A 113849-nucleotide genomic window follows, 5' to 3' on the forward strand; every position below is an offset into this window, starting at 1 on the left:
GTGGCCGAGCCGCTGCTGCGCCCCTCGCTTGACGCGACAGCGGCCGCTGTTCTCCCTGAGCCGCGCGTCGAGATGCGGCCGGCGGCGCCGGTGGCTGCCGCCCGGCCCGCGCCCGCCCCCGTTGCCGCCCCTGCTCCGGCCCCGGTTCAGGAGGTCGCGCGCCGCCAGCCCGCACCGGATCTCCAGCCGGTCGCGAAGACCGGCTGGCTCTCGGACCTGCTCAACCGCGCCTCGCGCGAGGAAAAGGCGCCCGAAGCTCCTCGGCCGACGGCGCATTCGATCGAGCGGCTCGATTCGCTCTCGGTCGATATCGCCCGGATGATCGACCATGACGCCGCGGTCGAGCTGTGGGACCGCTACAAGCGCGGCGAGCGCAACGTCTTCACGCGCCGCCTCTATACGCTGCAGGGCCAGCAGACCTTCGACGAGATCCGCCGCAAATACCGCCGCGACGTCGAGTTTAAGGAGACGGTCGATCGCTATATCGACGAATTCGAGCGCCTGCTGGCCGAAGCCGCCAAGGACGACAGGGATTCGATGGTCGCCAAGACCTACCTGACGTCCGAGACCGGCAAGGTCTACACGATGCTCGCCCATGCGAGCGGGCGCTTCGAATAGCGCCTGCCGGCTCAAGGGCCAGACATAAAGAAGACCGCCCTTCGGGGCGGTCTTCTTGTTTCAAAGATCGCTTGGGAACTGGCCTGACTCGGCGGGCGAGCTCGTCCTTACCGCTGTGTTGGAGCCGCCACCTCAGCGCGCCCAGCGCACGATGTCGACCAGCACCTGCGACAGCGCCCGGTCGAGGGCCTGGGCGGCGCCCGCGCCATCCACGGCGCCAGCCGGGACGCGGGCCGAGAACAGCCGCGCGCGGCGGATGTCGCCGGTGCGGTCCCCGACGAGCTTGGCCGTGATCTCCACCACAGCCGCGCCGCTGGCGGCATCAATGTTGAAGCTGCGGATATCGGTGAGCAGCTGAACCTCAGGCGTGATGCGGTCGCCGGGACGAGCGACCGAGCCGAGCCGGCTGCCATTCTCGAAGGTCTGGATCAGGCGCACCTGGACGAGCTTGGGCACGCGGTCGGCCCATTGCGCGCCACCCAGGAAGGAGAGCGCGCCGCTGGAGTCGCGGATGATGACGCGGTCGGAATCGAGCGCCTGTACCGTCGTCGGCTCCTGCACCATCAAGGTCGCGCGCGAGCCGCCGAGACGGCCGAAATCGCGCGGCGCCGACAGGTCGAAGGTGGTCGGTGCGCTGCTTCCGCTGCATCCGGCCAGAAAAACGCCTGCCGCCAGCAGCAGCACAGGAACGGTCGGTTTGCGGAATCGGGAGCGCGGCGAGGGCTGGGCCTGGGTCGTCATGACTTAGCGGGATCCACCATATTGAGGGAGCGGGGGCTTGCCGCCGAAGATGAACTGCTGCGGGTTACGTTCCAAACTCCGCAAGGTGCGGTTTAGGTCCGTCAGCGTGCGGCGTCCGTCGCTTGCCAGCGCCTCGATGTCGCGCAGGCCCGGCCCTGTGAAGCGGCTGATGCCGGAGGTGATCTCTGCGGTGCGCCTGTCGAGATTGTCGGCGAGAACACGGATCGACTTGGCGGCGTCGCTGACCTCGGTGAAGGCGCTGCGGCCGTCCTTGCCGGCGGCCGTGTTCAGGAAGGCCTGCGCGCTCTTCATCACACCCTCGACCTGGTCGGCTGCCGTGTTGAGCTTGCCGGTGATCGCGGCCACGTCCTTGACCGCCTTGCCGACATCGTCGCTCGAACCGCCAAGTGCAGCGGTGAAGCGATCGACATTGCCGATGATCTCGGTGACCTTCTTCTGATCGACCGAGCGGACGATCTGCGTCAGCTCCTCGCTCAGGACACCGAGCTTCTGCGAGAGCGGCGCAATGGTGTCGGCGATCGTGCCGAAGCTCTGCATCAGCTTGTCGATGCCCTCTGAATTGTTGCCGAGCGCCGCCGAGAACCGCTCGACGTTCTTGACGGTGTTGCTGATCGAGCCGGCATTGTCCTTGACCAGTCCCTCGACGCTGCCGAGCACCTCGTCGGCCCGCCTGGCGATGGTGCGGACGGTTTCGAGGATGTCCTGGAATTCCGAGCGCTCCGCGACGATCGTCGGCATCGACTGGCCGGCATCGGCGACGAGGATGGCCGCATCGGGATCGCCACCGAGCAGCTGCACGGCGACCACGCCAGCAAGGCCCTGGGATTCGATGCGGGCCCGGGTATCGACCCGCAGAGGAGTCGTGGCGTCGATCTGGATAACTGCGTAGATGCGGCGGGGATCGTCGGGCTGCAGCTCGATTTGCGTCACCTCGCCGACGCGCAGGCCGTTGAAGAGCACGCTGGAGCCGCGGCCGAGACCCGTCACCGTTCCACTGAAGATGACCCGCACCTGTGTCTGCTTGCCGGCGCCGCCACTGTTGAACCAGAAGACGAAACCGAACAGCGCCGCCAGGATCGCCAGGGTGAACAGTCCGACCAGCGCATAATTTGCCCGCGATTCCATGGTCTAGACTGCTTCTTTTCTGTGATCGGCAGGCATGCGGGCCATTGCCCGCTCGCCGCCGAAATAGGCCTTGAGCCATGGATGATCGGATGCCAGCATCGTCGCCAGCGGGCCGACGGCGATGACACGCTTATCGGCCAGCGCGCCGATGCGATCGCAGGCGGAATAAAGGCTGTCGAGATCGTGGGTTACCATGAACACGGTGAGGCCCAAAGTCTCCTTCAGGGTCACGATGAGCTGATCGAACTCGGCGGCGCCGATGGGGTCCAGCCCCGATGTCGGCTCGTCGAGGAAGACGATATCGGGGTCGAGCGCCAGGGCGCGCGCGAGAGCGGCGCGCTTGATCATGCCGCCCGAGAGTTCCGACGGGGATTTCTCGGCGGCGTCGGCTGGCAGGCCGACAAGATCGAGCTTCACCATCGCCATCTCGTCGAGAAGGCCCGGCGACATGTCGAGATATTCCCGCATCGGCAGCTGGATGTTCTGCTTGACGGTCAGTGCCGAGAACAGGGCGCCCTGCTGGAACATCACGCCGAAGCGGCGCTCCAGGGCGCGGCGCTGCACCAGATTCAGTGTATCGACATCCTCGCCAAGGACCTCGATCGTGCCATGGGCCTTCTGCACCAGCCCGAGGATCGTGCGGGTCAGCACCGATTTGCCCTGCCCCGAACCGCCGACGAAGCCCAGGATCTCGCCGCGCATCACATCGAGATCCAGGCCATCCATGATGACCTTCTCGCCGAACGCCACTTTCAGGTCGCGCACGCGGATGACGACCTCGCGCTCGGCTTCGCGCGGCACTTCATCCTGCTGGGTGGCCGGATCGGCTTCCTGAATCCCCTGTTCGCTCATGTGCGGGGCATGGTCCTCAAAACGCGATCGACGAAAAGAACATGGCAAAAAGCGCGTCGACGACGATGACCATGAAGATCGCCTTCACCACGGAGGCCGTGACCTGGCGGCCGAGCGACTCCGACGAGCCCTTCACGGCCAGACCTTCCAGCGAGGCGATCAGCCCGATCACGAAGGCCATGAATGGCGCTTTTATGAGGCCGACGGCGAAATGCTTCCAGGTGATGACCGATTGCAGCCGCGCCAGGAAGGTGTCCATGCCGATCCCACCATAGAGCCAGGAGACCAGTGCCGCCCCCGTCAGGCCCGACATCGACGAGATGAAGGTCAGGATCGGCAGCGAGATCACCAGCGCCAGAATGCGCGGGACGATCAAAACCTCGATCGGGTCCAGACCCATCACGCGCAGGGCGTCGATCTCCTCGCGCATCTTCATCGAGCCGATTTCGGCGGTGATGGCAGAGCCCGAGCGTCCGGCGATCATGATCGAGGTCAAAAGCACCGCGAGTTCGCGCAGGATCAGGATGCCGGTCAGGTTCACCACGAAGACGGTCGCGCCGAACTGCTGCAGCTGGAAGATGCCCTGCTGGGCGACGATGCAGCCGACCAGGAACGAGATCAGCATGATGATCGGCGCGCCGTTGAAGGCGATGAGCTCGATCTGATTGACCAGGGATGGACCGCGAAACTTGCGCGGACCGACGACGACGGCGGCCGAGCCGACGACGATTTCGCCCAGGAACGTCGCGCCGCCCGCCATGTCGCGGCCGAAACGCACGATCGCGGCCCCGATCCTGACCAGCACCTCGACCAGACGGAACGGAGTCTCGGGCGCGGGCTGGTGATGGTCGTGCACCCCGACCTCGTCCATGAGGACGCGGTGCTCGGGCCGCTTGCTGGCGACCTCGATCGTGCCACCGCCGGTCTCGCGCTGGTGTCTCACGCGGTTCAAAACATAGGCGCCAAGCGTGTCGAGCCGATCTACGGCCGACAGATCGAGCCTGGCACGCGGAGCCTTGGCGAGCCGGTCGGTGATCTCCGCAGCCAGAGCCTCGATTCGCCGGGCGCGATCGGCGCTCCAGGATCCGGCGAGAACAACGGCCAGTGTGCCGGCGTCGTCTCGGAATACGGCTTGAGGTTCGGCGGTGTCAGGGGTCGCCATGGTCTGCGTGATGTCCTTCGTCCGCAACGCGACGGCCTTGAATCGCTCCGCGACGCCTGTTGAGGCGCCTGCCTACCCCTTTTGCCTGTATCGCCGGGCCCATGCAGCTTGGCAAGGGTAGGTAAGCCACACTTTGCATCGCGATGCGGCCCGGTGGCCTGAGCGCAGCACAGGCTGCTTTTTCCGAAAGCGCCGCCGCCCGCCACCCCGCGCAAATACATTGTTAAGCATTATGGCAGCATGGTCCGCCATGGCGCATCGCGCCCGGTGTTTCGTGGCATCGGTCCTCGAAGAACAGGTCAGTCATGAGCGAAGCGCGTTCAGTGACCCCGCTGAGCGAAACCGACTATGAGGCGATCGAGTCCGCCGTCATGGAGACGGCGCGCGGGCGCTGGTTCATGGCCGAGTTCGCCAAGCGCAACCGCCAGGCCGACACGCTGCAGCTTCTGGGCGCCATCGGGCGGATCGAGCGCGTGGTCGGTCAGGGCCTGTTGCCCCCTGTGGCAGAGCCGGATTTCGGCGAAGCGGCGGCTTTGATCGCGGATTTGCGGATCGATCTCGAGCGGATCAGCGGCAAGGGCGAAGAGCGCGCATCCGGGCTGGCCGCACGCATCGAGCGTGCCGCCGGGACCATCGTTCAGGCAACGGAGTCTGTGCAGGAAGCCGCGTGGGGTCTGCGGGAAGCCGGGGCCAACGAAGGATTGTGCGATCTGCTGGACCAGCGCGCGGCCGAAATCTCGACTGCCGCGGCGCTGATCGACGGCACGGTGCAGCAGATCGACAAGATCGCCGACACGATCGCCATGCTGGACAGCAGTCTGCGCGCCGTCATTGGCCTGAAGCCGGTTGCGCCGGAGATCGATCCCTTCAGCGCGCCGACGCAGCCGGGCCACGGAGCAGGCCTGCGCGACCTCGCTGCCGCCGCCGGCTTCGACGATCTCGAGATGGTGGACGTTGAAGACGGCGCTCTGACTCGTCCCGCCGCCAGCTTCGCGGCAGCGGGGCTGCTCGGGGGCGAGCCACAGATCGGCTCGATGCTGCAACGCGACACCGATATCGTTTTCAGCGAACCGATCGATGGCATGATGACGGGCCCGGTCGACACGCCCTTGCCGCTGGCGGCGGCCGAGACGCGTCCTGTCGGGCCGCCCAGCTCGGCAACGCGTGCAGTCGGTGGCTTTTCCGAGGCAGGCCTTCGCGACATCGATGCGCTGCCGGTTGACCGCAAGCTTGCCTATTTCGCCTGATCGCCGGGCACGAAGCTTGCCATCTTGCCCGGATTGAGCAGCCCGCGCGGATCGACCTCGCGCTTGAAGCCGAGTTGGTCGGCATCCGCGCGCTTGTGACGGCTGCCCTCCTCCAGCGAGACGACATGGGGATTGGCGATGAAGACGCCCGCCGCCTCGTGCTGAGCGATCACCGCGTTGAGGCGCTCCGGCGTCGAATAGCGCAGGATCGGCAGGGCGCTCGCCGTCACCTTCCCGCCGAAGCGGATGAACTCGTGATGCGGCAACAATTCGTCGCCGAAGGCTTCGATCGTCTCGCGGGCGCTTTCGACCAGTCGGTCATGCGGGAACAGGCATTGCAGATAGGTGATCGACCGGTCGCTCTTGAGCCATTGCAGCGTGGTGTGGTTCCAGGTGTACTCGTAAAGCGGCACCGTGCCCGGCCCCTCCTCCGAAGGCGCCTCGTAGGTCACCGCGCCGCGCTTGCCGACGATCGCCTTGAACGGGCCGAGCGAGCCCTCCGCGATCATGCAGATCAGGATGCTCTTGCCCTCCGGGCAATGAGATTTGAGCGCGCCGAAATAGGGCGTGATCTGCGATGAGATCGGCGTGACGAGCTTCTTGACGATGCCGTCTGCAAGCGCGACCTCATAGCCCGTCTCGAAGGCGTCCATGTAGCTGTCGAAGGCGACGATGACGTCGATCCATGGCCAGGCCGGCGCCAGCGGCATTTCGAGCGCCGTGATGATGCCGGTCGTGCCATAGGCGCGGTTGACCTTCTGGGCGGCGTCGTCGCGCAACTCGATGATGCGCGGTTCCTCCTCCACCGTGACGATGCGTGCGGCCAGGATGTTGCCGGGCTCGCGCAGCCCACCATAGGTGACCGAGCCGACACCGCCCGACCCGCCTGCGACGAAGCCGCCAACGGTGGCGCTGCGCTTGGTCGAGGGATGCATGCGCTGCTCATGGCCGGTCACACGCAAGGCGAGATCGACATCGAGCATCCGCGAGCCGGCGGCGGTGCGCACGATACCGGGCTTTTGCCATTCGATGCCGGTCAAGCCGGTGATGTCGAGCAGCACGCCGCCCTCGAGCGGGACGGCTTGGCCGTAGTTGCCGGTTCCCGCCGCCCGCACCGTCAGCGGGATGCGGCGCTTCGCGCAGGCGGCCGCGATGCGGACCACCTCCGCCTCGTCGCGAGGCATGGCGATGATGTCGGCGGATTTGTCGGCCAGTTGCTGATTCAGGATCGGGGAGTACCAGAAGAAATCTCGCGACCGCTTGCGGACGACCTGCGTCTCGTCGATCAGCGGGATGCCATCGAGATCGCCCTTCAGCGCGGCGATATCGTAGCGCGAGTTCCGCTCTGGCTTCTGCTGGCGTTCGGGCAAGGCGCTCATCTCAGTTCTCCCGCTTCAGGGCGCTCTCGTGCCAGCGTCTCAGCAGCATATGCGAGATCCAGCTCGTCGCGAGGAAGATCGCGATGCCCGATAGCGAGATCATCAGCAAGGCGGCAAAGACGCGCGGGATCTTGAGCTGATAGCCGGCCTCGAGGATGCGGTAGGCGAGGCCAGAGGCGCTGCCGCCGGTGCCGGCGACGAATTCCGCGACGACCGCGCCGATCAGCGCCAGCCCGCCCGAGATCTTCAGCCCGGCCAGGAAGTAAGGCAGCGCCGCCGGCAGCTTGAGATGGCGCATCGTCTGCCAGCGCGTCGCGCCATAAAGCTGGAACAGGTTGACGAGGTTATGGTCGGCGGAGTTCAGTCCGAGGATGGTGTTCGACAGGATTGGAAAAAAGGCGACGATCCAGGCGCAGATCAGCAAAGCGAGATTGACGTCGCCGGCCCAGATGATGATCAGCGGCGCGATCGCCACGATCGGCGTCACCTGCAGGATCACGGCATAGGGCAGGAGCGACATCTCCAGCCATTTCGACTGGGTGAAGAGCACAGCAAGCGTGACGCCGACGATGACCGCCGCAGCCAGCGCCATGAAGGTGATGCGCAGCGTGATCCAGAGCGAACCTGACAGCGTGCCCCAGTCGGACACCAGGGTCTGGCCGATCAGCAGGGGCCCGGGCAGGATGTAGGCCGGGATGGCGTTCCAGCGGACGGCGAACTCCCAAGCCGCGAGCGTGACAACGCCGATCACGATCGGCGCGAGGATGCGCGGCCAGGCGCTGGCTGGCAGGCCAAGCAGGCGCGGCTCCGTGACGAAGACCGGGCGGGCCTCGGCGTCTGTGCCGTCATGGGCGGCGACAGAGGCCTCGATCGATGGCATGCTCATGAGCCGATCGCCTCCTTGAGCTTGCCCGAGACCACCCGGCAGAGATGGGCGTATTCCGGCGAGGTGCGGAAGAGGTCGTCGCGCGGATAGGGCGCGTCCACGTCGAGATCGGCCATGACGCGGCCGGGCCGCGCCGCCATGACCACGATCCGCTTCGAGAGATAGACGGATTCGAACACCGAATGGGTGACGAAGACCGCGGTGAACCTCTCCTTCCACCAGAGTTCCAGCAGATCGTCGTTGAGACGGTGGCGGGTGATCTCGTCGAGCGCGGCGAAGGGTTCGTCCATCAGCAGGATCTTGGGCCGCAGCACCAGCCCGCGCGCGATCGAGACGCGCATCTTCATGCCGCCGGACAACTCGCGCGGGTAGGATCTTTCGAAACCGGCCAGCCCGACTAGGGCCAGCATCGCGGCGGCCCGTTCGCGGGCCTCGGCCTTGCGCACCCCCTTCAGGGTCAATGGCAGCATGACGTTGTCCAGCGCGCTGGCCCAGGGCATCAGCGTCGGGTCCTGAAAGACGAAGCCGAGATCTCGCTGCGGCTCGCCCGACGCGTCATGGCTCGTGGTCGGCCACTCGATCGTCCCGCTGGAGGGCGCGCCGAGGCCCGCGATCATCCGTAGCAGCGTCGATTTTCCGCAGCCGGACGGCCCAAGCAGGCTGACGAACTCGCCCTCCCCCAGGTTCAGATCGACATCGCGAACGGCCAGCGTGCCGTTGGCGAACTGCTTGGAGACATGCCGCACGCTGACCAAGGGCTTGCGACCCTCGGGGCGGGAGGCGGCAGGGCTGCTCAGAAAGGCTGTGTCCAATGCCTGATGATCCGTTGTCTGTGACAGCCAAAAACACCTGTGCCGTCATCCCGGGCTTGCCCCGGGATCCATCATAGGGCGCCGACTGCACGCTATGATGGATCCCGGATCTGCGCCGCTTCGCGGCTTGTCCGGGATGACGGTGTGGTTCCTTGCGGACCTGAAAGGCTGTTTTATGCCTTGCCGACACCCTTGTTGATGAACTCCAGGCTATAGGCCTTCTTCAAATCGATGCCGGCGGGGAAGACGCCGGCTTCCGTCATCGTCTTGTAGAACGACCCCCAGCGCGCGTCCGTCATGGCGCCGATGCCGAGCGTCAGCGCGTCGCCCGAGAGCACGATGCCCTTCTCGTTCATCACCTTGACCGCGTAGTCGATCTTCTCCTGATCCATGTCGGGGTTGTCCTTCAGGATCTGGGCATTGGCGGCGGCCACAGCCGGGCCGCCCTTCATGTATTCGGCCCAGCCTTCCAGCGAGGCGGTGACGAAGCGCTGCACGAGGTCCTTCTTCTCGGCGACCATCTTCTGCGAGATGTTGATCGTGGTGTTATAGTTCTCGAAGCCGGCATCGGCGATCAGGTGAACCACCGGAGTCACGCCTCCCTGCTTCTGGATGGCGAAGGGCTCCGACGACAGGAAGCCCTGCTGCGAGATCGTCTTGTCGGCCAGGAACGGCGCCATGTTGAAGGTATAGGGCCGGATCTGCTCGTCGGTGTAGCCGAACTTCGCCTTCAGGAAGGGCCAGTAGCTGTTGCGCCCGGCAGCGCCGACCAGGATCGGCTTGCCCTTCAGCGCGGCCAGCGAATCATGCCCGACGCCCGGATGCGAGATGATGACCTGCGGGTCCTTCTGGAAGATCGAGCCGATGCAGAGGAAGGGGATGTTCTCCTGCGCATAGCGGATCGCCTCGAAGGAGTTCGACATGATCATGTCGACGCGGCCGCCGAGCAGAAGCTGCGAAGGGTTCTGCTGCGGGCCGCCGGGTCGGATTTCGGCGTCGATGCCGTATTTCTTGTAGATGCCGTTGGCGGCGGCAAGATAGAAGCCGCCATGCTCGGCCTGGGCGCGCCAATTCGTCTGGTAGGACACCTTGTCGAGCGTCTGGGCGCTGACTCGGGCGCCGGGCACCGCCACCAGCGCCGAGCCGCCGAGCAGGCCAAGCGCACCACGGCGCGTCAGGCGATATTTCGTCATCGTCATGGTTTCGACCTCCCCTGATAACCCTCGGCAAATGCCTTTGCTGCGCGCGAGCAACTTATATGCCATGGGCGGTGGTAACGCGGAACCGCCTCCGCTTGCCATCGCGCGGCGGAACGGTCTTGCCCACCGGTGGGGCCATCATCCACTTTACCAGCCGATGATCCAGGCTGGCGATTTTCACGATCCGGGGACCAATTGACGATGAGCGCGCGCTTCTGGGGCGATCTGAAGACCACCGATTTTGTCGGCCTGTCTGCGGAGCACACGGTGGCCGTGCTGCCGCTCGCGGCGATCGAGCAGCACGGGCCGCATCTGCCGGTCTCCGTCGATACCACCATCATGAACGCCATGCTGGCGGAGGCCATGCCGCTGGTGCCGGAAGATCTCGACGTGCTGGTTCTGCCGACACAGGCGGTTTGCAAATCGAACGAGCACCTCCATTCACCCGGAACCCTGACGCTCTCCTGGAAAAGCGCGACACAGAGCTGGATCGAGATCGGCGAGAGCGTCCGGCGCGCGGGCATTCAAAAGCTGGTGATCCTGACCTCGCATGGCGGCAATATCGACCCGATGAAGGTCGTGGCGCGGGAGCTGCGCGTGCGCCACGGCATGCTGGCGGTGACGACGGCCTGGCGCGCCTTCGGCCTGCCGCCCGGTCTCTTCGCCGATCTTGACGCCAACCACGGCATCCATGCCGGCGACATCGAAACCTCGTTGATGCTGCATTTCCGGCCCGACCTCGTCGATATGAGACAGGCTGCAGCGTTTAACCCGCTGACGGTCGAGATGGCGGCGGAGGACTACACCTGGCTGCGGCCTACGGGGCTGCATGCGATGGCCTGGATGGCGCAGGACGTGCACCCCTCGGGCGCGGCGGGCGATGCTTCGCTTGCCAGCGCCGAGAAGGGCAAGGCGACCGCAGCCCTGCAAGCGAAGGGGTTCGTCGAGTTGCTGGCCGACGTGGCGCGGTTCCCCCTGGAACGGCTGCGCGGGGCGGCCGACTGAAATCGACCTGATTTCGTCTGAGGCTCGCAAGCGGCGACGGGCTTAAGCCAGCTTCAATGCCCTTTCGACGGCATCAGGGGCGTGATCGATGACCTTGAGCAAAGCCTGCGCAGTGCGATCCATGCTGCGGCGGCCCTGCTCCCAATCACGCAAGGTCGCTGTGCTCAATCCGAATTTGCGCGCAAATGCCTGCTGCGACAGCCCCAGCCTTTTGCGAATGGCCACGACATCAACAGCCTCAACCGCGATGGACTTGGCGGGCACCTTCTCGCCACGAGCAATCGCCAGCGCTTCATTGGCGCTTTCGATCAGGTCCTGTCCGAGCGTCGCCATCTCATCGCTCTCCTGTCTTCGTCGTCCGTCTGTAGGCTTCGGCAATCTTCGGAAGGATCCTGGCCAGGTCGTTGCGCTCGGCCTTGGTCAGATTGGCTCTCTTGTCCTTGTCGATCAGAGCGAGGAGAAACACGGGAACGTCGTTCCCGCCGAAGTAGTGGATCGTGCGATAGCCGCCGCTCTTGCCTTCGCCGCGGCCGGCATGTCGCATCTTGCGCGCGCCGCCGGTCCCGACCATTACGGCGCCGCCGAGCGGGTCGCTCTCGATCGCCACTGCGATGTCTTGAATCTCTTCGTCACCAAGCCCCGCCGCTTTCGCCTGCCGTTCGAAAACCGAGGTCAACAGAACGGTCTGCATGAGAAGAATCATACGGCATTGCCGTATGTCTTCAAGCGAAAATGATACGACGAGGGCACTCTCTGGAGCCCTTACTCCCCCGCCTTCATCTGCCGCGCATAGATGTCCTTGTACTGATCGCGCAGCAGGTTCTTCTGGACCTTGCCCATCGTGTTGCGCGGCAGGTCATCGACAATGAAGACCTGCTTGGGAAGCTTGAACTTGGCGAGGCGCTGCTCCAGTGTCGCCGCGATCGAAGCCGCTGTGATCGTCGCGCCGGGCTTGACCACCACGACCGCCGTGACCCCTTCGCCGAAATCCGGATGCGGGCAGCCGATCACGGCGCTCTCGATCACGCCTTGCATCTCGTCGATCTCAGTCTCGACCTCCTTGGGATAGACGTTGTAGCCGCCCGTGATGATCAGGTCCTTGCCGCGTCCGACGATGTGGACATAACCGGCGGCGTCGATCTTGCCGAGATCGCCGGTGATGAAGAAGCCGTCCGGCTTGAACTCGGCGGCGGTCTTCTCGGGGTTGCGCCAATAGCCCTTGAAGACGTTGGGTCCCTTCACCTCGATCATGCCGATCTCGTCGGGGCTGAGCAGCTTTCCCGTTTCCGGATCGGCCACGCGCGCCTCGACACCCGGCAGCGGGAAGCCGACCGTGCCGGCCACGCGCTCGCCCTCATAGGGGTTGGAGGTGTTCATGTTGGTCTCGGTCATGCCGTAGCGCTCGAGGATGGCGTGGCCTGTCCGCTGCCGCCATTCGCGATGCGTCTCGGCCAGCAGCGGCGCAGATCCGGAGACGAAGAGGCGCATGTGCTTCGTCGCGTCCTTCGTCAGGCGGGTATCCTGCAGCAGCCGGACATAGAAGGTCGGCACGCCCATCATGCAGGTCGCCTGCGGTAGGTACTTGAACACCTGATCGGGATCGAATTTCGGCAGCAGGATCATCGAGGCGCCGGAAAACAGCACGCAGTTGGTCGCGACGAAAAGGCCATGGGTGTGGAAGATCGGCAGCGCGTGGAGCAGCACGTCGTCCTTTATGAAACGCCAGTAATCGACCAGCGCCAGCGCGTTCGAGGCGAGGTTGTCGTGGGACAGCATCGCGCCCTTGGAGCGGCCCGTCGTGCCGGAGGTGTAGAGGATGGCGGCCAGGTCGTCGGGCCCGCGCGCGACGTCGGCGAAGGCGGTCTCAGCCGCGAGGGCCTTGTCGGAGAGCGTGCCGGCCGAGACGTCCGGCGAGCGCCAGACGCCCAGCGTCTCGAGCTTGGCGCCGACCTTGTCGGCATAGGGCCTCAAAGCTTCGGCCTTTGCGGGATCGCAGACGAAGACGGAGGGTTCGGCATCGCCGAGGAAATATTCGATCTCGGCGGGGGTATAGGCCGTGTTCAGCGGCAGGAAGATCGCGCCCGCGCGCACCGCTGCGAGATAGAGCATCAGCGCCTCGATCGACTTCTCGACCTGTACCGCGACGCGGTCGCCCGGCTTCACGCCGAGCGACACCAGTGCGTTGGCGAAGCGGCCGGAGACATCGACCATGTCGACATAGGCGTAGCGCCGGCCGTCATCGAGCAGCGCGAAGGGGGCGTCGGGCGCGGGAATGCGCGCACGGACGAGGTCGAAGAGGTGGTTGCCCATGATTTCGGGTCCTTCTGGGGAGGCGATTGGCAGGTGGCGAATGGCGGGTGGCGGCATGTCTGGTGAATGGGCGATGGCACATCCTGATGCCACTCGCCATTCGCCATTCGCCCTTCTCAGACGGCCGCCGGCCGCAGCAGCTTTTTGACACCCGACGAAGCGACCACCGTGTTGCGCGTGGCAAAGGCCTCGTGGTTGGTCTCGATGTCGTCGAGGTCGTAACGGTAATTGACCATCACGCCATGGGACTCGCGCAGGCCCCGCGCCGAAAGGTTGCCGCCGACATTGATGCGCTCCAGCCGCGCACCATTGCCGAGATGGAAGCGGGCCACGGGGTCGATGACGCGGCCGGAGTTGGTGCGGGCGCGCAGCAGATACTGCGCCGCCATCTGGCCGAGCAGCTTGTCGCGACGCGCTCTGGCCGCCTCGTCGAGCGAGATCGCCTCGACCGCCGGGCGGGCGATTTCAGACCGCTCCTCATTCGTCAGCGCAAACTCGCCGGGGTCGGAGACGATGCCATCGAGCCATCGCGCAAAGCCCGGCACCGGCGAGAGCGTGACGAAAGTGTCGAGCCCCGGCAGTTCGCGCTTCAGGTCCTCGGCGACCTGCTTGATCAGGAAGTTGCCGAAGGAGATACCGCGCAGGCCCTCCTGGCAGTTCGAGATCGAATAGAACACCGCCGTCGTCGCGGACTGGGCCGGGAGCACCTGCCGCTCGCCGCTGAGAACCTCGCCGATGCTGCGGGGAATCGCACCGGTCAGCGCGACCTCGACGAAGATCAGCGGCTCGTCGATGAGTTGCGGGTGGAAGAAGGCGAAGCAGCGCCTGTCGGCCGGTTCCAGCCGCCGACGCAGATCGTCCCAGCCCTGGATTTCGTGAACCGCCTCGTAGCGGATGATCTTTTCCAGCACATTGGCCGGACTGCGCCAGTCGATGCGGCGCAGCACGAGGAAGCCGCGGTTGAACCAGGAGCCGAAGAGGTGACGGAAATCGGAATCGACCGCGACCAGGTCGCGATCGCTCTCCATCGCCTCGAACAGCGCCTCGCGCATCCGAACCAGCACATGCGTCCCTCCGGGTGCGAGATTGAGGCGGCGCAGCAACTCCTGCCGGCGCGGCTCGGAGGCAAGATGCAGGGCTGCGATGGCAGCGGCGCTCGGCTCCTCGCGATAGGCGTCGATCGCCTTGGCGAGCCGATCGTGATCGGGCCCGAAACGCTCCTGGAGCATTGTGAAGAAGGCCTGGCGGCCGGGCCGGTCAAGCCGTTCCCACGCATCGAGAACACCCTGCGCCAGAGCCATGCCCGACGCCTCGCCCCGCCCCGTGAGCAGGTCTTCGCAGAGGCGGTCGATCGGTCGGTTACGCTGACCGGCGAAGCGCTCGAACCCGATCAGGGCCCGGCCCCGACCGGCCACGTTGGTCAACAGATCGCCGAGAAACGCCATATCCATCCGGCCCTCCTGAAATCGCATCATGCCCTGCGCGTCGTCCTGCGCAAGCCCGGCCTTGGTTGCAATTGGCCTCAGCGCAACAGGCTCCAGGCCTTCAGGAAGAAATCGGGCGCGCCGAAATTGCCCGATTTGAGCGCGATGACCATGTCTTGGCCGTCCGCCGCCCGTGTCCAGGGCACGCCCGGGTCAATCTCCGGCCCAATCTCCAGCATGCCGATGCCGAGCCCCTGAACCACCGCGCCCGAGGTCTCGCCGCCCGCGACAAGCATCCGCGAGACGCCGCCTTTCGCCAGCAAAGCCGCCGTCTGCGCGAAGGCATGTTCTACCGTCTCGCCCGCGTTCTCGCGGCCAAGCTTGTCCTGAATGGCGGCGACCTCCCTGGGATCGTCGCTGGAATAGAGCAGGAAGGGCTTGTCAGGCGATTGCGCCAGCGCCCAGTCGGCGAGCTTTTGGGCATCCTGCTGGCCTGAGACCAGTTCCATCGGATCGACCTTGAGCGCGGGATAGCCCGCCTCGATCGCGGCCTCGATCTGGCCGCGCGTCGCCGTCGAACAACTGCCGGAGATGATGCCGGCGCGGCCTTCAGGCGCACTGAGGCTGGCAGCAATTTCGCGCTGCGGCAGGAGCCCCGCCTTGCGGAAATTCTGGGCCAGGCCCATCGCGATGCCCGAGCCGCCCGTCAAAAGCACATGGCCGGAGACCGCCTCGCCCAGCACCATCAGATCGGCATTGGTCAGTGCGTCGGTGACGACGTAGCGAACGCCCTCCCCGGTCAGGCTGGCGAAGCGGGCCTTGACCGCCTCGGTGCCGGCCAGGACCGTCTGGTAATCGACAAGCCCAACGGGCGCCTTCGTCTGCGCGCCCATCAGCCGCATCAGATTGGAATCCAGCATCGGGGTGAGCGGGTGGTCCTTCATCGAGCTTTCATGCAGCGGCACCGCGCCGACGAAGAGATAGCCCTGATAGATCGAGCGGCCATTGGCCGGAAAGGCCGGGCAGACGATGGCGATCTCCGCGCCCAGCCGCCGTGCCAGAGCATCCGCGACCGGGCCGATATTGCCCTCGGCCGTCGAATCGAAGGTCGAGCAGTATTTGAACAGGATCTGCCTTGCACCAGCCGCCAGCAGCGCCGCGCAGGCGGAGAGCGAATCGGCCACCGCTTCGGCAACCGGATTGGTGCGCGATTTCAGCGCGACCACGATGGCGTCGGCTTCCGGCAGCATCTGGCCCGGGCGTGGCGCGCCAATCACCTGCACCGTGCGCATCCCGCTGCGGTTCAGCATCAGGGCGACATCGGTCGCGCCCGTCATGTCGTCGGCGATCACACCCAGCAGCATCTGCGCTCTCCCATCCTGCGCCTCATGCGGGCGCTTGGCAGCGTCGTCTCGTAGAGAACCGGTGTCGTCAAGGCGAGCGGGGCCGGCGCATCTGCATACGCCTCGTGTGCCGGTGCGGCTGGCCGTCAACTTGCATGCAGTGGCGCTCTGCAAAAGCATGCAGCGGCGAGCCTTGCGCGACATGATCGCCATCGACGCCGCCGCGATTTTGCATCAGGCTGGTACCAACCGGGACGATCTCGCGCGATCATGACCGCAATCACAAAAGGGGACATTCGATGAAGCTGCTCACCGTCCTGGCCTGCGCCACCGCTCTGACGCTGGGCACCCTGCCCGCGCTGGCGCAGGCGCCCTCCACCTTGCGCATCGGCCTGCAGGAAGACCCCGACGTCCTCGATCCGCACAAGGCCCGCACCTTCGTCGGCCGCATCGTCTTCAAGGGGCTCTGCGACAAGCTGCTCGACATCACGCCCGATCTCAAGATCGTGCCGCGCCTGGCGACCGAATGGTCGTTTTCGGCCGACGGGCTGACGCTGACGATGAAGCTGCGCAGCGATGCCAAGTTCCATGATGGCGAGGCCTTCAATGCCGAGGCCGCAAAGGCCAATCTCGAGCGTGCCCGCACCCTGCCCGACTCGCTGCGCAAATCCGAGCTCGCCTCGGTCGACAGCATCACGGTCGTCGATCCGACCACGATCTCGCTCAAGCTCAAGCGCCCCGATGCGACGCTGCTGGCGCAACTCACCGACCGGGCCGGCATGATGCTGGCGCCCAAGAGCCTGACGGGCGATGTCGGCGCCAAGCCGGTCTGCTCGGGCCCTTACAAGTTCGTGGAGCGCGTTCAGAACGACCGCATCGTGCTGGAGCGCTTCAAGGAGCACTGGGAGGCGCAGAACTACCATTTCGACCGCGTCCTCTACCGCGCGATCCCCGACACCACGGTCCGCCTCGCCAATCTGCGCTCGGGCGAACTCGACATGCTGGAGCGGCTGGCTCCGACCGATGTGAAGTCGGCGCAATCCGACAAGGGCCTGACGGTCGCGAGCGTCGCCAATCTCGGCTACCAGGGCATCACCATCAACACCGCCCATGGCGACGCCGCCAAGCAGCCGATGGGCCAGGACAAGCGCGTGCGGCAGGCGCTTTCACTGTCTATCGACCGGAAGGTCCTGAGCCAGGTCGTGTTCGAGGGCCTCTACGCGCCGATCATCCAGCCCTTCAACCCCGGCAATCCTTATGTCAGCGCCCAGTTCCCGGTGCCGGCGCGCGATGTCGCCAAGGCCAAGGCGCTGCTCAAGGAGGCCGGGCTGACCAAGGTCTCGGTCGAGCTGTTCGTCACCAACAACCCGGTCGACGCCCAGCTCGGCCAGGTCATCCAGGCGATGGCGGCGGAAGCCGGCATCGACATCCAGATCCGCTCGACCGAGTTCGCCAGCCAGCTGCGCGACCAGCAGCAGGGCAAGTTCCAGATGAGCCGCATCGGCTGGTCGGGCCGCATCGACCCGGACGGCAACCTGCACCAGTTCGTGACGTCGAAGGGCAACCAGAACGACGGTCGCTACTCGAATGCCGAGGTCGACAAGCTGCTCGACGAAGCGCGTACGATCTACGACGTCGCCGAGCGCAAGAAGCGCTACGACGCCGCTCAGAAATTCCTGCAGGACGAGCTGCCGATCGTCTACCTCTACAACCAGACGGTGTTCTTCGCGATGCGCTCCAACATCAGCGGCTTCGTCATCAGCCCCGATGGCATGATCCGGCTGGCGGGGATGAAGCGGTCTTGAGGCTCTGGTCTTTCGGGAACGCAGACCTGTTCCCTTCCCCCCGCTTGCGGTGGGGAAGGGTTAGGGATGGGGGGGCGCAAAGCCTGAGCGCTGTCCTTCATGGTCTCGCCGAGCGGCACTGCCCCCCACCCCAGCCCTCCCCACCGCAAGCGGGGGGAGGGAGAAGTCCATGCTCGCGCTAATCGGCCGCCGCATCCTCATCGCGCTGCCGACGCTGTTCCTGGTGTCGCTGTTCGTGTTCGCCCTGCAGCGCGCGCTGCCGGGCGATCCATTCCTCGTCATCGCCGGTGAAGAGCGTGACCCGGAGGTGATCGCCCGGCTGCGCGCGCTCTACCGCCTAGACGACCCCATCGTCGTCCAGTTCTTCGCTTGGCTGGGCCAGGTGGTGCAGGGCGATTTCGGCCGCTCGCTGCGCACTGGAGAGCCGGTTCTCGGGCTGATCCTGCAGAAGCTGCCGGTCACGCTGCAGCTCGCCATCGCCTCGATCATCGTCGCCATCGGCATCGGCATTCCCGCCGGTATCATCGCGGCACGGCGCAAGAATACGGTCGTCGACTATTCGACCAGCGCACTCGCATTGGGCGGCCTGTCGATTCCGAATTTCTGGCTCGGGATCATGCTGATCCTCGTCGTCTCGGTCGAACTGAAATGGCTGCCCGCTTCGGGCTACGAGCCGTTCTTCAGCGATCCGATCGGCGCGATCGAGCGGCTGATCATGCCGGCTTTCGTGCTCGGCTCGGGGCTTGCCGCTTTCCTGATGCGCCACACCCGCTCCGCCATGCTCGAAGTGCTGCGCTCGGACTATGTCCGGACTGCACGCGCCAAGGGGCTGGACGAGGATGCGGTGGTGAACCGTCATGCGCTGCGCAACGCGCTGGTGCCGATCATCACGCTGACGACGATCCTGTTCGGCGAGTTGCTCGGCGGCGCCATCCTCACCGAGCAGGTCTTCACGATTCCGGGCTTCGGCAAGCTCATCGTCGATGCCGTTTTCAACCGCGACTACGGCGTCGTGCAGGGCGTGGTTTTGTGCACGGCGATCGGCTTCATCGTGATGAACCTGCTGGCCGACGTGCTCTACATCCTGGTCAATCCTCGGCTGAGGCAACAGTGATGGCGGTAACCGAAACAGCGGCCCTGACCGGACCGGCCGAACCCTCCTTCCGGCCGCGCCCCAGCGTGCTGGCGCGGCTGGCCCGCAACCGCTCGGCGCTGATCGGCGGCGCCGTCGTGCTCGCCTTCGTGCTGATGGCGGTGCTGGCACCGCTGTTGCCGCTGGCCGACCCGCTGAAGTCGAACTTCCTCGCGATCCGCAAGCCACCCTCCGAGCTGTATTGGTTCGGGACGGACGAACTCGGGCGCGACCTGGTCTCGCGGCTGTTCTTCGGCGCGCAGGCCTCGCTGCTGGCCGGCATCATCTCGGTGCTGATCGCGCTCGCCATCGGCGTACCCTTCGGGCTGCTCGCCGGCTGGTATGGCGGCTGGATCGACGCAGGCATTTCGCGCGTCACCGAGGCGATGCTGGCTTGCCCGTTCCTGATCCTGGCCATCGCATTCGCGGCCGTGCTCGGCCCGTCCCTGACCAATGCGATGATCGCGATCGGGCTTTCGGCGGTGCCGGTGTTCATCCGGCTGGTGCGCGCGCAGGTGATGAGCGTCAAGGCGGAGGATTTCGTCGAGGGCGCGCGGGCGGTGGGTGCTCGGGATCTGCGCATCGTGGTCCGCCACATCCTGCCCAACATCCTGTCGCCCATTGTCGTGCAATCGACGCTGTTCATGGCGCAGGCGATCATTCTGGAGGCGGCCCTGTCCTTCCTTGGGCTGGGCCAGCAGCCGCCCGCCCCGTCCTGGGGCCAGATGCTCAACGTCGCCAAGAATTTCATGGAGCAGGCCCCGTGGATGTCGATCGCGCCCGGCATCTGCATCTTCCTCGCCGTGCTGGGCTTCAACCTGCTCGGCGACGGCCTGCGCGATGTCCTCGATCCAAAAGAAAACTGAGCCTAAGGACCACCCATGTTCACCACCCGCCCGGAAATCCTCGGCACCTTCGGTGTCTGCACCTCGACGCATTGGCTCGCAACCGCGACGGGCATGGCCATGCTGGAGAAGGGCGGCAACGCCTTCGATGCCTGCGCCGCGGCAGCCTTCGTGCTGCAGGTCGTCGAGCCGCATCTGGTCGGGCCGGCGGGCGAAATGCCGGCCGTGTTCTATTCGGCGCAGTCGAAGAAGGTCGAGGTGATCTGCGGGCAGGGCAACGCGCCCCAGGCCGCGACCATCGAGGCTTTCAAGGAACTCGGCCTCGATCTCGTGCCGGGATCAGGGCTGCTCGCGGCCGTCGTGCCCGGGGCCTTCGGAGCCTGGATGACGCTGTTGCGTGACCATGGCCTGCTGCCGCTGCGCGAGGTTCTCGAGCCCGCCATCGGCTATTTCGAGAACGGCCACCCGATGCTGCCGCGCGTCAGCGACACCATCGCGGGCCTGACCGACCTCTTCACGAATGAATGGCCAACCTCGGGCGACGTTTACCTGCCGGGCGGGCAGGTGCCCAAGGCCAAGGTGCTGTTTCGGAACCAGGCGGCCGCCGACACCTACAAGCGCATTCTCAGCGAATCGGAGGCGGCCGGCGGCAGCCGCGAAAAGCAGATCCAGGCGGCTTACGACGCCTGGTACAAGGGCTTTGTCGCCGAGGCCATGGACGCCTTCTGCCGCACAACCGAGGCGATCGATTCGTCGGGCCGGCGCCACAAGGGCCTGCTGACCGCCGACGACATGGCACGCTGGCAGCCGACCTATGAGACGCCGGCGAGCGCGACCTATCATGGCTGGGAGGTGTTCAAGATCGGTCCCTGGGGCCAGGGGCCCGTCTTCCTGCAGACACTGAAGATCCTCGAAGGCATCGACATCGCCGGGATGGGGCCCGACAGCGCCGCCTTCATCCACCATGTCGCGGAGGCGATGAAGCTCGCCTTCGCCGATCGCGAGGCCTATTACGGCGACCCCGATTTCGTGAAGGTGCCGCTGGCGACGCTGCTGTCCGAGGACTATGCGCGCGGACGCCGCAACCTCATCACCGACACCGCCTCGCAGGAATTGCGCCCAGGCCTGATTCCCGGTTTTGAGGACCAGGTCGCGCGCGCGATGGCCAGCGTCCGCTATGTCGGCCAGGCCGGCAAGAGCGATGCGACGGTTGGCGAACCGACCACGGCCTCGATGGTCGCTGCCGGCCGGCGCGGCGACACCGTGCATATCGACGTCATCGACAAATGGGGCAACATGATCGCCGCAACCCCGTCGGGCGGCTGGTTCCAGTCCTCGCCGGTGATCCCGTCGCTCGGCTTCCCGCTCAACGCCCGCGCGCAGGCCTTCTTCCTCGAAGAGGGGTTGCCCTCCTCGCTTGCACCGTTCAAGCGCCCGCGCACGACGCTGACGCCCTCGCTCGCGTTCGAGAATGGCGAGCCGCGTCTGGTCTTCGGCACGCCGGGCGGAGACCAGCAGGAGCAGTGGCAGCTCGGCATGTTCCTGCGCCGGGTGCATCATGGCCTCAATCTGCAGGAGGCGATCGACCTGCCGCTGTTCCACACCCAGCACTTCCCCTCGACCTTCTATCCCCGCGAGGCGAATCCGGGGCATCTGGCAGTCGAGGAGAGCGTCGGCGAACGGGTGCTGGCCGATCTCGTCGCGCGCGGCCACAAACTGGAACGCGCCCCAGCCTGGACGATCGGGCGCCTGACGGCGGCCGAGAAGAGCCCCGACGGCCTCTTGCGCGCAGCCGCCACGCCGCGTCTGATGCAGGCCTACGCCGCCGGCCGCTGAGGAATCAACGCATGACCTGGTCCATCGTCGCCCGCGACGCCGCCACCGGCGCCTATGGCGTCGCCGTCTCGACCTGCGCTTTTGCCGTGGGCTCGCGCGTGCCCTATGGCGGCGGCCGCATCGGGGCGATCGCGACGCAGGCCTTCGTCAATCCGCTCTACGGCGTCGATGGTATGCGCCTGCTCCAGGAGGGCCGCTCGGCGGTGGAGATCATCGCGACGCTGACCGCTGCCGATGAAGGCCGGGCGCATCGCCAGCTTCATGTGATCGACCGCGAAGGCAAGATCGCCGCCTTCACGGGCGCCGCCTGCATCGACTGGTGCGGAGCGGTGGACGGACCGCAGGTGTCCGTCGCCGGCAACATGCTCAGCGGCCCGGAGGTGATCCAGCAAACGCTGAAGGCCTATATCGCGGCGTCGGCACTCGATTTCGACGAGCGGCTGCTGGTCGCGCTCGAAGCGGGCGAGAAGGCGGGCGGCGACAAGCGCGGCCGGCAATCCGCCGCGATCCGGATCTGGTCGGGCGAGCCCGTGCCGAGCTTCGACATTCGCGTCGACGACCATGCCGATCCGCTGGCCGAACTGCGCCGGCTCTGGCGCCTGGCCCATCAGCGCTATGTCCCGTTCCAGCAAGCCTCGCCATCGCGCGGCCGGCCGGCCGGCGTCACCGACCGCGACGAACTCGACCGGCTCTGCACCGCCTATGCGCAGGCGTGGAACACGCGCCACCCGGAATGAGCTTTTGCGCGGGGGACTCCTGATCTTTGCCGAACGGCGCTACACTTGCCGTTACGTTCGATGGTTCGGGCAGCAGGAGGTGGCACCATGGCAGCCGATAGCGACGCGCTCGAACGCCGTATCGCCAAGCTGGAGAGCCAGCTCGCCGCGCTGACGGCGCTGATCTCCGCCACGCCGTCCGGCATGCTTTCAATCGTCGCGCCGGGCGGTATCAACATAACCGCCGGAGGGACGCTGGCTCTGGTCGCAGGCAGCCAACTCAACGCCACCGCAGGCAGCAACGTCTCGGTCACGGCCGGGACGACGATCAAGCTGACAGGCGGGCAGGAGATCGCGCTCGACAGCCGCCGGTGCAACCTTTCAGCGACGGTCGCCCTCAGCCTCCACAGCCGACAGTCCTTCGCGCTCGAAGCCATGAAAGACATGGCGATCAAGACCGGGAAGACGCTGGTGATCGAGGCCGCCGACGCCGTTGCCATCAAGACGGGCGGCGCCTCGCTGGAGATGAAGAAGGATGGCACCGTCGATCTGGAAGGGCGCGACGTCAGCCTGAAGGCGAGCAGCAAGATCAACGTGAAGGCGTCCGCCGACGTGGTAATCAAAGGCTCGAAGATCAGGCAGAACTAGGGGCGAATTTGCTCCTGTGGCACGACGGCCCGGCCGGCGCTTCGCTCATTTGAGCGGCGTCAGCCTCGACCCCATTCCCGGCACTGACATCGGCGTCGCCTCATGACGGGTCTCCAAGGCTCCCGGCGCCGGCTTCCGGACCAGCCGGATCACGAGAAACACGCAAAGCCCGATCGACAGCGCTGCAAAATAGAGCGGCAGGCCCTGCGGCCCGATCATCTGCATCGTCGCGGAGGCGGCCAGCGGGCCGATCGTCGAGCCGATCCCCCACAAGAACAACAAGCTGGCGGACAGCCCCACCGGCTGTTCGTCCTTGAGGCGCGCGAAGGCGTGCGTCACTGCGACGGTATAAAGCGGAATGCTGCCGGCGCCGACGATCGCGAAAAGTCCGAGCAACCAGAGCGCAGGCATGGGCCCGGCTAGCAGACCGAAGCCGAGGCCGCCCAGAGCCGCGATCACAGTTGCGGCCGACACCAGCATGATGATGCGGCTGTCGTAACGGTCGGCCACATGGCCGATCGGCCATTGCAGCAGCAGGGCGCCGATCTGAACGGATGCTGTGAGCAGGATCGCAGCCCTCTGATCGAGCCCGATCAGGATGCCATAGGCCGGCGCGACATTGACCAGAGGGCCACCCATCAGGCCGACATAGAGGCAGCCGATCACCGCGGCCGGCGCCTGGGCCCAGAGCAGACCCAGCTTGAGCGTCCCCGTGTCGGAGGATTCCGGGCCACGCGCACGTGTCAGGCAGACGGGTATCAGGGCCGACGAGAACGCCATCGCCGCCAGCAGCAGCATGCTCTCCATCGCGATGGCGGCATAGCCAACGGCAAGCTGCGACGCGATCAGCGCGATGCGGTTGAGGATCTGGTAAAGGCCGAATATCCGGCCGCGCTGGCTTGGGTGAGCCTGCCCGCTGATCCAGCTTTCGATGCAGACGCCATGTCCCGCGGCGGCAAGGCCCATCACCAACTCGGCAGGACCCAGGTCTCGGCCGGCAGCAGCGCGACCGAGATCGTTGCCATGGTCTGCAGCGACGCGAAGACGGCGAAAGCGCGGATATGGCCGATCCGGCGGATCAGGGGCGGCAGCTTGAAGCAGCCCCAGAGAAAGCCGACCGAATAGGCGGACCCGACGACGCCGATCAGCAGCGGGCTTTGCTTTGCCAGCGCGAGGCTCAGCGGCACCAGCGTGTTGATGAGCGTGCCGGCAATCTGAAGCACCAAAGCGCCGGCGACGATGGCGCCCAGCGTCGCGATCGATCCGCCGGGCCTGGCAGCCTCGGGACCAACCGGTTCCTTGCCCTCGATGTCCTGGTCTGAGGCCACAGCCATTCCTTCGAATGCGCGTCGACCTTGCGCGGCGCGGAGGGTGGAACGGTCTCGGACCCGTCAGACGAGCTTGCCGCGCGCCGCCACCGGCAGTTCGCCCACCAGCCTGTCGCCGCGCACCGTCACCAGCCGATCGACCATGTTGACGACGACGCAGACATGGTTGGGAACCACGCGCACGACCTCGCCGACCTTCGGCCGGTCATTGCTGGCGGCGAGATCGAGGAAGCCGTGCTCCTCTGCGAATCGAGCAATCCTCGCCGCCGGATATTCGAGGATATGGCCGTGGCCGTCGAGGCCGCCGGAATCGCTCGTCAGCGTCTTCGAGCCGGAATCGAGGATGCCGCGCTCCGGCCCTGCCCGGCTGACGACTGTCGCGTAGACGGTGAGCGCACAGTCCTCCAGCGTCGCCACGCCGGCCGCGACCTGCATGCGATCGTTGAAGATCGAGGTTCCGGCACGGTGCTCGGTCGCGCCCTTGAGCTTGCCGATATTGGGGATGTTCGGCGAGCCGCCCGTCGAGATCATGCCGGCTTCGAGCCCGGCCTCACGCAAGCCGGCATTGGCCGTGTCGAGGAACGCTTGCGTGCGCTCCCAGCCATCTTCGGGTGGGTACATCAGGAAGCCAGCGAAGCGCAGGCCCTTCGAGCTTGCGATCAGCTTGGCCAGTTCGACCGCCTCGCCCGCCGTCTCGACGCCGGCGCGTTGCCGGCCGGTATCGCATTCGACGACGACCTCAAGGTCGCGCCCGGCGATCTCGGCCGCCTGGGGCAGGCCGGCAATCGTGACGGGGTTGTCGGCGGCGACGATCATGCGGACACGGCGCTGGAGATGGCCGAGCCGGCCGAGCTTCTGCTCGCCGAGGATGTTGTAGCTGATCAGGATATCGTCGATGCCGCCATCGGCCATCACCTCGGCCTCGCCGAGCTTCTGGCAGGTGATGCCGCGCGCGCCGGCCTCGATCTGAAGGCGGGCGAGTTCGGGCGATTTGTGAGTCTTGATATGCGGACGGTTGGCGACGCCGGCCGTATCGCAGACCGCCTGTAGGCGGGCGATGTTGGCCTCGACCTTGTCGAGATCGATGACGACGGCGGGCGTGCCGTGGACCCTCGCGATCTCGGCCTTCAAGGCTTCATGGTCGGGAGCCGTCACGGCAACACCTTGATGATGACTTCGATCTCGACCGGCATGTTGCCCGGCAGCGAGCCCATGCCGACGGCCGAGCGGGCATGGCGCCCGTTCTCGCCGAGCACCGCAACGAAGAGGTCCGAGCAGCCATTGATGACCTTGGGCTGGTCGCCGAACTCCGGCACGGCATTGACCATGCCGAGCAGCTTGATGATTTCGACCTTGTCGAGCGAGCCGGCCACTTCCTTCATCGCCGCGAGCAGGCCGAGCCCGGTGTTCTTGGCGAATTCATAGGCCTGCTCGGTGGTGAACTCCTTGCCGACCTTGCCGGCGGGAATCGAGCCATCGGGATTGCGCGGCCCTTGCCCCGACAGGAAGACGAGGTCTCCGGCCTTCTTGAAGCGGACATAGTTTGCCATGGGCGCGGCCACTTCCGGCAAGCTCAGCCCCAGATCCTTCAGCTTCTGTTCGGCGCTCATGGGTGGTCCTTTTCAGATCAGGTTTGGTGTCGATGGAGTGGGGTTCGCCGCCGGCCCTGCCGGCGCACCGGATGGGAGAGCGCGCTCCAGATAACAGGCGGCATCGTCGTAGCTGGCGAGCTTCTTCGCAAGGGCGGGGTCATGCACGGCGTGAAAGCCCTGGCGCCGCCAGAAGCCGAGCGAGCCGTCGATGGCAACGAGCGCGAGGCAGGACAGGCCGGCGTCGGTGGCGATCTCCGCCAGCCTCGCGACGACCATGCCCCCTGCCCCGCTGCCGCGCGCCGCTGGGAGCAGCGCGAGATCGTGGATGTAGAAGCAGCCGGCCTGCATCGGCAGCGCGCCCAGCAGGCTGTTCAGGGCCGGCGGCGCGGCGCAGTGCCAAGGGTGGGCGACGACATAGCCGATCGGGCCGCCTGCGCCTTCCAGCACGAGGCAACCTTGCGGACACAGGCGCAGCCGCTCGGCAAAGACCGCCTCGTCTTCCGGGTAGTCCGGATGCACCACGGCCGCGACCGCCATGACGGCCGGCAGGTCGGTTGCGGTCATGGGACGGCAAGTGGGTTGAGCAACTGGCATTTTGGGCCAATCCGTCATTGCGAGCGCAGCGAAGCAATCCAGGAAAGCGTCGAGCAAGCACTGGATTGCTTAGCTGCGCTCGCAATGACTCGTGGATGCGAGCCGCGCCTTCGCTCAGGCCGCGACCTTCTTGAACTTGTTCGTCCGCTTGGGATGCCACCAGGCGCCCTTGAGCACCACGCCCTCGGAGACGATCTTGCGGTCGCCGGTCATGTGCTCGCCGGTGACGTCGGCATAGTCGAACCTGCCTTCCTTCACCGTCAGGATTGTCGCGTCGCCGAGCGAACCGACCTTGAGCGAGCCGTATTCTGGGCGCTTCAACGCCATCGCCGCATTCACGGTCGAGGCCGCGACGACGTCGTTCAGGCTCATGCCCATCAGCAGGAACTTCGACATCGTGGTGACCTGGTCAAAGGCCGGCCCGTCGATGCAAAGCTTGTGCACGTCTGACGAGATCACATCCGGCTCGAAGCCGTTGGCGAGCATGGCCCGCGTCGTCTTGAAGGAGAACGAGCCCTTGCCATGGCCGATGTCGAAGATGACGCCCCGCTTCCGGGCGGCCAGCACCTCGGGCTTGACCGTGCCCTGCGCCGTGCAGGGCGCGTTCGGGAAGGGGCGGAAGGCGTGGGTGAGCACGTCGCCGGGGCGCAGCATGTTGACCACCTCCTCATAGGATGGCGGCGGATGGTCGATATGGCACATCAGCGGCATGCCGACCTCGTTGGCGACCTGCAGCGCGATGTTGAGCGGGGCCGTGCCCTGGTCGCCCGAGGCATGCAGGCCAACGCGGACCTTGATGCCGACGATCAGGTCGCGGTTCTTGTCGGCGACCTCGGCGCAGTCGATCGGATTCATCATCGCCATGTCGCGGCTCTCGCCGACCATGACGCGATGGTCGAAGCCGTAAATGCCGGCATGGCTGACATGGAGATAGGCGAGGATGCGCGCCTGGCTGCGCTCGATCACGTGCTTGCGGAAGCCCGGCCAGTTGCCGGGTCCGGCCGAGCCGGTATCGACCGAGGTCGTGACGCCGGACGCCCTGCAGAACTCGTCGGCATCGATGCCCAGCGAAGTGCCACCCCAATAGACATGGGTGTGCAGGTCGATCAGGCCCGGCGTGACGATGTAGCCGGAGACATCGCGGATTTCCTTGGCGCCCTTCAAATCCTTGCCGAAGCCCGAGACTTTTCCGTCGGTAAAGGCGACGTCGAGGACACCGTCATGCTTCTGCGAGGGGTCGATGACGCGCCCGCCCTTGAGGATGAGATCGTGGGTCATTTCGGCAGTTCCCCCTTGGCAGGCATGACAAAACAGATGTGGCCGAGAACGGGGCTCAAACCCAGTTCTCGACACGCAGACCGGGCATGCGGTCAAACTCGCGACGGTTGTTGGTTACGATGATCAGGCCCCGGCTGCGGGCATGGGCGCCGATCTGGGTGTCGAGGGGGCCACACGGCGTGCCGGCGCGCGCCAGAGCCGCTCGCAATTCTCCATAGTGAGCGGCGGCCTGCTCATCGAACGGCAGGACGGGCATCCTGTCGGCGAAGCGTTCCAGCGCTTCAAAATTCTGCGCTCGTCGATCGGACTTTTCGGCTCCGTATTTCAGCTCTCCGAGCGTGACGGTGGACATGCAGATCCGGCCGTTTGCGTCTTTGAAATGCTGTCGCAGAGCGGGCAGCTTGTCCTTGATCAGGTAGATGCAGATATCCGTGTCTAGCATGTAAGCCAGCATCAGAATTCTTCGCGTTCCTCGGCCGCCAAAGGCTGGTCCCGTGTCACCATAAAATCTTCACTCGCAAAGGGGCCGTTGTCGAAGAAGTCATCCCAACTCTTGCCTTTGGGCACGACCAATACCCCTGAACCCTGCTTGATGATCTCGACCTCCGTCACCTCCGGCGGGAAGGCGAGTTCCTTCGGCAGGCGCACCGCCTGAGTCCGGTTCGTCACGAAGAGTTTGGTGGTTGCTCGGGTTTTCGCCAGCATCGTCACCTCCGTATATCCAAGGCGGATATACTACACTTCCACCCAAGAACCGGCAAGCCTGATGCCCTCATGCCGGCCCCACCGCGCCCTTGCGCTCGACGATGAGCCCATAAGCCTGCGGCTCGCGGTGCTTGGCGAAGTTGAAGGTCGAAGCCTTGGAGCTTTTGCCCAGATCCATGTCGCATCGCGCGATCACCAGTTCGTCGCCCTCCGTTACCGCCTGCGCGACGACCTCGCCGGTCGGGGCGATGATGCAGGTGCCGCCAATCTGATCGACACCGGCCTCCAGACCTGCCTTGGCGACGCCGACGACCCAGGTCGCGTTCTGGTAGGCACCGGCCTGCATCACGAGCTGGTTGTGGAAATTGCCGAGCCGGTCATGGTCAGGCGCGGGCGGGTTGTGCTTGGGCGTGTTGTAGCCGAGCACGATCAGCTCGACGTCCTGCAGACCCATCGCACGGTAGCTTTCCGGCCAGCGCCGATCGTTGCAGATCATCATGCCGATATGAGCATCCATCGTCCGCCAGACGGGCCAGCCGAGATTGCCGGTCTCGAAATAGCGCTTCTCGAGGTTCTGGAACGGTGCTTCGGGGCGGTGTTCGGAGTGCCCCGGCAGATGAATCTTGCGGTATTTGCCGACGATCGCGCCTGATTTGTCGACGAGGATCGCGGTGTTGAAGCGGCGCTTGCGGCCCTCTTCCTGTGCCAGTTCGCAATAGCCGAGATGGAAGCCCACGCCGAGGCGCCTGGCCTCCTCGAACAGCGGCGCGGTCTCGTTTGACGGCATCGCGCTTTCGAAATGGCTGTCGATTTCGTCCTCGTCGTCGATCCACCAATGCGGGAAGAAGGCGGTCAGCGCCGCTTCCGGATAGACGATGAGATCGGCGCCATGCGCCTTGGCCTGGCGCATCAGGTCGATCATGCGGGCGACGGCCGAGGCCCGGCTCTCGTCGCGCTGGATCGGGCCGAGCTGCGCTGCGGCGATGGTCAGAATTCGGCTCACCGGCATATCTCCACCACAGGCGTCAGAGCGCCTTGGCCAGCCTTGGATCGAGCGAGTCGCGCAGGCCGTCGCCGAGCAGGTTCACCGCGAGCACGGTGATCGACAGGAAGATCGCCGGGAACAGGATGATGTGCGGCTTGACCTGCCAGAGAGCGCGCCCCTCGGCCATGATGTTGCCCCATGACGGCGTCGCCGGCGGGATGCCGGCGCCGATGAAGGACAGGATCGCCTCGATGATCATGGCGCTGGCGCAGATATAGGTCGCCTGCACGCTCATCGGCGCGAACGTATTGGGCAGGATATGGCGGAAGATGATGCGCGGCGTGCGGGCACCGTTGGCGATCGCCGCCTCGACATAGGGCTGCTCGCGCAGAGACAGGACCACGCCGCGCACGAGGCGCGCGACGCGCGGGATCTCGGCGATGGTGATCGCGATGATGACGTTCTGGACCGAGCCGCGGGTCAGCGCCATCAGCGCGATGGCGAGCAGGATCGGAGGGATCGACATCATGCCGTCGATGATGCGCATGACGATGCCGTCGGCCCAGCGCACGAATCCGGCGAAGAGGCCGATCGCCAGGCCGATCACCGAGGACAGGATCGCCACGCTGAAGCCGACGACCAGCGAGACCCGCGCGCCGTAGACGACGCGGGAGTAGATGTCGCGGCCCAGCATGTCGGTGCCGAACCAGTACAGCTCGGAGGGCACGCGGGTGCGCCGCGAGGTGGCGATCGCAGTGGGGTCGACCGTCCAGAGCAGCGGGGCGAAGAGGCCGATCAAAGCCATCAGCACCAGCAGGAAGCCGCCGATCGAGACGGCCGGATGACGGCGCAGATAGCGCTGGAAGCGGGTGAAGCGTCCAGGCAGCGGCGCGATGCCCGGCTCGGACGACGCTGCCAGCACCGCCGGCGCCGGGAGGGAGCTTTGCATCGTCAATAGCGTATCCTCGGATCGACGATCGTGTAGGTCAGGTCGATGAGCAGGTTCACCAGCACGTAGACCAGGCTGAACATCAAGACGACGCCCTGGATCACAGGATAGTCGCGCCTCAAAATCGCATCGACAGTGAGCCGGCCGAGACCGGGAATGGCAAAGACGCTTTCGGTGACCACCGCGCCGCCGATCAGGAGCGCGATGCCGATGCCGATGATGGTGACGATTGGCACAGCGGCGTTCTTCAACGCATGGAGGAAGAGCACCTCGCGCTGCCCGACGCCCTTGGCCTGGGCGGTGCGGACATAGTCCTGCTGCAGCACCTCGAGCATGGTCGCCCGGGTGATGCGCGCGATCAGCGCAATATAGACCAGCCCAAGCGTGACCGAGGGCAGGATCAGGTTTCGAAGCCAGGGCCACAGCCCTTGCGACAGCGGCGTGTAGCCTTGCACCGGCAGCCAATCGAGCTGAAGCGCGAAGACATAGGCGAGGAGATAGCCAACGACGAAGACCGGCACGGAGAAGCCGAAGACAGCGAAGGCCATGGCGCCGCGATCGATCCAGGTGCCCGCCTTCCAGGCGGCGATCACCCCCATCGGAACGGCGATGGTCACCGCGAAGATCAGCGTCACCACCATCAAGGACAGCGTCGGCTCGATGCGCTGCGCGATGAGTTGCGTCACCGGCAAGGCCGTGAAGATCGAGGTTCCCAGATCACCCTGAAGCACCCGAAACGACCATTCGGCAAAGCGCACCAGATAGGGCCGGTCCAGACCCAGGCTGGCGCGGATTTTCTCGACATCGGCCGGCGAGGCCTGGTCCCCGGCGATGACGGCGGCGGGATCGCCCGGCGCGATATAAAGCAGGGAGAAGACAAACAGCGCCACGAAGGCCATCACCGGGATGGTCGTGAAGATCCGTCTGATAATGAAGGACAACATTGCGGCTGATACGCCCCTGGCCAGTCGACACGGGAATCTGACGGCGCCGCCCCATTTGGGGAGGGCGCGGCGAGGATCGCGAGGCCGCGCGCTGGCGCGCGGCCCGATCGATGCGGGGCGGAAGTTCGCCTGTCATGGGCGAACAGCCCGCCCCGCCCGAGGGTGTCAGGCCTTGGAGACGCCCCACAGGACCGGGAACGGCCCGCTGGTGACGCCCGAGACGTTCTTCCGCCAGGCCTGGTAGCCGAGATAGAAGCCTGTCGGGCAGTAGACGACGTTTTCGACAGCGGCCTTGTTGAGCCGGCCCATCACCATCTTCTCCTCGGCCAGGTCCTTCGCGGCGAACCAGTTGGTGACCTCGGTCTCGACGGCCGGCACGTCGGGCCAGCCGAACCAGGCCTTGTCGCCATTGGCGCGCACGGCGGTGTAGGAGGCCGGGTTCACGCAGTCGGCGCCGGCATGCCAGGTGTGGAACATGCTCCAGCCGCCCTGCGCCGGCGGCGTCTTCTGGGCGCGGCGGGCACCGACGGTGCCCCAGTCGGTGGCGACGAAATCGACCTTCATGCCGATGCTCTTGAGCAGTTCGGCGGTGACGTCGCCCATCGACTTGGTGGCCGCCATGTCCTGCGCGACGACGCAGATCACGGGCTCGCCCTTGTAGCCGGACTCCGCCAGCAGCTTCTTGGCCTCGGCGACGCTCTTCTTCTTCATCATCTCGCCGCCCTCCTCGGTGTAGAGGGGCGTGCCGGGCGTGAAGAAGCCGGCCATTGACTTCCAGAGCTTGTCATCGTCGCCGATGATCGAGCGCATGTATTCTTCTTGGTTCAACGCCGTCATCACCGCCTGGCGCACCTTCACGTTGTTGAAGGGCGGGTGCAGGTGGTTCATGCGGAAGGCGCCGATATTGCCGAGCGGATCGCCGATATCGACGCTGACATTGGCATTCTTCTTGAGGACCGGCACGAGATCCGCCAGCGGGGTTTCCCACCAGTCGACCTCGCCATTCTGGAGCGCCGCGGCGGCGGTGGCCGGATCGGGCATGATCACCCATTCGATCCGGTCGAACATCATGACCTTGCCGCCCGAGAGCCAGTCCGGCTTTTCGGAGCGGGGCTTGTAGTCCGCGAACTTCTCGAACACCGCCTTGGCGCCGGGAACCCACTCGCTGCGCACGAACTTCATCGGGCCCGAGCCGATATATTCGGTGATCTGCGTGAACGGGTCCGTCTTGGCGATGCGCTCCGGCATGATGAAGGTGCAGGGCGAATTGTTCTTGCCGAGCGCGAGCAGCATCTTCGGATAGGGCTTGTTGAGCACCCATTTCCAGCTCATCTCGTCGACCGGCGCGAGTTCGACCTCGATCGCCTTGATCATCAGGCCCATCGGGTCGCGGGCCTGCCAGCGCTTGAGGCTCTGGACAACGTCCTTGGCCGTCACCGGCGCGCCGTCATGGAATTTGAGGCCGTCGCGCAGCTTGAAGGTCCAGGTCAGGCCGTCGGCGGAGACGGTCTCGGTTTCGACCATCTGGCGCTGCGGCTGGAACTTCGAGTCGATGCCGTACAGCGTGTCCCAGACCAGGAGCGCGGCGTTGCGCACGACATATTGCGTGCCCCAGATCGGGTCGAAATTGGCCAGGTTCGCCTGCGGCACGAAGCGCAGCGTTTTCGCCCCAGCCGCGCCTTGCGCGAGGGCGGGCATGGCCAGGCCACCGGCTGCGGCCAGAGCCCCGGTTCCTGCCGCGGTCTTCAGAAATGTTCTGCGGTCCATCGATCTCTCCCCTGAAACGGCAACCTCTAAGCGGGCGACCTTGGCGCGAGTTTGGGCAGAAAAATCCGCCGTGACAACTCGTCTGACCGGCCCACCGCAGGCGGCAGACAGCCTGCACGCTTCGTGCCAAACGGGACTGGTTGGCATTTCGACGACATTCGGGCGCGGGAGGCCGTTTCGGGGCGCCGATTATTTATTTCGAGGTTTTACAGAGCCGGAGCGGAAACGGCGCCGTCGTCGCCTGCCTCATTGGCAGGCGGTTTGCGCCTCGGTCGGGGCGAACCGAAGGGCGCGCCGATCCGCGCCAAGGGCCGCGCGGACTCAAAGGCGGCGGCACCGGCTCTTGTGCGGGCAGGAAGATTTCACCGCCTGCCTAAGCTTCGCCAAGATCCGGACATTCAGTCCAAACTAGGCCGCGTCCTCGTTCCGACAACGTTGACGATGGCAGGGAGGCAACGGATGCGCGGCATGTGGGCGGTGGCGGCGATGCTCGCCGGTTTTGCGGCACAGGCTCAGGCCCCCGACACGCAGGAGCCACGCCAGCCAAGACGCGCGAGCACGGCGCCAGCCGTGCAGCCGGACCCGGGGGCGCCGAATGTCCCGTTCATCGACAGCCATGTCCATCTCAACGACGAGGCCATGCAGCTCGATCTGATGCAACGCTTCGGCGCGACGCGCGCGGTGATCTTCTGGGGCCGCGCCAGCGACAATCAGACCATCGCCGAGGCAGCCCGGCGCCATCCCGGCTTGTTCATCCCGTTTGCCTCGATCTCACCCGAGCGATCGCTGTTCCGCGCCGCCTGGAACAGCGATGACCCTGCCCTTCTGGCGCGCCTCGATGCATTGCTGGCCACGGGGGTGTACAAGGGCATTGGCGAGATCTCGGCGGTGCACTTCCCCTCGCCGGGCCTGAACGAGACCGACTACGATCCTCTCGGCCCGATGATGCGCGGCATCCTGGAGCTTGCGCGCAAGCATCGTCTGCCGGTTCTCGTTCATATCGAGACGACGCGGATGCGCGAGCTATCGGTCCTGCTCGACGCTTTTCCCAACGTTCAGGTCATCTGGGCGCATGGGGGCTACACGCCGCTCTTTCTCGCCCGCCGCATGCTCGAGCGGCACCCCAATCTGACCTACGAGCTCAGCGCCCGGACCTGGCCGATCCATCCTCGCGCGCCGGACTATACGATCCTTCGCGACGGCAAACGGGTCTGGCCCGAATGGCTGGCGCTGATCGAGGCCAAACCCGATCGCTTCATCGTCGGCACCGATGCCAGCCACCGCTCGCCGGCCAGCGAAGCAATGAAATTCGAGAGCGTCCAGAACCTGCTGCGCCAGTTGAGCCCCCCGACGAGAGACCGTGTCGCGCAGGGCAATCTGACCCGGCTCATCGAACCGCAGCGTTGACCCGCGCGGTTCAGTGCGCCCCGACCGGCGCATCGATCCGCGCAAAAGGCCGCGCCGCCTCGAACGCCGCCGCCGCGCGCAGCACCAGCGCATCGCGCCCAAAGGCGCCGACAATCTGGAGCCCTGCCGGGAGACCCGCGCTGGTCAGGCCGCAGGGCAGCGAGATCGCCGGCGCCTGGGTGATGTTGAAGGGGTAGGAGAAGGGCGTCCAGCGCGTCCAGTCATCGCCATAGGCGCCGTCCGCTGGCGTGTTGGTACCCACCGCAAAGGCCGGCAGCGGCAGGCTCGGCGTCAGCAAGAGATCGAAGCGTGCATGAAATTGCGCCATCTTGTGCGCAAGCGCATTGCGCTGGTTCAGCAGCGCGTCGACATAGGCCGCGCCCGTGACGCGCTCGCCCTGCTCGGCGACGGCGACGAGGCCGGGGTCCATTCGCGCGCGCTCGGCTGGTCCGATCGCCCGCAAGGCCAGCGCCGCGCCGGCCGACCAGATCGTCATCAGCGTCTCGATCGGGTCGTCGAAGCCGGGATCAACCTCCTCGACGCTGGCGCCGAGATCGCGGAAGGCCATCGCCGCAGCTTGCGTCAGAGCGGCGATCTCGGGATCGACCGCGACATCGCCGCCGAGCTTCGGCGACCAGGCCAGGCGCAGGCCCTTCACGCCCCCCTTCAGCCCGTCGACATAGTCAGGCGCACGGTCGATCATCGCGGTCATGTCGCGGTTATCGGGGCGCCCGATGGCATTCATGGCCAGCGCGCAATCGGCGACGGTGCGGGTGAGCGGGCCCAAATGCGCCAGGAAGCCCATGGTCGAGACCGGCCAGGCCGGGACGCGGCCATAGGTCGGCTTGAGGCCCACCACGCCGGTGAAGGCCGCGGGAATGCGCACCGAGCCGGCGCCATCCGTGCCGATATGGATGCAGCCGAGATTGAGCGCCGCGCAGGAGGCGGCGCCGGCCGACGAGCCGCCGGGGCCGGTGGCGATGTCCCAGGGGTTGCGGGTGATGCCCGACAGGGGGGAATCGCCGACACCCTTCCAGCCATATTCGGGCATCGTCGTCTTGCCGAGGAAGACCGTGCCGGCCTCGCGCAGCCTCGCGGCGGCGGGCGCATCATCGGGGAAAGGCGCGTCCGAGGCCACCGCCGAGCCGCGCCGCAGCGGCCAACCGGCGACGGCGATATTGTCCTTGATGGTCACCGGCACGCCATCCAGCGGCCCGAGCGGCTCGCCCTTCAGCCACCGCGCCTGCGAGGCCTCGGCCATTGCCAGCGTGGTGGCCTCGTCGCGCAGCACAAAGGCGTTGATCGACGGCTCGAAGCGCTCGATCCGGTCGAGCGCGTCCCTGGCGACCTCGACCGGCGAGAGTTCGCGGCTGGCGTAAAGCGGGCCGAGTTCGGCGGCGGAAAGCGAGGCGATGGTCGTCATGGGCTTATCCTGTTGGTGTCGTTCGGGGCGTTGGGCCGTGATTGCGAGCAACGCGAAGCAATCCAGAGGCCGTCCCGCGAGACCCCCTTGTGGCTTCCCCGCGCTCGCAACGAACCGGTCAGGCGTTTGCGACGCGCCAGGCCGCGTTGAGCAGCACGTTGGCGCCGGCCGCGATGTCCTGGTTCGTGCTGAACTCGGCCGGATTATGCGAAAGCCCGCCGATCGAGGGAATGAAGACCATCGCCGTGGGGCAGATGCGGGACATCATCTGCGCGTCATGACCGGCGCCCGAGATCATCCGTCGAATCGGCTGCCCGAGCTCCGTGGCGCTGGTTTCGATCGTGGCGATCAGCTCTTCGGTGAAGGGCGTCGCGGGAAAGCGGGCGAGATCGCGAAATGAGATCGTGATGCCGTCGCGTGCCGAGAGCTCGGCGCAGAAATTTCGCACTGCGGCTTCCGTTTCCGCGAGCAGATCGTCGCTGGGATTGCGCAGATCGAGCGTCATGATCACGGTTTCGGGCACGACATTGACGTTGGACGGCTGGACGCGGATGACGCCGCAATTGGCGAGCTGGTCCTGCGTGGTCCTGGTCAGCTCGTTGGCGAACAGGTTGATCCGCGCCGCAGCCAGGCCCGGATCCTTGCGATAGGCCATCGGCGTCGTGCCGGCATGGCTCGGCTTGCCCGTCAGCGTCAATTCGAGCCAGCAGATCGCCTGGATACCGGTGACCGCCCCCAGCCCTCCGCCCTCGCTTTCCAGGACCGGGCCCTGTTCGATGTGCATTTCGAGATAGGCATGGGCGGGCAGGAAGCCCGGTTCCTCGAGGCCCTCATAGCCAATCCGCTTCAGTTCGGTGCCCAGGACCGCGCCGTCGGCGTCAAGCTCGGCATGGGCGTCCGCCACGCTCATGCCGCCGGCCCAGACATAGGAGCCGAGCATGTCGGGGTGGAACCGGGCGCCCTCCTCGTTGGTGAAGGCGATCACGGCCATGTCGCGTCTGGGCGTCAACCCGGCGTCGCGCAACGTCGCCAGGACCTCGACACCCGCGACGACGCCGAGCGCGCCATCGAAGCGCCCACCTGTGCCGACGGTGTCGATATGCGAGCCCATGATCACGGCCGGGCCGTCTTCGCGCCCCTTGAGAATGCCGATGATGTTGCCGATCGCGTCGATCCTGACCGACAGGCCGAGCGCCTCGAGTTCTGCCACCAGCCAGTCGCGGCCCTGCCTGTCCTCGTCGCTGAGCGCCAGTCGGCGGCAGCCGCCTTCCGGTGTGGCGCCGATGGCCGAGAGCGCGGCAAGCCGCGACAGCAGCCGGGGGCCATCGATCCTCAGATTGCTGCTCATCATCATCATCTCCTCGTTCGACTGCCCGAGCCGCCATCGCGGGCCATTCCCGAGCGTCGTCGGCTGCCGGCCCCGTCGGTCACGGATCTCCTGCATAATCGGGCATCCGCAGGGCTGTCGATGCCCCCCGAGGCACCGATGCGGTGTGCGGCTATCTGAATGTAACGGATTTATGATGGAGCGAATCGCCCCAAAGCCGCGATGATGATCCGCGATCCGCTGAGCGACTGGTTTCACCCCACCTTCGAGAGGCACTATCATGACCGAGGACGACATCGCCCTCGTCAGAGAAAGTTTCGCGCAGCTTAACCGCCGGCGGACCGAAACCGCAGTGCTGTTCTACGGACGCCTGTTCGAGATCGCGCCGGAAACACGCGCGCTGTTCAAGGATGATCTCGCGATCCAGCGCGCCGCGCTGATGGAGTTTCTGGCCGTCGTGATGGCCACGCTGCGCGATCCCCGCGGGCTGAAAATCCTGCTGCGCAAGCTCGGCCGCAGTCACCGCGGCTATGGCGTCGCCGACCGGCATTACGACCAGGTCGGCGAGGCCCTGCTCTGGACGCTGCGGACATCGCTCGGCGAGGGCTTTGGACCGCAGATGGAACGCGTCTGGACCACGCTCTACGCCGAGATCGCCAGCACCATGATGACCGCCGACCTCGAAGCCTGAGCGCCGCAGCCCGGGGCTGGTCAGAACTCCGACCAGCCGGTGTCACCGCTGCGGCTGTTTGCGACTTTCCTGGCGGGCGCGACAGAAGCCGGCCGGGACGCTGCAGCGGCAGGTGCGCGCGTCTTGCTCTGAACGAACGCGGCCTGTGCCAGATCGCGCAGGCGGGAGGGCTCGGAGGTCGGCGCGGTCGCAGGACGATAGGTCGATCCAGCGCTGGAGCCGTCCTGGCCCGTCCTGAAGGCGGCGACGAGGTCGTTGAGCTGCCCGATCTTGCCCGTGAGCGAGCCCGCCGAAGCGGCGCTCTGCTCGGCAAGCGCCGCGTTCTGCTGGGTCATCTCGTCGAGATGAGCGACCGCCTGGCTCATCTCGTCGATGCCGTTGGCCTGTTCGCCGGATGCAGCCGAGATATCGGCAATGGTGGCGGCGACCTTTTGCGAGGCGCCGAGGATCTGGCTCAGCGCTTCTCCGGCACGGCGCACCAGCTTGACGCCCTCGCCGACCTCCATATTCGTGGAGGAGATCAACGCCGAGATATCCTTGGCCGCTTCGCTCGAACGCTGGGCCAGGGTGCGGACCTCGGAAGCCACCACCGCAAAGCCCTTGCCGGCATCGCCCGCGCGCGCGGCTTCGACGGCCGCGTTCAAAGCCAGCAGATTGGTCTGGAACGCGATGTCGTCGATGACGCGGATGATGTCGGAAATCTTGGTCGAAGCGGTTTCGATTCGCGCCATCGCGTCGACGGCCTGCTCGGCGATCTCGCCGCCCGACTGCGCCGCGCGCATCGCCTCGTCGGCGATGGTGGCGGCGGCGCGCGAAGCCTGGGCCGAAGCCTTGACGGAGGCTGCAAGCTCCTCGGTCGTGGCGGCGGTCTCTTCCAGAGACGAGGCCTGCTCTTCGGTGCGCTTGGACAGATCGTTGGCGCCCATGTTGATCTCGTGTGCCGCCAGCCCGACGTCGGCGGAGGTCACCTGGATCGTCTTCACCGTCGCTGACAGCCGGTCCACCGTGGCGTTGAAATCGGCCCGCAGCTTGGCGTAGTCGGCCGGCATCTGCGCCTCGATGCGATGCGTGAGATCGCCGTCCGAAAGAGCCGAGAGCCCGGCCGCAATCGCGCCAACGACCTGCTCGAGTTCCTTCGCCTGCTGCAGCCGCTGCTCGGAGGCCTGCTGACGCTCCATTTCGGTCGAGCGCCGATTCTCGTCCATCAGGCTCGCCTGGGATTGCGCGTCGGCCTCGAGACGCTCCTTTTCGATCGCCGCGCCGCGCAGCACGCCGACCGCGCCGGCCATCTCCGCGAATTCGCGGTCGCGGAAGGTTGGCACCGCGGAGACGAGATCCCCTGCGGCCAGACGCTCCATCGCTGCCTTGAGGCTGCCGAGCGGCTTCATCATCCGCCGCACCAGAAGGAACAGGGCCAGGCCGGCAGCCGCCGCGATGAGCAGGCCCGCCATCACGCTGACGAAGATCATGTCGCTGATGACGCTGACGAAATCCTGTTGCTTGATGCCGACGAAGAGAATGCCGACGACGCTGTTGGTGGATTTCTGGATGATCGGTTCGTAGATCGTGAAATAGGGCAGCCCCAAGATATCTGCCACGCCAGAATAGGTCGCACGCTGCTTGAGCACCGTGTCATAGGCGGCACCGGGCGCCAGCTTGGTCCCGATGGCGCGCGTACCGTCGGCCTTTTCCACATTGGTCGCGACACGGACATCGCCCATGAAGACCGTGGCGACGCTGCCGGCGAGCGCCTTGACCTTGTCGACCGCGGCGAAATTGCCGTTCACTGCCTCGTTGCCGAAGTAAAGCTTGTCGCCTTCCAGCCGCGGTTCGCCCTTTGCCGTCACCAGATCGCGCAGAAGGTTGATGTTGACGGTGAGACTCGCCTGGGCACGCTCGCGCATCGCCTTCTCTGTCGCCCGCAGCGAGACCATGACCGACGCGGCCACGGCCAGGCTGACGAAGACAACGCCGATGATCGCGAGGCGGGTGGCAAATGGCAGGCGAATCGACAACAGCTTTTTCACGGAGACAGCCCGGGTTGGGGTCGGCGTCTGCATCGGTCCAACTCTGCGGGACAGAGAGTTCGACCGCGATCAAACGGCGCCGGTTAATACTTCGCGCGCAAAACGCGCGTCGATCGTTTCAAGATCGAATTCAAACATATGCCCGCCACCCTTGACACAGCTGCACTCGACTACCGCAGCGACCATGAACAACGTTGCTGTCACAGTTGAGTGTTTCGGTAAATAATCGCTTAAGTTGCTGCTGTTTAGTGCGATATTCATGGCTGAACTGGCCGGGGCAGCTGTTTTCCCTGCACTTTTCGTCCTCGCGCTGCCCGCGAACAACCGGCGCCAACCGCCTGTGGCGAATTCAGCACAGTGCTGGCGCGACACATTTTCGCCGCATCGTGTTCACCCCGCGGACATGCCATAGCGATTGAAGGTCATCTCCAGCGAAACTCATGGAACGCCTGCGCCTTTCCGCCGTTCATCAGCCGCGTCCGCAAGATCAATAAAGCAGAGTCCAACTTCATGCCCGTCGTTCCGTCCGCCGCCAACACGCTCTCGCCGCTCCTCGACCGGCCCACCCGTCGATTGACTCTGCTCATGATGCCGCTGGCCCTGGCCGGCTGTGTGTCTGCGCCGCAGCAGCCCTATGAGGTGGCTCGCGCGCCGGGCTTCGCCGTCAGCGCCGAATATCTCGCCATGTATGCCGAGCGCCCCGACGAGCAGTTCCCGTTGCCGGCGACCGATATCTCCGAAGTCGATCCGCGCTATCTGCGCCGCGAGGTCTCGTATCCGACCCGCGAACAGCCGGGCACGATCATCGTCGATACCGACAACAAGTTCCTCTATCTGGTTAGAGAGAACGGGCGCGCCATCCGCTACGGCATCGGCGTCGGCAAGCAGGGCATGTCCTGGCGCGGCCGCGCCACGGTGGCGCGCAAGGCGGCGTGGCCGCGGTGGACGCCGACAGCGGCGATGATCGCGCGCGATCCCGAGAAGAACGGCCCCTGGGCAGGCGGCATGGCCGCCGGGCTCGACAATCCGCTCGGCGCGCGTGCGCTTTACCTCTATCAGGGCGACCGCGACACGCTTTACCGTATCCATGGCACGACCGAGCCCTGGTCGATCGGCCAGTCAGTGTCCAGCGGCTGCATTCGCCTGTTCAACCAGGACATCATCGACCTGCACAGCCGCGTCCCCACCGGCTCGACCGTTGTGGTCTTGAATCGTGGGCAGTTGCTGACCCCGCAGCCCGGCGAAACCTTCGACGAATTTGCCGCTGCCGACAGCATCTGAAGACCTGACGCCGCCAGCGTCATTCGCCTGACACCCAAGCTCGTCACCACGCCTCACGGCAACGCGACATTTGTTGTGCAGGTGCAGCAATCTGGTGTAGGCGGGTTAAGCCCGGCCGCCTCCGCCACAGTTGCAGCGCGTGATGGAGTCGCGTCCGGCTGGCGGGGAGAGGGCGATCGATGCGCGTCACGATGATCGGTTCAGGCTATGTTGGCCTGGTGTCTGGTGCCTGCTTCGCCGATTTCGGCCATGTCGTGACCTGCGTTGACACCGACGCCTCGAAGATCGAGGCGTTGAACCGCGGAGAAATCCCGATCTTCGAGCCCGGCCTCGGGGATCTCGTCGCGAAGAACGTCCGTGAGGGCCGATTAAGCTTCACCACGGAACTGGCTGGACCCGTGCGCGGTGCCGATGCGGTCTTCATCGCCGTCGGCACGCCGACACGGCGAGGCGACGGCCATGCAGATCTATCCTATGTCTATCAGGCGGCGCGCGACGTTGTCGCCGAGATCGACGGCTTCACGGTGATCGTCACCAAATCGACCGTGCCGGTCGGGACCGGCGACGAGGTCGAACGCATAATGCGCGAAACTCGGCCCGATGCCGATTTCGCCGTGGTCTCGAACCCCGAATTCCTGCGCGAGGGCGCCGCGATCGGCGATTTCAAGCGCCCTGACCGCATCGTCATCGGCACCGAGGACGAGCGCGCCCGCGCCGTCATGGAAGAGATCTACCGCCCGCTCTACCTCAACGCCGCGCCGCTTTTGTTCACCCAGCGCCGGACGTCGGAGGTGATCAAATATGCCGCCAATGCCTATCTCGCGACCAAGATCACCTTCATCAACGAGATGGCCGATCTGTGCGAGGCTGTCGGCGCCAATGTCCAGGAGGTCGCGCGCGGCATCGGCCTCGACAACCGGATCGGCAGCAAGTTCCTGCATGCGGGGCCAGGCTTTGGCGGGTCCTGCTTTCCCAAGGACACGCTGGCCCTGATGAAGACGGCGCAAGATCTCGGCAGCCCCTTGCGCATCGTCGAGACCGTCGTCGCCGTCAACGACCAGCGCAAGCGCGCCATGGCACGCAAGGTCATCACGGCCTGTGGCGGCAGCGTGCGCGGCAAGCGCATCGCGGTGCTGGGGCTCGCCTTCAAGCCCAACACCGACGACATGCGCGAGGCGCCCTCCCTGGCGATCATCGCGGCGCTGCAGGACGGCGGCGCTCACGTGGTGGCCTTCGATCCCGAAAGCATGGCGCCGGCCAGGGCGCTGCTGAACGACGTCACCTTCGCGGCCGACCCCTATTCCTGCATCGAAGGCGCGGATGCGCTGGTGATCATCACGGAATGGGATGCCTTCCGCGCGCTCGATCTCGACCGCGTCAAACTCGGTCTTCGCGCGCCTGTCGTGGTGGATCTGCGCAACATCTATCGCTCCGAGGACATGCGCCGCCGCGGTTTTTCCTACAGCAATGTCGGCAATGCCTGACCTCGCGCCACGCCCCAGGGCGGGGCGATGGGCTGCGCCTTGATACCGTCACACGCACGCACCACCTCTTGATGCGGCGGCGCATCCGCGCCGCCCGACATGAGAGGAGATGACGATGACGCCGCAAGAACGCGACGTGATCGCCGGGATTTTCGATCGCCTGAAACAGGCGGCCAACCAGCCCCGCGACCCCGAGGCTGAGCAGTTCATCGCGGAACGGCTCCGCGACCAGCCCTACGCCCCCTACGCCATGGCCCAGGCGGTCTATGTGCAGGAAACCGCACTGACCAATCTCCAGGCGCAGGTCGAGGATCTGCAGACGCAACTTCGCGAGTTGCAGAGCCGACCTGCCGAGGCCCCTGCCCAGGCGGGCGGCTTCCTATCGGGCATCTTCGGTGGCGGCGCGCAGCCGGCGCCGCGGCCGCGCTCGGTGCCATCCTTCCCGCCCCGCGGTCAGGACGCCCCCTCATCCGCCTGGTCCAACCAGGCCGGCCAGCAGCCGGGCGCGATGGCGGCCGCTCCAGGCGGCCCGCAGGGTCAGCAGCCCGGACCCTGGTCGAACCAGGGCCAGCAGGCGCCCGGACGTGGCGGCGGCTTCATGGCCACGGCCCTGACGACGGCAGCTGGCGTCGCCGGCGGCATGATGCTCGGCAACGTGCTGACCAATGCCTTCGGCGGCGGTGCGGCCAAGGCCGGCGAGGCGACCCCGGCGCAGGCCGCGGCCACCACGCCCGAGCCGGACGCGGCGGCGAATACGGAACAGGCCGGTTACAATGACGGCTCCTCCGAATCAGCCAACTACCAGCAGGCCGCGCATGAAGAGCCCCACGATGCCGGCTATGATGACGGCTCGAGCGGGTTCGATGGCGGAGACGAAGACTGGGCCTGATCGTCAACGCCCGTTCCCGTGAATAATGACCCGCCCGGCACGCTCCGGGCGGGTTTCTCATTGGAACGAGCACCGACAGATGAGTCAGATCACCAGCACCCGGGCGCCGACGCGAACGCGCTCGTAGAGGTCGGTGACATCGTCGTTGGTCATGCGGATGCAGCCCGAGGAGACGGCCTGCCCGATGGTGTGGGGCTCGTTTGTGCCGTGGATGCGGTAGAGCGACGAACCGAGATACAGCGCGCGCGCGCCCATCGGGTTCTCCGGGCCACCAGGCATGAAGCGGGGCAGGTCCGGCCGGCGCTTGAGCATCTCGGGCGGCGGCGTCCAGGTCGGCCACTCCGCCTTGCGGCTGACGGATTTCATGCCGGCCCAGGAAAAGCCCGGGCGTCCGACGCCGATGCCATAACGCAGGGCGCGACCACCAGGCTGCACCAGGAAAAGGAAGCGCCGGGGCGTGTCGATGATGATCGTGCCGGCCTTGTGCGGCCCGTCATAGGCAACCTCCTGCTTGTGGAAGCGGGGATCGATGACGCGCTCGATCGGGCGCTCCATCTCGATCGGCTGGCCCAGCGACGCGACGCGGCCCGGCGACCGGTATTGGCCCCGCGCCTGCTCGAAGGGATCGGCCTCATAGCCTGCTTGCGGCCGGAGATTGCGGCCATAGGCCGACGAGGCCCCCGGCCGGTTGTAGACCGCTCCTCCCCGGCCCTGCGGCCCGGGATCGCGGCCGGTCATCAGCAACTCGATGAAACCGCCGCCATATTGGCCACGCCCTGTCTGTCCGCTCACCATGGGTTCGGGCGCAGGGTCGTAGGCGCGGTTTTGCGCCATCGCAGCAAGGGGGAAAGCAGCCGCCGACAGCACGAGCCATAGCAAGAACAGGACTGGACGCATGACGCAACTCTCTCGATATCGGTTGTCGGGAGCGTGACGGCTGGCCTTAAAAGGAATGGTGAATCGCGGCCTGTTGCTGTGGAAACTCCGTGCCGAACCCGCCAATTCTTCCAGTTAACCTTAGTGGTGTGGAAACGGACAGGGTAAAGGAAGGGTTGCCACGTCGGCAGACCGCTGCGCCCTTTCGGCTGCTCATGCATCTGGCGGTCAGCGCGACCGGCCTTTCCGCGCGGCCCACCAGAGCAGCAGCAGCGTGCGCCAGCGCGCGACGTCGCAGGCGAGAATGACGGCGCCATAGACGAGCGCACCCAGCGCGACCTGCAGGGCCAGTTCGGGCAGCGCAGCCAGACGGCCTTGCAAGGGCCAGATGGCGAGGGACATCAGGATGACCGCGAGCAGGATCGCGCCGCAATCGCGCAGCGAGGGCATGACCGGGAGAAGGCGCAGCGCCGCAACCGCCGTGACGGCGAGCACGACGAGAAAGGCTGCCGTCTGGGCGAGCGCATAAACTACCGGCGACGCGGCAAAGAGCATCACGATGGCCATATTCACAACCAGTGCGACCACAGCGGCCAGCGTCGCGACGAGCGTGCGCTTCTCGATCAGGAAGGCGGGATAAAGCCCGGCCAGGAACAGGGTGATCGCCAGGAATCCCGGCAGGAGCGGCGCCATATAGGCCGAGAAGCGGCCCTGAAAGCTCGGCGGCACCAGCAGGCGGTCGAAGGCCGGCAGGGCCAGCCAGAAGCCCATGGCTGCGGGCAGCGCCACGGCCAGCACGATGACCAGATTGGACGCGATCCGCTTTTGCGCCGCGCGCCGGCCGCGCGTCTCGTCGAGGCGGATGACCTGCCGCAGCAGGACGATCTCGAGCGTGGCGCCGAGCGTCCCAAACAGGCGCAGGCCCATATCGGAGGCGAGCGAAAAATAGCCCGCCTCGGCGAAGCCATGCGCCCCCGCCATCAGCGAGCGGTTGAGCAGGGGGATCAGCGAATAGATCGCATTGCCGGCGACGATCGGCAGGGCATATTTCGCGAAGGTCCAGGCCAGATCCCGCCGTGCCGCCGACAGCGCCAAGGGCGCATCGGCGAGTTGGCGGCGCACCGAGATCACCGCGAACGCCGCGCTGAGCAGCCCGCCGAGCAAAACCACCGTCGGATCGCGCGTCAGCCAGGCGCCGCCCACCATCAGGACGAGTGCGAGCAGGTTCTTGACGATGATCAGCCGGGCGTAAGCCGCATCGAGAAAGCGCGCCCGGGCGATCGCGCCATGATAGTCGAAGAGCCCTGCTCCGATGCCCGCCAGAACTGCGGCCGCCAGCATCATCGCCGGCATGCGGGTGTCGATGCCGGCGGCGATGGCCGCCGCCAGCAGCGCGCAGAGCGACAGGCTGACGCCCGCGATGAGCAGATCCAGCGTGGCGCGGATCTCCGGCTGCGTCTCGCGGGCCTGCAGCGAATAGAACCGCACCGCCGACAGCCTGATCCAGTCGAGCAGCGCGGTGTTGACCAGCACAATGATGGCCGCGCCGATGGCGTAGCGACCGAATTCTTCCGGACCGAGAAAGTAGGCGATCAGCAAGCCGAGGACGAAGTTCAGCCCGGCATTGAGGACGAAGGGCAGGAGGACCGTCATCGAATCTCCGTCATCGTCCGATGATGTCCTTGGCTGGCCCTTCGCGCGACTCGCCGCGCCCGAGCCTGCTGCTGCTCCGGCGTAGCGGGGCTGCGGTGGTTTTCCAAGTGCGGGCGAGGCGTCAGAGACCCAGATGCGAGCCCGCCATGGCCGGACGTCGAACCGGACGGCACGCGCCGCGTTGACGCGCAAACCGTTTCGCGCGAGGACGCCTCATGGAATCGCCTTCCCTTCACCGGCTCGCCTATGTGTCGACCTATCGGTCCGGGAGGGTCGACGGCGAACTCACCGCGCTTCGCGCGATCCTGTCGGTGTCCCGCAAGAACAACGAGGCTGCCGACGTCACCGGCTATCTGATATTCGACGGCGAAAGCTTCATTCAGGTGCTCGAAGGCCCCCATGATGCGCTTCAAGCGACGATGGACCGGATCGCGCGCGACGAGCGCCATCGCGACGTGGCGGTGCTGGCGACGCAGCCCATCGAGACGCGCAGTTTCCGCGAATGGAAGATGGGCGGCTATCGCCGGACACCGGCGCAGGACCCGATTTTCGCTGCCCACGGCATCTTGGGCAAGATCGACCGGTCGCGCATCGATTACGAGACGGCGGTGTCGCTTGCCCAGGCGCTGAGCCTCGGGGATGCCCGGTCACCGTAGCGCCCGCGGCCATGCATGCGTTGCCCGAATGGGCCGGCGCCGCCGCGCCGCTTTCCGGCGGGCAGCCGCCCGGCTATGCGGACGCCATGACAACTACCCTCCCCGCGATCCGCCCGGCCCGCGACGCCGATTCGCAGGCGCTCGCACGCCTGATCGCGGCGAGTTTTGCGGAATATCCCAACTGCGTCTTCGTTTGGGACGAGTTCCCGGAGTTACAGGCTCCCGCCAGCCATTTCGCCGGCAAGGGCGGCAGGCTCTGGGTCGCCGAGGGGCCGGATGGCGGGATCGCCGCATCGCTTGGCGCGACGCCGGTTGCCGAGCAGAACGCGATCGAGATCACCAAGGTCTATGCGGCACCAGCGTTTCGCGGCACGGGGCTGGCGCAAGTGCTTTTTGCCGAGGCGATGCGCTTCGCGCAGGCCGGCGGATTCGACGAGATGATGCTCTGGTCGGATTCGCGGTTTGCGCGGGGCCACCGCTTCTATGAGAAGCTCGGCTTTAGGCGGTGGCCGGGCGAACGCTACCTCGCCGATGTCTCCGCGACCTGGGAATATCATTTCCGCCTGCGGCTGCGTGCGGGCCCATGAGCTTCGGGCCCGTCCTGCGCGCGTTGCTGGGCATCGCCCTGCTCACCGCCATGGATGCGGTGGTGAAGGCGCAGATGCAGGCGCACCCCTTCATACTGACGCTGTTCATGCGCTTCGCCATGGGCGGCGTCTGCGCGCTGGCGGTTCTCGCCTTCGTGCGTCCCGCCTTCCCGACGCGCGAGAGCCTGATCGGCAACAGCATCCGCGTGCCGGTGGTGGTTTTGACCGCCGGCAGCTTCTTCTATTCGCTCTCCGTGCTGCCCCTGGCGGAGGCGTTGACCCTGGCCTTTCTCGCGCCGGTCTTCGTGGCGCTGTTGGGCGCCCTGATGCTCAAGGAGCGCATGGATGCCCGCATCCTGCAGGCGCTCGGCTTCGGCCTGGCGGGCATGCTGGTGATGGTCTGGCCGAGGCTGCAGGGCCAAGTCAGCGGGGCCGGGCTGGGCGTCGCGGCCGCGTTGTTCTCGGCCGTAACCTACGCCTTCAACCTGATCCTGCTGCGGCGCATCGCGCAGAAGGAGCATCCGGCTATCATCGTGGCGTTCCAGAATTGCGGGCCGGCGCTGGTTCTGGCCGTTCCCGCCGCGCTGAGTTTCGTGCCGCTGACGGCGCGCGACCTCCTGATCTATCTGGCGGCGGGCGCGCTCGGCGTTGCCGGGCACCTCACGCTGACATCCGCCTTTGCCCGCGCCGAAGCCTCCCGCCTGGCACCGCTGGAATACACCGCGCTGATCTGGGCGAGCCTGCTCGGCTATTTCGTCTTCGGCGAGGTGCCGCTGATCACGACCTATGCCGGCGCGGTGCTGATTGTCGCGGGCGCGGTTGCGATCAGCCGGCGTCGGTGAGAATTGCAGAGTCGCAGGCGATCGGGCACGGGCTTCGCCGGCTGTCGTCATGTCGCCTTGCTCGCATGATCTACGGCCGGTTCGAACTGGCGTCCCGCCTGCCGCATTCACCTTTCTGCAGCGTCAATTCTTGACTCGCGAGAGGGATGGGCCTATCTCCGCGCCATCGGTTGGCACTCACGGATCGAGACTGCTAACAGATGCCCGCGCGGGTGGTTTTCAAGCCCGCATCGAATTTCTACGAGAGGAAGACAGAACCATGAAGTTCCGTCCGTTGCATGACCGCGTTGTGGTCCGTCGCCTTGATGGCGAAGAGAAGACCAAGGGTGGCATCATCATCCCCGACACCGCCAAGGAAAAGCCCCAAGAGGGTGAAGTCGTCTCCGTGGGCCCCGGCGCCCGTGACGACGCCGGCAAGCTCGTCGCGCTCGACGTCAAGAAGGGCGACCGCGTCCTCTTCGGCAAGTGGTCCGGCACCGAAGTCAAGATCGACGGCCAGGATCTCCTGATCATGAAGGAATCCGACATCATGGGCGTCATCGGCTGAACGCCTGAGACCGCCCTTCCCGTCACTACATAAGGAGTTGCTCTCATGGCAGCCAAAGACGTCAAGTTCTCCACCGATGCGCGCGACCGGATGCTGCGCGGCGTCGAAATCCTCGCCAACGCCGTCAAGGTGACGCTCGGTCCCAAGGGCCGCAACGTCGTCATCGACAAGTCGTTCGGCGCTCCCCGCATCACCAAGGACGGCGTCACCGTCGCCAAGGAGATCGAGCTCGCCGACAAGTTCGAGAACATGGGCGCCCAGATGGTGCGCGAAGTGGCCTCGAAGCAGAACGACCATGCCGGCGACGGCACCACGACCGCGACCGTTCTCGCCGCCGCCATCATGCGCGAAGGCCTGAAGTCGGTTGCGGCCGGCATGAACCCGATGGATCTGAAGCGCGGCATCGACCTTGCGGTCGAGGCGATCGTTGCGGACCTGAAGAAGAACTCCAAGAAGGTGACCTCCAACTCGGAAGTCGCGCAGGTCGGCACCATCTCCGCCAATGGCGACGAGACGGTCGGCAAGATGATCGCGACCGCGATGCAGAAGGTCGGCAACGAGGGTGTCATCACCGTCGAGGAAGCCAAGACCGCCGAGACCGAACTCGACGTCGTCGAGGGCATGCAGTTCGACCGTGGCTACCTCTCGCCCTACTTCATCACCAATTCGGAGAAGATGGTCGCCGAGCTGGAAGACCCCTACATCCTGATCTTCGAGAAGAAGCTGTCCTCGCTCCAGGCGATGTTGCCGATTCTCGAGGCTGTGGTGCAGACCGGCAAGCCGCTGCTCATCATCGCCGAGGACGTGGAAGGTGAGGCTCTCGCCACCCTCGTCGTCAACAAGCTCCGTGGCGGCCTGAAGGTCGCGGCCGTCAAGGCTCCGGGCTTCGGCGATCGCCGCAAGGCCATGCTCGAGGACATCTCGATCCTGACCGCCGGCCAGATGATCTCGGAAGACCTCGGCATCAAGCTCGAGACCGTGACCCTCGCCATGCTCGGACGCGCCAAGAAGGTGCGCATCGAGAAGGAGAATACCACGATCATCGACGGCGCCGGCAAGAAGAAGGACATCGAAGGCCGCGTCACGCAGATCAAGGCGCAGATCGAGGAGACCTCCTCGGACTACGACCGTGAGAAGCTCCAGGAGCGTCTGGCCAAGCTCGCCGGCGGCGTCGCGGTCATCCGCGTCGGCGGCGCGACCGAAGTCGAGGTCAAGGAGAAGAAGGACCGCGTCGACGACGCCCTGAACGCGACCCGCGCGGCCGTGGAAGAAGGCGTCCTGCCGGGTGGCGGCGTCGCCCTCCTGCGCGCTCTGCAGACCGTCAAGTCGATCAAGACCCAGAACGACGACCAGAAGACCGGCGTCGAGATCGTCCGCAAGGCGATCATGGCTCCTGCTCGCCAGATCGTCGACAATGCCGGCGATGACGGCGCTGTCGTGGTCGGCAAGCTGCTGGAGTCGAAGGACTACAACTTCGGCTACAACGCCCAGACCGGCGAGTACGGCGATCTGGTCAAGGCCGGCATCATCGACCCGACCAAGGTCGTGCGTACCGCCATCCAGGACGCGGCTTCGATCGCCGGCCTGCTGATCACCACCGAGGCGATGATCGCGGAGCTTCCCAAGAAGGACTCCCCGATGCCGATGGGCGGCGGCGGCGGCATGGGCGGCATGGATTTCTGATCCAGGCACCTTCTCTGCAAAGACTTGGGAAGGCCCGGCGCAAGCCGGGCCTTCTCTTTTTGTCGGGGGCGGCGGGTTCATGGCCGACGGAGGGGCCGTCGCGTCACGCCAGCGACATCGTTCCTCGGGCTCGACGCGGGACGGGCTAACTTGCGCAGGGTCGACGAGCCGATAGCAGCCAACCGACGAGCGAGCCCATGCCCGACCCGATCCCTCGTCGTCGCCGAACGATCGGCAGCGTGGCCTCGTCTTTGCATCGGTCAAGCGTCAAAGATATCAAAAATCGCAATAAATCGTCAATATCCTCGCCCTAACCTCAATTGTGGGGTGGGCGAAAGCGAGCGATGCAAATCCAACATCCGAGTTATGAAGGTCGATCTCCGCGGATCAGCATCCGTATCAATTTTTATTCTGCATTTGCCGGCCTGCTATGCCTGTTTTCAACCATAACCGCGGTGCTGATTTACTCTACGGCACGTCAAATTACTTATCAAGAACAACTTGATAGCATTTCGCAGATACCGGTCAACATTGAGAAGATTAGCGGGCTGATCTTCGCGATTGGCCTCGAGTCGCAGGGCGCCCATTTGTCGAGCGATGCCTCGACCGTGCAGCGTCACCGTTCCGCGCTGATGCAGCGAAATGGTGAACTGGCGGAAGTATTGGAGCAGTGGCAGCGCCTCGTCAGCACCGATGACCTCGCATTGTTCATCGCTTTCAAGTCCCGTGTGACCAATTTCGTCCGACTCCTTACGGACATCGCACGCCGCCCCACGCCTCCCGGCCAGAACGCTGATCGTGAGGATGACGCCGACGAGGACTATCGCCTGGCACGAACAGCCCTCGACGACGATCTGGCGGCGCTGAAAACCGTCGCCTTCAAGCGCAAATACGCTGCCACGCAGATGGGCCGGCAGATCCATCTGACAAACATCCTGCTGGTGATCTTGAGCGTCGGCGCGGTCGCGCTGAGTTGCCTGACGGCTTGCCAGCTGAAATCGTGGTTGGTCACGCCGCTGATCGACATCGCGACGACAGCCGAGCGCATCGCGTCGGGCAAGTTCATGATGACGATCCCGCATATCCAGCGAACAGACGAAGTCGGAATGCTGGCCGATGTCGTCCGGCGTTTCCAGCTCCTGATCCGGAACAACGACGAACTCCTGCAGAACAAGTTCTCTCTGGTGCGAGAGCGCGAAATGCTCATGATCAGTGAGAAACATCAGATCGCGGCGCTCAACAACATGTCGCAGGGTCTGGTGATGCTTGATACGCACGCCAACGTCATCCTCATGAATGACGCTTATCGGGCTATGTACAAGATTCCCGATGCTGCGGGGGCTGCGCGATGCAGTTTGCGCGATATCCTCGCCTATCGCGCCCAGGCGGGTCTCTTCTCAGGCGATGCCTCGGTCTATGTGCAGACGGTCCTGGCGCGTATCGCGCTCGGCAAGCCAACGGTCAGTCTGATCAGCCTGAAGGATGGCCGATGGATTCGGGTCAGCGAGAGACCGACCCCGCATGGCGGCTGGGTCGCGACGCATGAGGATTTCACGAAGCAACGCCAGCTCGAGCGGGCGCTGGACCGAAGCGAACGGCTTTTCGGGGCTATTGTCGAGAACATGGACCAGGCCGTTATGGCTCAGGATGTCAGCACGAACCGGTATCTCTTCGTCAACCGCGCCGCCGAGGCCCTGTTCGGCATCTCCCGCGAAGCGATCATCGGGCAGACCGCGCAGGACATCTTCACAGAAGAAACCGCCAGCAAGATCGACGCCGGCACCCGGCGTGCCCCGACGGCCGGGGCCAGCCTGACAGAGACGGTTCACACGATCGCGACGCCGGGCAACGGCGATCGAGTCGCGGGAATTCTGCATGTTCCCATATCCGGAGGCGACGGAGCGCCGCTGCGTCTCCTCACGCTCATCGACGACAAGACCGGGCAGTTCATGGAGACCCGCAAGCTCGCAAGCTGAGGCGGCCCGACAAAAGCTCCAGCCTGCAGGCGCTAACCCATGTTCACGATAAGCTGAACCGCCGAAGCCTCGCCTTCGGTCTGGCATTCTTGTCTGTTGCGCTGCACTGGACCATGGTCCGAATCACGGCGTCATCAGCCGGACAGCCAGCCAGGAACAGCCGATGCGCCCGTTGAGTTTCGCCGTCGCCGCGCTTGCCGTCGTGGCGCTGATCGTCGGCCAGCAGAGTGGGGCCGCCGGCACGATCGGCATGGGCGTCGTGGGCGTGGTGCTGGCGCTGGCCCTGTACCGCTCGACGGAGATGGACTTCTTCCTGAAGATTTTTTCTGGCATCTTCGGCACGGAATACGTCGTCTTCGGCGCGGGTGCCCTTCTGGCGCAAGGGGGGCTCTGGCCGCAGGACTGGATGGCGGCAGCTCCGCCAGCGAGCCTTGCGACCACGGTCGCGGTCTTCGGCATCCTGATCTACGTCATTTCCTTTGCACCCGTGGTGCAGCGCATCGCGCGGATTTCGTCGCCGTATTTCCTCTCGGACGAGTCAACCGAGGCCAATCTCTGGCTGCTCGGCCGCTACCGGGTGAAGCTCGGCCATCTTGCCGTGGCGCTGATCGTGTTCTTGGTCGTGCTCAACCAGGCGCAGGTCGGCGTCTCTCTGCGCCTGAATTTCTTCTACCGCGATTTCTACAACGCGCTGCAGAACTACGACATCCAGGCGTTCTGGTATCAGCTGATCTGGGTCTTCGGCGTCTGGGCCACGATTTCGGTGGTGACCAACCTCGTGGAGATCGTCGGCCAGTCCGTGCTCCTGATCCGCTGGCGCGAATACATGGCAGCCGACTACAACAAGCGCTGGCTGTCCAGCGGCGCCCATTACCGGATGTCGCTGGCCGGCACCGCCGACAACCCCGACCAGCGCATCGCGGAGGACACCCGCGCCTTCCTCAACCAGACCTATGCCTTCTCTCTGACCCTGCTGACACAGGTTTCGACGCTGGTCTCGTTCTCGATTATCCTCTGGTCGCTGCCGGTGATCATCAAGGTGCCGGGCACCGACATCGTCATCCCCGGCTTCATCTTCTGGGCGACGTTCCTGTATGCGGCGCTGGCGACCTGGATCACCCATCTGATCGGCCGCTACCTCATTCCGCTCGAATTCGAGCAGGAGCGGCGGGAAGCGGATTTCCGCTTCTCGATGGCCCGCCTGCGCGAATATTCCGAGCAGATCGCCTCGATGCGCGGCGAGAAGGCGGAATTGCAGCATCTCGGCCAGCGCTTCCGCGCCATCGTCGCCAATTTCTACGATCTGATGTGGCGCAAGCTGAAGATCACGACCTTCACGTTGTCCTACAACCAGGCCAATGTGGTCATCCCGTTCCTGCTGCTGGCGCCGGGCTACTTCGCCAAGGAATTCCAGCTCGGCACCCTGACACAGACCTCATCGGCCTTCGGCCGCGTCGAGTCGGCCCTGTCCTTCATCATCAACAGCTATCAGTCGATCGCGTCCTACCTTGCCTCGATCAACCGCCTGACCACCTTCGAGACCGCCATCGCCCAGGCGCAGGCGGCCGGCGTCGGCGACAACACCGTCCATCGCGACCACGCGCCCGATCGCAACCTGCATATCGGCGGCGCCGTGTTGACGCTGCCCAATGGTGCGCCGATCGTCCGAGTCGACGACCTCGAACTCGGCGCCGCCCGGCGCACGCTTTTGGTCGGCCCCTCGGGCTCGGGCAAATCGACACTGTTTCGGGCGATCGCCGGCATCTGGCCTTTTGGCGAAGGCCGCGTCGGCATTCCGGCCCAGGCCGAGATCATGCTGCTGCCGCAGCGGCCCTATCTGCCGCAGGGCTCGTTGCGCGCCGCGCTCGCCTATCCCGCCGAGGCGAACGCTTATGACGATGCCGCCATTCGGGACGCCATGGACAAGGTCAAGCTTGGCCATATGAAGGAGCGGCTCGACGAGGTCGATCTCTGGGGCCAGCGCCTCTCGGGCGGCGAACAGCAGCGGCTGGCGGTGGCGCGCGCGCTTCTGGCGAAGCCCGACTGGCTGTTTCTCGACGAAGCGACGGCTTCGCTCGACGAGAAACTCGAGGGCGAGCTCTACGCCGCGATCGACCAGGGCCTGCCGGAGACGCGGATCGTCTCGATCGGTCACCGCAGCACATTGCGCGAGATGCATGATGCCGTGGTGACGATGGAGCCCAACCCGGACGGCACCTTCACGCCGCGCCATCCGGCCCCGGTTCCGGCGGAGACGTGAGAGGCGGCATTCGCCCTGCCCCCTCCAGACGACACCGTCATTCCGGACAAGCAGCGCAGCCGCGCAGCGCCGGGATCCGTCACAGCGATGCGTCGCGCCCGATGATGGATGCCGGGTCAAGCCCGGGATGACGCGATGCGCTGGGGGCCGTCCGAGGGAAAAAATCGGGCGCTGTTAAAGCGCGCGGTCGAAGCGCAGTTCGCCGGCGCCGCCCCTGAGCACCAGCTTGCCTTCGACGAGATCCCATTTCTGCGTGGCGCGCAGAGCCGTCAGGAAGCTGCGCTCGAACTCCGACAGGCCCTTGTCGCAGGTGCGCTTGGTCAGCGCGAGCGGCCCGACCGCAAACCCCTGCGCGCGCAGCGGGTAGGCGGCGGCCGAGAAGGTGTTGCAGCCGCCAAAGCCCGTGCCGCGCAGATTGCCGTCGACCTGCAGGGTCGCGCGCCGGTCCGCGATCGGCTTGCCGTTCAGCGAGACCGCCGTCCATGAGGCGCCGAGCGGGAAGTTCTTTTCCTGCTGCTGGATCGGCGCCGATTGCGACGTGCCGAGTTCTTCTCGCGAGGGCATCTGCTGGCGGCGCTGCGCCAGAGCATCGCTCGGCATCAGCATGGGCGCGGCCATGGCGGCAAGAATGACGGCGTAGCCAAGGCGTCGAATCATGGTGGTGTTACCCGGTCGTCGAAGCTGGAAATCTCGGAACGAGCCTAGCGCATCGGGTCGCTCCTGTGAAACCGCGTAACCGGCAATCGCCGCGCGATCAACCGGGAAGCTGTTCTGCGAGCGATTCAAGGGCAGGATCGAGCCGGGCGCCGGGGCGTTCATCCCCGCCTGCATCCAGCCTCCCGTTGCGAGCGTAACCACATCGTCTGTCGCAACCGCGAGGTCAGGAGGCGGCCCCAGCCCCCCGGGGTCGTCCATGACCGGCGAGGCCGCCTGCCCCCCCCGCAGCGGCCTCGCCTGGTCGACAGGCATTTTCAGATGCGGGACTGCAGGCGCTCGATCAGCGGGTTGGCCTTGCGGAAGACATAGGCCGGCGCGCTGACGGTGATGTCGTCGGCACCCGCCTTCGCCAGATGGTCGACCAGCGCAAACACCGCCTTGTCAGGGCAGTGGATCGTCACGATCCCACCTGCTGCGCTCGCGCCGAAGGGCAGCCTCGCGCCGAAGACCGCGCCGAGGTCGCCCAGCGTGTCGGATGCCGCATCGAGCTTCGCGCGAATTTCCCTGACAGAGCGCGCCTCTTCCTCGGCCGCGATGCGCGACAGGATGGCGTTGGCGGCCGCCCTCGCCCGCTCGCCCCAAGGCGCGCGGACGGAGGCCACGAGATTGGCCTCGGAGGCCAGCATGACGCCGTCATCGAGCATCTTCAGCGCGTTGGCCGACAGCGTCGCGCCGGTCGTGGTGATGTCGACGACGATCTCGGCCGTGCCGGCGGCGGGCGCGCCCTCGGTCGCGCCCAGGCTCTCGACGATGCGGTAATCGGCGAGCCCATGGCGGGCGAAGAAGCGGCGGGTCAGGTTGACGTATTTCGTAGCGACGCGGAGCTTGCGGCCGTGACGGCTGCGCATGGTGGAGGCGACGTCGTCGAGATCGGCCATGGTCCGCACATCGATCCAGGCCTGCGGCACGGCGACGACGACATTGGCGTGGCCGAAGCCGAGCGGGGTCAGCATCTCGACGGCGGCATCGGCATCCGCGACCTGCTCGCGCACCAGATCCTCGCCAGTGATGCCGAGATGGGCGGCGCCCGAGGCGAGTTGCGCCACGATCTCTGAGGCCGAGAGGAAGGCGACCTCGGCGCCCTCGACGCCGGCGATCGTGCCGCGATAATCGCGCTCACCGCGCGACTTGACGAATTTCAGCCCGGCGCGGCCGAAGAAGGCGGTGGCGTTCTCCTGCAGCCGGCCCTTGGAGGGCACGGCCAGGACCAGCGGGGCGTCGTTGGCGGGAGCGATGTCGGTCATGCGGCGTCTCCCGCCAGGCGTTCGAGCCAGATCGAGGCGCCGACTGCGGGGATCGGCGCTGCCGCACCGAGGCGCCCGAGCACCTGATCGTAGCGCCCACCACCGGCGACCGGCTTGCCGTCGCCACGCGTCTCGTCGTGAAGCTCGAAGATGAAGCCGGTATAGTAGTCGAGATTGCGGGCGAAGGCGGCCTGGAAGCCGATCGCCCCGATATCGACGCCGCGCACGGCGAGGAATCCGGTGCGCTCGTCGAAGGCGTCGAGCTCGCGGGTAAGGTCCAGCGAGGCCTGGTCGGCGAGCGCTCGCAGGGCGGCTGAGGCCGTGTCCGGATCGCCTGTGATCGCCAGCACCTGCGCCAGCAGCGCCTTCACATCGCCATTGACGGGGTTCTCACGCTCGGCGGCGCGCGCCAGGAAGCGCTCGGCGATGTCGCCCGCGCTGCGGCCGCCGACGGTCGAGATGCCGGCGATCGAGAGCACGTCCTCGACGAAGGCTTTCGCCGCCTTGGGGTCCTGCCCTTCGAGCGCCTTGAGCAGGCCGGCATGGGCGGTCTCGCCCTCAGGCGTTGGCGGGTCGAGCGCATCGACCGCGTCCACGCCTCTGCCCTGCACGACGGCGCGCATCAGGCGGCGGCGGGCGCCGGCGGGCACGGACAACCCGTCCAGCAGCGCGCCGAGCAGCGCGACGTCGCCCATCAGGATCTTGGGCTGGCTGAGGCCGAGTGCGGCGGTGGCCTCGACCGTCAGCGCCATGATCTCGGCATCGGTCGCGGCAAAGTCGTCACGGCCGAAGGATTCGATTCCGGCCTGCGCGAATTCACCGGGTTCGCCCGAGCGCATGCGGAAGACCGGGCCGGCATAGGCGTAAGCCGCCGGCTCGCTCGAGCCTGAAGCGATGTGATCGAGCGCGACGGGGATGGTGTATTCCGGCCGCAGGCACCAGTCGCGGCCCTCGGCGTCCTGCGTCATGAAGATGCGGCGGCGGATATCCTCGCCGGACAGATCGAGGAAGACGTCCGCTGGCTGCAGGATCGCGGGCTCGGCGCGGGCATAGCCCTCGCGCGCAAACAGCGCGATCACGGTCTCGATGCTGGCTGGCGTCGCGGGCACGGCTGGGTTCATCCTGTTACGGGCGCTGTCCTAGCAGCGGCAGGCGCGATTTTCGAGGCATTTGAGGGAAATGGGTGAACGGGATTCGGTGGGCGCGGGATGCGCAGGGAACCCCTCTCCCGGAGGGAGAGGGGCAGGGGTGAGGGGAAGGACGTTCCCCGCATTGAGCGCGACCCTCACCGCCGCACCGGGGCATCGGTGCCTTGCTGGGCAACGGCCCATCACCTCTCCCCTGCCCCTCTCCTTAAAGGAGAGGGGTTCTTCCAGCGCTTCACCCGTGCCGCGCGAGTACTTCTCGGACCGTATCGACAAGCTTGTCGGCAGATACCGTCTTCTGCGCTTCCGCCTGCTTGGCCTTGTGCTCGGCGGAGTCCTTGACCTCTCGGCCGGCGGCGGCGAGTTCGGCGCCGAGGATCAGGTCCTTGATGATCACCGTGCCGGCCTCGCGCTCGGAGGAGCCCTGGATGATCGCGCAGATCGCGCCACGCCGGTCGGCGTACTTCATCTGGGCGTTGAAGCCGGATGAACCCAGATAGAGATCGGCGCGGCAGAGCGGCTTGTCGTCCGCGCCCTTGGCCTGGCGCAGCGCGGAGACCATCGCCTGATAGCCCAGCATAAACTCCGGCGACTTGTTGTCCATCGCGGTGACGACGACGAGGGGCAGCTCGTTCCTGGCATCGACGATGGGCGACTTCACCGCCTTCAGCGCGGTGTAGAGCCGGGACACGCCGATCGAAAAGCCGGTCGCCGGCACGGGTTCGGGCCTGAAGCGACCGACCAGCCCGTCATAGCGCCCGCCGCCTGCGACCGAGCCGAAGCGCACGACCTGGCCGTCCTCATTGGTGACCGGGAAGGTCAGTTCGACCTCGTAGACCGGGCCGGTGTAATATTCCAGGCCTCGTACGACGGAGGGGTCGATGCGGATGCGGCCGTCGTTGAAGCCTGCGCTGGTTACGAGGTCTGCGATCGCTTTGAGTTCCGACACTCCCTCGTCGAAGACGAGCAGCCCATCGGCCAGCCTACGTCTAACAAGCGCAAGCGTCTCAAAAACGCTGTCGAAAGTGACCATCGCCTGCCAATCATCGGCGCCGCCAAAGGTCATCGCGTCTCGTGGTCGCGCAGTCGCCTCAGCGGCCGATATCGGCGCAGCAAGTACGGTCCCGTGGACGAATACTGACAAGATCAGATCAATGGAAGCTTCGGGCAGTCCCGCTCCCTTGGTAAAGTCCCCACTTTCATCAAGACGACCTGAGCCAAGCAGCTTTCGAATCTCAGAGAGTGCAAATTTATCAGCTTTGTCGATCGCCCTCAGCACGGTCAGCCGGCGCCCGGCATTCTCCTCGCCGCCCAGCCCGATCGCCTCCATCACGCCGTCGAGCACCTTGCGGTTGTTGACCTTGACGACATAGTCGCCGCGCTTGATGCCGAGCGCCTCCATCGTGTCGGCGGCGAGCATGCAGATCTCGGCATCGGCCGCAACGGAACCCGCGCCGACGATGTCGGCGTCGAACTGCATGAACTGGCGGAATCGGCCCGGGCCCGGCTTCTCGTTGCGGAAGACATAGCCGGCGCGGTAGCTGCGATAGGGTTTTGGCAGCGCGTCGTAATTCTCCGCGACATAGCGGGCGAGCGGCGCGGTCAGGTCGTAGCGCAGCGAAAGCCACTGCTCGTCATCGTCCTGGAAGGAGAAGACACCCTCATTCGGGCGGTCCTGGTCAGGCAGGAACTTGCCGAGCGCGTCGGTGTATTCGACGAAGGGCGTCTCCACGGGATCGAAGCCATAGCGCGAGAAGCTCTCGCGGATCACCGCCAGCATGCGCTCGGTGGCGGCGACATCGGCCGGGCCACGATCAATGAAGCCGCGCGGCTGGCGGGCCTTGAGCTTGGCGGGGGCGGGCTTGTCCACGGACATGGGCGTTCGTTTCGTGTTTTTCGGTGTCGGGTTTGGCCGTTCGGTAGCTTGCGCAGGCGGATGGGGCAAGCCGCTGCCCGTCATTCTCGGGCGGAGCCCTCGGGTCCGACCTTTGGTCGGCCCAAGGATAAACTCCGCGCAGACCCGAGAATCTCCGGACGGACGAGCCCGGGAGCCTCCCTCGGCCTGAGATGCTCGGGTCAAGCCCGAGCATGACGTGCCTTGCTCACTCCGCCGCCACCCGTGCCACCTCCCGCAGCGGGCGATCGGCGATCCCCGCCTGCGCCAGTTTCTCTGGCAGCGGCCCGCCCGTCGCCCAGTCGAGCAGTTCGGCGGTGTGGACCACCGGGGTGGTGGCGCCGCGATCGGCGAAGCCCTTCGCGATCTGGGTCATGCAGCCGATATTGCCGGTCGCGACCAGCATGGGCTTGGTCTTCTGGATGTTGCCGACCTTGCGCTCGCGCAGTTGGCCCGCGATCTCCGGCTGCAGGATGTTGTAGACGCCGGCCGAGCCGCAGCAGATATGGCCCTCCGGCGCCTCTCTCACCGTGAAGCCCGCCGCCGCCAGCAGGCGCTTCGGCCCGTCCTTGAGCTGCTGGCCATGCTGCATCGAGCAGGCCGAGTGATAGGCGATCGGCATGGCGACGTCGCGCACCGGCACGAGATCGAGCGTCGCCACGAACTCCGTGACGTCCTTGGCCAGCGCCGACACCCGCTCCGCCTTTGCCGCATAGGCCGGCTCGTTGCGGAACATGAAGCCGTAATCCTTGATCGTCGTGCCGCAGCCCGAGGTCGTGATCAGGATGGCGTCCAACCCCTTGCCCTCGATCTCGGCCGTCCAGGCGTCGATATTGGCCCGCGCGAAGGCGTGCGCGTCATGCTCGCGGCCCATATGATGGACGAGCGCGCCGCAGCAGCCCTCCCCCTTCGGCAGCACGACCTCGACGCCATGGCGCGTCAGAAGCCGGATCGTTGCCTCGTTGATGCCGGGGTCGAGCACCGGCTGGGCGCAGCCCGAGAGGATCGCGACGCGCTTGCCGGCAGGGGCGGCCGTCGGAGCGAAGCTCTGCGGCCCCTCCATTGGCGAGCGCGATGGCAGCTTCGAGGGCGCCAGCGCCAGCATCGCCTTCAGCCGCGCGCCGACCAGCGGCAGGGAGCCGAGCGCCGGCCCCAAGGGCTTCGCCAGCATCGCGCCGAGCATGGCGACCCGGAAGCGGCCTGGATAGGGCAGGATCGCGCCGAGCACGCGCCGCAGCAGATTGTCGTGCCAGGAGCGCTCATAGGTCTCCTCGATATGGGCGCGGGCATGGTCGACGAGGTGCATGTAATGCACGCCCGAGGGGCAGGTCGACATGCAGGAGAGGCAGGAGAGGCAGCGGTCGACATGCTTCACGACCTCTTCGGTCGCCGGCTTGCCGTTTTCCAGCATGTCCTTGATCAGGTAGATGCGCCCGCGCGGGCTATCGAGTTCGTCGCCGAGCAGGAGGTAGGTCGGGCAGGTCGCGGTGCAGAAGCCGCAATGCACGCAGGTCCGCAGAATCTTCTCCGAGGCCGGAAGCCTGGGGTCCGAGGCGAGATGGGCGGGGCTGAAATTGGTTTGCATGGTCTATCCGTTTCGCCTGCCCGTCATGCTCGGGCTTGCCCCGAGCATCTCCTCCCGAGAGATTCTCGGGTCTGCGTGGAGTTTATCCTTGGGCCGACCAAAGGTCGGACCCGAGGGCTCCGCCCGAGAATGACGGCGCACGTCACACCCCCGCATACATCCGGCCGGGCTCGAAAATCCCTGCCGGGTCGAAGCTCGTCTTGATTCCCGCCGTCACCCGCATCAGCGGCTCCGGCAGCGGCTCGAACACAGGCACGGCGGCGCGGATCGCGACGGGCGCGCGCACCAGCGTCGCATGGCCGCCGAGCGGCCTGATCGCGGTGCGGACCGCGCTCGCCGCGGCGTCCTCACCGGCGGGGACCGCGAGCCAGACCAGTCCGCCACCCCAGTCGTAGAACCAGCGCGCGCCGGGAACCCGCGCCGCGATGGCCGCAGTCGCCTTGGGTCCGTCGGTCGGCGCGACCGAAAGCCGCCAGACGGCCTCCTCCGTGCCGGCGAAGAAGCGGGCGTCGCGGACATCCAGCCAGAGCCCGGCTGAGGCCTCGCCTTCGATCATGTCCGGCACGCCATGGGCCGCCAGCAGCGCGATCAGTTCGCGGCTGCGGTAGTCGATCGAGTCGGAGAAGTTCTCCAGCCGCAGCAGGGTGCGGGGCTGCTCGGCGCCGATGCCGGCCGGCAGATGCGCGGCGGCGAAGGGCTCATAGGGCGAGCCCAGCGCGGTGCAGAGCAGCGCCACAGCCGCCTCGTCCGACAGGCCGCGCCACACAAGCGTCACGATGCGCTCGGGCGCCGGAAGGACGCGGAAGATCACCTCGGTGAGGAAGCCGAGTGTGCCATGGCTGCCGGCGACGAGCTTCACCAGATCGAGCCCGGTGACGTTCTTCATCACCCGCCCGCCGGATTTGATCGCCTCGCCGCGGCCATTCACCAGCCGGATGCCGATGAGGGAATCGCGCGCCGCGCCGGCATTGATCCGACGCGGGCCGGAGATGTTGCCGGCCGCGACGGCACCGATCGTCGGCTCGCCTTGCGTGCCCAGCAATGCGCGATGGTCCATCGGCTCGAAGGGCAGCATCTGGCCGCGATCGGCCAGGGTCTTCTGGACCTCGGCGAGCGGCGTGCCGGCGCGCGCGCCGATCACCATTTCGGCGGGCTCATAAAGCGTGATGCCGGTGAGGCCGGCGCTGGAGAGCGTGCTCTGCGTCTGCGTCGGCCGACCGAGACCGGCACGCGTGTTGCCGCCAGTGATGGAGAGCGGCGTGGTGCTGTCGATGACGGATTTCACGATGGCGCAGGCCTGCGCCTCGGTGGTGGGGATGTGGAGGGTCATCAATCCAAGCCCATCATTACGCCGCCACCCGTCCTTCGAGCGGGAACACTTTCGCCGGGTTGAGCAGCCAGCTCTGGTCGAACACCGCCCTCACCCGCATCTGCTGGTGCAGGTCCTCCGGGTTGAACTGGAAGCTCATCAGGTCGCGCTTCTCGATGCCGACGCCATGCTCGCCGGTCAGGCAGCCGCCGACCTCGACGCAGAGCTTGAGGATGTCCATGCCGGCATCCTCCGCCTTCTGCGCCTCCACCGGGTCGTTGCAGTTGTAGAGGATCAGCGGGTGGAGATTGCCGTCGCCGGCGTGGAAGACATTGGCGACGCGAAGCCCATAGCCCTTCACGATCTCGTCCATGCGGCGCAGGACGTAAGGCAATTGCCCGGTGGGAATCGTGCCGTCCATGCAGATATAGTCGGCGATGCGGCCGGTCGCCCCAAAAGCGGATTTGCGGCCCTTCCAGATCGCCGCAGCCTCCATCGCGGATTTGCTCTCCTTCACCGTCTTGACGCCATGCTCGCGGGCGATCGTGACGATGCGGGCGAGCTGGGCGTCCATCTCGATGTCGGAGCCCTCGACCTCGATGATCAGCAGCGCCTCGACATCCATCGGGTAGCCGGCATGGGCGAAGGCCTCGCAGATCTCGATCGCCGGCTTGTCCATGAACTCCATCGCCACGGGGATGATGCCCGCGCCGATGATCGCGGCGACGGCCGCGCCGGCCTGCTCGCTGGTCGGGAAGCCAAACAGCACCGGCCGCGCGCCCTCCGCGGCGCGCAGGATGCGCACGGTCGCCTCGGTGATGATGCCGAGCTGGCCTTCCGAGCCGTTGATCAGGCCGAGCACGTCATAGCCGGCGGAATCGAGATGCGCGCCGCCGATCTCGACGATGCTGCCATCCAGCATGACCATGGTGACGCCGAGCACATTATTGGTGGTGACGCCGTATTTCAGGCAATGCGCGCCACCCGAGTTCATGCCGATATTGCCGCCGATCGAGCAGGCGAGCTGGGACGAAGGATCGGGCGCGTAGAAGAAGCCCTCGACGGAGACCTCCCCGGTGACGGCGAGGTTGGTAACGCCGGCCTGCACCTTGGCCGTGCGGTTGGCGTAGTCGATCTGCAGAATGCGGCTCATCTTGGAGACGCCAATGACGACGGCATCCTCCTGCGGGATCGCGCCGCCGGCCAGCGAAGTGCCCGCCCCGCGCGGCACCACCGGCACGCCCTGCTCGCCGCAGAATTTCAGCACCGCCGCGACTTCTTCAGTCGTCGAGGGCAGCACGACCGCCATGGGCAGGCGGCGATAGGCGGTCAGCGCGTCGGTCTCGTAGGGACGCCGCTCGTCCTCGGCGGTGATCAGCGCATCGGGGGCGACCAGCCTGCCGAGGCCGGCGACGATCTCCTCGCGGCGGGCCAGGATGCTCTGGTCAGGAATGGGGAAGGCGATGGCGGACATGATTGACCTCGACCTGACTGGCGGCGCCCTGTCCGTCATTGCGAGCGCAGCGAAGCAATCCATGGGCGCCGAGCGTTTGGGCTTCTGGATGGCTTCGCTGCGCCCGCCATGACGGCGACAGCACAGCCTAGACCAAATCGAAACGACTTGCAGTGCGACCAACGTGCATGACTATTTCCAGTTTCGAAAAAGATAGCGAGAGGACAACCCTTCCCATGGACCGCTTCGGGGACCTCGATGTCTTCGCCCATGTGGTGACAGCCAAGGGCATGTCGGCGGCGGGCCGGCAGCTCAACGTCTCGCCGGCCGTCATCTCCAAGCGCATCCGCCGGCTGGAGGAGCGGCTCGGCGTGCGGCTGCTGCAGCGCACGACCCGGCAGCTGTCCCTGACCGAGGCCGGACAGGGCTTCTACGAGCGCGTGGTCTCGATCCTCTCCTCGATCGAGGATGCGGAGGCCTGGGTTGCCTGCGGGGCGGGACAAGCGCGCGGCACGCTGCGAGTATCGGCGCCGACCTCGTTTGGGCGGCTGCATATCGCGCCGCATCTCAAACCCTTCCTCGACGCGCACCCGCTGGTCAGCGTCGAACTCGTGCTCGGCGACGCGTTCATCGACGTCGTCGGCGAGGGGTTCGACCTTGCCATCCGGATCGCAGATCTCCGCGATTCAAGCCTGGTGGCAAAGCGCCTGGCGCCAAACCATCGCGTGCTCTGCGCAACACCGGCCTATCTGGCGGCGGCCGGACTTCCGGTGTCGATCGAGGACCTCTCACGCCACACGCTGATCGCCCACAACACCGACCATTGGCGGCTTGACGGGCCCGAGGGTCCAGTGACGGTGAGGGTCGCGGGCCCCTTGCGGACCAATTCAAGCGAGGTCGTTCGCGAGGCGCTGCTGGCGGGGCTGGGCATCGCGCTGCGCTCGACCTGGGATGTCGGCCCTGAGCTGAAATCGGGTGCCTTGCTGCGCGTGCTGCCGGGCTACTCCGTCGGCCAGCGGGTCGCGATCCACGCCGTCTATCCCAGCCGCCGTCACATGGAGCAGAAGGTGCGCGCCTTCGTCGATTATCTCGGCGAGTTGTATGGGCAGACACCGTATTGGGATGCCGGGTTGACACTGTGAACGCGAGGCGGGCTGTTTTGCAGCACGCAGGCGGAGACAAATTCCATGTTCGGCATTCTCGAAGGCACGGGCTCGACGGTGCTCGATCCCCGCTTCCACCGCGTGATTCCCGGCTCGGCCCGCGTCGAGCGGCTGTGGACGGGCGCGCGCTGGGCGGAGGGGCCGGCCTGGTTTGCCGCCCACAACACGCTCGTCTTCTCGGACATTCCCAATGACCGGATGCTGCGGTTCGATGCGATGAGCGGCCAGACCAGCGTCTTTCGCCAGCCGGCGCGCAACAGCAACGGCAACACGGTCGATCCTCAGGGAAGACTCGTCACCTGCGAGCATGGTGGGCGGCAGGTCACGCGCACCGAACATGACGGCAGGGTCACCGTGCTCGCCAGCCACTGGCAGGGCAAGCGGCTGAACTCGCCCAACGATGTGGTGGTGAAATCGGACGGGTCGATCTGGTTCACCGATCCTGATTATGGGATCATGAGCGACTATGAGGGCAACAAGGCTCCAAGCGAGATCGGGGCCTGCCATGTCTATCGCATCGATGGTCAAAGCGGCGCGCTGAGTATCGTCGCCGACGACTTCCTCAAGCCCAACGGGCTCGCCTTCTCGCCAGACGAGCAGATCCTCTATATCGCCGACAGCGCGTCGGGGCCCGGCCCTCAGGACGGGCGGCGCCATATCCGGGCCTGTTCAGTTGCCGACCACGGCGCGAGCCTGGGCGCATCCACCGTCTTCGCCACCTGCAGCGCCGGCGTCTTCGACGGGTTCCGGCTCGATGTCGAGGGCCGGCTCTGGGCCAGCGCGGCGGATGGCGTTCACATCTACCACCCCGACGGCACGCTGATCGGCAAGATCGCGATCCCCGAGGTTGTCGCCAATGTCGGCTGGGGCGGGCCGAAGCTCAACCGGCTGTTCATCTGCGGCACGAGTTCGCTTTATGCCGTGATGACGAACACCAACGGCGCGGTCTGGCCGACGGATGCTGCCACGGCATGAGCCGTGTCGGCGGGAGGCATCCGGCGGGACGACGGAGCCGGCCCGCCGGCGACCATCAATCGCTGCCGAGCGTGCGCTGAAGCCGCCTCACGACCTCTTCGAGATCGTCCGCGTTGCGGGCAAAGCAGAGGCGCAGACCGGTCTCGCCGCCGGGCCCGAAGGCGGTGCCGGGTGCCAGGCCGACATTGGCCTTGTCGACCAGATCGATGGCAAGCGCGCGCGAATCCGCCCGGCCATCGACCGAGAAGAACTGGTAGAAGGCGCCGTCGGGCGGGGCCAGCGTCACCCGGTTCGTCGCCTTCAGCCCCTCGGCGATAATCTTCCGGCCCTGCGCGGCGCGCGCGATCTGCTGCGCGACGAAGGGCTCGCCCTCGTCGAGCGCGGCGATGGCCGCACGCTGGACGAAGACCGGGACGCCCGAGGTCGAATACTGGATCAGGTTCTCGATGATCTGGCCGAGCGCCGACGGCGCCTCGATCCAGCCGACGCGCCAGCCGGTCATGGCCCAGTTCTTGGAGAAGGTCTGGACGAAGAGGATGCGGTCCTCATCTTCCATCACGTCATGGAAGGAGGCGGCTCGCGCCGCGCCGTCATAGACGAAGCGACCATAGATTTCGTCGGCGATGATCCAGAGGCTGTGCCGGCGCGCAAGTGCGAGGATCGCCGCCAGCTCATCCTTCGTCGCCGTCCAGCCTGTCGGATTGGCGGGCGAGTTGATCACGATGGCCCGGGTCCGGGGCGTGATCGCGGCGGCGAGCCTGTCGAGATCGAGCGAGAAGCGACCCTGGACATAGTCCATCGGGACGCTGACCGGCACGGCGCCGGCCACGCCGAGCGCAGCCGCGAAGTTCGGCCAGGCGGGAGTGGGGATCACGACCTCGTCGCCTGGGCCCGTCACCATGCGCACGACGATCTGCACCGCCTGCATCCCCGAACCGGTGATGAAGAAGCGGTCCATCGTGAAGGGCTGGCCATAGAGCGCCGTGTGATAGCGCGCCAGGGCCTCGCGCAGATCGGGAATGCCGCGTTGCCAGGTGTAGAAGGTCTCGCCGGCAGCCAGCGATGCATTGGCGGCGCGCGCGATGAAATCGGGCGTCGGCAGATCGCCTTCGCCGACCCAGAGCGGGATCAGCCCTTCCTTGAGCCGCCCGTGATTGACGACCTCGACGATGCCGCTTTCGGGCGCGTTGCGGGCCTCGGGGCGAAGATCGGACAACAGGCTGGAGCCTGCGGGAAGGGCTGTGGACATCGACTAAACCTCGCGACAGTGATGACGCAGGTTTAGCCGATGACGGCGCATTGGTGCATGAAATCGGTAGATCAGCGCGATCGGTCGTCGTGATGGATCAGCGTGGCCGATCACGCCTGCATCAAACCGCCTTCTGCCGCAGCAGATCGCGAATTTCGGTGAGCAGGACGACGTCTGCCGGCGGTGGGGCCGGCACTGCTGGCTTCGCCTCCTCGTTGCGGCGCATGCGGTTGATGCCCTTCACCACCAAAAACAGGACGAAGGCGATGATCAGGAAGTTCAGCGCGACGGTCATGAAGGAGCCATAGGCGAGGACCGCGCCCTGCTTCTTGGCCTCGTCCAGGACTGGGGCGGTCACCGCGCTGTTCAGGCCGATGTAGTAATTCGAGAAATCGAGGCCGCCGAGCGCCCCGAAGAACGGCATGATGATGTCGGAGACCAGCGAATCGACGATCTTGCTGAACGCCGCACCGATGATCACGCCGATCGCAAGATCGACGACATTACCCTTCAGTGCGAATTTTCTGAACTCATCGAGCATGCTGATTGTCCTTCCCTGCATGGCTGGCGGCATCGGCCCTAGCGGCACTGGCCGGCTGACGCAAGGGAGGCTGTGCCTAAGGGAGGCGAGCACGAGTGGAGCTGTGGAAACCAGTTCCCACGCGCCGATGTCCTCCTTTAAGGTCGCGCCGGCGCCGCGCCCGGCGATGGAGGCAGAATGATCCCCGCATGGTCCGTCGTCCTGGTGGCGCTGGCCTATCTCTGCGCTTTGTTTGCGATCGCCCATGCGGCCGATATTTCGGGCCGGCGGCTCGTCAGCGGCAAGGCGCGGGCGACGATCTATGCGCTGGCGCTGGGGGTCTACTGCACCTCCTGGACGTTCTACGGATCGGTCGGGTTCGCCAGTCGCGCGGGGCTGGATTTCCTGGGCATCTATCTCGGCCCGATCCTGGTGATCGGCTTCGGGCATCGCTTCGTCGGCCGCATCGTCACGATCGCGAAATCGCAAAACATCACTTCGATCGCCGATTTCGTCGGGGCCCGCTACGGCAAGAGCGAACGCGTCGCGGCGCTGGTCTGCCTCGTCGCGGTGATCGGCGCGCTGCCCTATATCGCCCTGCAGCTGAAGGCGGTGGCGAGTTCGCTTTCCGTGCTGCTGAGCGCCACGGGCGGGCAGCCGGCCTCGGCGGATGTCCCGGTGCTGACCGACCTCGCTTTTCTGGTCGCACTCGTGCTGGCCGGCTTCGCCTGCGCCTTCGGCACCCGTCATATCGACGCCACCGAGCACCAGGACGGCCTCGTTTTGGCTATCGCGGTGGAATCGCTGGTCAAGCTCGTGGCGTTCCTCGTGCTCGGCGTCTTCGTCGTCTACGGGCTCTATGACGGCGCGGGGGATCTGTTTTCGCAGGCGGCGCAGTTGCCGGGCGGCATGGCACCGGTCTGGGAACGGACCTCGGACTGGCCGACCTTCCTGACCCTGACCCTTCTGTCTTCCTGCGCCGCGCTGCTGCTGGCGCGCCAGTTCCACATGACGGTCGTCGAGAACCGCGATGCGCGCGATGTCCGCCGCGCAGCCTGGATGTTTCCGGTCTATCTCATCCTGATCAACCTCTTTGTGCTGCCGCTCGCCATGGCCGGCGAGTTGCTGATGCCGGGTGCCGGCGTCGACCGCGACATGACCGTGCTGCTGCTGCCGCTGCAGCAGCAGGCGGGATTGCTGGCGCTGCTGGTGTTCGTCGGCGGGCTATCAGCTGCGACCGCGATGGTGATCGTCGCGTCGGTAGCGCTGGCGATCATGATATCCAACCACCTGGTCATGCCGGTCCTGCTGCGCGGCCGCCGCGGCCTGAGCGACCCTGCCGGCTCGAAGGCCCAACTCGAGGCGCAGGGCGCCGGCTATGGCACGCTGGGCGGCGATCTCGGCTCGCAGGTGGTGATTATCCGGCGGGTCGCCATCCTCTGCGTCATCCTGCTCGGCTATGCCTATTATCGTGTCGCGGGCGAACAGGCGCTGGTGGCGATCGGTCTGCTGTCCTTTGCCGCGACGGCGCAGATCGCGCCGGCCTTTTTCGGCGGCCTGGTCTGGCGGCGCGGCACGGCGCTGGGCGCCGCCGCCGGTCTCATCGTCGGCATCGCGACCTGGGCCTATACGCTGCTGATGCCCAGCCTGGCTCAACCGGGCGGATATTGGAGCGAGATCATCGCGCTCGGCCCCTTCGGGAATGCTGCCTTGCGGCCCGAAATGCTGTTGGGGCTCGATCTCCCCCCCCTGCCCCATGGCGTGTTCTGGAGCCTCGGTCTCAACATCCTCGTCTATATCGGCTTTTCGCTGCTGCGCCCGGCGACCGCGATGGAGCGGCTCCAGGCCAACGCTTTCGTCGAATCGGGCCGGGCGACGATGGCGCAGTCCTTCTCGCTGTGGCGATCGAGCGTCACCGAGGCCGAGCTGCAATCGACGATCGGGCGCTATCTCGGCCAGGAGCGGACGCAGCGCGCGTTCGAGGGCTTCGCCAGCAGTCGCGGCGAGGAATCCAACCCCGCCCGCGACGCCGACATCCATCTGCTGCGCTTCGGCGAGCATCTGCTGTCCTCGGCGATCGGCGCGGCGTCGTCGCGGCTGGTGCTGTCGCTGCTGCTGCGGCGGCGAAACCTCACCACCGAAGCGGCGTTCAAGCTGCTCGACGACGCTTCCGCCGCGCTGCAATACAACCGCGACATCCTCCAGCACGGGCTCGACCATGCCGGCCAGGGCATCACCGTGCTCGACCGGGATCTGAGGCTGCTCGCCTGGAACCAGGCCTTCATCCAGCTCTACGACCTGCCGCCGTCGATGGTGCGCTTCGGCACCGGCCTCGACGAGATCGTGCGCTATAACGCCGCGCGTGGCGCCTATGGCGACGGCCAGCAGGACGAGTTGATGGCGGCGCGGCTGCAGAGCTTCGTGCGCGATCGCGAACCGGTGCGCCTCAAGCTGTACCCGTCCAAGAAAGTCATCGAGATCCGCACCAACCCGCTGCCCGATGGCGGCTTCGTCACGACCTATACCGACATCACCGAAGCGGTGGAGGCGCAGGAAGAGCTCGAGCGCACCAATGAGAGCCTGGAGCGGCGCGTCGTCGAGCGCACCGAGGAGATCCTGCGCGTCAATGCGGAGCTTCAGCGCGCCAAGGCCGAGGCCGAGGAGGCCAACGCCTCGAAGACGCGCTTCCTCGCCGCCGCCAGCCACGACATCCTGCAGCCGCTGAATGCGGCGCGGCTCTACGCGACCTCGCTGGTCGAGCGCGACCGGGCCGCCGGCAGCCCCGACCTGGCCGAGAACATCGATGCCTCGCTCGACGCGGTCGAGGAGATTCTGACGGCGCTGCTCGAAATCTCGCGCCTCGACGGTGGTGCGCTGAAGCCCGAGATCACCGCTTTCCGGCTCGACGAACTGGTGCGGCAGCTCCAGCGCGAATTCGAGCCGAGCGCGCAGGAGAAGGGCCTCAAGCTCATCTTCATGCCGACAAGCCTCGCGCTGCGCTCCGACCGGCGGCTGCTGCGCCGGCTGCTGCAGAACCTCGTCTCCAACGCGATCAAATACACGCCGAGCGGCAAGGTTCTGATCGGCTTCAGACGGCGCGGCGCGCAGGTCTCGGTCGAGGTGCTCGATACGGGCTTAGGCATTCCCCAGGGCAAGCAGAAGACGGTGTTTCGCGAGTTCCAGCGTCTCGACCAGGGCGCCCGCGTGGCGCGCGGGTTGGGTCTGGGCCTGTCGATCGTCCAGCGCATCGCGCGCACGCTCGACCACAAGCTGACGCTGGATTCGGTACCCGGCCGCGGCAGCCGCTTCGCGGTGCTGGTCCCGCGCGCCTCGTCTCTGCCTGAGATGAGCACGAGCACCGCGCCGCGCCCCAGTCCCGCCGGGCAGTTGGCGGGGCTGAGGTTGCTTGTCATCGACAACGAGCCTGCCATCCTCGACGGGATGAAGCGGCTGTTGGAGGGCTGGGGCTGTACAGTGGTGACGGCGGCCGGTCTCGACGAGGCACTGGCCGCGCAGACGCGCAGCCTGCCCGACGTCGTCATCGCCGACTACCATCTCGACCATGGCAACGGGCTGACCGCGATCAGCACCTTGCGAGAACGCTCGCGCGGTCGCGTGCCGGCGATCCTGCTGACCGCCGACCGCTCGCCCCATGTCCGGGAGGCGGCGGCGGCACTCGACGTCCATCTGCTCAACAAGCCGCTGAAGCCCGGCGCACTGAGGGCGCTGCTCGCCCAATGGCGCGCGACGCGGGTCGCGGCCGAGTAGCGTTCACAGACGCATCGCGACGCTGTCCCGCAGGGCCGCATCGGCTGCGAGAAAGGCCGTGATCTCCGGGCCTGGCTCGGGGCTGTCCCGCCGCCTCCCGATCTCCGCCATCAGGCGGTCTACGGGGACATAAGCGCGCCCCGCGCGGTCGTAGAGAGCCGCGCGCACCAGCGCATGCGCGGCGACGATGTCTCCGCCATCCTTGCCGCGGGTCAGAATGCGATGCTCGATCACCAGCCAGGATTGGCTCCAGCACAGGATCGCGGTCTCGATGCGGAAGGGCTGGAAGGGGCGAAGCTCGCGGCGGAAGCGGATCATCCCCGTATTGACCACCGGCACCCAGCGATGGCGCAGCACCGCCCGCCACAGCCCGGTCCGCAGCATCAGATCGGTGCGGCCGAGATCCATCAGCGACCAGTAGCGGCCATTGTTCATGTGCAGCGAGGTGTCGAGATCATGCGGCCAGACGCGGAAAGGCAGCGTCGAGGGATCGCCCAGCGGCTCGAGGCGCGGGCGCCAGCGGCTCGTCAGCAGCAGCCAGATCAGGCGGAACCAGAGATTCATGGAAGACCCCGATGCGACCCTGGACGGCCAGCCGGCCCCAAGCGCGGCTTCGAAAACCTCAATAGTTCATGTATGAACTATTGAGTCGAGGAGGACCAGCGGGACGATACATCGGCGTCGCACGGGATGACGGCATGGCGCGGCTGGCTTAACAGCAGGTCGCGCTCGCGATGATCTTCAGCCCAAGGGAAAAGCCCGATGCCGACCCTCCACGTCTCCCCCCTGTCGAAGCTCCACGACACGGTCGCCGCCGTGCGCGCCAGCCATCTCGTGACGCTGATCAATGTCGACACTGTGGTCGAGCGTCCCCCCAGCATCACTGAAGCGAACCATCTCTTCCTCGGCATGTCCGATATCAGCGCCCCGATGGAGGGCCATGTCGTACCGGCCCAGTTGCATGTCGAACGCTTTCTCGCCTTCACGCGGCGCTGGGACCGAGAGGCGCCGCTGGTGATCCATTGCTGGGCCGGCATCAGCCGCTCGACGGCCGCAGCCTATATCGCCGCCTGCGCGCTGGGTCCGGGCCGCGACGAGGAGGAGATCGCGCGCGCACTGCGCCGCGCCGCCCCCTCCGCCACGCCCAATGCGAAGCTTGTCGCCATCGCCGATGCCATGCTGGGACGCGACGGGCGCATGAGCTCAGCCATCGCGCGGATCGGGCGCGGTGCCGACGCCTTCGAGGGGACGCCGTTCACCCTGGGCCTCGACTGACGGTTTCGACGCGTCAAAGCCTTCGGCAGCTTCGTGCGGGCCGCCGCGAGCTTGCCGCCGATTTAAGCGGGGCACATCAAAAACGATGCAGAAGATTGCTTGCGTCACGCCGAATTTGCCATGATGTATCGCGCAAGGGACGAGCATCATGACCATCGAACTCGATTCACGCGACCGCTCCATTCTGCGCATCCTGCAGGCGGATGGCCGGATCACCAATTCGGATCTGGCCGAGAAGGTGCATCTGTCGCCGTCGGCATGCCTGCGCCGCGTCAGGCAGTTGGAGGAGAGCGGGCTGATCCGCGGCTATGCCATGATCCTCGACGACAAGATCGCGGGCTTTCCGGGCACGGCCTTCGTCTTCGTCACGCTCGACCAGCAGGGCCGCGCCTCGCTGGAAGGGTTCGAGCAGGCGGTGCTGAACCTGCCCGAGATCCTCGAATGCCATCTGCTGGCCGGGGCGCATGACTATCTGATGCGGGTGATCTATCGCGACAGCGCCGATTTCGAGCGCATCCACACCGATATCATCACGCAGTTGCCCGGCGTCACCCGCGTGCAATCGACGCTGACGCTGCGCAGCATCAAGAAGAGTTCGGCGCTGCCGGTCTGAGCGATGTCAGGGGCGGCGATCGCATCGGCAAGACGGGGTTGCAGGGCGGCCCGCTCCGGCGGATAAGCGTCGCGACAACGGGAATCACGCTGTGAGCGAAGCCATCGCCAATGACGACGTCGCCGCCCTGCCCTTCGAGGCGGCGCTGAAGCAGCTTGAGGACATCGTCGCCCGCCTTGAACGCGGCGATGTGCCGCTCGAGGAATCGATCGCGATCTACACCCGTGGCGAGGCGCTGAAGGCCCGCTGCGACGCGCTTTTGAAACAGGCCGAAGCCCGCATCGAGAAGATCACGCTGTCGGCTGACGGCAAGCCGACGGGGACGACGGCGCTGGACGTCGACAAATAGGCTCAGTCAGTCAGCCCGTGGCGGGAAGCCGCGGCAGGCGAGCACCCTGCGAACCGGCCACGGCGGCGCGACGGAGCGTCACAGCCTCGCGTTCTTCACGCCCAGCTTCTCGGCGATATGTTTCCAGATCTGCCGCAGACGATGCACGTGCAGATCATCGATCATCGTCGCGACCATGTGCTGAGTTTCGACAACGGAGGGCTTGGCGCGCGCGCCATTCCGGCCCGCGCTGATGGCCTGTCCCAGAAGCATCCTGTCACGCATGGTCTTGTCGCGGTTGCTGTCCTGCACCAGCACCTCCCCGATGGCGAGAATGACGTCATCGGCAGCGGTTGGGGGCGGCGAGCTCCCCGGCGGAACCGGCGGATCGGGCACATGCGGCATCACCGCCCGCTCGAGATCGAAGATCGTGCGGATGTTCATGGTCTTGAGCAGCAGGAACCGGTCGGGCCCTGTCACAGTGCAGAGCTGGGCCTGAGCGACCCAATCGATCGTCTGATAGATGCCGTACGGGCTTTCGATGTGCAGCATAATCGGGTTGGCGGCTGCGAGATTTTGCACGTCGAAGATATTGGCCTCCTCGAGCCGGAAGGCGATGAAGCTGTCGATGCCGTCGATGATCGTCAGCGGCACCTGCTTGGTATGCGATTCCAGTTCGTTGTAACGCTCCTTGAAGGTGAAACCGCTCTTCTGCAGCACGTATTGCAGCGCGGCATCCGGAACGAAGCCGAGAGCAAAGGCGACGATCAGCCAGATCGACCTGACCCCCAGTGTCGGGTCCGTGCCGAGAGGCGGCGGCGATGTTGCTGGGATCGAAGGTGCGCCCGACACCTGTCTGACGGCATCCGCGGCGCCTGCCGCAAATCCAATGATCTCCTCGCCGGTCGGAAACACGCGATAGATCACGACCGCCAGCAGCATCGACAGCAGAATATGTGCGAAGGCGCGCAGGAAGGTGATCGGCGACAGATCGAAAACCGCCACGGCGCGCAGAAGCAGCCGCAGCGTGTAGACGAAGGCGCCGGAGAAGGCGACGGCTGCCACCGTCACGACATTGACGTGCAGGACGCGAAACGCGTCGCTGTTGGTGATGATGCGCAGATCGCTGCCACCGAGCCCCAGAATGCTCGGCCACAGCCATGATCCCACGGCATGGCGTGAATCGAGATTGATCACCTCGACCAGAGGCGCGAGCAGCAGGAAGACGCCAAAGCCAGCCAGGACCATATAGGGCAAGGCGCAGATCAGCAGCATCCAGTCGGCATGCAGCATCATCGGAAAGCGCGGAACGTCGCTCAAGGCGGGTTCGTTGCCGTCCTTCATATCGAGATCGGCGAAATACTTGCCCTTGACGAATTCGAACGAGACATTGGCGTCCGTATAGGCGGCGCCACGCGTCTCCGGCGTCACGCCCACGAACTGGAAGCTGCGTGCGAACAGCTCGATCAGCTTGATGCGGTTCAACCTGATCTGGTGGCGGATCGCGATCAACGTGATCGGCGTGATCAACGCGAGGAACACCATCGCCCAGATCGCGAGATAAAGCTGGCGCTTGCCGCCGATCGAGGCCTGCAACGCAAGCGCCGCCAACAGCAGCGCCAAAAAGAAGATCAGGATTCCCAAAGCCCCTTTGACTGTTTGATGCATGGCGTCCCCCCGTCCTCAACCGGCCCATGGCCGATGCCTTCAGCGCCGATCGGCAAGGCATCTCACCACGCGATAGAAGATTGTTCAATAGTTTTTACAATCTTAGGTTGCAGTCTTCAGCAGATGCGCTGGAGAGGTCTTGCTTGAGGCCCGCACTGCCGGCAGGCTGCGGTCAAAGGCACCGAGGACCACCGCCATGTCGCAACTGCCCGCCGAAGACCCTGTCCTGGGCGATCCCCGCTCCTGCGAGGCGATCGAGCAGGTGATCGTGCCGCGCGCGCATGATCTCGGCGGTTTTTCGGTGCGCCGCGCCCTGCCCTCGATCGGGCGCAAGATGGTCGGCCCCTTCATCTTCTTCGACCAGATGGGGCCGGCCGAGTTCCTGCTGGGGCAAGGCATCGATGTCCGGCCGCACCCGCATATCGGGCTCTCGACGGTGACCTATCTGTTCGACGGCGAGATCATGCATCGCGACTCGCTGGGCACCGAACTCGCGATCCGACCCGGCGCGGTCAATCTGATGACGGCGGGGCGCGGTATCGTTCATTCCGAGCGGACCGGGCTGGAAGAGCGCCAGAAGCCGCCGAAGCTCTTCGGCATCCAGGCCTGGCTCGCCCTGCCGAAGTCGCATGAGGAAACCGCGCCGGAATTCATCCATCATGCGGCGCCCGAACTGCCCAGGATCGTCGAAGGCGGCAAGCGCATCAGCCTGATCATGGGGTCGGCCTATGGCCAGACCTCGCCGGTCCAGTTCCCATGGGACGCGCTCTATGCCGAAGCCGTGCTGTCGCCGGGCGCGATCCTGCCGCTCGACGCCGATTATGACGAGCGCGCGGTCTACATCGTCTCCGGCAAGATCGACATCGCCGGCGACGAATTCGGCGCCGGGCAGTTGCTCATCTTCAAGCCGGGCGACCGGATCTCGATCCTCGGCATCGACCAGAGCCGGTTGATGATCGTCGGCGGCGAGCCGATGGACGGGCCGCGCCATATCTGGTGGAACTTCGTCTCGTCCTCGAAGGAGCGCATCGACCAGGCCAAGGCGGAATGGAAGGCCGGGCGCTTCGACACGGTGCCCGGCGACGAGGCCGAGTTCATTCCGCTGCCTGAGGGGTAACAGCGTTCCAACGTCTGAGAAACTTGCCCAGGCGTAGCTTTTAAGCTACGAGAACACCATGCAGCTCGAAGTGCTCGCACCATATGAAGCGTGGGTTGCGGGACTTCGCGACAAACGTTTACGGGCCAAGATTGCAGTACGGCTGTTTCGGTTGGCCAACGGCAATCCCGGAGACCATCGCAATCTGACGGGCGGCATCAGCGAGTTGCGGATCGATTTCGGGCCGGGATACCGCATCTACTATGCCCGGCGCGGCGATCTGCTGATCCTGTTGCTGGGCGGGGGCGACAAGTCCACGCAGCATGACGACATCAGGCGGGCTTCCTCGACACTGAAGGGATGGGACCATGACCATCAACCTTGACCACGTCTCACGACCCTACGACATCGCGGAATTGGTTGCCGATCCCGAGGTCGCGCAAGGCTTTCTCGACGAGATCATCGCGGGCGGCGATCCGCAGGAAATCGCCGAGGCAATCGGGATCGTCGCGCGCGCGCAGGGCATGACCACGCTTGCGAAAGAGGCGGGGATGTCGCGCGAGTCGCTTTACCGCGCCCTGAGTGCCAACGGAAATCCGACATTGAGCACATTGCTCGTCGTCCTCAAGGCCATGGGCTTCAAGCTCAGCGGCGTCGAGCGCATCAGCCCGGCGTAGCCGGAACGCCTGATCGGCCCCGCGCCGCAGGTTCCCCCCCCTCCGGCATCGCCCTCAGCCTGGGCATGCTCGAGGCCAGGATCGCCAACGTCGAGAGGGCGAAGAAGCCGATCGGCAGCGCCATCGCCGCCTGCAACCCGAACCATTCGCCGGCGAAGCCGCCGGCCAGCGCGCCGAGCGGGCGCATGCCGTACATCGCGGTGGTCAGCGTCGCGCTGACGCGGCCGAGCAGGGCCGGCGGCGTCACCGCCTGGCGCAGGCTGGTCTGGGTGATGAACCAGAGGATCGGGCCGAAACCCAGGAGCAGGAAGGCGAGCCCGAGCGCGACGACGCCGAGCGCGGGTGGCGCCAGGGTCAGGGCCGCGACCCCGACAAGCGAGACGGCGGGGCCGAAGATCAGCAGGGCCCCGGTCGGCAGCCGAGCAATCAGCGTCGGCCCCATGAGGGCCGCTGCGATGGAGCCGATGCCGGCGATCGAGGAGGCCAGCCCGATAGCGGCCGGCTCCAGCAGCAGCACGCGCGCCGCATAGGGAACGAACAGCGCCAGAAAGGCGAAGAAAGCGAGGTTCCAGGCGATGGCGCAAAGCGCGATCGGCCTGAGATAGGGATGGCGCGCGACGAAGGCGCCGCCCTCGGCGATGGCGCGATGCAGCGGCAGTCTCGGCTGCGGCGCAGGCGCTGCGCCCGGGAGCCGCCCTGCAGCAACCAGAATGACGGCGCCCACAACCGCGCAGAGCAGCAGACCGAGCGGCCCGACGCCATGCGCCACCGCCCCGCCGGCGATCAGCGGCGACGCGAAGCTCAGCACCGCGCGGCCGAGTTCGAGGCGCCCGTTGGCGCGCGGCAGATCGCCGACCGCGACCATTCGCGGCAGCAGCACGAATATCGCCAAAGCGATGGTGACCGGCCCAGCCGCCGCGACAAAGGCCGAGGCGGCAAGCCCCGCGCCCACGAGGCCGAAGCCGAGCAGTGCCGAACCGGCGAGCGAGCCCGCCAGCATCAGCCCACCGCCAAGCCGGATCAGCGCACGTGGCGCGACACGGTCGGCGAAGACCCCGGCCGGCAGCGAGATCAGGAGCCAGGCGGCCGACTGCGCCGCGACCAGCAGTCCAACAAGGCGCGGGCTTGCGCCGCCCTGGGTGGCTGCAAGCGAAATCGTGTCGAGCGCCAGCTTGTCGGCAAATTGCGCGAGAACGCCCGTGACAAGCAGGGCGACCGGGAGCGGGGATGGCATGGGCGGGTTCCGACCTTCAGGATGATTCCAGAGGTCTCATCCCGCCAGCGCCGAACCCACCCGATTCCTGGCTCGTGACGACGAGCCGATGCCGGTCCGGCGCGCGAGCGCGCTCACGCCACCATCGGCGGAACCCTAAGGTGATGATCGGTCGCCTGTTGCAGGGCGTAACCGATGCGCAGCGCCATTGCCTCCTCATAGCCCTGGCAGCAGATCTGCAGGGAGAGCGGCAGCCCCGCGGCGGTGAAGCCGTTGGGCAGCGAGAGCGCGCACATATCGAGGAAGTTGCCGAAGCGGGTGAAGCGCGAGGGCATCACCGCCTGATCGACTTCGTCGAGCCGGATCGCCGGCATTGCCGTGCTCGGCGTCAGCAGGGCGTCGATGCCGGCCATGCCCGCCGCCATCTGGCGCTTGCATTCGACCTGCCGGCGCTTGGTGGCGAGATAAGCCTGAGCGGAGACGCCTCGGCCGCCGAGCACGCGCGCACGGACGGCATCATCCAGGAGCGCGCCGGCATCCTCGGCCAAGGCACCGTCGTTAAAATAGGCTTCTGCCTCAAGGATCGCCTGGGCCGAGAGGAAATCGGCGAAGGCGAAGGGCAGCGTCACGTCGACGATGTCGGCTCCGAGCCCGGCCAATGTCGCCAGCGAACGATCATAGGCGGCGAGGATATCGGCATCGACACCTGCGCGTTCGGAGGCCGGCATGCGCGCCAGCCGTAAGCCGCGCACGCCGCGCTTCAGTGTCGGCATCGGATCGACCGGCAGGATGCCGCGCGTGTTGGGATCGAGCGGATCGGGTCCCTGCAGAACGTTATAGAGCAGGGCGACGTCCATCACGTCGCGCGCCATCGGGCCGGGCGTGTCGAGCGATGTCGAGAGCGGCAGGACGCCATGCACGGAGACGCGGCCGATCGTGACCTTGAGCCCGGTCAAGCCGCAGAACGAGGCCGGCAGGCGCACCGAGCCGCCGGTATCCGTGCCGATCGCCCAGGGCGCGAGCCGGGCCGCCACCGCAACGCCCGAGCCGTTGCTGGAGCCGCCGGGCGTGCGCGCATGAACCGGATCCCAGGGGTTCCATGGGGTCCCCATATGCTGGTTCGTGCCCCAGCCGCCGAAGGCGAACTCGACGGTGTGGGTCTTGCCGAGCACGATCATGCCCTGCGCGATCATCCGCTGCGCGATCGTCGCCGTCAGGGTGGAACGGCGCTCGCGCCAGTTGGCGGAGCCGCCGGTGGTGACGCGGCCCTCCAACTCGACCAGATCCTTCAGCGCGACCGGCACACCGTGGAGCGGGCCGACGGCATGGCCGGATCGGATCGCCTTGTCCGCCCCTTCCGCCGCGAGCCGTGCATCCGCGCCGTAGACAGACACGAAGGATTGCAGCTTCGGATCGAATCGCTCGATGCGCGCCAGCAGCGCATCGACGACATCGACCGGCGAAAGCCGTCTGGCCGCGATCTCGCGCGCCAGGACATGGGCCGGCAGCAGCGCGGGATCGGTAATTTGAACGGGGACGTCATTCATCGCGGTCACTGCATGCTGACGAGCGTCAGATCGACGAACCAGGACTGGGGCGAGATGAAACCCTGGACCTTCTTCGACATGGCGCGCGGGTTGAGATCATGGACGATGTAGAGCCAGGGTGGGTTGTCGACCAGCCGCTCATGGGCGGCGGCGGTCGCCTCCGCCACGGCCTTGGGATCGTTTGCCTCTGCAAGCTTGACCAAAGCGGTCTCGAACGCGTCGTCCTTCCACTGCGCGAAATTGAAGCCGTTGGGCGGCGCTCCGGCAGCGGCGAAATAGCGGGCCATGACGCTGGGATCGGATGAGGGCGAGCTGATGTTCAGCGACATCGCTCCGTTCAGCGCCGGCGCATCGGGCAGAGCGCGCATGCTGTTCAGCAGGATCTGCCATTCCGTGACGACGAAATCGACCGTGACGCCGCAGGCCTCCTTGAGATTGGCCTGCATGAACTCGTTCATCGGCAAGGGCGACATCTGGCCTGAGCCGGAGGTGGAGATCATCACCTTGAACGACAGCGGCTTCTGGGCGGTGAAGCCGGCCTGCGCCAGCAGCGCCTTGCCCCTGGCGGGGTCGAACCGGTAGCGGTTTACGGGCTTGCCGAAATCCGGGTCGCTCGCCTTCAGCCAGCCCGAGGCGGGTTCTGCCGTGCCGTTGAGCAGGGAAACGATGGAGTCGCGATCCACGCAATAGTTCAGCGCCTGCCGGACCCTGACATCCTTGAAGGGGCTGTTGGTCGCGCCGATGTTGAAAAACCACGGCCAGACATGAGGATACGACCCGCTGGTGATCGTGAATCCGGCCTGTTTCAGCGACGGGATGCCGTCGGCCGGCGGGACCTCGATCCAGTCGACCTGGCCGGAGCGCAGCGCCGCGAGCCGGGCATTCGCCTCAGGGATCGGCTGGAGAACCACCTTGTCGAGCTTGGCCTTCTTGGTCGCATCCCAATATCCGTCATGGCGGACGAGTTCGACGCGTTCGCGCGGGGCGACGCTGGCGATCCGGAACGGCCCGGTGCCGGCCGACCCCTGAGTTCCGACCCTGGCCCAGTCGCGTCCCGCCTTCTCGAAGGATGCGGGCGAGGAGAGCAGGATCAACGCGGTCATGTACGGAAAATAGGAGGCGGGGCTCGCGGTGGTGATCGCGACCGTCATCTCGTCGATCTTGCGATAGCCGGTCATGATCGGCGCGCGGGCGCGCACGATGCCCGCGGCGGGCGGCTCGAACTGGGCAGAGTCCTTGTTGAAGTAACGTTCGAGATTCCAGATCACGGCGTCGGCATCGAACGCCGTGCCATCATGGAAGGTGACGCCGCGCCGCAAATGAAAGCGCCAGGTTTTGGGATCTTCAGGCACCTGCTCCCAGCGTTCCGCGAGCCCCGGTCGCAGCGGCGCCAGCCGATCGGTCGTCGTCAGATCCCACAGCACCAGGCTCTCGAAGACCGGGTAGCCGAGGAAGCGCATGCCCTCGAAGCCGTTATTGGGCATGCCCGTTGTCGTGGGAATGTCGGAGGCCGTCATCGCCACACGCAAAGTGCCCTGCGCGCGGACCGGATCGCCCATGCCAGCCAAAGCCAAACCCGCCACAGCGAGAGCGCCGGCGACAGAACGCAGACGGCCGAAGCCGGAACGACAGCGATGTGGATGATGGACCATGACAACTTCCCCCTCGACGCGACTGTTGCAGGGCTGAGACCGATTCGCAGCAAATTGCGGGCCAACCTGCGAGATCGCTTTAGCGCAGGCGCATGACCGCTTGTCGGCAGCGGCGCCCCTTTCGTGCGGCGCTAGTCGCCCTTGTGCCGCCCGGTCTGGATGCGATAGACCGGGCCCGTGACGAAGCGCCCGCCCACGCCGATCCTCGACCGCGTCCACACGCCCGAGGATCTCCGCAAACTGCCCGACAGCGACCTGCGTCAGGTTGCCGACGAATTGCGACTCGAGACGATCGATGCGGTCTCGGTCACGGGCGGCCATCTCGGCGCGGGGCTCGGCGTCGTCGAGCTCACGGTGGCGCTGCACCATGTCTTCGACACGCCGCGCGACCGGCTGATCTGGGATGTCGGCCACCAGGCCTATCCGCACAAGATCCTGACCGGCCGGCGCGAACGCATCCGCACGCTGCGCCAGCCCGGCGGCCTGTCTGGCTTCACCCGCCGCTCCGAGAGCGAATATGACCCTTTCGGCGCGGCCCATTCCTCGACCTCGATTTCGGCGGGGCTCGGCATGGCGGTGGCGCGCGATCTCGCCGGCGGCAGCAACAACGTCATCGCGGTGATCGGCGACGGGGCGATGTCGGCCGGCATGGCCTATGAGGCGATGAACAATGCCGGTGCGCTCGGCTCGCGCCTCGTCGTCATCCTCAACGACAACGACATGTCGATCGCCCCGCCGGTCGGCGCGATGTCGGCTTATCTTGCGCGACTGGTCTCGGGGCGGACCTACCGCTCGATCCGCGAAATCGCCAAGCATCTGGCCGAGCGGCTGCCGCGCTTCTTCCAGGACAAGGCCAAGCGGACGGAAGAATATGCCCGCGCGTTCTGGACCGGCGGAACGCTGTTCGAGGAGCTCGGCTTCTATTATGTCGGCCCGATCGACGGGCACAATCTCGACCATCTCCTCCCCGTTCTGCGCAATGTCCGCGACGCCGGCACCGGCCCGATCCTCGTCCATGTCGTGACGCAGAAGGGCAAGGGCTATGCCCCCGCTGAAGCCACGGCCGACAAATACCACGCCGTCGTCCGCTTCGACCCCGTCACCGGCCTGCAGGTCAAGGCTCCGGCGAACGCGCCAAGCTACACCGCCGTCTTCGGCAATGCCCTGATCAAGGCCGCCCGCGAGGACGAGAAGATCGTCGCTGTCACGGCCGCCATGCCGTCCGGCACCGGGATCGACGCCTTCGGTAAGGAATTTCCGGCCCGGACCTTCGATGTCGGCATCGCCGAGCAGCATGCCGTGACCTTCGCTGCCGGCCTTGCGACCGAAGGCTACAAGCCGTTCTGCGCGATCTATTCGACCTTCATGCAGCGGGCCTACGACCAGGTCGTCCACGACGTCGCGATCCAGAAGCTCCCCGTGCGCTTCGCGCTGGACCGGGCCGGGCTCGTCGGCGCCGATGGCGCGACGCATGCGGGTGCCTTCGACATCGCCTATCTCGCCTGCCTGCCCGAGATGGTGGTGATGGCGGCAGCCGACGAGGCCGAGCTGACCCATATGGTCGCCACGGCGGCTGCCTTCGACGAAGGGCCGATCGCGTTCCGTTACCCGCGCGGAGAGGGTGTCGGCGTCGAGATTCCCGATATCGGCGTGCCGCTCGAGATCGGCCGCGGGCGCATCGTGCGCGAGGGCGCGCGCGTCGCGCTGCTCTCGCTGGGAACACGGCTGGCGGAATGCCTGCTCGCCGCCGAACAGCTCGGCCAGCGCGGGCTTTCGACGACTGTCGCCGACGCCCGCTTCGCCAAGCCGCTTGACGAGGCGTTGATCCTGCGGCTTGCGCGCGAGCACGAGATTCTTGTCACGGTCGAGGAGGGCTCGGTCGGCGGCTTCGGCAGCCATGTTCTGCATCTGCTCGCCCGCAGCGGCCTGCTCGATGGTGGGCTGAAGGTTCGGACGCTGACCCTGCCGGACGTCTACCAGGAACACGACAAGCCCGACGCGATGTATGCCCGGGCCGGGCTCGACGCCGCCGGCATCGTGCGCACCGTCGAAGGCGCGCTCGGCGTGCCGGCTGCGATTAGGCGGGCCTGAAACACACCGGAATCCCTGCGATGAAGACCCGAGCAGACCAGTTGCTCGTCGAACGCGGGCTGTGCGAGAGCCGGGCGCGGGCGCAGGCGGCGATCGCGGCCGGTCTCGTCACCGCCGATGGCGAGCTTGTCCGCAAAGCCTCCCAGATGCTGGCGCAAACCGCCGTGCTGACTGCGCAGGCGCCGCATCCTTATGTCTCGCGCGGCGGGTTGAAGCTGGCCGGCGCGCTGGATGCCTTCCGTTTCGATCCGACCGGCCGGATCTGCCTGGATGTCGGGGCCTCGACGGGCGGATTCACCGATCTGCTGCTCCAGCGCGGCGCGGCCCATGTCATCGCGGTGGATGTCGGGCGCGACCAGTTGCACGCATCCCTGCGTGGCGATCCGCGCGTCACCAGCCTGGAGGCAAGGGACATCCGGACGCTGACGCCGGCCGATCTGCCCCAGGCCCCTTCGCTCGCGGCGATCGATGTCAGCTTCATCTCGCTGCGGCTGGTGCTGCCGGCGGTCGCCGCCCTGCTGACACCGGGCGCGCAGATCGCCGCGCTGATCAAGCCGCAATTCGAGGCCGGCCGCGCCGCGCTTAAGAAGGGCATCGTCCGGGATGAGGCCGTGCATCACAGCGTCTGCGCGCAGATCGTCGAGGCGATGTCGGTTCTGGGCTTTGCGGTGGACGGGCCCGTCCCCTCCCCGATCGAAGGCGGCGACGGCAACCGCGAATTCCTGATCGGCGGACGGCGGGCCGGCTGATCAGCGCGTCAGCAGGGCATCGACCTCGGCCTGCAGAGCATGGCTTTCCACCCGGCCGATATCGACCGCGCCATTGGCGTTGATGAACTGCGTGGCCCGGGCGATCTGCCGGCGCAATGCGTCGCCGGCCACTTCGACGATGGTTGCGGGGTCGAGGCCGTCATGCTTGTCGGCCAGGAGCGCGGTCGCGGTCGCGACCAGGCGCGCCATCGCCCGGCACAGCTCCTCGAAGGCGGCCCGGTTGGCGGGTGCGACGCGGTCATAGGCCGCGAGCGCCGACGGCGCGCAGCGCAGCAGCGATGTCTCGAAATGCTCGCGATAGCTGGCGCTGCGCCAGGCCTTCAAATCCTCGACCAGGCCGTGATCATCCACAGCCAGTTCGATCAGCATCAGCGCTTCGCTGTATCGGTTGAGAAAATCGGTGGAAAGCCGCGGCGCCGGGGACATGTGCTCCCTGGCGTCCGTCGAACCAGCCAGCGCCTTGATCGCCGAAACGCTCATCATGCTCCCCAAACCGCCGCGACTATGCTCGGGCAAACCCAAACAAAGTATTGATCCAAAGCAGCACCATGGCCACATCTGCCGATCATGTGCGGCCGCTATGCGATCACCCTGCCCCCGGCGTCGATGCGGACGCTGTTCGGCTACCCCGAGCAGCCGAATTTTCCGCCGCGCTACAACATCGCGCCAACGCAACCGGTGCCGGTGGTCCGCCAGCACGAGGGCAACAGGCAGTTCATGCTGATGCGCTGGGGCTTCATTCCTGGCTGGGTCAAGGATCCCAAGGATTTTCCGCTCGTCATCAACATCCGCAGCGAAACCGCCGCGACGAAGCCCTCGTTCAGGGCGGCGCTGACGCGGCGGCGCTGCCTGATGCCGGCGGACGGCTTCTACGAATGGCATCGCCTCGGTCAGGGCCGCCACGCCGAAAGCCGGGCCTATCTGTTCCGGCGGCCGGACCGCGATCTGTTCGCCTTCGCGGCCCTGTGGGAGACCTGGCATTCGCCGGACGGCTCCGAGATCGACACCGTCGCACTGGTCAACGGGCCGGCCAACGGGCTGATGGCGGCGATTCACGACCGTTGCCCGGTGATCATCGCGCCGCAAGATTTCGACGCCTGGCTCGACCCCGTGGCCGAAGCAGGCGCGATCGGTCCCCTGCTGCGGCCGCCACCGGATGAGTGGCTGGAGATGGTGCGGATCGGCAACGCGGTGAACAAGGTCGCCAATGACGGGCCGGAGGTGCAGGCGCCGTTCGATCATGCAGTGGTGGAGGCGGCCAAGGCAGGGACCAAGCCCCCTGCCCGGCCCAACAAAGCGGCCAAGGACGATGCTCAGGGCAATCTGTTCTGAGCCGTATCCGGTTCCAACAGTTCGACCCGGTTTTGGTCGAACTGTTGGAACTCACATCGTCAGAACCGCGCCGGGATTCAGGATGCCCTGCGGATCGAGCGTCGCCTTCAGCGTCTTCATGAGGGCCAGTTCGACCGGGTCCTTGACGCCCGGCAACAGGTCGCGCTTGAGGCGGCCGATGCCGTGCTCGGCCGAGATTGAGCCGTGCATCTCGCTGACGATGGCGTGGACCGCCTGGTTCATCGCGCTCCAGCCGGCGATAAAGACGGCCTTGTCGCCGCCGACCGGCTGGCTGACGTTGAAGTGGATGTTGCCGTCGCCAAGATGGCCGAAAGGCAGCGGCCGGCAGCCCGGCACCATCGCGATGACGGCCTCGGACGCCCTGGCAATGAAGGCCGGCACCGCATGCAGCGGCACCGAGACGTCGTGCTTGATCGAGCCGCCCTCATAGGTCTGCACCTCGGAGAGCATCTCGCGCAATTTCCAGAAATCGGCGCGCTGGGTGAGCGAGCCGGCGAGTGCAGCGTCGGTGACGAGGCCCTGCTCCAGCGCCTCGCCGAGAAAGGCTTCGACCGCCTCGTCGAGTCCGCTCGCAGACTGCGCCGAGACCTCCATGAGCACATACCAGGGCGACGGCTCCGAGAGCGGATCGCGTGTGCCCGAGGCATGTTTCAGGACGAATTCGACCCCGAGCCGCGACATCAGCTCGAAGGTGGTGAGCGTGCCGCCGGCACCGGCCTTGGCGGCGTTGAGCAGCATCAGCGCCGCTTCCGGATCGGGCACCGCGAGGAAGGCCGTGGCGCGCGCGGCGGGCAGCGGGAAGAGCTTCAGCACGGCGGCGGTGATGATGCCGAGCGTGCCCTCGGCGCCAATGAAGAGGTTCTTCAGATCGTAGCCGGTGTTGTCCTTGCGCAGTTGACGCAGGCCGTTCCAGATCCGCCCATCGGCGAGCACGACCTCGAGCCCCATGCAGAGCTCGCGGGCATTTCCATAGGCCAGCACCGCGGTGCCACCGGCATTGGTCGAGAGATTGCCACCGATGGTGCAGGAGCCTTCGGAGGCGAGCGAGAGCGGGAAGAGACGCCCCGCGCCTTCAGCCGCCACTTGCGCCTTCTGCAGCGTCAGCCCGGCCTCGACCGTCATGGTGTCGCTCTGCGCATCGATGCTGCGGATTTTGTCCATGCGCTGGAGCGAGAGGACGATCTCGCGGCCCTCGGCAATCGGGATCTGCCCGCCGACCAGCCCGGTATTGCCGCCCTGCGGCACGATGCGCGTTCCCGTCTTCGCCGCGAGCTTGACCAGTTCGGCGACCTCCTGGGTAGACCCCGGCCGAACCACCGCCTGCGCCTTGCCCCGGAACAGGTCGCGCCACTCCTTGAGATAGGGCACCATCGCGTCGGCATCGGTGACGACGTTCTTCGCGCCGATGATCGCCGCCATGTCGTCCAGGATGGATGCGCTCAAGCTTGCCTCCGGGTTGTCAGTTCTTGGCGCGCCGGAAGACGCCGACGAGCTCGATATGGGCGGAATAGCGGAACTGGTCGACGGGCGTGACACCCTCCAGCGCATAACCGCCCGCGATCAGGATCGCGGCATCGCGAGCAAAGCTGCCGACATCGCAGGATACATACACGACCGTACGCGTCTTGGCGGCGGCGAGACGCCGCACCTGCGCTTCCGCGCCCGCACGCGGCGGGTCGAGCACGACGGCGTCAAAGGCGTCGAGCTCATGCTCCAGCAGCGGCCGGCGGAACAGGTCGCGGATTTCGGTCGCGATCGGCTTCAGGCCTTGGGTCACTCCGGCCGCCCGCGACAGCGCCAGCAGCGCGGCCTTGTCGCTCTCGACGGCATGGACCTGCGCGCGCTCGGCCAGGCGCAGGCTGAACGGGCCGCAGCCGGCGAAGAGGTCCGCGACGCGTTTCGCCTTGGCCGGCACAGCCGCCAGCACCAGCGCGGAGATCGCCTCCTCGCCGGCGACCGTCGCCTGGAGGAAACCGCCGGGGGCGGGCGCGACCATCGCCTTGCCCATGCGCTGCTGCGGCGGGCGGCGCTCGACGACGATCTCGCCATGCATCGACAGCCGCGCCAGATCGAGCCGCTCGGCGGCTTCGGTCAGCGACAGCCGGAGCTTTTCGCCGGCCGGGCCATGGCCGCGGATATCGACATCGAGCCCGGCATCCGAGGCCGTGATCTGGATATCGAGCGGCTTGTTGGAGCCGCCGAGCCGGTTGGCGACAAGCTGGGCCACAGCCGGCGCGCGCGCCAAGGCGGGTGACAGCACCGGGCAGGCCGGCACCGCGATCAGATCATGGCTGCGCGCCACCATGAAACCGACCAGCATGCCAAGCCCCTGGCGATCGTCGCCCTCGCGCCGCGCATGAAAGGTGACGCGGCGGCGCCCCGCGCCATGGCCATCGACGATCCCGGCGACCGGCGCCGCGATCCCGGCCCGCGACAATGCCGTGACGACCTGCTGCCGCTTCCAGCCGTCGTAGAGCGCGGGCTCCATCTGCTGGGCGACACAGCCGCCGCAGATCGTGAACAGCGGACAGATCGGGGCGATGCGCGAATCGGCCGGCGTGATGATCTCGACGATCTGGGCGCGGTCGCCATCGCGCACGGCTCGCACGGTCTCGCCCGGCAGGGCATAGGGCACGAAGACGTCGCCGCCTGGCGTCGGTGCGATGCCGTCGCCGCGCTGGCCCAGCCGGGCCACCGAGAGAATTTCGTTCATGGCGAGCGTCATCGGGGTCGAATTGTCTCCTGCGGGGCCAAACGCCGGCCGCTTTCTTCCGAAGCGGCGCCAAAGGGCGCGAAGCGGATGACCTGTTCCGCGCTTTCGCCTATCAGGTCGGGAGCAAACAGGGAAATTTTGCCATGACCATCCGCGACGGCGTCATCGAGGCCATCGGCAACACTCCGCTGATCAAGCTGAAGCGCGCCTCGGAGGCGACGGGCTGCAGCATCCTCGGCAAGGCCGAATTCATGAACCCCGGCCAGTCGGTCAAGGACCGCGCCGCGCTGGCGATCATCCGCGACGCCGAGAAGCGCGGACAGTTGCGGCCCGGCGGCGTCATCGTCGAGGGCACGGCCGGCAATACCGGCATCGGCATCGCGCTGGTCGGCAATGCGCTGGGCTATCGCAGCGTGATCGTGATCCCGGAGACGCAGAGCCAGGAGAAGAAGGACATGCTGCGGCTGGCCGGCGCGACGCTGGTCGAGGTGCCCGCCGTCGGCTACGCCAACCCCAATAATTACGTGAAGGTCTCGGGCCGGCTTGCCGCCCAGCTGGCGAAGACGGAAGCCAACGGCGCGATCTGGGCCAACCAGTTCGACAACACCGCCAACCGGCAGGGCCATGTCGAGACGACCGGACCCGAAATCTGGGCGCAGACCGACGGCAAGGTCGATGGCTTCATCTGCGCGGTCGGCACCGGCGGCACGCTGGCGGGCACCGGCATCGCGCTGAAGCAGTTCAACCCCAAGATCACGATCGGGCTGGCCGACCCGATGGGCGCGGCGCTGCACGCCTTCTACACGACAGGCGCACTCAAATCCGAAGGTTCCTCGATCACCGAGGGCATCGGGCAGGGCCGGATCACCGCCAATCTGGTCGATGCGCCGATCGACATCTCGTTCCAGATCCCCGACGCGGAGGCGATTCCGATCGTCTTCGATCTGCTGGAACATGAAGGCCTGTGCCTGGGTGGCTCGTCGGGCGTCAATGTCGCCGGCGCGATGCGGCTGGCGCGGCATCTGGGGCCCGGCCACACCATCGTGACCATCCTGTGCGACTACGGCACGCGTTACCAATCCAAGCTGTTCAACCCGGAGTTCCTGCGCTCGAAGGGGCTGCCCGTGCCGGGCTGGCTGGAGCGGGACAATCCGGCGCTGAGAGAGGTGATGGCACGTGTGATGGGCTAAGATTCGTTCAGCAGGCGTGGAAGCCGGTGCCGATGGTGTCGGCGAAGGTCAGGATGCCGCGGATGGCGGGGCCGGACATGGCAGGCTCGATGACGATGGCGCTGCCCTCCGGGAATGCGGGGCCGCCCACGATACGACCCAGAACCATGATCGCCGGCGTGCGATGTCCGACGAGGACCCGATTGACGCCCGCCCGCACCGGCGCACTGAAGAGTGCGCGGTGTCCGTCCAGGACGGCTGCGAGCCTCGCGCCGGCATAGTCATCCGCAGTCAAGGCCTCGTCGATTGCCACCGCCTCCTCGCCGAATGCCAGTTCGGCTGTGTCCCGGGCGCGGTAGACAGGCCCGGCCCTCACGGGCTTTTCGACAGGGATCCCCAGCCGCAGGAGCGCCGCGCCGATCTCACGCGATTGCCGTCGCCCGGCCTCCGAAATATTGCGCTGACCGGCCCGGTCTCCGATGCGAAAAGACCGATCACAGGGCATGCCGGACGTATCGGCATGCCGGAAATACAAGACCAGTCCCCCGCGGCGCAGCCGTTCGACAAGGGGAGCGCCCTCAGGTGAATCCGCCGCGACAGGCATGGCCTTCGCGACAGATTTGGCCTCCGCGACAGGCTTGGCCTCGGCGCGAAAAGAGGCCGCGAGCAGGAAGACCGCCAGAGCCGGCAGGATCGCGCACCTCAAGGCGGTCATGATCGCTGACCCTGCCGTTTTTCGGGACGGGCCAACTGACTTTCTCGCTCGCCGCTGCCATGGTTGGGCCATGCTCAACAGTTCCTCCCCTCTCGCCCGGCTGATCGACGCGCCGATGAGGCCCGGCCGAATCGTCTGGATCGGCCTCAGGCCGAGCCGACGCATGATCATGGTCGACGTCGATGCCGCGACGCTCGATACGGAGCAAGGCCTGATCGGCGATCACTATAGCAGCCGCACCGGCGGAGCCCGGCATGTGACACTGATCCAGGCCGAGCATCTCTCCGCCATCGCAGCCCATCTCGGGCTGGACGCCATCGCGCCAGAGCAGCTTCGGCGCAACATCGTGGTTTCAGGCATCAACCTCGCGGCATTGAAGGGCCGGCGCTTCACGCTCGGCGATGCGCTGCTGGAGGCGACCGGCGAATGCCATCCCTGCTCGCGCATGGAGGAGATCCTCGGCGAAGGCGGATACAACGCCGTGCGCGGCCATGGCGGGATCACGGCTCGGGTGGTCGCAAGTGGGATGATCCGGATCGGAGATCAGGTGGCGCGGGAGACCTTGCTTGTCGCCGGTGCAACCTAACGGGCGCCGGGCGCGGAGGGCAGGAACGCAGCCCTCCGCCATCGCTTTCCTTGGTCAGTTCGGCGGGCTCCAGAAGCCGGCCTGGTAGTCGCGGTCCGAGACCTTGTCGGCGTCTTCCTGCTCGATAGTCTCGGGTTTTTCGAGTTTCTCGCTCTCGTCTTCGAGTACGCAATGTGCGTCATGCCGGTCCAGCATCGTCGCTCCTTTCGTGGGTTGGGAGGGTTGCGGTGGCAGGCCCCAAATAGGGCGATTTGCTGCAATGCACAAGACGCGAGAGCGACCAGTGTCAGCGGTCGGCTTCTCCTAACTCAAGGGCCAAACGATCAGGATCATCGGCACCGCCACGAGCAGCACGATCAGCGAGAGCGGCGCCCCCAGCTTCGGGTAGTCGCTGAATTTGTAGCCGCCCGGCCCCATCACCAGCGTGTTGCACTGGTGTCCGATGGGCGTGAGGAAGTCGCAGGCCGCGCCGATCGCCACCGCCATCAGGAAGGCATCGGGGTTGTAGCCGAGCTTTGCGGCAAAGCCCGCGCCGATCGGCGCCATCACCAGCACGGTCGCGGCGTTGTTGAGGAAGGGCGTCACCGCCATCGCAGCCGCCAGGATCAGCGCGACCGAGGCCCAGCCCGGCATCCCCGAGCCGACCTGCGCCAGCCAGCCGGCGAAGACGTCGGTCGCGCCGGTCGAGCGCAGCGTGTCGCTGACCGGGATCAGCGCCGCCAGCATCAGCAGGATCGGCGCGTCGATGCTGGAATAAGCGTCCCGCAATGGCAGGCAGCGCAGCGCGATCAGCATCACGGCGGCGGCGAAGAAGGTCAGCGGCACGGGGGCAAGCCCAAAGGCGAGCGTCACCACGGCGGCCAGCACGATCGAGACCGTCAGCACCGCCTTGCGGGTCGAGCCCAGCGAGACGACGCGCTCGGCGAGCGGCAGCAGGCCAAGTTCCATCAGCTTTTCGGGCAGGTGCTTCTCGTCGCCCTGGATGACCACGACGTCTCCCGCGCGCAGGCGGATGTCGCGCAGGCGCTCCGTCGAGCGTTGGCCAGCCCGGCTGATCGCGATCATGTTGACGCCGAAGCGGGCGTGAAGCCCGATGTCGCCGGCCGATTGGCCGATCAGCACCGAATCGGGGCCGATGATCGCCTCGCTGACCTGGTCGGGATCGAGCGCGTCTTCTTTCTCCAGAGGGCGGTGCTGGCCGTCGAGTTCGAGGCCGCCCTCGGCGACGACGCGTTCGAGCACGGCCGCGTCGCCCCGCAGCAGCAGCGTGTCGCCGGCCTTGAGGCTGGCATCTGGCAGGGGCGCCTGCGTGCGACGCTCGTTGCGCAGGATCGCCACGAGCTGCAATTCGCCGTCGCCGATGGCCTTGAGATCGGCCACGGTCTTTCCCGCGAGCGCCGACTTATCGCCGATCCGGGCTTCTGTGACGTAATCCTTGATGTCGATCGCCTGGTCGAGCGAGACCGCGCCGCGCCGGTCCTGCGGCAGCAGGCGGTAACCGACCATCAGGAAGGCGCAGCCCGCGAGCGCCACCACGATGCCGACCGGCGTGAAATCGAACATCGAGAAGGGCTGGCCGCCGAGCTCGGCGCGGACACGCGAGACGATGACGTTGGGCGAGGTCCCGACCAGTGTGACGATGCCGCCCAGCAGCGAGGCGAAGGCCATCGGCATCAGGAAGATCGAGGGCGATTTCCCGTTCTTGCGGGCGAGCTGATAGGCGATCGGCAGCATCATCGCGAGCGCGCCGATATTCTTGATGATGGCCGACATCACGCCGACGACCACGACGAGCAGCACGATCTGCAATTGCGTCGAGCGCAGCATCGGGGTCACCGGCGCCAGCACGCGCTCGATCACCCGCGACCGCGCCACCGCCGCGCTGAGCACGAGCGCACTGCCGACGATGATGACGATGTCGTCGGAGAAGCCCTTGAAGGCTTCGCCAGTCGGCACGATGCCGACCGCGACGCCGATCAGCAGCGCCAGCAGCGCGACGATGTCGTAGCGCAGCCGGCCCCACAAAAAGGCGGCCATCATCACCGCCACGAGCGAGACGGAGAGGAGCTGGGGGGTGGTCATCGTGGCGGTCCGCGTTTGGGCGAGAGTTCAGGCTCGCGTGGTCAGAGCCACTTCTTCCACCTGAAGAACAGGTATGGCAGCACGGCGAAGACCACCATCATCGCGAGCGCCATCGGATAGCCGTGGGCCCACTCCAACTCAGGCATCGCCTTGAAGTTCATTCCATAGATCGAGGCGATCAGGGTCGGCGGCATCATCACCACCGAGACGACCGAAAACAGCTTGATGATCTTGTTCTGCTCGAGCCCGACGAGGCCCAAAGTCGCGTCGAGCATGAACTGGAGCTTGCTGGTCAGGAAGGTCGCGTGCTCCTCGATCGCCTGGACGTCGCGGATGGCGCTGCGCCATTCCGGCGCCACCGCGCTGGCGGATTTCTTCGAACGCTTGAAGTTCGCCGAGAGAAACAGCAGCACGCGCTCGACCGAGACCATGCTTTCGCGGACATTCGAGATGATGTGCTCGTATTGCCCGATCTTCTGGATCACCGCCTGATAGGCGCCTCCCTGCTCGACCTTGGAACCGCGCGCCTCGAAGATGCGGCGCGAGCGCAGATCGATGCGGTCGCCGACGCCGCGCAGCACCTCGGCGGCGCGATCGACGATCGATTCAAACAGCCCCTCGATCACAGCCGCAGGCTCGAGCCCGCAGCCACCGGGCTTGTTGGCGCGGTTGAGGAAGATGGTGAAGGCGCCCGGTTCGTCATAGCGCACCGTGATCAGCGCCGATTCGGTGAGGATGAAGGTGACGTCGGCGAGTTTGGGGACCTCGGTGTCGGACTGGCAGATGATGCGCGCGGTCATGTAATGCGCGCCATTCTCGGTGTAGATGATCTCGGAGGGTTCGAGATCGTGCATTTCCTCCCGCGTCGGGATCGAGATGCCGAGATAGGTCTCGATCTTCTTGTCTTCCGCAGGCGTCGGATTGAGCAGATCGACCCAGATCGCGCCCTTGGGAATAGCCTCCTCATCGGGCAGGACACGACGCACGAGCCGGTCGCCATGCTGGGGGCAGATGGTGTTGATCATCAGCATGGCGGGCGATCCGGGTTGGGGGGCGGCGTGCGGCGCAGGAAGCGCAACCGACAGCCCCTGTCAAACCCGGATTCCGGCGGTCAGCCCTGCGGCACGAACCGCTCCGGGCGCCGGCCGTCCCTGTCGGTAAAGCCATAGCTCTGTGCCAGATCGGCGACATGCAGGACCTGCCCGGCATGGCGCGCGACGTCCGGGTCGGCGAGTAGCGCCGCCACCGCGCGGCCGGCATAGGCGGGCGTCTCGAACGCCTCGGTCGCCAGCCCGGCATCGCGGACACGCTCGGTCGCGACCCGGCCCGGCGACAGGCCGAGCGCGGTGACGCCGAAGGGTTTCAGCTCATGACCCATCGCCAACGTCAGCCGGTTCATTGAGCCTTGCGCGAGATCGTAGACGACGTCGCCGAGATAGCCTCCGGCCGTATCGAAGCTCACCGTGACGATCAGGCCCTGGCGCGCCTGGACCATGGCGGGCGCGACCGCCCGCGCCAGCAGAAGCTGCGCGTAGACGCTCGTCTCGAAGCTTTGGCCCAGCCGCGCCACGGGCCTGCGCCAGAACGGCGCGCCGAAGGCCGAGCCATCAGGATAGCGCTCGCCGTCATAGCCCTCATTGCCGCCCCAGACGGCATCAACGACGGCATCCAGACGTCCGAAGCGGCGCAGGCACCAGGAGACGAGCTGGTCGACCTCCCGCTCCTGGGTGTGGTCGCAGCGATAGGGATGCCCCTTGCCGCCGGCGGCCTCGACCTCACGTGCCGTGTCCTCGAAGGTTTCGGGCCGCTGGTCGGTGCGTGGGCCTGCCTCGCTGGAGCGGCCGGTGACGATGACGGTCGCGCCGGCCTCTCCCAGCGCCCGGGCGATGCCGCGTCCGAGCCCGCGCGAGGCGCCCGCGACAAGGCAGATGCGGCCGGCGAGCGCGCGATCGGGCTCGCTCACGCCGCAAAGACCGCCGCCGCATCCGCGATCGCGCCGGCCCCTTCGGTCACCGCCAGTTCCAGCGCCGGCGCTTCGGTCGCCAGGATCTCGGCGAAGAAGCGTGCAGTGGCGAGATCGTCGGTTGCGTTGTCCGCCGCGCGGGTCGCCAGCGCCTTGCGGGCCAGCCCGGTCCCGCCTTGGGCGAGCGCGAAGAGCTTGAGATAGGGCGTGGCCCCGGCCAGCACGGCGCCCTGATCGCCGCCTATCGTCGCCAGCATCCACTGCGTGGCGCGCTCCAGCGCATCAACGGCTACCTTGAGCCGCGCAGCGCTGTGGCCGAAGCCCGGCGTGTTGGCCTGCTCGACCTCGCGCACGATGCCGCGCATTTCGCCAATCAGGTCGGCCACCGCCTTTCCACCCGAGAGCGGCAGCTTGCGCAGCACGAGGTCGATCGCCTGGATGCCGTTGGTGCCCTCATAGATCGTGGCGATGCGCGCGTCGCGCAGGTGCTGGGCCGCGCCGGTCTCCTCGACATAGCCCATGCCGCCATGGACCTGGATGCCGGTCGAGGCGACTTCGACGCCGATATCCGTGGCATAGGCCTTGGCGATAGGGGTGAGGATCGCGGTGCGCTCGGCTGCGACCTTGCGCTTGCCCTCGTCCAGCTCGCGACGGGAGCGGTCGAGCGCCTCGGCGACCTGATAGGCGATGGCGCGTGCGGCTTGCGTCTTGGCGCGCATCTCCATCAGCATGCGGCGAATGTCGGGATGGACGAGGATCGGGCTCATCGGCGCCCCCTTGGGCGCATCGAACGCCGCGCCCTGCTTGCGCTCCCTCGCGAAGCCGAGCGCCTGCTGATAGGCCCGCTCGGCAATGGCGACGCCCTGGAGGGCGACGTTGAGGCGGGCGTTGTTCATCATCGTGAACATGCAGGCGAGGCCGCGATTCTCCTCGCCGATCAGCCAGCCGATCGCGCCGCCTTGGTCGCCATAGGCCATCGAGCAGGTCGGCGAGGCGTGGATGCCGAGCTTGTGCTCGATGCCGGAGCAGCGCAGATCGTTGCGGGCACCGAGCGAGCCGTCGGCGTTCACCAGATATTTCGGCACCAGGAACAGCGAGATGCCGCGCGTGCCGGCCGGCGCATCGGGCAGGCGCGCCAGCACCAGATGCACGATGTTCTCGGTCATGTCGTGCTCGCCATAGGTGATGTAGATCTTCTGGCCGGTGATGCGGTAGGTGCCGTCACCCACCGGCTCGGCCTTTGACCGAAGCGCGTTGAGATCGGAGCCGGCCTGCGGCTCTGTCAGATTCATCGTGCCCATCCACTCGCCCGAGACGAGTTTCGGGAGGTAGGTCTCCTTGAGGTGGTCGGAACCATGGGCGTGCAGCGCCTCAATGGCGCCGACCGTCAGCAGCGGGCCGAGCGCAAAGGCGAAGGAGGCCGAGTTCCACATCTCGATGCAGGCCGATTGCAGCAGCGCCGGCAGGCCCTGCCCACCATATTCCTCGGGCGCCGGCAGCGCGTTCCAGCCCGCACTGGCCCAGGCGGCATAGGCCTCCTTCCAGCCCGGCGGCGTGGTGACCACGCCGTCCTTCAGCGTCGAGCCATGAACATCGCCGATGCGGTTGAGTGGGGCCAGCACGTCGCCTGCGAATTTGGCGGCCTCGTCGAGCACGGCCTGCGCCATGTCGCCATCGAGTTCCGGCGCAAGCCCATCCGCGATCAGCCGGTCGAGGCCCGCGACATGGCGCATGGTGGCGAGGATGTCCTCAACGGGGGCGCGATAGCTCATTTGTGTCGTCTCCCTCGATGCCGGCCGTTCCGGGCGCAATCGGCCATGCCGCTTGTCGCGCCTGCGATGCGAGGCGCTTTTCCGCTTTTACGTTGCCGCGATGGTAGCGAGGAACTATCCCCGATGCCATGCGCCCGCATCGCTCGGTGGTGGGGGCGCGAGAATAGTTTAGATGTAAACCGTTTTCGGTCAATCGGCTGGATACGGGCGATGGATCTCACAGTGACGCAGCCCTGGGCAGACCGCCACATCACCGAACGGCTCGCCCCGGATGCGCAGGGCATCGCGCGGGCCGCCGAACTGCTGCGCCAGGGCAAGCTCGTTGCGCTGCCGACCGAGACGGTCTATGGCCTTGCCGCCGACGCTACCTCGGGCGCGGCTGTGGCCGGCATCTATGGCGCGAAGGAGCGGCCGAGCTTCAACCCGCTGATCGCGCACTTACCGGATCTTGCCGCCGCGCGGAGGCAAGGGCTGTTCGACGCCAATGCCCTCGCGCTCGCCAAGGCCTTCTGGCCGGGGCCGCTGACGCTGGTCGTGCCGGTCTCTTCGGCGTGCGAGGTCAGCGAGTTGGCGCGCGCCGGTCTGGCCTCGGTTGCGCTGCGGGTCCCCTCGCACCCAATCGCCCATGCGGTCCTGCAAGCGGCGGGGCGGCCGATCGCGGCGCCCTCCGCCAATCGCTCCGGCCGCGTCAGCGCCACCAGCGCCGCGCATGTGCTTGAAGATCTCGACGGGCGGATCGACGCGGTGCTCGATGGCGGGCCGACGGAAGTCGGCGTCGAATCGACAATCATCGCCTGTCTCGATGGCGCGCCAAGGCTGCTGCGGCCGGGCGGCGTGCCGCGCGCAGCGATCGAGGGCGTAATCGGACGACCGCTCGTGCTGGCGGGCGAGGCCGGCATGGCGCCGATTTCGCCGGGGCTGCTCGCCTCGCATTATGCGCCCGCGGCGCGGATCCGGCTGGAGGCGCAGGAGCCGCGGCCCGGCGAGGCCTGGCTCGGTTTCGGGCCCGACGGCTCGGACGGACCGCCCACGGGGCCCCATCTCAACCTCAGCCCCGGAGGCGATCTCACGGTGGCGGCCGCCAACCTCTTCGGCCATCTGCGTGCGCTCGATACGCTGCGCCCAGCGGTGATCGCGATCGCGCCGATCCCCACGCATGGGCTCGGCGAGGCGATCAACGACCGGCTGCGGCGGGCGGCCGCGCCGCGGTGAGCGAGACACCGGCTACATGATCAGCCCTCATCCTGAGGAGCCGCGCAGCGGCGTCTCGAAGGATGCTCCAGTGCTGGATCTCGCCACCTGGAGCATCCTTCGAGACGCGCTCCTGCGGAGCGCTCCTCAGGATGAGGGCTGTGAAGAGCGCCAGGATGCCCGCAGCTTTCTCTACGCGTCCTTGCACTCCCGCAAGATTTCCGCTTGCCTGTGCAGAACTGCATGCGGGTAGCACCATGAACCTCAATCTCGCCTGGGACGATTTTCGGCTGGTCAAGGCCATTGCCGACCATGACGGGCTGACGGGCGCGGCCACCGCGCTCGGCGTCAACCATTCGACCGTCTTCCGGCGCCTCGGCCAGATCGAGGAGCAGGTCGGGTTGCAGCTCTTCGAGCGCCGCAAGACCGGCTATGTCGCGACCGCCGCCGGCGTCGAGATGGCCGTGCTGGCCGGCCGCGTCGAGGAGGATGTCGCCGCCTTCAGCCGCCGGCTCGTCGGGCGCGATGTTGCCCCCTCCGGCGAATTGCGCATCACCACCACCGACACGCTCTATCTCAATCTGCTGCTGCCGATCTTCGCGGAATTCCGGGCCCTGCAGCCGGCGATCCGACTCGACATTGTCATCGGCAACCAGGCGCTGAACCTGTCGAAGCGCGATGCCGACATCGCCATCCGCGCCAGCGATGCGCCGGGCGAGACGCTGGTCGGCCGGCGGCTGGCGACGCTGAACTGGGCGATCTACGGCAATGCCGGCGAGGCTGCGGCGCTGACGGCTGCCGGCGACCCCGCCAGCCTGTTCGCGCGCGACTGGGTGGCGCTCGGCGACCAGCTCGGCCATGTCAAGGCTGCGCGCTTCGTCCGCGACAAGGTCGCGCCCGAGCGCATCGCCCTGAAAAGCTCCGCCGTGCTGGGCCTCGCCGAGGCGGTCGAGCAGGGGCTCGGCATCGGCCCCCTGCCCTGCTTCATCGCCGACCAGCGGCCGGGCCTCGTCCGGCTTCTGCCGCCCGATCCGGATTTTTCGACGGGGCTGTGGATCCTGACCCATCCCGACATCCGCAACGCGCCCCGCGTGCGCGCCTTCATGGATTTCGTCGGCGGGGAGCTGGCGAAGAGGCGGGGGCTGATCGAGGGGGCGGTCGAATAAGCGCTAGCCGATCTCCACCACGACCCGCCCGCGCACCTTCCCATCCACGATCGCCCGGCCCGTCTCGATGACATCCGTCAGCGGGATCGTGGTCGTCATCAGTGCAAGGCGCTCGCGGTCGAGGTCGCTGGCGAGCCTGGCCCAGGCCTCGAGGCGGCGCGGCTTGGGGCACATCACCGAATCGATGCCGAGCAGGGAAACGCCGCGCAGGATGAAAGGCGCGACCGAGGCCGGCAGGTCCATGCCCTGGGCGAGACCGCAGGCGGCGACGGCGCCGCCATATTTCGTCATCGAGAGCAGATTGGCGAGGGTGTGCGAGCCCACCGCGTCGACGCCGGCGATCCAGCGCTCCTTGCCCAGCGGGCGGCCCGGCGCCGACAATTCCGCACGGTCGATGATCTCGGCCGCGCCGAGGCCCTTGAGATACTCCCCCTCCTCGGGGCGGCCGGTCGAGGCGATGACGTGCCAGCCGGCCTTGGCCAGCAGCGCGACCGCCACCGAGCCGACGCCGCCGGCAGCCCCGGTGACAATGAGCGGGCCGTCGGCCGGTTTCAGCCCGTGATTCTCCAGCGCCAGCACGCAGAGCATCGCGGTGTAGCCGGCGGTGCCGATCGCCATCGCCTCGTCGGGGTTGAGGCCTTCAGGCAGCGGCACCAGCCAGTCGCCCTTCACCCGGCTCATCTGGGCATAGGCGCCCAGATGCGTCTCGCCCGTGCCCCAGCCATTGAGGATGACGAGGTCGCCCGGCTTGAAATCCGCGTGTTCGGATATCTCGACGCGGCCGGCGAAATCGATGCCGGGGATCATCGGCCAGCGCCGGATGACGGGCGCCCGGCCGGTCAGGGCCAGCCCGTCCTTATAGTTCACGGTCGAATGCGTGACGCGCACCGTGACGTCGCCCGCCATCAGCTCGCTCTCGGCGAAGTCGGTGAAGGCGAGGTCGGGGCCAGTCTCGCCCTTGGTCGCGACGAGGGCCTTGAAGCTGGACATGGGCTTATCCTCCGGTGTGCCGTTCCGGCAGCAGATACGCAGCGCACGCCACGCGGCAAGCCCGCGCGGCGTCCGCCTTTCGTCACGCCGGCTGCGGCACCATACGCTCGACCGGCTTTTCGACGATCGGCAGGTTGATCAGCGCCGACGCAATGCCGAGCGCGACCGAGAGCCACCAGACGACGATGTAGGAGCCGAAGGCCTCGTAAAGCAGGCCGCCGAGCCAGACCCCGAGGAACCCGCCGACCTGATGCGAGAAGAAGGCGAAGCCATAGAGCATCGCCATGTATTTCGTGCCGAACATCAGCATGACCAGCGAGGAGGTCGGCGGCACGGTCGAGAGCCAGAACAGCCCGATGACGACGCCAAACGCGATCGCGGTCGCCGGACTCGGCGGCAGCAGGATGAAGACGGCAATGGCCACCGAGCGGCCAAGATAGATCCAGGCCAGCAGATGGCGCTTGGGCATGCGCGTCGAGAGCCAGCCGGAGGAGAGCGAGCCGACTGCGTTGGCCAGCCCGATCACGGCGAGCGTCCAACCGCCGACCCAGGCGGCTAGGCCCATATCCTTGAGATAGGCCGGCATGTGCACGGTGATGAAGGCGAGCTGGAAGCCGCAGGTGAAGAAGCCCAGCACCAAGAGGACATAGCTCCTGTGCCGGAAGGCCTCCGCCAGCGCCTGCGCGATCGACTGATTGGGCAGGTTGGCGGCCGAGGCCTGGACCGCGCCGCCGAGCTTGCGTGTCGACAGGAAGATCGAGATCGGCAGGATCGGCAGAAGCGTCAGCGCAAACACCATCAGCGCCTGGTTCCAGCCGATCTGCTCGATCAGGATGTTGCCGATCGGGGGATAGAGAAACTGTCCGAAGGAACCCGCCGCCGTGCCCGCGCCAAAGGCCATCGGCCGCCAGGATTCCGGCAGGAGCTTGCCGAAGGCGGCGAGCACGAGGTTGAAGGAACAGGCCGAGAGGCCAAAGCCGATCAGCACGCCGGCGCCGAAATGCAGTTGCAGCGGCGTCGTGGCGAGCGCCATCACGACGAGCCCCGCCGCATAGAGCAGCGCGCCGACGCAGAACACCTTGACGATGCCGAACCGGTCGGCGATCGCGCCCGCAAAGGGTGCGCCCAGCCCCCAGAGCAGGTTCTGGATCGCCAGCGCCAGGCCGAAGGTGTCGCGCCCCCAGCCGAACTCCACGGTCATCGGGATCTGGAACAGGCCGGCGCTGGCGCGCGGACCGAAGGTGATCAGCGCGATCAGGCAGCCGGCCGCGACGATGATCTCCGGCGCATGGCTGCGCCCCGGGGCGGCCTTCGAGGCGACACTCATGGACGAAATCTCCGGGGATCGGCAGCGGCTGTGTGGCTGCACGTTACTGCCGATGTCGCTGGCCCGACAACGCGAATTCGTGGCCTCGCGCATCACGCGCTTGCATGGGAGGGGCGGGACGAGGAACAGGACGAACACGCCAGCCCTCATCCTGAGGAGCGCCGCGGGCGCGTCTCGAAGGATGGTCCAGTAGTCTCCCGGAACCTCCTGAAGCATCCTTCGAGACGGCCCTGCGGGCCTCCTCAGGATGAGGGCTGAGGTGGAAACACCACCAGGCGCTCCCGCGTTAACCCGCGCTCAACCCTACCGGGGTGATAACGAAACGAGGCGAAGGCGAGCGGTTGCGCGCGGTCGCCAATCCTCGTGTCGAGACGGGTGAGCGTTTTGAGTCATTTGCGTTTGCGCAAGCGTACGAGACGCATCGGGTCGGCCGGGCTGAAATGGGCCCTGACGACGGTTGCGCCCTGGGCGCTCTCGGCGGGCATGCTGGTGTCCTTCACCGCCTCGGCCGGGCAGGATTTCAGCCGCGACGGCCTGCCGACGACCTCGCTGTTTCGCGCACCGCCCGCCCCCGATTCCGATCTCGAGGAAGGCCCCTCGCTGCTGATCGCGGCCAGCGCCTTCCGTTTGCCCGGCCTGTCGCTGTCATCGGCGATCCGCCAGGCGCATCTGTCCCATGAGGACCCCGAGCGACGTGTCGCGATCGATCCGCGCCAGCCGCGCGAGGAGATGAAGCGCGGCATCAGCGGCTTCCCGCAGGTCGACCGCAGCGCCAAGGGCGACGCGCTGCCGCGGCTGCGCCCGAGCCTCTCGGCGAAGGCCCCGCGCGAGCTTGAACAGGTCGTCTTCGGCGACACCCAGCCGGGGCTGATCTCGGGCGGGTTCTCGCTCGAGGCGATGCGCGAGGCGGAGGGCATCATCGGGCCGCCGGTCGGCTTCGAGCCGCATTCCGACGAGCAGGGCCTGACCGACCCGGCACTTTCGGACGCCTCCCCCGACGCGCTGACGCCGGGCGGCAACCTCGCCAACCCCTTCGGCAATGTGCCGCGCACGATCGACGGCGCAACGCCCGGCGTCGCTTCCGCCCATGCGCAGACCTCCTCGACGCCCCGGGTCTCCTACAGCGTCACGACGCTGGTGCCGGCGCTGATCGCACCCATCGCGCCCGACGCGCCGGGCCTCAGCGTGCGCGCGCCCTCAGTGACCCGACGCGGCCCCAATGCCGACAGCGGCGCCCGCGAGATCTATACCGGGCTGATCGCCTCAGCCGACATGGCGCGCCAGCAGCGCTGCCTGGCAGAGGCTGTGTATTTCGAGGCGCGCTCGGAACCCGATCTCGGCCGCGCCGCGGTGGCGCAGGTCGTGCTCAACCGGGTCAAGAGCACGCTTTATCCCGACAGCGTCTGCGGCGTGGTCTACCAGAACAGCCACCGCCACCTCGCCTGCCAGTTCACCTTCACCTGCGAGGGCAAATCCCTGCGCATCACCGAACCCGCCCCCTGGCGCGACGCGGTGCGCATCGCCCGCGAGGTCTATGAAGGCACAACCTATCTCCCCGATGTCGGCGCCTCGACGCATTACCACGCGCAATATGTGCGGCCTTACTGGGCCAAGAAGCTCAAGAAGATGGACACGATCGGCCAGCACGTCTTTTACAAACTGCGGCCTGGGCAGACGTGAGTTTAGCGCGAACTGTAGCGCGAACTTCCAAATGGCAGCAGATCGCGTTAAGCGTTGCTTCTCGACATGACGCCTTCCAGGACGCTCAGCGCCGCTTCTGGCTGAAAGCCGAGCGACTCAACTCGAGCGATCCCCATTCCCCGCCAGATTTCGCGCTCTAGAGCATTGAAGACAGCCCCAGCGGAATCCGCTCGCGAAAGTATGAACGGGCCCACCTCGATCTTATCGCCGGGTTCTAGTGATCGGCCGGCGGTCTCAAACATGCTGGAGCGAGCATGGGAAACACAGTGCTCTCCGACGAAAGAGCAATCGAGCTCGAATGGAATCCCTGGCTTTCCCGCTCGACGGCGTAGGTATTCGACCATCGCAACGATCTGACCCATAGCTGTGACCATCCACGAAGGATGCATGAGCGGACTTGCATGCGCTGCCAGCGTCTGGGCCCGGCAATAGCCCCAGACCTCGATGGAGCCATCTTCGCCAATCTTCCAAAGCGAGCCGCTCCTGCTGTTCTCCTGGAAATTGCGGATGCCGTGCGCAATCGGCTCGGGCCTCCAGTCTACGAGCCCGCCCCCAAAGGGAGCTGAACATTGCTTACTGAAGAGACGGTTCTCCTCGGGGCGCAACAGCTTCGTCCAGAGCTCTAACGCGTCGAGATCGGCTAGCGCCAAGGGCTCGTGAGGATATGCGGCGTACCTGGCGAAAATCCCCCCTTCCCGGGGAATCGAACGGAACATCGCATACTTGATTACCCGCTCTTGGAGGAACTCCTCGGCGGCCTCTCTGCGCTTCGCAATGCGCTCAGAGCGAGTGCGGGCGTCCCAAAAGGCGTTCTGCAGGTCGCCCATCGTCATCGGCGCGGTTGTCGTTCCTCGCCGAACGAAGCCGGCTGCCGGCTCTCCGTATCCGTGCGGTGCCAGCACCGATCGCGTGACCCGGATTACTACAATGCCCACATCGCTTTCGTCGGGAGCAAGAACTGCCTTGCAGGAAAGGTTGGCAAGAGGAGGATCAATTATTGATCGCAGCGAGGATTCGATCTTCTCCGTCAGCATTTTCACGCGAGGGAAAGTGCGAACGTCGTTGCAGAGCCGGGGCGTCGACCGATCTTCGTCCGCCCCAAGGACAAGAGTACCGCCCCAAGCATTCGCGAACGCTACGACCTCTGCGGCCAAGGCGTCACGCGCTGTCCGATCGAGGTCACCGCCTTGGTGCCAGGGATGCGGCCCGCCTCCTTTGACGCGGAGGTCGCTCTTAAATTCAAGGTCGACGGCTTCCGGTTGCCCTACCAGCGCAAGCACGTCGGCCCAGGTGAGTTCGTTCAGCGGGATCGCCGAGAAGTTCAACATTGTTGCCTCTATCCGACGATGACTTCCCGCACCCGCTTGATGCGGCCCGCGCCGCCAGCATGATCGCTCAACTCGGCCGTGTCGATCGAAGCCCAGGCGAACAGCTCGCGCATCTCGGGCACGTCGTTCAGCGAGAGGATGAAGCGGCCTCCCCCGCAAAGTAAAGAACGCCCGGAACCACCCCGTCATCCCGGGCTTGCCCCGGGATCCATCATAGGGCGCTGTCGTGCCCGATGATGGATTCCGGGTCTTCGCTGCGCTCGCCCGGAATGACGAAGGGGCCTCGTGGACGGAGCCAACACATGTGACCGCTTTTCCCATCTCCACGCCACAGGGCCAAAGCCTCTCAGCAACGACCACCAGCCAACAGCCATTATGTCGCGGTGCGGCTGATGGTCTTTGGTTTCGCGCCCGCCTAAGCTTGGGCTGACGCAATGGATGGGACAGACGATGCCTGACGCGACTTCCACGCTCAAGACCGACATCACACGCATTCTGGCCTGGGCGCTGTTCCTGCCCGTACTGGTGGTCTGGCCGTTTCTCTCGGCGATGCCGCTGTTTTCGCTCTGGGGCGGCGAGCATACGGTTCTGTCCTTCTCGATCAATGCGGTGATGCTGCTGTTTGGCTTCTGGCCGCTGCTGGGGCTCTATCTCGCGACCATGTTCCTGCGGGTCGAGGGCACGGGTCGCCTGGGTGGAACGCGCAGCGAGCGCGGGCTGTGGCTGGGGGCCTATGCCACGGTCTGGACCGCGCTTTACCTGATCATCGCCTTCGCGCGGCCTTGAGGCCGGCGGGGCCTGCGCGCCCTCCGCCACCCGATTGCCGGCGAAAACCCGCTCAAATGCGAGCCTAGCGCTTTACGCGGCGTCAAACTGCATGAACGCAGACCGCCGAACGGGCGTGGTTAATTTTACCTTGTTTTGGCGTTTACCTTGCGTTCATCACAGTTTCGCGGCTTTCTCCGATCAACGAGCGGCGCCGTTGCGGCACGCGGGATAGACGGGACGCGGTGTCTTTCATGACGCAGAAGGTTCTCACGGTTTCGGCTTTCACGGCGTCGGCCTTCTCGGCGGCGCTGTTGTTGGGTTCAGGCGCGGCGCAGGCCGGCGGCTGCCTCGGTTCGTCCTGCCGCCCGGCGCCCTGCAAGGGCTCGGCCTGCTATAATCTGGTCCAGACCCCGCCGGTCTATGACACCATCGCCGAGACGCAGCTGGTGCGGCCGGCGCGGACGCAGCACCGCATCGTGCCGGCACGGTATGAGTACGTGACGGAAGACGTGGTGATCCAGCCGGCACGGCAGATCCCGCATCACATCCCGGCGCAGTATACCAGCGTTTCGGAGAAGGTTCTGATCTCGCCCGGCGGCAAGCGCTGGGAGGTTTCGATCGACGCCCATGGCCGCACCACCGGCTGCTGGGTCTATGACAAGCCGCAATACGGCTATCGCCAGCGCACCGTCGAGGTGTCGCCCGCCCGCACCGAATACCAGACGATCCCCGCCGTCCATACGCAGCGGCAGCGCAAGGTGATGGTCCAGCCGACGCAGGTTCTGCGCGACACCATTCCGGCGGTCTATGAAACCCGCCATCGCAAGGTGCTGGTGAGCCATGGCTCGCAGCACTGGCAGAGGGCCGGCTACTAAGTTTTGACTTGAGACCCTACGAACTACGGAAAAGACCACTCAAACCCCGGCTCGCGCCGGGGTTTTTTTATGCGGTTTTCCAAAGCGTTATGCTGTCCTGACCGGGAACAAACACCGTCATCCTGGGCTTCGCGGAGCGAAGTCCCGGGATCCATCGTAAGGCACGACTGCGCCCTATGATGGATCCCGGAGCTGCGCCGCTGCGCGGCTTGTCCAGGATGACGGTGTTGGTCTTCGAAGAAGGGTGGCTGATCTCGAAGCCGCAAAGGAAGCGACGCGGCCTAGGCCAGCCCGCCCATCAGCAGCGCCAGAACGCCGACGCCGATGAGGAAGGCGAGCATCCGGGCCGGCATGCGGACCAGGCTGCCGGGCGGGCAACCGAGCGCGAAGCCGGCCGCGATCTCGGAGAGGCCAAGTGCGAGCAGCACGAGGATGAACGGCGGGAACGTTGCCGAGGGCGCGATCCAGCCGGCCTTGAAAACCCCGGCGACGATCGCGCCGAGCGCGGCGCCAAACGCGACGAAAACCAGTTCGACGCGGGACAACCGCATGGCGGCGTCAGCGCCGACGGAAGTTCTGGTTGCGCGGCGGGCCGCCCGGGGCGGGGCCGGCGGTCTTCTGGCGGAAGTTGATGCGGCCGCGATCGAGATCGTAAGGCGACATCTCGACGACGACTCGGTCGCCGGCGATGGTACGGATACGGTTCTTCTTCATCTTGCCGGCCGCATAGGCCAGGATGATGTGGTCGTTGTCGAGCTTCACCCGATAATTGCCGTCCGGCAGCACTTCGACCACCGTGCCGTCAAATTCGAGCAGTTCTTCTTTAGCCATTCTGTCGTCCTTCGTGTGCCCGTTGGCGCTGGGGACGGGCCGATCCTCAAGGATCGACCCTGCCCGTTGTCAGCTCGCTCGCGCGTCAGTTCGCGCGCCGCCGGGCGCCGTTGGTGCGTGGTTGCTGTGTTCTTTGCTGCAAGAAGGCGACGCCGCCAAGCCCTTCCTTGGCGGGAGCGGCGTCTTTTCGCGGGGTCGGCGCTTCGCTGCGCTGCGGCCGATCGTTGCGGGAGGATTCCGCACGCGGGCTGCCGCCGCCGGCAGGCTTGGCCGCGGCCGGAGCCCGGCCGGACCGCTCGCCCTGCGGGCGGCCCTGGTCGCGACCGCCGCCGCCCTGCTGGCCGCGTCCGCCGCGACCCTGGTTCTGGGGCGGCTTCTTCGGCGTGCGGCCATCCCAATACGGCACATCGCCCATGGGGGTGATCGCGACGCGGGTCAGCTTCTCGATGGCGGCGAGATCGCCACGCTCTTCCGGCGTGCAAAACGCGATCGCCATGCCCGAAGCGCCGGCGCGCGCGGTGCGGCCGATGCGGTGGACGTAAGTCTCGGCGACGTTGGGCAGGTCGAACTGCACGACATGGCTGATGCCGTCGACATCGATGCCGCGGGCGGCGATATCGGTGGCGACGAGAATGCGAAGTTCACCGTCACGGAAGGCGCCCAGCGCCCGCTCGCGCTGGCCCTGGCTCTTGTTGCCATGGATCGCGGCCGATTTGATGCCGGAGATCTCAAGCTGGCGGACGACCTTGTCGGCGCCATGCTTGGTGCGGGTGAAGACGATGGCGCGCTCCATGTCGGGCGTGCTCAGGGTCTTGGCCAGCAGCGCCGGCTTCTCGCCGGGCTGCGTGAAGATCACGCGCTGGTCGATCTTCTCGGCGGTGGTTGCGACAGGCGCGACCGAAACCTCGACGGGATCGGTCAGGTAGGCGCCGGCGATCTCGCGGATCGGCTTGGGCATCGTCGCCGAGAACAGCAGCGTCTGGCGCTTCTTGGGGATCAGCGTGGCGATCCGGCGCAGCGCATGGACGAAGCCGAGATCGAGCATCTGGTCGGCCTCGTCGAGGACGAGATATTCGATCTCGCGCAGCGACACGGCGCGCTGGTCGACGAGATCGAGCAGGCGGCCGGGCGTGGCGACGAGGATGTCGACATGCTGGCCGAGCGCGCGGATCTGCTTGCCGACGGGCACGCCGCCGAAGACGACGGCCGACTTCACCGTGGTGAACTGGGCATAGGCGCGGATCGAGGTCTCGATCTGGGCGGCAAGCTCACGCGTCGGCGAGAGGATCAGCGCGCGCACCTGGCGCGTCTCCATGCGGCGCGGCTGGCTGAGCAGCCGGTGGATCAGCGGCAGGGAGAAGGCGGCGGTCTTGCCGGTGCCGGTCTGAGCTGCGCCGAGCAGGTCGCGGCCCTGGAGGATGTGCGGGATCGCCTGGGCCTGGATCGGCGTGGGCGTGGTGTAACCTTCGGAGGCGAGCGCCTTGAGAAGCTGCTCGGCCAGGCCGAGGTCGGTGAATTGAGTCAAAACAGGTCTTTCCGGACGCCGTGACGCAAGGGGCACATGTGGGTATCGGCTGTGCCGCCGGATTGCGTCCGGCCTTGAATATTGGATCTGTCCTGCCGGCGAACCGCTAAGCCACAGCGCCGGGAGGTGTCTTGATGATGGTCTGGTCGAATGCCGGGCGGGCGCGCGAGGCGCCTGCCCGGTCGTGGTCGTCTCAGGCGATGGCGAGGTTGCCGGCCGAGGACTTGCCGGTCTTGCGATCGGCGATCAGCTCGTAGGACACGACCTGGCCTTCGACCAGTTCGCGCAGGCCGGCCCGCTCGACGGCAGAGATGTGGACGAAGATGTCCTGTCCGCCGTTCTCAGGGGTGATGAAGCCGTAGCCCTTGGTGGCGTTGAACCACTTGACGGTGCCCTTATCCATGGAAGGTAGTCCTTACGTTTCAGATCCGCGTATGTGGGGAAGACACGGCGCGGCGCGCGGACGCCTGCCGTGGTCTTGTAGTCGATGTGTGGTGGATCTGAATCGTGCCCGCCGACCGGGAGAACCCGCGCGGAGGATGGCCAGAACCCGGCCGCATCTCGTCTTACATGGGTGGAGCTAGCACAAAACGCAACGCGGGTCCAGCGACGGGCAATGAAGCGCTCGCTGAAACCCAACCATGGGCGGATGAGACGGAGGTCGACCCCGGTCGGTCAGCCTTCCTTCGCCCGCACTGCGCCGAGCGCCGCCTGCGCCGCCGCCAGCCTTGCGATCGGGACGCGGAAGGGCGAGCAGGAGACGTAGTCCAGCCCGATGCTCTCGCAGAAGCCGATCGAGGCCGGATCGCCGCCATGCTCGCCGCAGATGCCGAGCTTGATGTCGGGACGGGCCTTGCGGCCGCGCTCGGCGGCAATCTTCACCAGTTCGCCGACGCCCTCCTGGTCGATGGTGACGAACGGGTCCGCCGCCAGAATTCCCTTGCTCGTATAGGCGCCGAGGAAGGAGGCGGCATCGTCCCTGCTGATGCCGAGCGTGGTCTGGGTCAGGTCGTTGGTGCCGAAAGAGAAGAACTCGGCGCTCTTGGCGATCTCCTCGGCCCGCAGCGCCGCGCGCGGCAATTCGATCATCGTGCCGACCTGATAGGTCAGCTCGACCTTGCTCTCGGCGATGACCTCCTTCGCCATGGCGTCGATGCGCGCCTTGACGAGGTCGAGTTCGGCCACGCCCATGACGAGCGGCACCATCACCTCGGGGATCACGGCCTTGCCGGTCTCCTTCGCGGCGATGACCGCCGCCTCGAAGATGGCGCGAGCCTGCATCTCGGCGATCTCGGGATAGGCGATGGCCAACCGCACGCCACGGAAGCCGAGCATCGGGTTGAACTCATGCAGTTCGGCGGCGCGATGCTTCAGCGCCTCGGGCGTGACGCCGAGCGCCTGCGCGACCGCCGCGATCTCGGCGTCGCCATGCGGCAGGAATTCATGCAGCGGCGGATCGAGCAGGCGGATGGTGACAGGCAGTCCGCTCATGATGGTGAAGAGCTGGACGAAATCCTGCCGCTGCATCGGCAGGAGCTTGGCGAGCGCGGCGCGGCGGCCCTTGTCGTCGGCGGCGAGGATCATCTCGCGCACCGACTGGATGCGATCCGCCTCGAAGAACATATGCTCGGTGCGGCAGAGCCCGATGCCCTCGGCGCCGAATTCGCGCGCTGTGCGCGCGTCCTCGGGGGTCTCGGCATTGGCGCGGACCTTGAGGCGGCGGACGGCGTCGGCCCAGCCCATCAGCGTCGCGAACTCGCCGGAGAGCTCCGGCTTCTGCATCTTGACCTCGCCGAGCAGGACCTGGCCGGTGCCGCCATCGATGGTCAGAACATCGCCCGCCTTGAGCACGGTCGCGCCCACCGTCATCGTACCCTTGGCGTAATCGACGCGGATCTGGCCGGCGCCCGAGACGCAGGGCTTGCCCATGCCGCGCGCCACGACGGCCGCATGCGAAGTCATGCCGCCGCGCGTGGTCAGGATGCCTTCGGCCGCATGCATGCCGTGAATGTCCTCGGGCGATGTCTCGACGCGCACGAGGATGACCTTGCGGCCAGCCTTCTTCGCCGCTTCCGCATCGTTCGAGTTGAAGACGATCTCGCCGGCGGCAGCGCCGGGCGAGGCCGGCAGGCCGGTGGTCAGGATGCGGCGCTCGGCCTTCGGGTCGATCATCGGATGCAGGAGCTGATCGAGCGCACCCGGTTCGACGCGGCCGACCGCCTCCTCCTGTGAGATCAGGCCTTCTTGGGCCAGTTCGACCGCGATCCGCAGCGCGGCCTTGGCCGTGCGCTTGCCCGACCGGGTCTGCAGCATCCAGAGTTTGCCCTCCTGGATGGTGAACTCCATGTCCTGCATGTCGCGGTAGTGCTTTTCGAGGATGCCGTAGATGCGGACGAGCTCGGCATAAGCCTCCGGCATCACCCGCTCCATCGAGGGCTTGTCGGAGCCGGCCTCCTTGCGGGCGATCTCGGTGATGTCCTGCGGCGTGCGGATGCCGGCGACGACGTCCTCGCCCTGGGCATTGACCAGGAACTCGCCATAGAGCGCGTTCTCGCCGGTCGAGGGGTTACGGGTGAAGGCGACGCCGGTGGCCGAGGTGTCGCCCATATTGCCGAACACCATTGACTGGACATTGACGGCGGTGCCCCAGGCGGCCGGGATGCTGTTGAGCTCGCGATACTTGATCGCGCGCGCGTTCATCCAGGAGGAAAACACGGCCCCGACCGCGCCCCAGAGCTGCGCCTGCGGCTCCTGCGGGAACTCGCTGCCAAGCGCCTTCTTGACGATGTCCTTGTATTTGCCGACGAGCACCTGCCAGTCCTCGGCCCGCAGGTCGGTGTCGAGATGGTAGCCCTTGCGCTCCTTGTAGTCCTCGAGCGCCTCCTCGAAATGGCCGTGATCGACGTCGAGCACGACGTTGGAATACATCGTGATGAAGCGGCGATAGCTGTCCCAGGCGAAACGGGCGTCGCCCGAGGCCTTGGCCACGGCCTCGACGGTGACGTCGTTCAGGCCGAGATTGAGCACGGTGTCCATCATGCCAGGCATCGAGGCGCGGGCGCCCGAGCGCACGGAAACCAGCAGCGGGTTGGCGGGGTCGCCGAAGGTCTTGCCTGTCAGCCGCCCCATCTCGGCGAGCGCGGCCTGGGCCTGCGCCTCGAGCTCCGGCGGGAACTGCTTGCCGTTATCGTAATACGCGGTGCAGACCTCGGTGGTGATGGTGAAGCCGGGCGGCACGGGTAGGCCCAGATTGCTCATCTCGGCGAGGTTGGCGCCCTTGCCGCCGAGCAGGTTCTTCATGCCTGCCTCACCCTCGGCCTTGCCGTCGCCGAAGGTGTAAACCCATTTCCCGCCAGCCATCAGATCCGCCTCTTGCTTGAGCCCAGGCCAACAACGCCCAGGCGTTCGAAATGTTCGGCGCAGCGACCCCCGATCGCGCCACGGCAGGGGGGGCCGGAGACCGCGTGGTCATGCCCAAAAGCGTGCGAACAATCAATGAGCCTATAGGGCGGGATGCGATCGCGCTCTTGCGTCTGTATCATTCGATGATACTATCCTGATCTCTTTCAAGGATCGCGCCCTTGATCCGCAGTTTCCGAGACAAAACCACCGAATCGATCTTCGATGGACGACAACCCAAGCGCTTTCTCGCCGACCTGGTGTCCGTAGCACGCCGCAAGCTCCGAATGCTTCATCGCGCCATCCGCCTCGACGACCTCAAGGCCCCGCCGGGCAATCGACTTCATGCCCTGCAACGTGACCGCGCAGGTCAGCACGCAATATCGATCAACGACCAATTCAGGATTTGCTTCATCTGGAAAGATGGCGATGCCCATGACGTCGAAATCACGGATTACCATTGATGATTGCAGCCGATGGGAGAGAGCCTGCGATGGAAAACAAAGCCGACCGTCTGCCACCGCTTCACCCCGGCGAAGTCCTGCGTGAGGAATTCATGACCCCGCTTGGCCTCAGCGCCTATGCGGTTGCAAAGGCCTGCGGTACGCCACGAACCCGGATCGAACGCATCGCGCGCGAACAGACCGGCATCACGGCAGACAGTGCGCTGCGTCTCGGCAAGCTCTTTGGCACATCGGCCGAATTCTGGCTCGGCCTTCAGGACGATTACGACCTCGAAGCAGCGCGTCTCTCGCTGTCCGACGACATCGCGCGGATCAAGCCGATTGCCGCCTAGCGCGCCCTCGCCTTCTTCGGCCAGCGCAGCGGCCAGGTGACGATGCGGTCGGGCACGTCGTCGTCATGCACGTCGTCCTCGCTGGCGAAGACGCGGTTGCGGACCGCGACGCCGGCTTCGACCACCGTTTCGGGATCGCCCGAGACCAGCGGATGCCACCAGGGCAGGTCGCGCCCCTCGGCCACCAGCCGATAGCCGCAGGTCGGCGGCAGCCAGGGCAGCGTGCGGACGTCGTGGGGCGTCAGCGTCACGCAGTCGGGCACGATGGTCGAGCGGTTCTCGTAGTCCTTGCAGCGGCAGGTGCCGGCATCGAACAGGCGGCAGCCGATATCGGTCGCCAGGATCGCATCGGTATCCTCGTCCTGCAGCTTGACGAGGCAGCAGCGGCCGCAGCCGTCGCAGAGCGATTCCCATTGCTCGCGGCTCATCGCCTCGAGCGAAATCCTGCGCCAGAAATCGTTTGGGTTTCGTTCATCGGTCATGCCGCCTTATGCGCCCCGATGTCCCGCGATGGAAGCGATGTGAGCTTTGCATCCGCTCGTCTCGCAGGCCTGTATCGTTCTGGCGTGCCGAAACGGGACAGGCGCCGTGGCAAGGAATCTGCTGTCCCCGTCAGATCGCGTCGGCGCTACTTACGCTGGGACAAAGAGTGGATATGTAATTCGGGTCCGGCCGGATTATGATGCTCACGCGACCGGATGGGGGCCAAACAATGTCGCTGTCTCAATCGAGGCGGTGGCTTTCATCGGGATGCCAGAACGGCGATGGAGTTCAAGAAAACAGGCTGGAC

The 113849-nt window shown here is 66.4% G+C and carries 105 protein-coding genes and 1 pseudogene (1 of these 106 running past the window's edge); 43 read left to right on the top strand and 63 right to left on the bottom strand.

Annotation, left to right across the window (positions count from 1 at the left end; all coding sequences use genetic code 11):
- A pseudogene (locus IP69_RS21940) lies at nucleotides 1-618 on the top strand (antitoxin); the annotation flags it as partial.
- A 132-nt stretch (nucleotides 619-750) separates the two neighbouring features.
- On the opposite strand, the gene IP69_RS16365 reads toward IP69_RS21940, so the two are convergent.
- The 4 genes from IP69_RS16365 to IP69_RS16380 are packed head-to-tail and all read right to left on the bottom strand — an operon-like array spanning nucleotide 751 to nucleotide 4519.
- On the bottom strand, nucleotides 751-1359 hold the full coding sequence (locus tag IP69_RS16365; protein WP_082359396.1) for an ABC-type transport auxiliary lipoprotein family protein: 609 nt from the start codon (nucleotides 1357-1359) through the stop codon (nucleotides 751-753).
- Between the two features lie 3 nt (nucleotides 1360-1362).
- Complete coding sequence (locus tag IP69_RS16370) at nucleotides 1363-2505, bottom strand: MlaD family protein (protein ID WP_054143907.1); 1143 nt, start codon at nucleotides 2503-2505, stop codon at nucleotides 1363-1365.
- 3 nt (nucleotides 2506-2508) lie between these two features.
- A complete protein-coding gene (locus IP69_RS16375) occupies nucleotides 2509-3357 on the bottom strand; it encodes an ATP-binding cassette domain-containing protein (RefSeq protein ID WP_054143908.1) in 849 nt (282 codons plus the stop codon).
- A 16-nt stretch (nucleotides 3358-3373) separates the two neighbouring features.
- On the bottom strand, nucleotides 3374-4519 hold the full coding sequence (locus IP69_RS16380) for an MlaE family lipid ABC transporter permease subunit (protein ID WP_054144005.1): 1146 nt from the start codon (nucleotides 4517-4519) through the stop codon (nucleotides 3374-3376).
- 398 nt (nucleotides 4520-4917) lie between these two features.
- On the opposite strand from IP69_RS16380, the gene IP69_RS16385 reads away from it, so the two are divergent.
- Entirely contained in the window at nucleotides 4918-5766 is an 849-nt protein-coding gene (locus IP69_RS16385) for a hypothetical protein (protein ID WP_156323502.1), read from the top strand.
- On the opposite strand, the gene IP69_RS16390 is transcribed toward IP69_RS16385, so the two are convergent.
- The 4 genes from IP69_RS16390 to IP69_RS16405 form a co-directional block, all read right to left on the bottom strand.
- Nucleotides 5754-7145, bottom strand: coding sequence for an FAD-binding oxidoreductase (locus IP69_RS16390; protein WP_054143910.1), 1392 nt, complete (start codon nucleotides 7143-7145; stop codon nucleotides 5754-5756). The genes IP69_RS16385 and IP69_RS16390 overlap by 13 nt on opposite strands.
- A 1-nt stretch (nucleotide 7146) precedes the next feature.
- The gene (locus IP69_RS16395) at nucleotides 7147-8031 is read right to left on the bottom strand and encodes an ABC transporter permease (RefSeq protein ID WP_248306867.1); all 885 of its coding nucleotides are present in this window, start codon (nucleotides 8029-8031) and stop codon (nucleotides 7147-7149) included.
- On the bottom strand, nucleotides 8028-8843 hold the full coding sequence (locus IP69_RS16400; protein WP_054143911.1) for an ABC transporter ATP-binding protein: 816 nt from the start codon (nucleotides 8841-8843) through the stop codon (nucleotides 8028-8030). Before IP69_RS16400 ends, IP69_RS16395 begins: the two co-directional genes overlap by 4 nt.
- A 173-nt stretch (nucleotides 8844-9016) precedes the next feature.
- Nucleotides 9017-10042, bottom strand: a complete 1026-nt coding sequence (locus IP69_RS16405; protein WP_082359398.1) for an ABC transporter substrate-binding protein — start codon at nucleotides 10040-10042, stop codon at nucleotides 9017-9019.
- A 201-nt stretch (nucleotides 10043-10243) separates the two neighbouring features.
- Here IP69_RS16405 and IP69_RS16410 point away from each other — a divergent pair, with 201 nt between their 5' ends.
- Nucleotides 10244-11047 (top strand): creatininase family protein, encoded by an 804-nt coding sequence (locus IP69_RS16410; RefSeq protein ID WP_349236302.1) that lies wholly within the window; start codon nucleotides 10244-10246, stop codon nucleotides 11045-11047.
- Nucleotides 11048-11089: 42 nt separating this feature from the next.
- On the opposite strand, the gene IP69_RS16415 is transcribed toward IP69_RS16410, so the two are convergent.
- The 5 genes from IP69_RS16415 to otnK form a co-directional block, all read right to left on the bottom strand.
- Nucleotides 11090-11380 (bottom strand): helix-turn-helix domain-containing protein, encoded by a 291-nt coding sequence (locus tag IP69_RS16415; RefSeq protein WP_054143913.1) that lies wholly within the window; start codon nucleotides 11378-11380, stop codon nucleotides 11090-11092.
- A 1-nt stretch (nucleotide 11381) separates the two neighbouring features.
- Nucleotides 11382-11738 carry a type II toxin-antitoxin system RelE/ParE family toxin gene (locus tag IP69_RS16420; protein WP_054144008.1) on the bottom strand — a complete coding sequence of 119 codons (357 nt, stop codon included), beginning with the start codon at nucleotides 11736-11738 and terminating at the stop codon, nucleotides 11382-11384.
- Nucleotides 11739-11809: 71 nt separating this feature from the next.
- Complete coding sequence (locus IP69_RS16425; protein WP_082359399.1) at nucleotides 11810-13357, bottom strand: malonyl-CoA synthase; 1548 nt, start codon at nucleotides 13355-13357, stop codon at nucleotides 11810-11812.
- A gap of 116 nt (nucleotides 13358-13473) precedes the next feature.
- Complete coding sequence (locus tag IP69_RS16430) at nucleotides 13474-14808, bottom strand: malonyl-CoA decarboxylase (RefSeq protein ID WP_054143914.1); 1335 nt, start codon at nucleotides 14806-14808, stop codon at nucleotides 13474-13476.
- A gap of 71 nt (nucleotides 14809-14879) precedes the next feature.
- Entirely contained in the window at nucleotides 14880-16145 is a 1266-nt protein-coding gene (gene otnK / locus IP69_RS16435) for a 3-oxo-tetronate kinase (RefSeq protein WP_054143915.1), read from the bottom strand.
- A gap of 278 nt (nucleotides 16146-16423) precedes the next feature.
- Between otnK and IP69_RS16440 the strand changes: the two genes are divergently transcribed.
- The 6 genes from IP69_RS16440 to IP69_RS16465 all read left to right on the top strand — a co-directional run bounded on the left by IP69_RS16440 (nucleotide 16424) and on the right by IP69_RS16465 (nucleotide 23106).
- The gene (locus tag IP69_RS16440; RefSeq protein WP_054143916.1) at nucleotides 16424-17929 is read left to right on the top strand and encodes an ABC transporter substrate-binding protein; all 1506 of its coding nucleotides are present in this window, start codon (nucleotides 16424-16426) and stop codon (nucleotides 17927-17929) included.
- A gap of 169 nt (nucleotides 17930-18098) precedes the next feature.
- Entirely contained in the window at nucleotides 18099-19043 is a 945-nt protein-coding gene (locus IP69_RS16445) for an ABC transporter permease (RefSeq protein WP_054143917.1), read from the top strand.
- On the top strand, nucleotides 19040-19927 hold the full coding sequence (locus tag IP69_RS16450) for an ABC transporter permease (RefSeq protein WP_054143918.1): 888 nt from the start codon (nucleotides 19040-19042) through the stop codon (nucleotides 19925-19927). Before IP69_RS16445 ends, IP69_RS16450 begins: the two co-directional genes overlap by 4 nt.
- Nucleotides 19928-19942: 15 nt before the next feature.
- Entirely contained in the window at nucleotides 19943-21742 is a 1800-nt protein-coding gene (locus IP69_RS16455) for a gamma-glutamyltransferase family protein (RefSeq protein ID WP_054143919.1), read from the top strand.
- 11 nt (nucleotides 21743-21753) lie between these two features.
- Nucleotides 21754-22479, top strand: a complete 726-nt coding sequence (locus IP69_RS16460) for a DUF1028 domain-containing protein (protein ID WP_054143920.1) — start codon at nucleotides 21754-21756, stop codon at nucleotides 22477-22479.
- Between the two features lie 87 nt (nucleotides 22480-22566).
- Nucleotides 22567-23106, top strand: a complete 540-nt coding sequence (locus IP69_RS16465) for a DUF2345 domain-containing protein (protein ID WP_054143921.1) — start codon at nucleotides 22567-22569, stop codon at nucleotides 23104-23106.
- A 45-nt stretch (nucleotides 23107-23151) separates the two neighbouring features.
- Here the strand turns inward: IP69_RS16465 and IP69_RS16470 are convergent, their stop codons facing one another.
- The 12 genes from IP69_RS16470 to IP69_RS16525 form a co-directional block, all read right to left on the bottom strand.
- Nucleotides 23152-24072 (bottom strand): MFS transporter, encoded by a 921-nt coding sequence (locus IP69_RS16470; protein WP_054143922.1) that lies wholly within the window; start codon nucleotides 24070-24072, stop codon nucleotides 23152-23154.
- Nucleotides 24072-24434, bottom strand: a complete 363-nt coding sequence (locus tag IP69_RS16475) for a hypothetical protein (protein ID WP_156323503.1) — start codon at nucleotides 24432-24434, stop codon at nucleotides 24072-24074. Before IP69_RS16475 ends, IP69_RS16470 begins: the two co-directional genes overlap by 1 nt.
- 63 nt (nucleotides 24435-24497) lie before the next feature.
- A complete protein-coding gene (locus IP69_RS16480) occupies nucleotides 24498-25589 on the bottom strand; it encodes an alanine racemase (protein WP_156323504.1) in 1092 nt (363 codons plus the stop codon).
- Nucleotides 25586-26044, bottom strand: coding sequence for a RidA family protein (locus IP69_RS16485; RefSeq protein WP_054143924.1), 459 nt, complete (start codon nucleotides 26042-26044; stop codon nucleotides 25586-25588). Before IP69_RS16485 ends, IP69_RS16480 begins: the two co-directional genes overlap by 4 nt.
- Before the next feature lie 12 nt (nucleotides 26045-26056).
- Nucleotides 26057-26590: a GNAT family N-acetyltransferase gene (locus IP69_RS16490; protein WP_054143925.1), complete on the bottom strand. Its 534-nt coding sequence runs from the start codon at nucleotides 26588-26590 to the stop codon at nucleotides 26057-26059.
- Between the two features lie 144 nt (nucleotides 26591-26734).
- Complete coding sequence (locus tag IP69_RS16495) at nucleotides 26735-27898, bottom strand: amidohydrolase/deacetylase family metallohydrolase (RefSeq protein WP_054143926.1); 1164 nt, start codon at nucleotides 27896-27898, stop codon at nucleotides 26735-26737.
- 55 nt (nucleotides 27899-27953) lie between these two features.
- A complete protein-coding gene (locus tag IP69_RS16500) occupies nucleotides 27954-28352 on the bottom strand; it encodes a type II toxin-antitoxin system VapC family toxin (protein WP_054143927.1) in 399 nt (132 codons plus the stop codon).
- On the bottom strand, nucleotides 28352-28603 hold the full coding sequence (locus tag IP69_RS16505; RefSeq protein ID WP_054143928.1) for an AbrB/MazE/SpoVT family DNA-binding domain-containing protein: 252 nt from the start codon (nucleotides 28601-28603) through the stop codon (nucleotides 28352-28354). The genes IP69_RS16500 and IP69_RS16505 overlap by 1 nt, the downstream gene beginning before the upstream one ends.
- 67 nt (nucleotides 28604-28670) lie before the next feature.
- Nucleotides 28671-29606 carry an N-carbamoyl-D-amino-acid hydrolase gene (locus IP69_RS16510; RefSeq protein WP_054144011.1) on the bottom strand — a complete coding sequence of 312 codons (936 nt, stop codon included), beginning with the start codon at nucleotides 29604-29606 and terminating at the stop codon, nucleotides 28671-28673.
- A 22-nt stretch (nucleotides 29607-29628) separates the two neighbouring features.
- On the bottom strand, nucleotides 29629-30537 hold the full coding sequence (locus tag IP69_RS16515; RefSeq protein WP_054143929.1) for an ABC transporter permease: 909 nt from the start codon (nucleotides 30535-30537) through the stop codon (nucleotides 29629-29631).
- A gap of 2 nt (nucleotides 30538-30539) precedes the next feature.
- Entirely contained in the window at nucleotides 30540-31481 is a 942-nt protein-coding gene (locus IP69_RS16520; protein WP_054143930.1) for an ABC transporter permease, read from the bottom strand.
- Nucleotides 31482-31646: 165 nt separating this feature from the next.
- Nucleotides 31647-33248 (bottom strand): ABC transporter substrate-binding protein, encoded by a 1602-nt coding sequence (locus tag IP69_RS16525; protein WP_054143931.1) that lies wholly within the window; start codon nucleotides 33246-33248, stop codon nucleotides 31647-31649.
- A gap of 459 nt (nucleotides 33249-33707) precedes the next feature.
- Between IP69_RS16525 and IP69_RS16530 the strand changes: the two genes are divergently transcribed.
- On the top strand, nucleotides 33708-34655 hold the full coding sequence (locus tag IP69_RS16530) for a TatD family hydrolase (protein WP_054143932.1): 948 nt from the start codon (nucleotides 33708-33710) through the stop codon (nucleotides 34653-34655).
- 10 nt (nucleotides 34656-34665) lie between these two features.
- Here the strand turns inward: IP69_RS16530 and IP69_RS16535 are convergent, their stop codons facing one another.
- On the bottom strand, nucleotides 34666-36078 hold the full coding sequence (locus tag IP69_RS16535) for an amidase (protein ID WP_054143933.1): 1413 nt from the start codon (nucleotides 36076-36078) through the stop codon (nucleotides 34666-34668).
- A gap of 118 nt (nucleotides 36079-36196) precedes the next feature.
- On the bottom strand, nucleotides 36197-37426 hold the full coding sequence (locus IP69_RS16540) for a M20 family metallo-hydrolase (protein WP_054144012.1): 1230 nt from the start codon (nucleotides 37424-37426) through the stop codon (nucleotides 36197-36199).
- Nucleotides 37427-37685: 259 nt separating this feature from the next.
- Here IP69_RS16540 and IP69_RS16545 point away from each other — a divergent pair, with 259 nt between their 5' ends.
- On the top strand, nucleotides 37686-38096 hold the full coding sequence (locus IP69_RS16545; protein ID WP_054143934.1) for a globin domain-containing protein: 411 nt from the start codon (nucleotides 37686-37688) through the stop codon (nucleotides 38094-38096).
- A 20-nt stretch (nucleotides 38097-38116) separates the two neighbouring features.
- On the opposite strand, the gene IP69_RS16550 is transcribed toward IP69_RS16545, so the two are convergent.
- Both IP69_RS16550 and IP69_RS21945 read right to left on the bottom strand, forming a co-directional pair.
- The gene (locus IP69_RS16550) at nucleotides 38117-40123 is read right to left on the bottom strand and encodes a methyl-accepting chemotaxis protein (protein ID WP_197279916.1); all 2007 of its coding nucleotides are present in this window, start codon (nucleotides 40121-40123) and stop codon (nucleotides 38117-38119) included.
- 69 nt (nucleotides 40124-40192) lie between these two features.
- Complete coding sequence (locus tag IP69_RS21945) at nucleotides 40193-40384, bottom strand: hypothetical protein (RefSeq protein ID WP_156323505.1); 192 nt, start codon at nucleotides 40382-40384, stop codon at nucleotides 40193-40195.
- A 324-nt stretch (nucleotides 40385-40708) separates the two neighbouring features.
- Here IP69_RS21945 and IP69_RS16555 point away from each other — a divergent pair, with 324 nt between their 5' ends.
- The 3 genes from IP69_RS16555 to IP69_RS16565 all read left to right on the top strand — a co-directional run bounded on the left by IP69_RS16555 (nucleotide 40709) and on the right by IP69_RS16565 (nucleotide 43777).
- Nucleotides 40709-41404, top strand: a complete 696-nt coding sequence (locus IP69_RS16555) for a L,D-transpeptidase (protein WP_248306871.1) — start codon at nucleotides 40709-40711, stop codon at nucleotides 41402-41404.
- Between the two features lie 179 nt (nucleotides 41405-41583).
- Complete coding sequence (locus IP69_RS16560; RefSeq protein ID WP_054143937.1) at nucleotides 41584-42888, top strand: UDP-glucose/GDP-mannose dehydrogenase family protein; 1305 nt, start codon at nucleotides 41584-41586, stop codon at nucleotides 42886-42888.
- Nucleotides 42889-43003: 115 nt separating this feature from the next.
- Complete coding sequence (locus IP69_RS16565) at nucleotides 43004-43777, top strand: DUF2076 domain-containing protein (protein ID WP_082359411.1); 774 nt, start codon at nucleotides 43004-43006, stop codon at nucleotides 43775-43777.
- Nucleotides 43778-43861: 84 nt separating this feature from the next.
- On the opposite strand, the gene IP69_RS16570 is transcribed toward IP69_RS16565, so the two are convergent.
- Together IP69_RS16570 and IP69_RS16575 are read right to left on the bottom strand one after the other, a co-directional pair.
- Nucleotides 43862-44572 carry a L,D-transpeptidase gene (locus tag IP69_RS16570; RefSeq protein WP_248306872.1) on the bottom strand — a complete coding sequence of 237 codons (711 nt, stop codon included), beginning with the start codon at nucleotides 44570-44572 and terminating at the stop codon, nucleotides 43862-43864.
- A gap of 309 nt (nucleotides 44573-44881) precedes the next feature.
- Nucleotides 44882-46306 carry a hypothetical protein gene (locus IP69_RS16575; RefSeq protein ID WP_054143939.1) on the bottom strand — a complete coding sequence of 475 codons (1425 nt, stop codon included), beginning with the start codon at nucleotides 46304-46306 and terminating at the stop codon, nucleotides 44882-44884.
- 215 nt (nucleotides 46307-46521) lie between these two features.
- Here IP69_RS16575 and IP69_RS16580 point away from each other — a divergent pair, with 215 nt between their 5' ends.
- The 7 genes from IP69_RS16580 (at nucleotide 46522) to IP69_RS16610 (ending at nucleotide 54857) form a co-directional block, all read left to right on the top strand.
- The gene (locus IP69_RS16580) at nucleotides 46522-46962 is read left to right on the top strand and encodes a BLUF domain-containing protein (RefSeq protein WP_054143940.1); all 441 of its coding nucleotides are present in this window, start codon (nucleotides 46522-46524) and stop codon (nucleotides 46960-46962) included.
- Nucleotides 46963-47048: 86 nt separating this feature from the next.
- Nucleotides 47049-47549 carry a GNAT family N-acetyltransferase gene (locus IP69_RS16585; protein ID WP_054144014.1) on the top strand — a complete coding sequence of 167 codons (501 nt, stop codon included), beginning with the start codon at nucleotides 47049-47051 and terminating at the stop codon, nucleotides 47547-47549.
- Nucleotides 47546-48391, top strand: a complete 846-nt coding sequence (locus IP69_RS16590; RefSeq protein WP_054143941.1) for a DMT family transporter — start codon at nucleotides 47546-47548, stop codon at nucleotides 48389-48391. Before IP69_RS16585 ends, IP69_RS16590 begins: the two co-directional genes overlap by 4 nt.
- A gap of 259 nt (nucleotides 48392-48650) precedes the next feature.
- Entirely contained in the window at nucleotides 48651-48938 is a 288-nt protein-coding gene (groES, locus tag IP69_RS16595) for a co-chaperone GroES (RefSeq protein ID WP_054143942.1), read from the top strand.
- A 45-nt stretch (nucleotides 48939-48983) separates the two neighbouring features.
- Nucleotides 48984-50621 carry a chaperonin GroEL gene (gene groL, locus IP69_RS16600; RefSeq protein ID WP_054143943.1) on the top strand — a complete coding sequence of 546 codons (1638 nt, stop codon included), beginning with the start codon at nucleotides 48984-48986 and terminating at the stop codon, nucleotides 50619-50621.
- A 344-nt stretch (nucleotides 50622-50965) separates the two neighbouring features.
- Entirely contained in the window at nucleotides 50966-52597 is a 1632-nt protein-coding gene (locus tag IP69_RS16605) for a PAS-domain containing protein (protein WP_082359404.1), read from the top strand.
- Nucleotides 52598-52760: 163 nt separating this feature from the next.
- Nucleotides 52761-54857 (top strand): ABC transporter ATP-binding protein/permease, encoded by a 2097-nt coding sequence (locus tag IP69_RS16610; protein ID WP_054143945.1) that lies wholly within the window; start codon nucleotides 52761-52763, stop codon nucleotides 54855-54857.
- A 174-nt stretch (nucleotides 54858-55031) separates the two neighbouring features.
- On the opposite strand, the gene IP69_RS16615 is transcribed toward IP69_RS16610, so the two are convergent.
- The 7 genes from IP69_RS16615 to IP69_RS16645 all read right to left on the bottom strand — a co-directional run bounded on the left by IP69_RS16615 (nucleotide 55032) and on the right by IP69_RS16645 (nucleotide 64225).
- Nucleotides 55032-55514: an META domain-containing protein gene (locus IP69_RS16615; protein ID WP_082359412.1), complete on the bottom strand. Its 483-nt coding sequence runs from the start codon at nucleotides 55512-55514 to the stop codon at nucleotides 55032-55034.
- Between the two features lie 314 nt (nucleotides 55515-55828).
- A complete protein-coding gene (gene hisG, locus IP69_RS16620; protein ID WP_054143946.1) occupies nucleotides 55829-56818 on the bottom strand; it encodes an ATP phosphoribosyltransferase in 990 nt (329 codons plus the stop codon).
- Complete coding sequence (locus tag IP69_RS16625) at nucleotides 56815-57927, bottom strand: ATP phosphoribosyltransferase regulatory subunit (protein ID WP_248306868.1); 1113 nt, start codon at nucleotides 57925-57927, stop codon at nucleotides 56815-56817. The genes hisG and IP69_RS16625 overlap by 4 nt, the downstream gene beginning before the upstream one ends.
- A 271-nt stretch (nucleotides 57928-58198) precedes the next feature.
- Nucleotides 58199-59839: a HisS family protein gene (locus tag IP69_RS16630; protein ID WP_054143948.1), complete on the bottom strand. Its 1641-nt coding sequence runs from the start codon at nucleotides 59837-59839 to the stop codon at nucleotides 58199-58201.
- A 226-nt stretch (nucleotides 59840-60065) separates the two neighbouring features.
- Entirely contained in the window at nucleotides 60066-61442 is a 1377-nt protein-coding gene (gene glcF, locus IP69_RS16635; protein ID WP_054143949.1) for a glycolate oxidase subunit GlcF, read from the bottom strand.
- Between the two features lie 142 nt (nucleotides 61443-61584).
- A complete protein-coding gene (locus tag IP69_RS16640; RefSeq protein WP_054143950.1) occupies nucleotides 61585-62772 on the bottom strand; it encodes an FAD-binding protein in 1188 nt (395 codons plus the stop codon).
- A gap of 16 nt (nucleotides 62773-62788) precedes the next feature.
- On the bottom strand, nucleotides 62789-64225 hold the full coding sequence (locus IP69_RS16645; protein WP_054143951.1) for an FAD-linked oxidase C-terminal domain-containing protein: 1437 nt from the start codon (nucleotides 64223-64225) through the stop codon (nucleotides 62789-62791).
- A 215-nt stretch (nucleotides 64226-64440) separates the two neighbouring features.
- Here IP69_RS16645 and IP69_RS16650 point away from each other — a divergent pair, with 215 nt between their 5' ends.
- A complete protein-coding gene (locus IP69_RS16650; RefSeq protein WP_054143952.1) occupies nucleotides 64441-65346 on the top strand; it encodes a LysR family transcriptional regulator in 906 nt (301 codons plus the stop codon).
- A gap of 45 nt (nucleotides 65347-65391) precedes the next feature.
- The gene (locus IP69_RS16655) at nucleotides 65392-66342 is read left to right on the top strand and encodes an SMP-30/gluconolactonase/LRE family protein (protein ID WP_054143953.1); all 951 of its coding nucleotides are present in this window, start codon (nucleotides 65392-65394) and stop codon (nucleotides 66340-66342) included.
- Nucleotides 66343-66397: 55 nt separating this feature from the next.
- On the opposite strand, the gene IP69_RS16660 is transcribed toward IP69_RS16655, so the two are convergent.
- Together IP69_RS16660 and mscL are read right to left on the bottom strand one after the other, a co-directional pair.
- Nucleotides 66398-67591: a pyridoxal phosphate-dependent aminotransferase gene (locus IP69_RS16660; protein ID WP_054143954.1), complete on the bottom strand. Its 1194-nt coding sequence runs from the start codon at nucleotides 67589-67591 to the stop codon at nucleotides 66398-66400.
- Nucleotides 67592-67712: 121 nt separating this feature from the next.
- On the bottom strand, nucleotides 67713-68132 hold the full coding sequence (mscL, locus tag IP69_RS16665) for a large conductance mechanosensitive channel protein MscL (RefSeq protein WP_054143955.1): 420 nt from the start codon (nucleotides 68130-68132) through the stop codon (nucleotides 67713-67715).
- Nucleotides 68133-68309: 177 nt separating this feature from the next.
- Between mscL and IP69_RS16675 the strand changes: the two genes are divergently transcribed.
- A complete protein-coding gene (locus IP69_RS16675) occupies nucleotides 68310-71879 on the top strand; it encodes a PAS domain-containing hybrid sensor histidine kinase/response regulator (RefSeq protein WP_054143957.1) in 3570 nt (1189 codons plus the stop codon).
- Between the two features lie 3 nt (nucleotides 71880-71882).
- Here the strand turns inward: IP69_RS16675 and IP69_RS16680 are convergent, their stop codons facing one another.
- Nucleotides 71883-72443, bottom strand: a complete 561-nt coding sequence (locus tag IP69_RS16680; RefSeq protein WP_054143958.1) for a thioesterase family protein — start codon at nucleotides 72441-72443, stop codon at nucleotides 71883-71885.
- 198 nt (nucleotides 72444-72641) lie between these two features.
- Here IP69_RS16680 and IP69_RS16685 point away from each other — a divergent pair, with 198 nt between their 5' ends.
- The 3 genes from IP69_RS16685 to IP69_RS16695 all read left to right on the top strand — a co-directional run bounded on the left by IP69_RS16685 (nucleotide 72642) and on the right by IP69_RS16695 (nucleotide 74116).
- Nucleotides 72642-73154, top strand: coding sequence for a protein-tyrosine-phosphatase (locus tag IP69_RS16685; protein WP_054143959.1), 513 nt, complete (start codon nucleotides 72642-72644; stop codon nucleotides 73152-73154).
- Nucleotides 73155-73302: 148 nt separating this feature from the next.
- The gene (locus IP69_RS16690) at nucleotides 73303-73767 is read left to right on the top strand and encodes an Lrp/AsnC family transcriptional regulator (RefSeq protein ID WP_082359405.1); all 465 of its coding nucleotides are present in this window, start codon (nucleotides 73303-73305) and stop codon (nucleotides 73765-73767) included.
- Nucleotides 73768-73858: 91 nt separating this feature from the next.
- On the top strand, nucleotides 73859-74116 hold the full coding sequence (locus IP69_RS16695) for an exodeoxyribonuclease VII small subunit (protein ID WP_082359406.1): 258 nt from the start codon (nucleotides 73859-73861) through the stop codon (nucleotides 74114-74116).
- Nucleotides 74117-74194: 78 nt separating this feature from the next.
- Here IP69_RS16695 and IP69_RS16700 read toward each other — a convergent pair whose 3' ends face one another.
- Nucleotides 74195-75763 (bottom strand): hypothetical protein, encoded by a 1569-nt coding sequence (locus IP69_RS16700; protein ID WP_156323506.1) that lies wholly within the window; start codon nucleotides 75761-75763, stop codon nucleotides 74195-74197.
- A 196-nt stretch (nucleotides 75764-75959) separates the two neighbouring features.
- Here IP69_RS16700 and IP69_RS16705 point away from each other — a divergent pair, with 196 nt between their 5' ends.
- From IP69_RS16705 to IP69_RS16715, 3 genes are read left to right on the top strand one after another with little or no spacing between them, the layout of a single operon-like run.
- Nucleotides 75960-76880 (top strand): pirin family protein, encoded by a 921-nt coding sequence (locus IP69_RS16705; protein ID WP_054143961.1) that lies wholly within the window; start codon nucleotides 75960-75962, stop codon nucleotides 76878-76880.
- Nucleotides 76881-76938: 58 nt separating this feature from the next.
- On the top strand, nucleotides 76939-77244 hold the full coding sequence (locus IP69_RS16710; RefSeq protein WP_054143962.1) for a type II toxin-antitoxin system RelE/ParE family toxin: 306 nt from the start codon (nucleotides 76939-76941) through the stop codon (nucleotides 77242-77244).
- The gene (locus tag IP69_RS16715) at nucleotides 77228-77536 is read left to right on the top strand and encodes an addiction module antidote protein (protein ID WP_054143963.1); all 309 of its coding nucleotides are present in this window, start codon (nucleotides 77228-77230) and stop codon (nucleotides 77534-77536) included. Before IP69_RS16710 ends, IP69_RS16715 begins: the two co-directional genes overlap by 17 nt.
- Here IP69_RS16715 and IP69_RS16720 read toward each other — a convergent pair.
- The 3 genes from IP69_RS16720 to IP69_RS16730 form a co-directional block, all read right to left on the bottom strand.
- Complete coding sequence (locus IP69_RS16720) at nucleotides 77523-78770, bottom strand: MFS transporter (protein WP_054143964.1); 1248 nt, start codon at nucleotides 78768-78770, stop codon at nucleotides 77523-77525. The two genes, IP69_RS16715 and IP69_RS16720, sit on opposite strands and share 14 nt — an antisense overlap.
- A gap of 113 nt (nucleotides 78771-78883) precedes the next feature.
- Nucleotides 78884-80296, bottom strand: coding sequence for an amidase (locus tag IP69_RS16725; protein ID WP_054143965.1), 1413 nt, complete (start codon nucleotides 80294-80296; stop codon nucleotides 78884-78886).
- A gap of 5 nt (nucleotides 80297-80301) precedes the next feature.
- On the bottom strand, nucleotides 80302-81855 hold the full coding sequence (locus IP69_RS16730) for an ABC transporter substrate-binding protein (protein WP_248306869.1): 1554 nt from the start codon (nucleotides 81853-81855) through the stop codon (nucleotides 80302-80304).
- A gap of 270 nt (nucleotides 81856-82125) precedes the next feature.
- Between IP69_RS16730 and dxs the strand changes: the two genes are divergently transcribed.
- Together dxs and IP69_RS16740 are read left to right on the top strand one after the other, a co-directional pair.
- Nucleotides 82126-84039: a 1-deoxy-D-xylulose-5-phosphate synthase gene (dxs, locus tag IP69_RS16735; RefSeq protein WP_054143967.1), complete on the top strand. Its 1914-nt coding sequence runs from the start codon at nucleotides 82126-82128 to the stop codon at nucleotides 84037-84039.
- 11 nt (nucleotides 84040-84050) lie between these two features.
- Nucleotides 84051-84788, top strand: coding sequence for a TlyA family RNA methyltransferase (locus IP69_RS16740; RefSeq protein ID WP_156323507.1), 738 nt, complete (start codon nucleotides 84051-84053; stop codon nucleotides 84786-84788).
- Here the strand turns inward: IP69_RS16740 and IP69_RS16745 are convergent, their stop codons facing one another.
- On the bottom strand, nucleotides 84789-85292 hold the full coding sequence (locus tag IP69_RS16745; protein WP_054143969.1) for a hypothetical protein: 504 nt from the start codon (nucleotides 85290-85292) through the stop codon (nucleotides 84789-84791).
- An 84-nt stretch (nucleotides 85293-85376) separates the two neighbouring features.
- Here IP69_RS16745 and IP69_RS16750 point away from each other — a divergent pair, with 84 nt between their 5' ends.
- Entirely contained in the window at nucleotides 85377-86141 is a 765-nt protein-coding gene (locus IP69_RS16750; protein ID WP_054143970.1) for an SOS response-associated peptidase, read from the top strand.
- A 51-nt stretch (nucleotides 86142-86192) separates the two neighbouring features.
- Here the strand turns inward: IP69_RS16750 and IP69_RS16755 are convergent, their stop codons facing one another.
- Complete coding sequence (locus tag IP69_RS16755) at nucleotides 86193-87581, bottom strand: FAD-binding oxidoreductase (protein ID WP_054143971.1); 1389 nt, start codon at nucleotides 87579-87581, stop codon at nucleotides 86193-86195.
- A 40-nt stretch (nucleotides 87582-87621) separates the two neighbouring features.
- On the bottom strand, nucleotides 87622-88875 hold the full coding sequence (locus tag IP69_RS16760) for a class I SAM-dependent RNA methyltransferase (protein ID WP_054144018.1): 1254 nt from the start codon (nucleotides 88873-88875) through the stop codon (nucleotides 87622-87624).
- 143 nt (nucleotides 88876-89018) lie between these two features.
- Between IP69_RS16760 and IP69_RS16765 the strand changes: the two genes are divergently transcribed.
- Nucleotides 89019-90065 carry a cysteine synthase A gene (locus IP69_RS16765; RefSeq protein WP_054143972.1) on the top strand — a complete coding sequence of 349 codons (1047 nt, stop codon included), beginning with the start codon at nucleotides 89019-89021 and terminating at the stop codon, nucleotides 90063-90065.
- Between the two features lie 7 nt (nucleotides 90066-90072).
- Here IP69_RS16765 and IP69_RS16770 read toward each other — a convergent pair whose 3' ends face one another.
- Complete coding sequence (locus tag IP69_RS16770; RefSeq protein WP_054143973.1) at nucleotides 90073-90759, bottom strand: histidine phosphatase family protein; 687 nt, start codon at nucleotides 90757-90759, stop codon at nucleotides 90073-90075.
- Between the two features lie 163 nt (nucleotides 90760-90922).
- Between IP69_RS16770 and IP69_RS16775 the strand changes: the two genes are divergently transcribed.
- Nucleotides 90923-91345 carry an MOSC domain-containing protein gene (locus IP69_RS16775; protein WP_248306870.1) on the top strand — a complete coding sequence of 141 codons (423 nt, stop codon included), beginning with the start codon at nucleotides 90923-90925 and terminating at the stop codon, nucleotides 91343-91345.
- A 54-nt stretch (nucleotides 91346-91399) separates the two neighbouring features.
- Here the strand turns inward: IP69_RS16775 and IP69_RS21950 are convergent, their stop codons facing one another.
- The 5 genes from IP69_RS21950 to IP69_RS16795 form a co-directional block, all read right to left on the bottom strand.
- Nucleotides 91400-91540, bottom strand: coding sequence for a hypothetical protein (locus IP69_RS21950; RefSeq protein ID WP_156323509.1), 141 nt, complete (start codon nucleotides 91538-91540; stop codon nucleotides 91400-91402).
- Between the two features lie 108 nt (nucleotides 91541-91648).
- The gene (locus IP69_RS16780; RefSeq protein WP_054143975.1) at nucleotides 91649-93427 is read right to left on the bottom strand and encodes an SLC13 family permease; all 1779 of its coding nucleotides are present in this window, start codon (nucleotides 93425-93427) and stop codon (nucleotides 91649-91651) included.
- 41 nt (nucleotides 93428-93468) lie between these two features.
- Nucleotides 93469-94458: a magnesium transporter CorA family protein gene (locus tag IP69_RS16785; protein WP_054143976.1), complete on the bottom strand. Its 990-nt coding sequence runs from the start codon at nucleotides 94456-94458 to the stop codon at nucleotides 93469-93471.
- Nucleotides 94459-94538: 80 nt separating this feature from the next.
- Entirely contained in the window at nucleotides 94539-95390 is an 852-nt protein-coding gene (locus IP69_RS16790) for an SDR family NAD(P)-dependent oxidoreductase (RefSeq protein WP_054143977.1), read from the bottom strand.
- A complete protein-coding gene (locus IP69_RS16795; protein ID WP_054143978.1) occupies nucleotides 95387-97162 on the bottom strand; it encodes an acyl-CoA dehydrogenase in 1776 nt (591 codons plus the stop codon). The genes IP69_RS16790 and IP69_RS16795 overlap by 4 nt, the downstream gene beginning before the upstream one ends.
- A 210-nt stretch (nucleotides 97163-97372) precedes the next feature.
- Here IP69_RS16795 and IP69_RS16800 point away from each other — a divergent pair, with 210 nt between their 5' ends.
- Nucleotides 97373-98374, top strand: coding sequence for an L-threonylcarbamoyladenylate synthase (locus tag IP69_RS16800; protein ID WP_054143979.1), 1002 nt, complete (start codon nucleotides 97373-97375; stop codon nucleotides 98372-98374).
- A 236-nt stretch (nucleotides 98375-98610) separates the two neighbouring features.
- Entirely contained in the window at nucleotides 98611-99519 is a 909-nt protein-coding gene (locus IP69_RS16810; protein ID WP_054143981.1) for a LysR family transcriptional regulator, read from the top strand.
- A gap of 3 nt (nucleotides 99520-99522) precedes the next feature.
- On the opposite strand, the gene IP69_RS16815 is transcribed toward IP69_RS16810, so the two are convergent.
- Both IP69_RS16815 and IP69_RS16820 read right to left on the bottom strand, forming a co-directional pair.
- Nucleotides 99523-100509 (bottom strand): MDR family oxidoreductase, encoded by a 987-nt coding sequence (locus tag IP69_RS16815; protein ID WP_054143982.1) that lies wholly within the window; start codon nucleotides 100507-100509, stop codon nucleotides 99523-99525.
- Nucleotides 100510-100591: 82 nt separating this feature from the next.
- On the bottom strand, nucleotides 100592-101836 hold the full coding sequence (locus tag IP69_RS16820; RefSeq protein WP_054143983.1) for an MFS transporter: 1245 nt from the start codon (nucleotides 101834-101836) through the stop codon (nucleotides 100592-100594).
- Nucleotides 101837-102235: 399 nt separating this feature from the next.
- On the opposite strand from IP69_RS16820, the gene IP69_RS16830 reads away from it, so the two are divergent.
- Nucleotides 102236-103516: a cell wall hydrolase gene (locus IP69_RS16830; RefSeq protein WP_054143985.1), complete on the top strand. Its 1281-nt coding sequence runs from the start codon at nucleotides 102236-102238 to the stop codon at nucleotides 103514-103516.
- A gap of 47 nt (nucleotides 103517-103563) precedes the next feature.
- Here the strand turns inward: IP69_RS16830 and IP69_RS16835 are convergent, their stop codons facing one another.
- Nucleotides 103564-104865: an ATP-binding protein gene (locus IP69_RS16835; RefSeq protein ID WP_054143986.1), complete on the bottom strand. Its 1302-nt coding sequence runs from the start codon at nucleotides 104863-104865 to the stop codon at nucleotides 103564-103566.
- A gap of 450 nt (nucleotides 104866-105315) precedes the next feature.
- Here IP69_RS16835 and IP69_RS16840 point away from each other — a divergent pair, with 450 nt between their 5' ends.
- Together IP69_RS16840 and IP69_RS16845 are read left to right on the top strand one after the other, a co-directional pair.
- Nucleotides 105316-105651, top strand: coding sequence for a hypothetical protein (locus IP69_RS16840; RefSeq protein ID WP_156323510.1), 336 nt, complete (start codon nucleotides 105316-105318; stop codon nucleotides 105649-105651).
- Nucleotides 105652-105884: 233 nt separating this feature from the next.
- Nucleotides 105885-106508 (top strand): hypothetical protein, encoded by a 624-nt coding sequence (locus tag IP69_RS16845; protein WP_054143988.1) that lies wholly within the window; start codon nucleotides 105885-105887, stop codon nucleotides 106506-106508.
- A 281-nt stretch (nucleotides 106509-106789) separates the two neighbouring features.
- Here the strand turns inward: IP69_RS16845 and IP69_RS16850 are convergent, their stop codons facing one another.
- The 5 genes from IP69_RS16850 to ppdK form a co-directional block, all read right to left on the bottom strand.
- Nucleotides 106790-107059 carry a hypothetical protein gene (locus IP69_RS16850; protein ID WP_054143989.1) on the bottom strand — a complete coding sequence of 90 codons (270 nt, stop codon included), beginning with the start codon at nucleotides 107057-107059 and terminating at the stop codon, nucleotides 106790-106792.
- Nucleotides 107060-107066: 7 nt separating this feature from the next.
- Nucleotides 107067-107339 (bottom strand): translation initiation factor IF-1, encoded by a 273-nt coding sequence (gene infA, locus IP69_RS16855; RefSeq protein ID WP_054143990.1) that lies wholly within the window; start codon nucleotides 107337-107339, stop codon nucleotides 107067-107069.
- An 85-nt stretch (nucleotides 107340-107424) separates the two neighbouring features.
- Nucleotides 107425-108864 carry a DEAD/DEAH box helicase gene (locus IP69_RS16860; RefSeq protein ID WP_054143991.1) on the bottom strand — a complete coding sequence of 480 codons (1440 nt, stop codon included), beginning with the start codon at nucleotides 108862-108864 and terminating at the stop codon, nucleotides 107425-107427.
- Between the two features lie 193 nt (nucleotides 108865-109057).
- Nucleotides 109058-109267: a cold-shock protein gene (locus tag IP69_RS16865; protein WP_054143992.1), complete on the bottom strand. Its 210-nt coding sequence runs from the start codon at nucleotides 109265-109267 to the stop codon at nucleotides 109058-109060.
- Between the two features lie 272 nt (nucleotides 109268-109539).
- Nucleotides 109540-112224: a pyruvate, phosphate dikinase gene (ppdK, locus tag IP69_RS16870; protein WP_054143993.1), complete on the bottom strand. Its 2685-nt coding sequence runs from the start codon at nucleotides 112222-112224 to the stop codon at nucleotides 109540-109542.
- Between the two features lie 221 nt (nucleotides 112225-112445).
- On the opposite strand from ppdK, the gene IP69_RS21535 reads away from it, so the two are divergent.
- Nucleotides 112446-112727 carry a type II toxin-antitoxin system RelE/ParE family toxin gene (locus IP69_RS21535; RefSeq protein WP_082359408.1) on the top strand — a complete coding sequence of 94 codons (282 nt, stop codon included), beginning with the start codon at nucleotides 112446-112448 and terminating at the stop codon, nucleotides 112725-112727.
- Nucleotides 112728-112756: 29 nt separating this feature from the next.
- Nucleotides 112757-113059: a HigA family addiction module antitoxin gene (locus IP69_RS16880; protein WP_054143995.1), complete on the top strand. Its 303-nt coding sequence runs from the start codon at nucleotides 112757-112759 to the stop codon at nucleotides 113057-113059.
- On the opposite strand, the gene IP69_RS16885 is transcribed toward IP69_RS16880, so the two are convergent.
- Nucleotides 113056-113541 carry a YcgN family cysteine cluster protein gene (locus tag IP69_RS16885; RefSeq protein ID WP_054143996.1) on the bottom strand — a complete coding sequence of 162 codons (486 nt, stop codon included), beginning with the start codon at nucleotides 113539-113541 and terminating at the stop codon, nucleotides 113056-113058. The genes IP69_RS16880 and IP69_RS16885 overlap by 4 nt on opposite strands.
- Before the next feature lie 282 nt (nucleotides 113542-113823).
- Here IP69_RS16885 and IP69_RS16890 point away from each other — a divergent pair, with 282 nt between their 5' ends.
- Nucleotides 113824-113849, top strand: partial view of a PBP1A family penicillin-binding protein gene (locus tag IP69_RS16890; RefSeq protein WP_082359409.1) — the start only. Its footprint extends 2203 nt past the window's final position; only the first 26 of its 2229 coding nucleotides appear in the window; its start codon is at nucleotides 113824-113826; its stop codon lies beyond the right edge, outside the window.

Source organism: Allobosea sp. AAP35 (assembly GCF_001295925.1).
Classification (GTDB): domain Bacteria; phylum Pseudomonadota; class Alphaproteobacteria; order Rhizobiales; family Beijerinckiaceae; genus Allobosea.

Coding starts and splice junctions, on each gene's coding strand:
- mscL (WP_054143955.1), bottom strand. CDS start 68,132: ATGCTCGATGAGTTCAGAAAATTCGCACTGAAGGGTAATGTCGTCGAT.
- IP69_RS16505 (WP_054143928.1), bottom strand. CDS start 28,603: ATGCTGGCGAAAACCCGAGCAACCACCAAACTCTTCGTGACGAACCGG.
- IP69_RS16640 (WP_054143950.1), bottom strand. CDS start 62,772: ATGACCCTCCACATCCCCACCACCGAGGCGCAGGCCTGCGCCATCGTG.
- IP69_RS16535 (WP_054143933.1), bottom strand. CDS start 36,078: ATGACGACCATCGCCTCGCTTTCCGCCGCCGAACTCGGCCCGCTTTAC.
- IP69_RS16845 (WP_054143988.1), top strand. CDS start 105,885: ATGACGCAGAAGGTTCTCACGGTTTCGGCTTTCACGGCGTCGGCCTTC.
- IP69_RS16380 (WP_054144005.1), bottom strand. CDS start 4,519: ATGGCGACCCCTGACACCGCCGAACCTCAAGCCGTATTCCGAGACGAC.
- IP69_RS16365 (WP_082359396.1), bottom strand. CDS start 1,359: ATGACGACCCAGGCCCAGCCCTCGCCGCGCTCCCGATTCCGCAAACCG.
- IP69_RS16710 (WP_054143962.1), top strand. CDS start 76,939: ATGCAGCTCGAAGTGCTCGCACCATATGAAGCGTGGGTTGCGGGACTT.
- IP69_RS16420 (WP_054144008.1), bottom strand. CDS start 11,738: ATGCAGACCGTTCTGTTGACCTCGGTTTTCGAACGGCAGGCGAAAGCG.
- IP69_RS16650 (WP_054143952.1), top strand. CDS start 64,441: ATGGACCGCTTCGGGGACCTCGATGTCTTCGCCCATGTGGTGACAGCC.
- IP69_RS16500 (WP_054143927.1), bottom strand. CDS start 28,352: ATGCTGGCTTACATGCTAGACACGGATATCTGCATCTACCTGATCAAG.
- IP69_RS16545 (WP_054143934.1), top strand. CDS start 37,686: ATGACCGAGGACGACATCGCCCTCGTCAGAGAAAGTTTCGCGCAGCTT.
- IP69_RS16850 (WP_054143989.1), bottom strand. CDS start 107,059: ATGCGGTTGTCCCGCGTCGAACTGGTTTTCGTCGCGTTTGGCGCCGCG.
- IP69_RS16750 (WP_054143970.1), top strand. CDS start 85,377: ATGTGCGGCCGCTATGCGATCACCCTGCCCCCGGCGTCGATGCGGACG.
- hisG (WP_054143946.1), bottom strand. CDS start 56,818: ATGACCGACATCGCTCCCGCCAACGACGCCCCGCTGGTCCTGGCCGTG.
- IP69_RS16835 (WP_054143986.1), bottom strand. CDS start 104,865: ATGTTGAACTTCTCGGCGATCCCGCTGAACGAACTCACCTGGGCCGAC.
- IP69_RS16800 (WP_054143979.1), top strand. CDS start 97,373: ATGGATCTCACAGTGACGCAGCCCTGGGCAGACCGCCACATCACCGAA.
- IP69_RS16395 (WP_248306867.1), bottom strand. CDS start 8,031: ATGAGCATGCCATCGATCGAGGCCTCTGTCGCCGCCCATGACGGCACA.
- IP69_RS16555 (WP_248306871.1), top strand. CDS start 40,709: ATGATGCCGCTGGCCCTGGCCGGCTGTGTGTCTGCGCCGCAGCAGCCC.
- IP69_RS16540 (WP_054144012.1), bottom strand. CDS start 37,426: ATGAGCAGCAATCTGAGGATCGATGGCCCCCGGCTGCTGTCGCGGCTT.
- IP69_RS16840 (WP_156323510.1), top strand. CDS start 105,316: ATGCCTGACGCGACTTCCACGCTCAAGACCGACATCACACGCATTCTG.
- IP69_RS16685 (WP_054143959.1), top strand. CDS start 72,642: ATGCCGACCCTCCACGTCTCCCCCCTGTCGAAGCTCCACGACACGGTC.
- IP69_RS16565 (WP_082359411.1), top strand. CDS start 43,004: ATGACGCCGCAAGAACGCGACGTGATCGCCGGGATTTTCGATCGCCTG.
- IP69_RS16460 (WP_054143920.1), top strand. CDS start 21,754: ATGACCTGGTCCATCGTCGCCCGCGACGCCGCCACCGGCGCCTATGGC.
- IP69_RS16715 (WP_054143963.1), top strand. CDS start 77,228: ATGACCATCAACCTTGACCACGTCTCACGACCCTACGACATCGCGGAA.
- IP69_RS16615 (WP_082359412.1), bottom strand. CDS start 55,514: ATGATTCGACGCCTTGGCTACGCCGTCATTCTTGCCGCCATGGCCGCG.
- IP69_RS16680 (WP_054143958.1), bottom strand. CDS start 72,443: ATGAATCTCTGGTTCCGCCTGATCTGGCTGCTGCTGACGAGCCGCTGG.
- IP69_RS16425 (WP_082359399.1), bottom strand. CDS start 13,357: ATGGGCAACCACCTCTTCGACCTCGTCCGTGCGCGCATTCCCGCGCCC.
- IP69_RS16730 (WP_248306869.1), bottom strand. CDS start 81,855: ATGGGCGATCCGGTCCGCGCGCAGGGCACTTTGCGTGTGGCGATGACG.
- IP69_RS16570 (WP_248306872.1), bottom strand. CDS start 44,572: ATGGTGAGCGGACAGACAGGGCGTGGCCAATATGGCGGCGGTTTCATC.
- IP69_RS16440 (WP_054143916.1), top strand. CDS start 16,424: ATGAAGCTGCTCACCGTCCTGGCCTGCGCCACCGCTCTGACGCTGGGC.
- IP69_RS16470 (WP_054143922.1), bottom strand. CDS start 24,072: ATGGGCCTTGCCGCCGCGGGACATGGCGTCTGCATCGAAAGCTGGATC.
- IP69_RS16445 (WP_054143917.1), top strand. CDS start 18,099: ATGCTCGCGCTAATCGGCCGCCGCATCCTCATCGCGCTGCCGACGCTG.
- IP69_RS16775 (WP_248306870.1), top strand. CDS start 90,923: ATGATCATGGTCGACGTCGATGCCGCGACGCTCGATACGGAGCAAGGC.
- IP69_RS16410 (WP_349236302.1), top strand. CDS start 10,244: ATGAGCGCGCGCTTCTGGGGCGATCTGAAGACCACCGATTTTGTCGGC.
- IP69_RS16490 (WP_054143925.1), bottom strand. CDS start 26,590: ATGACCGCAACCGACCTGCCGGCCGTCATGGCGGTCGCGGCCGTGGTG.
- IP69_RS16815 (WP_054143982.1), bottom strand. CDS start 100,509: ATGTCCAGCTTCAAGGCCCTCGTCGCGACCAAGGGCGAGACTGGCCCC.
- IP69_RS16405 (WP_082359398.1), bottom strand. CDS start 10,042: ATGACGATGACGAAATATCGCCTGACGCGCCGTGGTGCGCTTGGCCTG.
- IP69_RS16865 (WP_054143992.1), bottom strand. CDS start 109,267: ATGGATAAGGGCACCGTCAAGTGGTTCAACGCCACCAAGGGCTACGGC.
- infA (WP_054143990.1), bottom strand. CDS start 107,339: ATGGCTAAAGAAGAACTGCTCGAATTTGACGGCACGGTGGTCGAAGTG.
- IP69_RS16585 (WP_054144014.1), top strand. CDS start 47,049: ATGACAACTACCCTCCCCGCGATCCGCCCGGCCCGCGACGCCGATTCG.
- IP69_RS16780 (WP_054143975.1), bottom strand. CDS start 93,427: ATGACCACCCCCCAGCTCCTCTCCGTCTCGCTCGTGGCGGTGATGATG.
- IP69_RS16485 (WP_054143924.1), bottom strand. CDS start 26,044: ATGAGCGCCGAACAGAAGCTGAAGGATCTGGGGCTGAGCTTGCCGGAA.
- IP69_RS16660 (WP_054143954.1), bottom strand. CDS start 67,591: ATGTCCACAGCCCTTCCCGCAGGCTCCAGCCTGTTGTCCGATCTTCGC.
- IP69_RS16575 (WP_054143939.1), bottom strand. CDS start 46,306: ATGACGGTCCTCCTGCCCTTCGTCCTCAATGCCGGGCTGAACTTCGTC.
- groL (WP_054143943.1), top strand. CDS start 48,984: ATGGCAGCCAAAGACGTCAAGTTCTCCACCGATGCGCGCGACCGGATG.
- IP69_RS16605 (WP_082359404.1), top strand. CDS start 50,966: ATGCAAATCCAACATCCGAGTTATGAAGGTCGATCTCCGCGGATCAGC.
- IP69_RS16610 (WP_054143945.1), top strand. CDS start 52,761: ATGCGCCCGTTGAGTTTCGCCGTCGCCGCGCTTGCCGTCGTGGCGCTG.
- IP69_RS16655 (WP_054143953.1), top strand. CDS start 65,392: ATGTTCGGCATTCTCGAAGGCACGGGCTCGACGGTGCTCGATCCCCGC.
- IP69_RS16370 (WP_054143907.1), bottom strand. CDS start 2,505: ATGGAATCGCGGGCAAATTATGCGCTGGTCGGACTGTTCACCCTGGCG.
- IP69_RS16375 (WP_054143908.1), bottom strand. CDS start 3,357: ATGAGCGAACAGGGGATTCAGGAAGCCGATCCGGCCACCCAGCAGGAT.
- IP69_RS16690 (WP_082359405.1), top strand. CDS start 73,303: ATGACCATCGAACTCGATTCACGCGACCGCTCCATTCTGCGCATCCTG.
- IP69_RS16390 (WP_054143910.1), bottom strand. CDS start 7,145: ATGAGCGCCTTGCCCGAACGCCAGCAGAAGCCAGAGCGGAACTCGCGC.
- IP69_RS16455 (WP_054143919.1), top strand. CDS start 19,943: ATGTTCACCACCCGCCCGGAAATCCTCGGCACCTTCGGTGTCTGCACC.
- IP69_RS16525 (WP_054143931.1), bottom strand. CDS start 33,248: ATGGACCGCAGAACATTTCTGAAGACCGCGGCAGGAACCGGGGCTCTG.
- IP69_RS16675 (WP_054143957.1), top strand. CDS start 68,310: ATGATCCCCGCATGGTCCGTCGTCCTGGTGGCGCTGGCCTATCTCTGC.
- IP69_RS16465 (WP_054143921.1), top strand. CDS start 22,567: ATGGCAGCCGATAGCGACGCGCTCGAACGCCGTATCGCCAAGCTGGAG.
- IP69_RS16765 (WP_054143972.1), top strand. CDS start 89,019: ATGACCATCCGCGACGGCGTCATCGAGGCCATCGGCAACACTCCGCTG.
- glcF (WP_054143949.1), bottom strand. CDS start 61,442: ATGCAAACCAATTTCAGCCCCGCCCATCTCGCCTCGGACCCCAGGCTT.
- IP69_RS16495 (WP_054143926.1), bottom strand. CDS start 27,898: ATGACCCACGATCTCATCCTCAAGGGCGGGCGCGTCATCGACCCCTCG.
- IP69_RS16520 (WP_054143930.1), bottom strand. CDS start 31,481: ATGTTGTCCTTCATTATCAGACGGATCTTCACGACCATCCCGGTGATG.
- IP69_RS16430 (WP_054143914.1), bottom strand. CDS start 14,808: ATGGATATGGCGTTTCTCGGCGATCTGTTGACCAACGTGGCCGGTCGG.
- IP69_RS16820 (WP_054143983.1), bottom strand. CDS start 101,836: ATGAGTGTCGCCTCGAAGGCCGCCCCGGGGCGCAGCCATGCGCCGGAG.
- IP69_RS16760 (WP_054144018.1), bottom strand. CDS start 88,875: ATGAACGAAATTCTCTCGGTGGCCCGGCTGGGCCAGCGCGGCGACGGC.
- IP69_RS16810 (WP_054143981.1), top strand. CDS start 98,611: ATGAACCTCAATCTCGCCTGGGACGATTTTCGGCTGGTCAAGGCCATT.
- IP69_RS16630 (WP_054143948.1), bottom strand. CDS start 59,839: ATGTCCGTGGACAAGCCCGCCCCCGCCAAGCTCAAGGCCCGCCAGCCG.
- IP69_RS16885 (WP_054143996.1), bottom strand. CDS start 113,541: ATGACCGATGAACGAAACCCAAACGATTTCTGGCGCAGGATTTCGCTC.
- IP69_RS16385 (WP_156323502.1), top strand. CDS start 4,918: ATGGCCGAGTTCGCCAAGCGCAACCGCCAGGCCGACACGCTGCAGCTT.
- IP69_RS16770 (WP_054143973.1), bottom strand. CDS start 90,759: ATGACCGCCTTGAGGTGCGCGATCCTGCCGGCTCTGGCGGTCTTCCTG.
- IP69_RS16580 (WP_054143940.1), top strand. CDS start 46,522: ATGGAATCGCCTTCCCTTCACCGGCTCGCCTATGTGTCGACCTATCGG.
- IP69_RS16530 (WP_054143932.1), top strand. CDS start 33,708: ATGCGCGGCATGTGGGCGGTGGCGGCGATGCTCGCCGGTTTTGCGGCA.
- IP69_RS16415 (WP_054143913.1), bottom strand. CDS start 11,380: ATGGCGACGCTCGGACAGGACCTGATCGAAAGCGCCAATGAAGCGCTG.
- IP69_RS16725 (WP_054143965.1), bottom strand. CDS start 80,296: ATGAATGACGTCCCCGTTCAAATTACCGATCCCGCGCTGCTGCCGGCC.
- IP69_RS16560 (WP_054143937.1), top strand. CDS start 41,584: ATGCGCGTCACGATGATCGGTTCAGGCTATGTTGGCCTGGTGTCTGGT.
- IP69_RS16745 (WP_054143969.1), bottom strand. CDS start 85,292: ATGATGAGCGTTTCGGCGATCAAGGCGCTGGCTGGTTCGACGGACGCC.
- IP69_RS16785 (WP_054143976.1), bottom strand. CDS start 94,458: ATGCTGATGATCAACACCATCTGCCCCCAGCATGGCGACCGGCTCGTG.
- IP69_RS16515 (WP_054143929.1), bottom strand. CDS start 30,537: ATGCAAAGCTCCCTCCCGGCGCCGGCGGTGCTGGCAGCGTCGTCCGAG.
- IP69_RS16720 (WP_054143964.1), bottom strand. CDS start 78,770: ATGCCATCCCCGCTCCCGGTCGCCCTGCTTGTCACGGGCGTTCTCGCG.
- IP69_RS16700 (WP_156323506.1), bottom strand. CDS start 75,763: ATGCATCAAACAGTCAAAGGGGCTTTGGGAATCCTGATCTTCTTTTTG.
- ppdK (WP_054143993.1), bottom strand. CDS start 112,224: ATGGCTGGCGGGAAATGGGTTTACACCTTCGGCGACGGCAAGGCCGAG.
- IP69_RS16880 (WP_054143995.1), top strand. CDS start 112,757: ATGGAAAACAAAGCCGACCGTCTGCCACCGCTTCACCCCGGCGAAGTC.
- IP69_RS16705 (WP_054143961.1), top strand. CDS start 75,960: ATGTCGCAACTGCCCGCCGAAGACCCTGTCCTGGGCGATCCCCGCTCC.
- IP69_RS16590 (WP_054143941.1), top strand. CDS start 47,546: ATGAGCTTCGGGCCCGTCCTGCGCGCGTTGCTGGGCATCGCCCTGCTC.
- groES (WP_054143942.1), top strand. CDS start 48,651: ATGAAGTTCCGTCCGTTGCATGACCGCGTTGTGGTCCGTCGCCTTGAT.
- otnK (WP_054143915.1), bottom strand. CDS start 16,145: ATGCTGCTGGGTGTGATCGCCGACGACATGACGGGCGCGACCGATGTC.
- IP69_RS16645 (WP_054143951.1), bottom strand. CDS start 64,225: ATGTCCGCCATCGCCTTCCCCATTCCTGACCAGAGCATCCTGGCCCGC.
- IP69_RS21945 (WP_156323505.1), bottom strand. CDS start 40,384: ATGAATATCGCACTAAACAGCAGCAACTTAAGCGATTATTTACCGAAA.
- IP69_RS16795 (WP_054143978.1), bottom strand. CDS start 97,162: ATGAGCTATCGCGCCCCCGTTGAGGACATCCTCGCCACCATGCGCCAT.
- IP69_RS21950 (WP_156323509.1), bottom strand. CDS start 91,540: ATGCTGGACCGGCATGACGCACATTGCGTACTCGAAGACGAGAGCGAG.
- IP69_RS16755 (WP_054143971.1), bottom strand. CDS start 87,581: ATGGCGGCGATCATCGGCGCGAAGAACGTCGTCACCGATGCCGACGCG.